The organism is Saccharospirillaceae bacterium, from assembly GCA_022448365.1.
Lineage (GTDB): Bacteria > Pseudomonadota > Gammaproteobacteria > Pseudomonadales > Oceanobacteraceae > Bacterioplanoides.
Genome location: JAKVCS010000001.1, coordinates 1 through 115,343 on the forward strand (window position 1 = coordinate 1; position 115,343 = coordinate 115,343).

The window sequence follows — 115,343 nt, forward strand, 5'->3', positions numbered from 1 at the left end:
GTGGCATCCCCAAGGGGATTCGAACCCCTGTTACCGCCGTGAAAGGGCGGTGTCCTAGGCCTCTAGACGATGGGGACGTCTCAATCAAGGAGCGCGAATATTAGAGAGAGTCGGCCCTCGCGTCAACCCCTACAAATAAAAAAAATCCAACTACACTAAGGACATAGCTAACAATAGAACTCCCGGGATGGGGAAATAATGTCGACCATGGCTCTGATCATTCTTGCCGTTTTTACCGCCATATCTGCCACTCTGGCCCTGTGGTTGATTCGCTGGCGGGAACAACAAAGATTACAGCGTGCAAGAGCGTCGGTTGAGCTGATCGACTTTATCAACCTGCAACATAAACTGGCAGATAGACTGAACCCGTGGCTAAGCGGTGAATCGTTCAATTGGCTGTGTCGAATGATCTCGCAAGCAGGCATGGATCTGGCGCACATTGGCTTGCCTATAAACAGCAAGGTAAAGCGCGTTATCCAACAAACTTCAGATTGGCTTGAATCCCCGCCCTACCTTAAGGCACACCTTCCTGAGGATGAACCCAAGGCCAAACAACTCCGAAAATCAATCCAACAGCAAATCGAGCTGATTAAGGCATGCTACAAAAAAAGAATGATTGACCAACAGAAAGCCAGTCGACTGCTGAATGAGTTGCGCCTGCTGAACGTAAATCTCGTTACGACCGTATTCTTTTCGCAGGCCAAGGCTGCCATCAGCATGAACAATCCCGCCAAGGCTGAACTTCAGCTCAATAAATTACTAAAAACGCTGAGGGCAATTCGAAACCCTAACGAAGATCAACGGAAGCTTGAGGCTGAAGCCCAAACGATGCTGCAGAACCTTGCGCCCCGCCCTACAATTGCAGTCAACAAACTGGCCGATGCCGCCGAACAATTAGCCGAGGAACAAGAGTCGTGGAAGAAGAAACACTTCTAACAACGACCATAAAGGTATTATCGCCATAGCTTTAACCAAGAGCGTATCTTATCGCGCAGACCAATGGCCTCATTGACATCAAACCCATGGCTACAAGCCAATTGGATCGGCACACTCGCCGCACGATCTCTCAAAGCAATACCGGCTTCGCTCAGCATCACCAACACCACGCGCTCGTCCTGCTCAGATCGCTGTCGCGTTAACAAGCCGTTTGACTCCATTCGTTTCAGCAGCGGCGTAATCGTGCCGGTATCGAGCATCAACTGCTGACAAAGGTGCTTAACCGATACCGGTAAGCGCTGCTCCTCGTAGTCCTGCCACAGCACCAGCATCACCAGATATTGCGGATAGGTTAGCCCCAAAGGTTTAAGGAGCGGCTGATACGCCTGGGTAATCTGACGAGACAAACTATAAACCGAGAAGCAGAGCTGGTTATCCAAATGCAACTGAGGAAGTTTCTTGATGGTCACACGATGGGTCTTTTATTGCGGAAATTGGAAGTTAGCATTAATCAACCCGGCTAAGTGCGGGTTGATTAGAATCATCAGAAATCAGGCCAGCGCCGCTTCAATGTCAGCTTTCATGTCCTCTGGCTTTGTCGTCGGCGCATAACGCTTCAGGACCTGGCCTTCTTTATTCACCAAAAATTTGGTGAAGTTCCATTTAATGCCTTGGGTACCCATCACACCAGGCGCTGCCTTCTTAAGATCATCGTAAAGTGGCGCAGCATTCTCACCATTCACGTCGATTTTAGAAAACATTGGGAAAGATACACCGTAGTTCTTCTGGCAAAAGGCGCCAATTTCACTGGCATCACCCTGCTCTTGCTTACCGAACTGGTTGCACGGAAAACCCAATATCACCAGACCTTTCTCTTTATACTCCTGATAGATGGATTCCAGACCTTCGTATTGCGGTGTAAATCCGCACTTACTGGCCGTATTAACAATCAACACGACACTGCCTTGATAGTCAGCCAGGTCTTGCATTTCGCCACTTAACAATGGCATTTCGTAATTCAGTACGCTCATCCGGAAGTCCTCACCTTATGTATTTTGCACACTTATATTGCACACAATATATATCATTAAAGAAAACCTCAAGAAGGCATTCACGACAACGACCATGGCATAAACGCCACCAGGTCGTAGCCCACCTAACTATCTTCTGGGTTAAGTCGAATAGACGCTGAGTTAATGCAGTAGCGCAACCCGGTCGGCGCTGGACCATCCGTAAAAACATGGCCGAGATGGGCATCGCAATGCTGGCAAACCACCTCCGTTCGCACCATAAAATGCGAGGTATCCTGGCGCTCTTCGATCACCTGCTCACTGGCAGGCTGAAAAAAGCTGGGCCAACCGCATCCGGAGTCATACTTTGCATCCGAGAAGAACAACACCTCACCACAACACACACAGGTGTAACTGCCCTTCTGTTTGCAATCAAAGTATTTCCCGGTGAACGCACGCTCAGTGCCAGCCTCACGGGTAATATGATAGGTCTCCGGATCGAGCTCTTTGCGCCACTCTTCGGGGCTTTTATTTAATTTTTTCACGATATGCCCTATTTCGTACCTGCCTGTGTAAGCGTATTATACTGCCTTTCGATTTTTTGAAGCTATTTCAATCTTTTAGAGCTTAACGAGGCAAAGCGGTTCCATGCAGGAAATTAAGAAGTCCAACAAACTGGCCAATGTGTTTTACGACATTCGTGGACCCGTTCTGCATGCCGCGAAAAAACTGGAAGAAGAAGGTCATCGGATCCTCAAACTTAACATCGGCAACCCCAAGCCATTCGGTCTCGATGCGCCGGAGGAAATCATTCAGGACGTAATTTATAACCTACCGGATTCAGAAGGCTACAGCGATTCCAAAGGTTTGTTTTCAGCCCGCAAAGCCATTATGCAATACGCACAACAGAAGAATATTGCCAACGTTGCGATCGAAGACATCATCGTTGGTAATGGTGTCAGCGAGCTGATCGTTATGTGTATGCAAGGCCTATTGAACAATGGCGACGAAGTACTGGTTCCATCGCCGGACTATCCGTTATGGACCGGTGCAGTCAGCCTCGCGGGTGGCAAGGCCGTACATTACACCTGCGATGAAGGTTCAGACTGGTTCCCCGACCTTGATGATATGCGAGCAAAAATCAGTGACAAGACGCGGGCAATGGTGCTGATCAATCCAAACAATCCGACCGGTGCAGTGTACTCCGACGAGATGCTTAAGCAGATGCTGGAAATCGCCCGTCAAAACAATCTGATCGTGTTTTCTGACGAGATCTACGACAAGATCCTGTTCGACGGCGAAACACATACATCAACCGCATCACTTGCAGATGATTTGCTGATTATTACCTTCAATGGCCTATCTAAAAACTACCGACTGGCAGGCTTTCGCGCAGGTTGGATGATCATCAGTGGTGCAAAGCACCTGGCCAAGGATTATATCGAAGGCCTGGAAATGCTGGCCTCAATGCGACTGTGCTCCAACGTACCAGCCATGCATGCCATTCAAACCGCGCTGGGTGGTTATCAAAGCATTAATGACCTGGTCGCCCCAGGCGGTCGTATTTGCCAGCAACGTGATATCGCCTGGGAAACATTGAACAATATTGACGGCGTAAGTTGTGTAAAACCGAAAGGCGCACTCTATTGCTTCCCGAAAATGGACACCAGGAAGTTTAACATCCGCAACGATGAGCGCATGGTACTCGACTTATTAGAGCAGCAAAAGATTCTGATTGTTCACGGCACAGCCTTTAACTGGGCCTACCCGGATCATTTCCGGGTTGTGTTCCTGCCGCGCCCGGAAGACCTGACGGCAGCCATGGAACGTATGGAAGTGTTTTTCAATAACTACCGTCAGCTGTAATCAACAACAGACAAGGTAACAATCGTGCTTGATGTCCATATCGATGATTTTTACAAAGATTGTGCCGTGGTTTTGTTGCAAGGTTTTCGCAATTTTCCACGAGCACAAACGCTGTTTATCGAGGATATTTCCGGGCCGGATGATGTGGATGAATTTGGATTACATTCGCCGCGCCACCAAGCAGCCTTTGGCGCGGTCATTTGGTTGAAGGATGAGGGGTTTATCCGCTTCAGTGAAATGGATGGTCAAAAGTCAGTCGATGATTTTATTCTTACCAGCCGATCATTCGCCCGCTTATTAAAACCCGATCCCAGCAACGATGGCGCTACCATTCTGGATACCATTGAATACGCGCGCCTGCAGGGAGACTCTCTGTTATTGGGTCATGTATTACGGGACCATTTCTTGTTTTTGTAGCAACAAAAGCTCTCAGCCAGTAGGATACACAGGGCTTCTTTTACACTTACTTACCGATAAAAAAGCTGCAGCCGTGTTGCTTTTGTGTAAAATAAGAATCCTTCTCATTCAGGACATTTTGGAGCCACCCATGCGTTTCGCTTCTTTTGTAGCCGCGGGTATCGTAGCCACACTTTCCTTACCTGCTGCGGCTACCGATCAGGTAAATATTTATTCATTTCGCCAGCCATTCCTGATTGAACCTATTTTAAAAGAGTTCACTGCCGAAACCGGCATCAAAACCAAGGTTGTTTTTGCAAAAAAAGGACTGATTCAACGCCTGAAGCGTGAAGGTGAACTGTCGCCTGCTGACATCGTATTAACCTCTAATTTCTCAAAATTGTTACAACTGAAAGACGAGAAACTGACCCAGCCCTACAAACTCAGCACTCAACTGGAAAAAAATATTCCAGCCAGGTTCCGTGATACCGGTAATCAGTGGTTGGCATTAACACAGCGCGTCCGTAACGTTTATTCGTCAAAAGAGCGCGCTGGCGATCAAAGCAAAATTCAGTATGAAGATTTAGCAAAAGCCGAGTTTAAAGGAAAGATCTGTACCCGTAGCGGTAAACACCCATACAACCTTGGGTTAATTGCATCGATGATTGCGCACCACGGCGAAGCAGAAACGGAAAATTGGTTGCGTGGTGTTAAAGCCAACCTGGCGCGTAAGCCACAAGGCAACGATCGTGCACAAGTGAAAGCCATCAAAGAAGGCCTGTGCGATGTTTCACTGGGCAACAGTTATTACCTGGGCAAAATGCTGCAGGACAAAAATCAAATTGCCTGGGCCGAAGCAGTCAATCTGAATTTCCCGAACCAGACCAACCGTGGTTCTCACATCAACGTATCAGGCGCTGTTATTGCGGCACACGCACCACACAAAGCAGAAGCACAGAAACTGTTGAACTTCCTGTCGGGCGACAAAGCACAAAAGCTGTACGCAGAACTGAATATGGAATACCCGGTCAAACCTGGCGTTCCGGCTTCCGAACTTGTTCGAAGCTGGGGCAAATTCAAAGCTGATGAACTGCCATTGGTTAAGATCGCAGAAAATCGCAAAGCCGCACTGAAACTGGTCGATAAAGTGGGTTTTGATCTGTAATCCATTTCGATCTGGTGTCGTTTCGACATATAATCGCGGTTTTAGCTGACACCTCGAATGTATGAAATCGGCATCCATACCAGCCAGCAAATCTGAACAGAGCCCGCAAACAGCGGGCTCTGGTGTTTCAGTCGGGAGCTCTCTACTGGCAAATCTGCAGCGTCCGGCCAGCTTACTCATCAGCATTCTGCTGTTTATGCCGGTTGTTGCTCTCATACTGGAATCGCTGCTGGATTTCGGACGAAGTAACAACGACAGTACTTTTGCCGAACTCGCCGATACAGTATTAGTCAGCTACACCATCAACAGTGTATTAGTGGTGTCTGGCGCCGTTATTTTTGCTGCGATGCTCGCTATACTTCCGGCATGGTGGTGTTCTCATTACGAATTTAAGGGACGTCGCCTGCTCCAGTGGGCACTGGTTTTTCCACTGGCGATTCCCGCTTATATTTCGGCGTATATTTATACCGAATTATTCGACTATGCGGGCCCTATCCAAACCGCAATGAGGGCAATATTTGCCTGGCAGTCACCGCAAGACTATTGGTTCCCTGATATCCGCAGCCGATGGGGCGCTAGCCTGATGTTAGCTTTGGCGCTCTACCCTTATATTTATTTATTGTTGCGTAATGCATTCAGTCGTCGCTCAGAAAATCTGGCAAACGCGGCCAGACTGATGGGCGCCAGTCGCCACCGGATCTTTTTCTCAATTGAGTTACCTTTGGTACGCCCTGCGCTTGTCATTGGTTGCACACTGGTCGCAATGGAGTCACTGGCCGACTACGGCACGGTTCATCTGTTTGCCATCAGTACTTTAACCACCGCTATATACGACAGCTGGCTGGTCTATGGCAGCCTCACGACAGCCGCTAAAATCTCGTGTCTGATGTTATTGTTTGTAGTCATTCTGGTCAGTGCAGAAAAATACAACCGACGTCGGCAACGATTCTTTGAAGGGCGTAATCAGAAGCTGGAAGCGACCAGACAATCCGCGGGACTCAAAAAAACCCTGATAATCTGGGGTGTTTGTGCTGTTATTGTGATTGCTGGTTTTGTCTACCCTGTGGTCACTCTGATCGGCTACACATCGACGTATCTTTCCGAAAATCTCAGTGGGAATCTCTGGCAGCACAGCCAGAGTACTTTTATACTTGCTGCCTGTGCGGCGTTAATCGCAACCGCCATTGCGTTGCTGTTCAATAGCCAGGTTCGCTTTCAACCGTCACCGATCAATCGCAATGTACTGGCCATCTCATCCCTTGGCTACGCCCTACCCGGAACCGTATTGGCCATCGGATTATTAATACCACTCACTCAGGCCGATCTTGGACTCAACCGGTTATTGGTCAGTTGGGATATGGATCGGCTGGGCCTGATATTTTCAGGAACAAGCTTTGCGCTAATTCTCGCTTTTGTCATTCGATTCGCAGCAATTTCCAATGGCAGTATTCAGGCCGCCTACCAGCAAATACCCGTTAACCTTGATTCGGCGGCGCAAATATTGGGTTCCAACCGAGGACGAACATTTCAGAAAATCCACTGGCCGCTGCTCAAACCTGCGATCATTTCGGCGCTGCTATTGGTATTTATCGAATGCGTAAAAGAGCTGCCAGCATCACTGCTGTTAAGGCCGTTTGATTTCGAGACCCTGGCCACTTTCGTTTTTCAATATGCCTCAGATGAACATCTGGAACATGCAGCTTTGGCCGCCCTGCTAATTGTGGCTGTGAGCCTACTGCCTATCGCTTTATTATCCCGAACCCAGAAAATGGACTAATTATGAAAGCTCTGAGTGCACACAACCTGAACCTGTCGTTTGCCAACACTCAGGTGCTGAAGAATTTCAGCCTCGAACTGCAACAAGGAGAAATTCTTTGCTTACTGGGCCCCAGTGGTTGTGGAAAAACAACGGCATTAAAAACGATTGCCGGGTTACTTCCATCTGATAATGGCAGAATTGAGTTATTTGGAAATACGGTGGTCGACGAGCGCTTTAATCTGCCACCGCAACAGCGCCAAATAGGATTTATTTTCCAGGACTATGCATTATTCCCGCACATGACAGTGGCCAAAAATATTGCTTATGGTTTGACGTCCTTGGCGAAAGAGGAGCAACTGCAACGAATTCGCGATGTATTGACTCTGGTGGAGTTACCGCTACTGGAAAACCGCTATCCGCACGAGTTATCGGGTGGTCAGCAACAACGTATTGCGCTGGCACGTGCATTAGCAAATAAACCCAAGCTGCTATTAATGGACGAGCCATTTTCGAACGTTGATACTCAAGTCAAGCGGCGCATGATGGCTGAATTGCGAGCACTATTGAAACAAGCAGGTATCAGTGTGATTTTTGTCACGCACGCAAAAGATGAAGCATTTGCCTTCGCTGATAAAACCGCAGTGATGATTAACGGTGCACTGCAACAGTGTGACACACCTGCTCAGGTGTTTAATAATCCGGCCAATCTGAATGTCGCGCATTTTATGGAAGCAGGCAATTTATGTCCGCAGCATTACCTCGATCAGATCTTTGTTACTCAATCGCTGCAAGGCATTAAGGATATAACAGGAACAGCCTTGTTTAAGCGCCACCTGCTTTCCGTACATCCGACACACAATGGCAATGGTATGGTTAGTGATATCCAATTTACCGGACGCGGCCACTTAATATCGATTGAATTTCCACAATTCAGTATCGACAACTGGCAAGCCGAATGTGACGAACAGCCTGCGGTCAGCATCGGAGACAAGGTATCTCTCAGCTACCGGGACAAACCCGTTATTCTTAACGGATGTCCGGACGAACAAACAATATAAGCCTGACTCAGAAAATACCAGAAGAATGAAACCCGAAATAACAACCCCCAGCCAGCAGCTGGGGGTTGTAGTCCTTTCTGTACCCTTAAATGGTGTTACTCAGGGTTTGATATCGTTAGATCAGAATTCTAAACGCGCAGAAAGATAAGTAGTTCGTGGCTCACCCACATTGATCCGGAAAGCATTAATAGAGGCTGGGTAATATTCCTTATCCTCCAGGTTTTTAACCCCGGCCTGCAACCGTATACGTGAGGTGTCACCCAGTGATAAATAGTACCAGCTGGCAACATCCAGTAAGGTATAACCCGGCAGTTCAAAACTGTTATTATCATCGCCTTGACGATCACCGACGTACTCGGCACCGAGGCCAAATCCTAAACCTGCCATCTTGCCATCCTGAAACTCATAAGACCCCCAGGCGCGTCCTTTCTGCTGTGGAACACTCTTTGGACGATTTCCTTCATTGTCTACATTATCGTTATTATCATTAACAATACGGGCGTCCATATGTGTAATGCTGGCCAATACATTTAAGCCAGGAACAAATTGCATCGTGGCACTCAATTCAACGCCTTTTGTTTCTTCTTTACCGTTAAGATTAGAAACGAAGTTATTGTCAACCGACCAGACATTTTCGCGAGTGAGGTGGTATACAGAACCTAATAGTCGCAGTTTATCGTCCAGCATTGACGACTTAACGCCTAATTCGTACTGATTAGCTTCTTCCGGTGCCAGATTTTCTTCCTTAAGACCTTCAGTAGCTGATAAATTCGGGTAGTTCGGTAAAAACGATTCGGAGTACGAAGCATAGACTGACGTTCCTGCTTTGATTTGATACAGCAAACCCAACTGTCCACTGATATTGTCGTTCTTACTTTTCAACTGGCGCTTGTCAGTGTCTGCCAAGGGTGCGTATGTACCGGCGGCTGGGCCATCGGCAAAATACACATCAGAATCCCGTTTCAACTCAAAGTTGTCATAGCGTAGGCCAGTCAACAGCGTCATATCATCCGTAAGATAACTCAGATTTTGTATCGAGAATCCGTATTCGGTGTGTTTATCGAATTCATCATTCAGTGTTTTTTGCTCACGCTTTTCGTAAGCAGGACGCACTTCATCATAAATATTAATAGTATTGAGATCGAGTGCATACAAAGTGACCGTAGGTGGTGCCAGAGCGCCTGTGATGTCCTGCAAGGCAATCCCATTACGCTTGTCCAGCTCACGCTTAGTGTAATTCACACCAACATATAAGGTGTTGTTGACACCGCCGAGTTCAAAATCACCACTCAGACTGTCAGAGAAGAATAAATCGCTTTCTTTCACATCGACGTTGGTGTCAGCCGTTCGCACCAAAAGCCCATTTGCCTGGACCGATTGACTGTTTCGCAGCTGAATTAATTCCAGCAAGTTCCTCGGTACTCCATTTAAACCAAAGGTCGGGCGCGCCTGGTAATCATCAAACTGCTTTTCGGCATAGCTGACTTTAAAGCGATTAATCCAGCCAGAACGAAATTCATGATCGAAGTCGAAAGAAGCACGTTTTTCGATGCTATCGCGGGTACTGAATTCACTGCCTAAACGGCGATCACGTGGTATATCAGCAATCTCAGTATTGCCATTGCCGTCATTAAATGCCACGGTACCGCGATCAATAGGTGCTGTTTTATCGCTGTGACTCAGACTCAGAGTAAAGGTGTTATAACTGTCCGGGGTATAGCTGATTGACGGTGCAATCAGACGGTTTTTGGTTTTGGCTTCAGTGGTTCCGTCCTCAGTTTTTACCTCACGGAAAGACCCCGAATTTTCGTCAGAGATTACAACGCGATATTGAACATCATCCGTTACTGAGCCGGTTGAATCAGCCGTGATTTTTTGCCTTCCCTGATCATCCAGCATCGCCTGAATCATGTGAGCACTGTCGCGCTGTGGTTTTTTGGTGACGATGTTGATCAGTCCACCCGGACTCACCTGACCATGTAAAACCGATGCCGGACCACTTACTACTTCCAAACGTTCCACCACAGCAACATCAACACGGCTGCGGGCGCTGACCGGACTGCCATCGACAAATAAGTGATTGTTGTCCATACCGCGGATAAACACTTCGTCCTGAGCGCCGCCAAAACCATCGGAACGACTAACGCTCGCCGCATTAACCAGAACGTCGGTAATACGTTCGGCGTTCTGATCCAGAATCAGCTGCTCAGGCAGTACCTGAACAGAACGGGGCAACAAATCAACATCGGTTTCGAAACCGCTGGCGGAGTCGGCGCGATCGTATTCGTAACGACTTAACAAGGTTCCGCGGACGGTGACATCATCCAATTCATACTCAACCACCTCACGACTGGAAATAGTATAACTGCCATCATCCTGCTGCTGAGCTACCAGTCCGGTATCCTGCAGCAATAACGCCACAGCCCCACTGAAACTGTAGCGCCCGGTTAAACCATTACTTTGCTTGCCCGTCGTTAATTCAGGCGAATAGGATAATAGAACACCGGCCTGCTGACCGAGTTGGTTCAGCGCATTCTCTAACGAACCGGCGGCAATATTAAATTGCTGGGTATCGCTGGCGGTAGCTTTATCAGGAGCAGTTTCAGCCATGACATTGGTGGGAATGACCAGACAGCCTAATGCTGTCAGCAGCATGCTTTTAGCAACAGCAAGGGCCAGTTTTGATTTGACCGCGGACGATGCGGGTAAAGATTGATGCGCCATGAATATCAGATCCTCAAGGGTTACGTACATGGAAAATAGTGAAGAAAACGACTTCCTTTGCTATCCATGTCCCGTGAGAATCAAAAACAGACCACTTTTTTCGAAAAAAATAATCAGGCGGGTTGAGCAGTCACGAAGTACCGGGTCATATACTGCATTTTCACCGGCAGCACATTTTCCAGCGCAGAGAGGATGCGGTCGGTGTTTTCGAGCGGATAGCTGCCCGAGACTTTCAGATCGGCTATTTGCGCGGCACAACGCAATGTGCCGCGACGATAGCGGCTGACTTCCGCAAGAAAATCCTCCAATCGCATACTGCTCACCACCAACATCCCACGTCGCCAGGCCAGAGCGTTTGACTCGACCTCCGATCGATTGAGCAACTGCGAGCCTTTTAATATCAGCTGCTCGCCAGCTTCTGCAGCCGTTAACAGCTGCGGAGCACCAGACACTGCGGTGGAAGAACCGGATTGAGAGGGAATAAATATCTCGACCCGTCCCGCAAGAACACTAAGGCGACACTGCCGGTTATGCTGATAAAGCGAAAATTCAGCCTCGTAACCCCGTATTGAACAGTTCAGCGCCTCAGCCGTTATATTCAGTTCAGTTGAGGCAGCCGGTGCTTGGCCAGCAGACAACAAAATTTCACCATCCACCAGGTGCACGGCTGCGGACTGCCCTGACTGTTTCAGGTTAACCGCCGAGTCGGTATTAAGAGTTACCTTATGACCCGCAAAAGTCAGCGTCTTTTGTTCACCGACGGCAGTACGATGATCGGCTTTCCAGATACGCCATGGCAATTGCTCTGCTGCAAGCCAGCTTCCAGATCCGCAAAATAACAACAGCGTCAGAGCTTTCACCGAATCACGACGAGATACCGTATTATCCTGCAGAATAACATCCTGAATCAGGGATTGGCCGCCGAGCTGACTCAGGTTAGAAAACTGATTATTGGTCTGCTGTATATGACGCCACGCTTGGGCATTATCGGGGTGTTGCTGGCACCAATCCGCAACCTGACGAAGAACGGCTTCTGGATTATCGCCGGTTTGCACTTCCACCATATATTCGACGGCTTGCATCGCAACCGCTTCATCAACGTCTGGCGGACTGGCTAGATCACGACTCATGATTCCTCATGGCCGATGGCGAAATAACACCGTGCACTGGCACGCACCAAATGGCGCTTTACTGTGGTAACTGATATATCAAGCCTTTTAGCGATGTCTGCCTGTTTTAAACCATCCAGCTGGGCATAAAGAAACGTCTGTTTAACCACAGCCGGAAGCCCTTCCAGCAAACGATCAATGTGAAGCAGGGTCTCAAACAAAATCGCGCGCTCTTCTTCGGATGGCGCAAAGCTCTCCGGTACCTGCGCCAGCGCCTGCAAATAAGCCTGCTCTAGCTGATCTCGCCGCCAATGATTTGCCAATACCCGCTTGGCAATGGTGGTCAGAAATGCTCTGGGCTCCTGCAATGCCAGCATTTGCTGTTTGTTAACCACACGAACAAAGGTATCCTGACTCAGATCCGCAGCCTGATGGTGACATCCTAATTTGCTGCTCAACCAGGACAAAAGCCACGGTTGATGGTCGCTGTACAATTGATGAAGCTGCTGATTAATAGACGCTTGAGCATAATCAGAACCGGATAAATCAGCTGATGACATAATCCCCTCTTATCATGCTAACGGCTTAATAGATACGAATGGTTCGCATTATAGGGATTTACTAAGAGGGTTCAATAGGCTTTACCAACGTGCTAACTGTCTTTGGTAGCACGCTGACACGTTTCGGAAAGTCCAGAATTAAGGCCCCATCCAGTTATTTTCCCAGCTGCGCCTGAGCGCCTTTGCGGATGAAGAATCGTTGTCGGACTGAATGGTTTGGTTGGGTGCCCGATCGAATTGATGGCTTAATGCTAAAACCGACAAAACTGCCATTAAAATAAAGAATATCAGTGCTTTCATTTTCACCTCCAGGTTGGTTTACCCAGAGTATCGAATACCCGCGACTCGGCGCTTGTATAAAATTGCTTTAACGCGACTGAACAGTTATTTCTCCCTTAATTCAACATAGGTTAAAGAAAAATCAATCCAGTACAGACTTTTGATATTGCTTCGGTGTCATGCCATAAATCGGTTTAAAACGTCGATTAAAATGACTTAAATCGGAAAAACCAAAATCAAAAACAACGTCATCAAGATCAGTACCGCTCTGTAGCGCCGATCTTGCCGCATTTATTTTGCAGCTGATAATATATTGATGCGGCGTAATACCAAACTGACTACGAAACAGCCGTAAGAAATGATATTTTGACATACCAATCGCATTACCAACATCATCCAGTGTGATATCGGCACGAACGTGATCCTGAATAAACTCTTTGGCTTTTATCAGCAATTGGTCCGCTTTACGCACCACCTGATTAGGCACAAATTCTTGTTGATAAGCCGCCATCCGGGCACACATTTGATACAACCAATAATCCAGTATCAAGGCATCGTTACTTTGCTGTGAAATCAGCTGGCTGAGCCGTAACACTGAGTCGCGTAATAAAGCATCACCAAGCACGTTATCGCCGACCCGAAAGCTATCAACCTGTCTGACACCGGCAGCTTCGAGCATCCTGCTTAACTGTTGCGGATGGATGTATAACATGTCGTAAAGCAGTGTATTGCCGGCTTCGCCATGGCCATCATGCACTTGCTCTGGATTAAACAGCACGATGTTACCCGGTTCGCTGCGCTGCAAAGAGCCACTGCTATTGAAATGCTGCAATCCCTGACGGGTCAAACCAATAGAGAGTTCTTCATGCGCGTGTTTGTCATAGCTGAAATCATTAATTTCAGCGCGCAGCATGGTCACATCCTTAAGATGTTTGCTGCGTTGATACTGAAACTGATTGTCCGTTTTCATGGCCATGACCGATGTTTATGTGACCACCCCAGCTTAACCCGAATCGCCTGACTGAACTTGGACAATATTGCGGTTTTCTCCAGTCGAAGCGTTACAATGCAGACACCGCGACTCTGTGAGCCATTTTTAAAGAATAATTTATGTGCCAAATCCTGATTCAGACACTGTGCCAGCAATGGGAAAAAGACCAGCGGGGAGAACCGTTCGCTGCGTTACGCAACCAAGTACCGGCCGCAGCTCTGGTAAACCCGGCAAAGCTGAAACTGTCAGATATAGATAACGGTATAAGATTGATATTGGAACGGCGTGGTGAAAATCGGTCCACCTCTGTTTACCCGACCGGTCGGTTCGAATTTGGATCTGTCACGGAGATAGGCACGCAACTCGACCGATTGCTTATATACCACGATCAACCAGGCTGGATTTGCTGGCGGTTAAACGGTGAATTCAAACAGTGGAATCTGGCGGATGGTTGGGCAGCACTGGAATACCAACACCGATATCGTGTTGAGGAATTGCAAGACGGCAACCCAGTCATTTACTGGCTGTACGAACGCATCGTAATAAACGTTGCAGTACTCGATAGCGACGCAAAGCTGGATAACAACACGACTAACAACTGCCCCGCGCTGAGTAGTTTTCTATCACCACCGGGGCTGCTTGTCTCTCTTCCTGATCAGTTCTGACGCCAATGACTGAACAACGGCGTCCCCGCCCCGATCAATCTGTCAGCGTTTTTGCATGAAAACGCAGATGGTCATCAATGAATGATGCAATAAAATAATAACTATGGTCGTAACCCTCGTGCTGACGCAAGGTCAGTGGGTAGGATACTTTATCAGCAACCTGTTGCAGAACCTCGGGTTTTAACTGCTCCAGCAGGAAGTTATCCGCCAACCCCTGATCCACCAGCAATGATGGATAAGCGCTAATATCAGTAATACATGACATCAGCTCACAGGCATCGTATTGCTTCCAATCCTGGCGATTATCGCCGAGATAGGCTGTGAAGGCTTTTTCTCCCCAAGGGCAATTAACCGGATTAGTTATCGGACTGAAAGCGGAAACTGAGGTGTATTGGTCAGGGTTTTTCAAAGCAATCGTGATTGCGCCATGCCCCCCCATTGAATGTCCGAAAATCGCTTTTTTATCGGTTACCGGAAAATTCGCTTCAATCACCCGCGGTAATTCTTCAACAATATATTGATACATATTGAAGTGTGTTTGCCATGGATGTTCCGTTGCATTGAGGTAAAAACCGGCGCCTTGACCAAGATCATACCCATCGGCATCGGCAATTTTAACGCCATGCAAGTCGTTGCCCTCATCGCCGCGCGGACTGGTGTCTGGTGCAACAATGACCATACCCAGCTCAGCCGCCAGCTTTTGCGCACCGGCTTTTTGCATAAAGTTCTCGTCGGTGCAGGTCAAACCGGATAACCAGTATAGAACCGGTACTTTTGCTTCATTCGCTTTAGGTGGCAGAAAAATAGCAAAACGCATTTTGCACTGGGTGCTCATTGCATCGTGGCTATATTGCTTATGCCAGCCACCAAAACTTTTATTCTGAGAAATCAGTTCAATACTCATGGTATTTTCTCTTTTTTTAAATTTTCTCAACCAGTCTGTAGAAAGCGTTTCAGAGGGAGCTAATACAAAGGCAAAGCCGGAATCAAATACGCAGTTTACAACTATAAATGGGGATTTGAGTCCGACTTTAACCAAGCATAAGCAACGCAGTTAGTTTTCTACATTCGGTTAAAAATGGATAACCGTACGAATGCTTTTACCTTCATGCATCAGATCGAAAGCATCATTAATACCATCAAGAGCCATGGTATGGGTAATAAAGTCGCTTAACTTGAATTCACCTGCCAGGTAGCGCTCTACATAATCCGGTAATTCACTACGACCTTTAACACCGCCAAAAGCCGTGCCCCGCCATACGCGACCGGTGACCAGTTGGAACGGACGGGTAGAGATTTCCTGACCTGCACCGGCAACACCGATAATGACCGATTCGCCCCACCCTTTATGACAGCATTCCAATGCACTGCGCATTACATCAACATTACCGATGCACTCGAACGAATAATCAACACCACCATCCGTCAATTCAACAATCACTTCCTGAATAGGTTTGTCGAAGTTCTTCGGGTTAATGCAGTCAGTCGCACCCAACTGTTTCGCCAGTTCAAACTTACTTTCGTTAATATCAATGGCAATAATACGGCTGGCTTTGGCCATGGCTGCGCCAATGACCGCACTTAAACCAATCCCCCCCATACCAAAGATGGCAACGGTATCACCTTCCTGTACTTTGGCGGTATTGATCACTGCACCCATTCCTGTAGTAACACCACAACCCAGCAAACACACCTCTTCCAGCGGCGCTGTTTTGTTCACTTTTGCCAGAGAAATTTCTGGTAGCACGGTGTATTCGGAAAAGGTTGAGCAACCCATGTAGTGATAAATCGGCTCTCCGTTAATGGAGAAGCGGCTGGTGCCATCCGGCATCAGGCCTCTGCCCTGGGTTTCACGGATTTTCTGACAGAGGTTGGTTTTACCAGATTCACAAAACTTACACTCACCACATTCCGGGGTGTATAGCGGAATAACGTGATCACCAACAGCAACACTGGTGACCCCTTCGCCGATGGACTCAACAATACCTCCGCCTTCATGGCCAAGAATGGCCGGAAAAATGCCTTCCGGATCATCCCCAGACAGAGTAAACGCATCGGTGTGACAAACACCGGAAGCGATAATTTTTACGCGCACTTCACCCGGCTTGGGCGGAGCTACTTCAACTTGTTCCATTTTTAACGGTTCACCGGCAGCCCAGGCGACCGCTGCACGGCAGGTAATAGGTTTGGCGCTCATAAGGTTGTCCTTTCAGGATCTGATTTTAATAAAGCCGGAGTTTCCCCAGACGATGATTCCATCCTACATTAGCTATTACACTGTGATAATAGCTATAATCTAAAATCACTATTACATCTGAGTAATAATAAACAGTAACCGTATCAGGGCCTATCATGTCTTATATACCTCGTTGGGAAGGCATCGCAGAGTTCGTCTGTGTGGTTGAAACTGGCAGCTTTACCGCGGCCTCAAAGCGACTGGCGATTTCTACCGCGCAGGTGAGCCGTCAGGTAAGTAGCCTGGAGCAACGTATTGGCATACAACTGTTGCACCGCACTACCCGAAAAGTGACGATTACTGAGCAAGGCAAGCGTTATTATCAGAGTTGCCGCCAGCTGCTGGATGGTCTTGAGAGTGCAGAAAACAGCCTGCAAGAGTTGCAAACCGTTCCCAAAGGCAAGATCCGCTTAACCGCTCCCATTACCTTTGGTGAACGTCTGTTGATGCCCCTGATTAATGACTTCCAGCAGCAATATCCGCAACTGAGTTTTGAAGTCGAACTCACCAACGCCCGACTCGATATTGTTGATGCCGGATTCGATTTGGCCATCCGCCTGGGACGTTTGCAGGACAGCCGTTTAAGGGCACGTAAACTCGCCAGCCGCCAGGTATATACCTGTGCTTCCCGACAGTACATTGAGCAGTTTGGCCAACCCCACAGTTTATCCGAACTGAAACACCACAACTGTTTACTGGGATCCTTGGAACACTGGCGTTTTAATGATCAAACTGGCGAAAAAGAAGTCAAAGTCGCCGGCAGTCTGCGGTGTAACAGCGGCGTTTCCCTTATCGACGCAGCACAAAAATACGGTGGCATTGTTCAATTACCGGCAGAATACGTAAGCCAGGGACTGGCTGACGGTTCGCTGGTGGAAGTATTGCGAGGTTACCGCCCACAGGCTGAGGGCATCTGGGGTTTGTACCCAGACAGCCGCTGGACACCCCCTAAAGTGGCACTATTGCTCGACTACTTTGAAGAGCACCTTGCCTAACTGTGTGAAACATCTTCAGGCGAAAATACGCTGTGCCCAAACGGTTAAACCGGCGGCCACACTGCCAAAGTGATCGCCATCGACCACCGGGATATCACCCAGCCTGCGCTCAATTGCCTGACGAACGACCGGTGATTGTCCGGTGCCTCCGGTAACATAGATACAGTCTGGTAGGCACTGGCCCTGGGCTAAAGCTTCGTCCATCAGCGCCACCATTTTTGCAACGGGACGTTCAACTGCCTCGGCATAAGCCGTTCGATCAATAACACAGGTTAAATCCGCTTCAGCATAATCCAGATCCAGCTCAATACGCTCCGCAGCAGACAGTTCAATTTTTCCCTGTTCAGCACTGCGCACAAGATGATGATTCTGACGCTCCTGGCGCAGACGCACAAAACGGCGAATCAGATCAGGCTCAGCGTTATCACGTACCAGCTGATCGAGATATAATCCGGTTTCCAGACTGTTAAAATCAGCCTGGGCACTGACATCATTCGTGGCAACCGCGTTAAAGAATGTTTGTTTCGGTACGGGTTTGCCGGTTTTCATCAGCGACTCTGAACCAAACAACGGCAACAGCTGCTTCGACGCCAGTTGGATATCCAGATCGTTACCACCAACCCGCTCACCGCTATGGCCAAGAAAATCGTTACGGCGGTCACTGTTACCACGATAATCGGGTCCCATGCGCACCAAAGCACAATCCGTGGTACCACCACCTACGTCCACCACCAGCACCGTTTGATTCTGCTGTAAGCCCTGTTCATAATGCAGGCCCGCAGCTATTGGCTCGTATAAAAACTCAACCTGATTAAAGCCGGCGCGTCTTGCCGCCACTGCCAGAATAGCCAGTGCCTGCTGGTTGCTTTGTTCAGCATTCAGGCCCTGAAAGTTCACTGGGCGACCAATCACGGTATGAGTAATTTCTTCTCCCAGTGCCATTTGTGCCTGACGCTTTACGTTCTGCATCATGGCAGTAACGATATCTTCAAAAAATCCCAGCTGTTGAGGTTGTAAGCCGCTGGCACCCAGGAAGGATTTTGGTGACTTAACGAAATACCCATCTTCGGGCCAATCGAAGTACTGCTGAAAGGCATCGCGGCCAAAAAACAGGCTTTGTTCCTCTGCCTCAAACCCCTCCTCAGATCGCACCCGACGAGCCTGAGCGAGATTAGCCCGACGCAAATCAATGAAGCTCCGTTGCTCCGTCGAATCTTGAATATTGTGACCGACAAATTCACAAATCAATTCTCGCGACAAGGCATACAACGCTGACGGCACAAACGCCTTCCCCTGCTCAAGAGGTAGCAGAGAAACGGTCTTCTGATCATCGGCCATTACACCTAATGCACAATTAGAAGTGCCATAATCAAACCCGGAGATCATTCATTCACCGCCACAAACGCTCAGTATAAAAAGGGCGCGGACAGTACCACAGCATGGATGATTTACCAATCTCAGTTATCTTCCTTGCAGATCTGGAGCGCAGCGATGTACTCATCATAAAATGTTAAATCTGGTAAAAAACGTTTCGTTAACTTGAATGCAAATCCTGGCTTGTTACTCTGAAGCCGTGTCAGGGGTGTATTTTTCAATGGTCAAAGTGTTTCAGTTAGTCAGTCTTTTGATTGCGATGTTTTTTCCCCTCATATCAGCTGCTGAATCCACACAAAATCGCTCCTTCGGTCCAAAAATACTTCAACTGAATAACCAGCAGCAAGCTATCCCCCCGCTGATCAAAGCAAATCATCCTCCAGCCGTCGTGGAATTAGGCAAAAAATTGTTTTACGACAAGTTGCTGTCCCAGAACAAACAACAAAGCTGTAGTGGTTGCCACAGACCAGATCACGGTTTTGCCGATGATCGCGATTTCTCACCAAACACTCAAGGCGGTGTTATTCCGGTGAACACCCCCGGCTTGGCCTACAGCACGTTATTGCAATATCAGAACTGGGCAGGCCAGCTGCCTTCACTTGAAGCTCAGTTGGATGTCGTGGTCGAAAACCCCAATGTGATGAACTTACCGTGGCCGGAACTCATCAGACGTTTAAAACTCCATTCAGACTACCCCGCTCTTTTCCGGCGAGCAGGCTACTCTGACATCACCAAAACCACCATAACCGATGCAATTGTGACCTATGAAAAATCGCTCGCGGTACCTTCTCGGTTTGATGCATTTCTACACGGTGACAGCAATCAGCTGAGCTCCCAGGAGCAACAAGGATTTCGTAAGTTTAAAAACTTTGGCTGCATCAGCTGCCATCAGGGAACAGCATTGGGGGGCAACTTAAGACAGAAATTCGATCACTCGCAGGACTGTTTTACCAATGACTACCACTGGCGCAAACGCGACCTGGGTTATTTCAATTTTACCAACCACCCTGGAGACAAATACTACTTCCGGGTGCCCACTCTGCGTAATGTTGCGCTAACCGCTCCTTATTTTCACGATGCATCGGCAAAAACGCTGGAACAAGCGATTCAGGTGATGTTCCGCCATCAATTGGCGATTGAAGCCAAACCCGAAGACATCAGCGATATTGCAGCTTTTCTGGGTAGTCTGACCGGAATACAATATGAATCGGAGTAATGTCCCGCTTATTGTAATCGCAGCCGTGTTTCTATCATTCCCACTACTTTGGCTATACCAGTACAACGGCAGCAGCGCGATCATGCTCGACAAAGAAAAGTCGATGGCGTTAACTACATTGCGACAACATCATGCCATTTTATCAGAGCGGGTATTGAGCGTTCGCAGCGGCTTTGAACAGAACTTTGATGCCCTGGCAAGCGGCCAACAAAAAGCCAGTATGGGCTTGAATGACTTATCATCCAGCCTCGATAAAACCCAGTTCAAAGCAAAAGCGCTGCTTGAGCAACTAAAACATCATCATCAACAGCGTCTTATTGCGGTTGAACGGTTCAAATCGCTGCACGCGAAATTAACTAACTCTCTGCGTTACCTGCCAGGCGTACAATACAACCTGTTATTGCAAAGTGACCTAACCCTGCTGCAAAAACGCCAAATAAGTCAATTATCACTGTTATTAATCAGTAGTCACAGCTACTCCGATCCAGACGACTATCAGAAGCTGAACACGTTATTACTCGATATTGAACACCTTTCACAGAAAAAAGACGTTCCTCTGTTGGATAGCTTCGTACTACACAGTAAACAATTAATACAACTAAGACAGTATGAAAGTGAAATTCTGCAAAAAATAATCAGCAACCCAATCGGCGATTTTTTCGCCAAGTTAAACGATCAGCTTACTCAGGATCATGATCAGAATATTATTGCCGCCGAGCGCTTTAAGTACTTTCTGGTTTTTTATTCTGGCGCATTGATTATTCTGGTGCTGATATTTTTGATCAATCGCTATCAACTTAATCAACACCTGAAGCGCCACAAATACTTGAGTGAAAAAGATCAGCTGACTGGATTAAATAATCGTCGCTATTTTATCGAACAGCTGGAACGCAGTATTCAACAGGGAAAAGACTCTTTTGGCGCACTGATTTTTATTGATCTGGATGGATTTAAAGCAATTAATGACCGATTTGGCCACAGCATTGGCGACAAAGTATTACGACGTCTGGCAAACCGTTTGTCAGACTATTGCGACACAATCGGTGAACGGCGCAGTACAATCCCAGACATTGAGATAACCCTTGCCAGACTCGGTGGAGATGAATTCGTTATTCTGCTATCGGATATGGATGCGGACACCGCGGAACAGCAGGTTGCTGATATTTGTAAGAACATATTGAAATTATTGAGTCAGCCAATATCCGATAGATATCACAACCACTCACTGTCGGGCAGTTTGGGCGTCGCCTTCTTCCCTGATGATGGCACTAGTGTTGTGGACATCATGCACGCCGCAGACAAAGCTATGTATTACTCTAAGGAGCATGGAAAAAACACTTACAACTTATATCACCCGGACATGGCATACACCGACAAAAAATGATCCAATAACAAGAGCAAAAAACAGTACAACAGGTAGCGGATGGAAAACCAAAAGGATACTTTAGAAGCCGACATTAATTTCGCCTGTTGAAATTTATATACCCGAAAATTCAGCCATAGCCAGCGACTGTTAATGGCTAAAATTCCGAATAAATACACCTCATCTGCCATACCGGTCACATAAGGCATCAGACTCGCTGCGACCGTTAACCAACTATAGAGCCATACCTGCAGTTGCGTAAATTGAATTCCATGGGTCACCGGTAACATAGGAACACCAGCCTGACGATATTCTTCGCAGCGATAAATAGCCAGAGCCCAGAAGTGAGCGGGAGTCCAGGCAAATATAATCAACACCAGTAAAATTGCATCTGCGGATACCGAACCCGTTACTGCAGTCCACCCCAACAGAGGTGGTGCAGCCCCGGCAAGACCACCAATAGTAATATTCTGAGGCGTCGCATGTTTCAGAAATGCGGTATAAATAACGGCATAGCCAACCAATGCTGCAGATGTTAATAGTGCCGTTAAGATATTCACTTCAAATGTCAACACAGCAAATCCCAGTAACGTCAGAAGCCAGGCGTAAAGCAGTGCTTGCCAGCTCTGTAATCTATCGCGTACTAAAGGTCGCTGTCGTGTACGCGCCATTAAGCGGTCAAACCGTCGATCAAGAACATGATTAAATGCCGCAGCCCCCATAGACATCAGGCCAATGCCGAGCAGCCCGTAAAATACCGGAAATATCGAAGGTATCGCCGGTTTGGCCATCAACATACCAGCCAGGGCACAAACCAGCATTACCAGCACAACCCGCGGCTTACCCAGCGTCCAGTAGTCAGAAAAACGGACTGGTTCGGATATCGCTAAACTCTGTGTCTTAAACCCCATAACCTACCCCTTTTTGCTGAATCTTTTGTTTTATGGAGCCATTGAGCACACCGTCCGACCTGACAGTCCCTCTCACCATGCCTTGATAGCCCGCAACAAACAGACAAACCCAGAGTGCGACAGCAACACTCGTATGCAGTAAGGCCACCGACAACGGCAGTGAAAAATGGACTAAAGCAACAGCGACCACGAGCTGAAAAATGTACAAAGTCAAAGCAATGCTGGTGAACTTCTTTGTTGCCGCAGGACTGCACCGTTGCTGGCGCCATAGCAGCAACAGACTCAGCCCAAGTACAATCGCTCCGGAGCGATGTACCAAATGAATGCCAGTACGTGCCGATGCTTCAAGCTGACCGTACAGATAATCCGGTCCTATTTCTTGGCTTAAATGGAAACCCTGTGAAAAATCTGCGTCAGGCCACCATTCACCGTTACATTGAGGAAAACCGATACAGCCCACACCGGCATAATTACTGGAGGTCCAACCACCCAGAGCGATTTGTCCAACTAACGCAACACAGGCAAAAATATAGAGCAAATTTAACGGAGATTTTTTGCCTGCCACGCGTATTTCTTTTCGCTTTTTGCTACTAATAAGTGCCAACCAGCAAAACAGCGTCAGGCAGAGAATTCCACCCAATAAATGCAACGTAACGACTACCGGCCAGAGTTTCAGAGTCACGGTTAACATTCCGAAAAGCCCCTGAACACCAACCGCGATGAATGTCACTAAAGATGGAATCATGAGTGCCGGGGTTGCAGTTCGATAACGATAGGCCATCACAACCAATGCGGTTGCAATGATGCCAAGAAAACCAGCCACATACCGGTGTATCATTTCAATCCAGGCTTTAATTGGCTCCAATGGCTGAGGTGAAAATAAGGCTGCTTCCTGTACATTGGGAACAATGAATTTACCATAACAACCCGGCCAATCAGGGCATCCTAATCCAGCATCCATAAGTCGTGTTGCCACGCCAAGAATTATTACAATCACCGCCATAATCGCAGCACCGAACGCCGACCGATGAAACCACAATGTGTTGTTTGTCATGTGTTCACTCCGGTTATTTTAATATTTTTGAGGCTACTTTATTTGCTACTGGTGATCGACTCTGCACACCTTCTTCACTCGCCTGCCATTGTGGTGGTGCAGGATTTCTTCGTAGCAAATAACGTAAGTCATCAAATACATCGTCGATCTGGATTTTGCCGCCATAACTTACGACAACATTACCGCGAGGGTCAGCCAGCCAGATCATGTAATCCCCCATATCTTCAGCACTCACAGCGGAATACAGCTGTGCAACCTGCTCTCCGAGAAAATGTCCGGAAATAGGATCTTCGGTATCTTCTGACAATAAATACCAGCGTTGAACGCGGGCCGCGTCCCTACCAAGAGCACGGTGCAAACGCCACATTTCATCTCGCAGCTGACAATCCGGCACCAGAGACTGGCAGCGAAATATGAGGTACCAGCTGTGCGTTGTTTGCTGCAGTATAGGATCAAGGGTTGGCCAATCCTGAATATTATTGATCTCAGGGAGGATATGACCATTTGCAACCTGCTGCTGCGGAATTCCCCACTGCCAATACCACATGCTCCAGGCAATTGGCACCGGAGCCATAAGTATCACTAATAATAATGTTAACTTCATTTTATCAGCGGCTGGTCTCATTACATTTCTCCGCAGTGATATCCGGTACGCCTTCAATTCAAATACTGTCGCCGACCAAGAATGGCAAATAAGCCAGCAACCACAGCCAACAAAAACCATTGCAGGCTGTAACCCAGATGTCGCTCCGGCGAAACCTGATTAGAACGCCACCATGGAATGAAGTGCTGCCCAGAAACACTGAGCTGTTCGACACTGCTACTGGTAAGATGTAATACGCCAGGAAAGTACTGCGAGCTGTTCGGCCAAACATCTAAGTCGAGTGTTTGAATACGCATCCCTTCCTGATTATTTCCGAGTAATAAATCTTGATTGCGATGGTCAAGCCGTTGCCAAATACCAGCAACGACTATCAGAGGTTTACTGGCAACCGGCTGATAAGCCTCAAGTGTCCCACGCTCTCCTTGTGTATTAACGAACCCGCGGTCGACGAGCCACAAACGTCCATGAATATCCATAAATGGTGTTATCAGAGCGACGCCTACCTGGCCCTGATAAATCCGGTTATCCAGCCATCGGCTTTGTCCATCAATAAAATATCCGGTAAGCGTTAACTGACTGAGGGATTCTGGTAAGGTTTGTGGATTATAGAAAGTATCTGTCTGACTCTGTTGCTGCAAAATTGCACGCTTTACCTGTGCACGCTGCCACTGCCACTGACTTAACAGCAAACCAGCGACAATCAAACTGAGCCAGAAGCACCACCAGAGAAATATCCGCAAAGAAGAACCTCGTCGCAATTTCAACTGGCAGTTCAATCTGCGTTCTGCTTTATTGTTAAAGGTCCCCATTTTCATAAGGAAACTCCGGTGCTGAAACTATTCATTGTGATTACATTTATTCTGATGTTAGTCAGCCTTCTCGCAGGCGCTGGTTTTCTGATAAAAAACCGGCCTATTCAATTGCTGCAATCACTCAAGACGCGGGTAATACTTGCGCTGCTACTGGTATTGCAGCTGACAGCCTGGTTTTATCTCCCTCAAATCACATAAACAAAAATGAATAACCCCACCCAAACAACGTCAACGAAATGCCAGTACCAGGCAGCGGCCTCAAATGCGAAGTGATTATCAGCTGTAAAATGCCCACGAACCACCCTGAACCAGACAACAAATAAGATGGCAGCGCCAATAGTAACGTGCAAGCCATGAAATCCCGTCAGTAAAAAGAAGGTGCCACCGTAAACGCCCGCTTGCAGTGTTAGGCCAAGATGACGGTAAGCTTCAACATATTCGATCCCTTGAACCACCAGGAAAACGAACCCTAATAGCAAAGTCGCTACCAACCAGAGTTTTAGTGATCTGCGGTTACCAGCTCTTAAGGCATGATGGGCTGCTGTCAACGTGACACTTGAAGACAATAACAAAAGCGTATTGATAAAAGGTAAATGCCATGGGTCGATCACCGCATCAGGGCCTTTAATATCTGCCCCAGGGGGATTCAAAAGTGGCCAGCTAAAGGTAAAATCCGGCCATAATAAAGCGCTGATTCCTTTAGCTCCCTCGCCGTCAAGCCAAGGCAATGCGAACGTTCGAATGTAAAATAATGCGCCGAAAAAGGCACCAAAGAACATCATTTCGGAAAAGATAAACCATCCCATACCCTGTCTGAATGAACGGTCCATTTGCTGGTCGTATAAACCACTGTTCGACTCTCTCACTACATCTGCAAACCAGAAGTACATCACCAGCAATACGCCAATAAAACCGACGATTGCGAGCCCTCCCCCCCAGCCGAATGACAAACTGGACCCGGCACCAATAGCCAATACGGCTAACACCAATACTGCAATAATGGGCCAGCGGCTGCTGGCTGGAACATAATAAGTACTACTCATGCTAACCTCCTTCACTACCATCAACCTTGTACAGGTTGTAGGCCAGAGTCAGGCGACGGATATCGTCCGGAACCGCAGCAGACAGAAAATAAATCAGAGGAATATCTTTTTGTTCGAACGGAGCAAAGTCGAGCTCTTGAAAACAAAAGCACTCTATTTTCAGTAAATGTCGGCTCGCTGCTGCCGGGCTAACGCTTGGCACAGCTTTTACAACCACAGCCTGATCACTGATATTACGAAAACGAAACATGACCTGCTGTTTACCGCCAGGACGTATGACCTGGCTACTTTCGAGTGCTTTAAAATCAAGTGCCAAGCCGGCACCGATCTGCGTGACAAATTGGATATCATATTCAACCCCATGACCTGATTGTGAATGGATCAATTCACGATCAGCCGCCTGACTGAGACCGGAAGACCGGCCATTAAGCCCGGTCAGATCACAAAAAACCCGGTAAAGCGGGATCAAAGCCAAAGTAAATAACACCATTGCAACAATAGCCCAGATGGATCGCTGAACCGTCGCCCTGATGGCTGCTTGCCTCGCACTGTCGGTTAACATAGGTTGAGACATATCTAGCTCCGACTCGGTGAGTCGCGTTCTGGTATAAATTCTGGCGGCGTACTGAATGTGTGCGCCGGAGCAGGACTAGGAACGGACCACTCCAGGCCTTCGGCTCCATCCCAGGGCTTGTCGGGAGCTGGCCGGCCGCCACGAATACAACGCACCACAACCACAATTAACAACAGCTGTGATAAACCGAATAAAAAACCACCTACAGATGAAATCATATTAAAGTCAGCAAACTGCAGGGCGTAATCGGGAATACGTCGTGGCATGCCGGCCAGTCCAGAAAAATGCATAGGGAAAAACGTCAGGTTGACGCCAATAACCGATAACCAGAAGTGCCACCGTCCAAGAGTTTCACTGGGATAAAAGCCAGTCCATTTCGGTAGCCAGTAATAAATACCCGCGATTATTGCAAAAATAGCTCCGGGAACCAGGACATAATGAAAGTGAGCCACCACAAAGTAGGTATCATGATACTGAAAATCAGCCGGAACAATTGCCAACATCACGCCTGATAAGCCGCCGATAGTAAATTGCACTATAAATGCCAAGGCAAACAACATCGGTATTTCAAAACTGATCGACCCCTGAAACAATGTGGCAACCCAGTTAAATACCTTTACGCCGGTTGGCACTGCGATCAGCATCGTGGTGTACATAAAAAACAATTGTGCTGGCAATGGCATTCCAACGGTAAACATATGATGAGCCCAAACTACGAAGGACATTATGGCGATGGAGGCGGTTGCATAGACCATTGAACGGTAACCAAATAACCGTTTGCGTGAAAATGCCGGAATAATCAAGGAGACAATACCGAAGGCCGGCAAAATCATAATATAAACTTCCGGATGACCAAAGAACCAAAATAAATGCTGAAATAAAACCGGGTCACCACCGCCAGCAGCATTAAAAAAGCTGGTTCCAAAGTTAATGTCCATTAACATCATCGTCACCACACCGGCAAGTACGGGCATGACCGCAATCAATAAGAACGCCGTGATCAGCCAAGTCCATACAAAGAGAGACATATCCATTAAGCGCATACCCGGGGTTCGCATATTAATAATGGTTGCAATAATATTGATGGCCCCAAGAATGGAGCTAATACCGGCTAAGTGAATAGAAAGAATAAAGAAATTAGTTGATGGTGGTGCATACGTTGTTGAAAGTGGAGCATAAAAAGTCCAGCCAAAATTCGGCCCTCCACCCTCCATTAACAAGGTACTTAGTAGCATCCCAAACGCGACAGGCAATAACCAAAAACTGAAATTATTCAGGCGTGGTAGTGCCATATCAGGAGCACCAATCTGCAACGGCACCATCCAGTTGGCAAGACCAACAAATGCAGGCATAACCGCACCAAAAACCATAATCAATCCGTGCATTGTAGTCATCTGATTAAAAAATTCAGGCTGTACAAATTGAAGACCTGGTTGGAATAATTCAGCACGGACCACCAACGCCATCAATCCACCAACAAATAGCATGGTGCAGGAGAATATCAGATACAGTGTGCCGATCTCTTTATGATTGGTAGTTACCAGCCAGCGCATCAGACCTGAGGTCTGCGCATGAGAATCAGAGTGAAGATCCGTTTGCATCAGCAACCTCCTCAGATTGAGCAGTAATGGTTTGAGCAGAGCCTGACTGCTCCTGCATTAAACGTTGCGAAATCTCTCCAGGCTGAACGACATCTCCGCTGTCGTTACCCCAGGCGTTGCGCTCATAGGTGATAACGGCTGCCAGATCGGAGACTGACAGCACCTGGCCGAATGCAGACATCGCAGTTCCGGCACGACCAAACAACACACTATCGATGTGCTCTTGCCTTCCGGATTCTTGTTTCATTAGGGCACTGCCTGCAAGTGCCGGAAATACTGGTGGTATACCGGCACCATTTGGCTGATGACAGGATGAGCAATAGGTGCTGTAAACTGTCGCGCCCTGGGTCATCAATTCCTCCAACGTCCATTCTTTATTTGCACCACTGGCTTCCGCTTGCTGTTCAGCTTTTTTATCAGCTAACCAGCGGTTGTATTCGTCTAGCTCCACAGCTTTTACCTCTATCGGCATAAAACCGTGGTTACGGCCGCAAAGCTCGGCGCACTGGCCGCGATAAATACCGGGTTCTTCAATCAAAGCCCAGCTTTCGTTGATGAATCCGGGCACCGCATCTTTTTTTACCGCTAACTCCGGCACCCACCAGGCATGAATTACGTCGGCCGACGTCAGTAGAAATCGGATTTTTTTACCAACCGGCACAACCAGAGGTTCATCCACCTCCAGTAAATAATGGGTTCCTTTGTTTTGCAGATTTTCAATTTGTTCAGGTGGGGTAGATAAATTGGAAAAATAACTGACATCCTGCTCCATATATTCGTATCGCCAGCGCCACTGATATCCGGTAATAAGTACGTCAAGATCGGCAGCGCTTGGGTCATACATTTTTTTCAGAGTTGCGGTAGCGGGGATAGCCATTGCGACCAAAATCAGCAAAGGTACAGCCGTCCAGAGCAGCTCTACCCAGGTATTTTCGTGAAAGTGTGACGCTTTAGAACCCTTGGATTGACGATAGCGAATAAGCGACCAGAACATAACGCCGAATACCACCACCGCGATTGCGACGCAAATCCAGAAAATAATCATGTGTAAGGAAAAGACTTCCCGGCTGATTTCTGTGACGCCTATCGGTAGGTTCCATGTAGATTCTCTGCTCACCGCCATACAGACTCCTTGATGATCTGCTTATGTACAGTAAAGACAGAAGCGTATCCCGACTCAACCTGATCTATCCTGAGATTTTTATTATTTTAAGAGCACATAGTAATACCCAACTATTCTTTTATAATTCCAAATTATTTAATGAGCTTCATGATTTTTCAGATCCCCAGTAAAAAATTATAGAAATCAATAACCTGAAAGTAGTTTCCATAAGAAATGGAAATATCAGCCTTAAGAACTTAGGAGAACAAAGAAACGCTGCTAAGAGTAATTTACTCTGAGCAGCGTGTTAGAAATTTAGGAAGGTATTCAGAAACTGGCAAAAGATTTGGACTTACGATGAAAATCACGCGTTCCCAGGTAAGTGATCAGACCACTCTTGTCGACTCGACACTTTGCGTAACCGGACTGTGACGAATCCGACACATCGAAGTAAATATCATAATACTCATGCGTTTCTCGGCTTGAGAACTCATCAAGAGCGATTCTCGTTCCCGGAGGCATCTCATGAGTCGTGTAAGCGCGGCAGTGTGACATTGCATCTCCCAACGTATCTACATCACCCTGAAGGTTAAAATCATTGGAGTTCATACAGGCGTTACACCCGATGGCCAGAACCATCAGTCCCAGATATCGAATCAAAGGGGAGGTCTCTCTTCTATTGATATATATCATTACTATAATAACCGACATCCAAATACGGAAGGAGTATTACGTTGCAGAGCGTTAAGCTCAGTTTCCCTATGTAAAAACACTGTCTGATGCGTACGTTATTTCAGCATAGTCCTGTGGCCATTTTTTTAAAGCCGATGATATGGGAAAGTCAGGTAAGAAATAGTCCATACCTGAGCTGGACATTGTTCATTGTGTGTTCAGGCGAGACGCTCTAGAATGCCCGGCCTAACAACCAAGTGACTAAAGAATCAGTAATAGCAAAGTATGAATTCGATTTTCCCACTCATCCCCATCAAACTCATCTTTCTCGCCGCAACTATTTATATCTGGAAGCAGTTATTTAAGCACGGATTAGAAAAGCAGCAGACCAAGGCTGCAAAAATGATGCTTGCAGCGGGTGTTCTGAGCATTGTTTTGTCGGTTATCTCCGTTGGTAAGATTTATCCTTATGGGGTTGCGGTCGATCTGCTGGTCTTTGCCACGGCAACCACCCTATTTATGACATTACCCAAATCCAGTTTTCCACTGCGTCTGCTTGCAACACTGGTGCTGGCTATTCCGGTCATGGGGCCACTGGCCTATCTGCTGCACTATATTGTTGTTGGTGGCGCTATGAATAAAGACAGTTTCATTGCGGTGTATCAGACGACCGGTAACGAAGCATTCGAATATCTGTCGACATTCACTTCAGTCGTTGCCATTTTACCGGTTATCGCTTTGCTGATTCTACTGGCGTGGGTTGGTAAACACGAAGGCAAAACAAGCCGCACATTACCAACACAAGTCGCGATAAAACTCATCGCGATATCTGTCTTCCTGATTGCGCTCGCGCCGATTGAGAAAGGTTTGTTTAGCCACCCGGTGAAAGTGTATATCAGCTACATTGAAGAGATACAGTCCAGTAAGGAAAGGCTCTCGTCATTTAATGCACGCGATATTAAGAAGTCTTATACCGCAACCAAAGATGAAAAAGCTGAGGTTTATGTCGTTATTGTCGGCGAATCACTGAATAAACATCACATGAGCGTGTATGGTTATCCGCTGAATACGACTCCGGAACTGAAAAAACTGCAACAGCAAGACAACTTATATATTGCTGCTAACTCTTACTCCAATTATCCAGGCACCATGGCCGCCCTGTCCTACGCGCTAACGGAAGCCAATCAGAAAAATCAGAAAACCTACCTGGAGTCTGTGGGTCTCGTCGAGGTGCTGAATGACGCAGGCTTCAGTACCCATTGGTTGGGTAATCAGCCACTATCCAATAGTTATGACATGATTCTTGGGTTGATCGCTAAGGAAGCACAGGACGTGCAACTGACTTTTGATATCGAGTTCCACAGCATGTCACACAAGAACCATAAACCTGATGGTGTTTTATTGCCGCTTTACTCAACCAAACTTGATCAACTGGATAACCAACAGAGCCATGTAATCTTTGTGCATTTGATGGGCAACCATACCAACTACTGTGAGCGTTATCCGGAAGAATACAATCGCTACGAAGTATCAGCTCTGGATGCTGCCTGGCTGCACATATTCAAGGGTGGGCTTGGACACAGCAGGGAGTGTTACGATAACAGCGTTCTATACAATGACTTCGTCGTTTCTGAGATTATTACCGGCCTCAGGCAATCTCTTGGTGAACAAGGGGTTGGCGGTGTTTTGTATTTTGCAGATCATTCGGAGGACATAAAACGCGGCGTCGGTCACTCTACCGCCAATTTCTCCTATGACATGGTAGAGTCGCCAGCGATTATGTGGCTGTCGGAAGGCTATAAACAAAAACATCCAGAGAAAACATCATCACTGGTGGCAAACCAGAGTGCATTTTTCCCAAATGACTTCATCTTCGATACGGTGTTGGGCATGACCAATACCCAAATCAGGGGTGACATCTATTGTGAGCACTGCGACCTCTTCAGCAGTAAGTATCGCTTGCCAGCCAAAGAGGCAACAACTCTCCATGGCAAGAAACCCTATATTCCGGTCAAAGAAGACTTCAGCCTGATTGCATCAGATTAACCGCGTTCGCCACCGCTGCCATGTCGCAAGTAAGAGAACACAGCTCACAGACTGCCTGCTGTCAGTAATAGATCGTACTGAATAACAGCAGGCATTGAAATATCGTCTATGCTTAAAGCAAGGCTTTACAGATTAAAGCAGACATTCACCATGGAGGCAGGTATCAATGACCGATGTAACGAGTCAGGAGCAACCCACGCTTGACGAACAAATCGCTCATCTGGAAGATGAAATTCACCGAATAAGCAACAAGCTGAATAACAGCGGTTTTGTATCAAAAGCACCCGCTGCCACGATCGAGAAAGAGAAAAATCGACTGGAGAGTTTTGAGAAAGATCTTTTGGAACTGCAGGCAAAGGTCGCATCCTGAGCAAACCAATTAAGCTAGTCGCGCTGCCGGGTACGTTTACGAAAAGTGGCCCGGCACTCTTCATCAACCAGAGTAAATATTGAGTAACGCCGTTCACCTGCTTTTACATAGCTTGCCACCTCCTTTCTTCGGCTTGGATGATGAACCTTCAATACTCTGGCTTTACGGAACACCTCCACCTCTTTAAAGAAGCTCTGGGCCAACGCATCGCTGGCTGCCCATGCATCACGATCACGGCATGTCGCGTGGCCAATATGGAAGAACAGTAGTAACGATAATAGAAACAGAAATCTCATGACTAAGTTATCGCCCAGCCTCTCATGACCTTGAGCCTATAATAAAAAAGCCCTGATAACTTTCATTATCAGGGCTTTTTGTTCAGCTTTCTGGCTAGTCATCAGAGCCAAGAGCACCGATCAGATGCAGCAGAGCAGTAAATAAATTGTAGATATTCAGATACAGCGAAGTTGTCGCCATCAGGTAGTTGGTTTCACCACCATTAACGATACGGCTTGTATCAAACAAGATAAAGCCAGACATCAGCAGTACGATACCCGCGCTCAGCGCCAGGTGCATACCGGAAATATTGACACCAAAGAAAGCACCAGCAACAGCCAGCGCCAGCCCCGACAAAATTGCTACAATCAGGCCAACGAAGAGGAACCCACCAAGAAAACTGAAGTCCTTACGGGTAGTGAGAACATAAGCAGACAATGACAGGAATACCACTGCAGTACCACCAAGAGCCTGCATCACTATGGATCCACCATTATTCATACCGAGGTAGTAATTCAGCATAGGACCTAAAGCCGCACCGAGCAGACCTGTAAAGGCAAATACAACCAGCAAGCCAGCCGAAGAGTTGGCAGTACGAGGCAGTGCGAACCAAATCAACAACAGGGCGCTGATACTGAAAATCAGGCCCAGACCATGACCAACACCAACTGCCATAGAGATACCGGCAGTCACTGCACTGAACAGCAGCGTCATCGACAGCAAGGCGTAAGTATTTCTCAGCACTTTGCTGCTATCGTGCTCGACTGCGTGACCCTGCTGAATATCAACCGACTCAACAGCTGCTTCCTGCACTGCTGTCTGCTTCATATTGAGATAATCCGGACGGTTACTCATTTCCTGCTCCTGTAAGGAAGTTAAATTCGTTAACCCGATTGTAGCCAAGCTTCGGGGCAACTAAAACCGGAAACTTATTCGGTTTATGTTTCTTTACTCTAATTTCAGACGACACTCGTCAGCACTGGCGTCAATCTTACAACGCACTTTACGCATTAGCTTCAACATTTTTGCATCATAGGTGCCCTGATCACGCATCGCCAAACGCAGTTGCTGCAATTGCTTGCTGCGCTTTTTCTGCTCCGTTTTGTCCAGCGATTGCCAGTTCTCTGCCGGAACATTGCGTACCTCGGCCTTCACACGGTTCACATAGTTATCGAACTTAAATAGAAAATCCTCCCGCAGCAGCTGTGCTAAGCCTGTGGGAAATTTTTCCTTACGCCCGATCAACTGCATGGTCGATAACGATTGCGGCATATTCATGATCCGCACCGGGCCATCCAGCTGACCTGAGATCAACGCATGGTAAATCACAGCCGGAGCGAGAATGGCATCAACCTGGCGATTAACAAACGACTCGGCAGCGCGCACAGGAGGCTGTGCTATCGCTTTCCCGTTCAACTGTTTTGCCATCGCGACCAGTGTCAGGTCGTCATCCAGAACCCCGAGTTTTTGGCGCGATAAACCGGAAAACGTGCCCTGAGTCGTGCCATTGCGAATAATGTAGCTGTCGCCTAAATAGGCAACACCGGCGACAACATAGTCGCCTTCCTCCATACGCTTGGCCGTTTTCGGACTGGCAATCACCTGGCTGAGAATCTGCAGATGCTGCGTCGATGGCACGGCACCAGGAGCTTCTAAGGTTGCTGTGAATTTATTGAATTCATAGACCTGATTGCCGCGCACAAGGGCTGCATCACACTCACCACTCCTCAACTTCTCAATCAGCTCTTTCTCGTCGGTAAAAGCACGAATATCCAAGGCCAGTCCGTAATGCAGCGAGCGTAATTTTTGATCATCAACAGTGGCATAAATAGGCCCGTTACGTCCAAGGGGGTCCCAAACACAGAAGCTGCGTTCAATTTTACCGTTTACCAGTTGATCGGCATGAAGTTTCTTCAAGGCCCGAACCCGGTTCTGCAATGGCAGGTTCATGTTCATCACAGTGGAGTTCAGTTTCGCCAGTTTCTTTTCTGACAGTTCAGGGAGCGCCACAGCCAATGCGGGTAAGACCATTAGCATCAGAGCCGGACCCACCAGAGTCATTATCCGTTTCATTGTGAGAATCCTTATTATTTTTGTAAGCAGACTCCACCCAACCGCCATGAAATCTTGCTTTATTAAACGCTTAGCGGCGCTATCGTGCATTGACTTCCGTACCATAACAAGAGGCCAAATATGCCAATAAGAAGAACCTTCGTTCATTCAATTACGATTTGTAACAGACCCAGAAGAAAAGTGTCATTAATGTGTTAAGGATAACAATAACAGGAACTGCTACATGTCGACTAACACGCTCAAAACCCCCCTGGAAATGCTATACCACTGGGAGAAAACGCAACCTGATGCTATTTATCTGCGACAGCCTATTGATGGCATCTTTCAAGAATACAGCTGGCACGATGTAGGCCAGAAGGTACGCCGCCTTGCCAGCGCTTTGATTGCGCAGAATTTTGACCAGGGCAGCCACATCGCCATTTTTTCCAAAAATTGTGCTGAGTGGTTTATTGCCGATCTGGCGATCATGATGGCGGGCCATGTATCGGTTCCTATTTACGCCACAGCGGGACCGGAAACTATTCAATACGTGTTGAACCACAGTCATTGTCGAGCCGTATTTATCGGCAAACTCGACGATACGCAAAATCAATGCGATGCCATACCGGAGTCAGTTAAACGCCTGGGTTTTCCTTATCCAAATGTTGAAAATGCCGATATCAGGCTCGATTTTCATTGGTCAGCACTGCAAGCTCAGCCGGCCCATCCAGGCAATCCTGTGCCAGACCTGAAAGACACTATGACCATAATTTATACATCAGGCAGTACCGGCAACCCTAAAGGTGTAGTGAATACGTATGGATCGTATGCTTTTGCCAGCCAACAGTTCGTCGATACAATGGCATTTACGCAAAAAGAACGTGCATTGAGCTATTTACCGTTAGCACACATTACAGAGCGAACCATTGTCGAAGGTTCCAGTTTCTATTGCGGTTGTGAGATTTCGTTTGTTGAAAGTCTCGATACATTTGTCGACGATTTAAAGTCTGTATCACCGACCCTATTCTTGTCTGTGCCACGTCTTTGGACTCGTTTTCAGATGGGAGTTTTAGCGAAAATGTCGCCTAAAAAACTCAATCTGCTTTTGAGTGTTCCCATTCTAAATAAAGTTATCGCACGAAAAATCCGTCAACAACTCGGGCTTGATAGCGTTCGGGTCTTTGGCAGCGGCTCGGCTCCGCTATCTCCGGCCACAATTCGCTGGTACCAACGAATTGGCATTAATATTACCGAAGCATGGGGTATGTCTGAAACCAATGCACTGGGAACGAATTGTCACCCGTTCCGCAGTGATAAAGTCGGTAGCATTGGCCGCCCCTACTCTGGTGTTGAATTACGTATCGCAGATGATGGTGAAATCCAGGTGCGTGGTGATTTTCTGATGAAAGAATATTATCTTGAGCCGGAGAAAACCGCTGAGGTATTCACCGACGATGGCTTCCTGCGTACCGGCGATAAAGGCGAAGTTGACGCTGATGGCTATGTAAAAATCACTGGGAGACTGAAAGAAATTTTTAAAACCGCCAAGGGTAAATACGTTGCTCCGGTTCCGATTGAGTCTCGCCTGATGGAAAACCCGTTAATCGAACAAATCTGCGTAACCGGCTCAAACTTAAAACAACCGATTGCTCTGGTGGTGTTAACCCCAGAAGCCCAGCAGCATGATCAACAGCACATTCGCGCCAGCCTGATGAAGACGCTGGAAAAAACCAATAACAAACTCGAAAGCCACGCGGTATTGGATGGTTTATTGATTGTGCAGGAAGCCTGGACACCGGATAACGGCTTATTAACACCCACGTTAAAAATACGCCGTCATTTATTGGAAGGCCGCTACCAGCAAGCAATTCAACAAGAGCTGACTGATAAAGTTGTTTGGTTGTAATCAATATATCAGCAAGCATCAATACGCCAGCCACAAAAAAACCGCTTCGATTGAAGCGGTTTTTTTTCAGTCAGGCTGAAACCTTAGACCGGAAACCTCAAGGACGGTCATCCTCTTCTTCTTCCAGCTCTGGTGGCATCAGATCTTCACGACTGATGTTCATCATCAACAGAATATTCGCAGCAACATAAATCGACGAATAAGTACCGACAACCACACCAATCATTAACGCCAGTGCGAAGTTATGGATCAGTTCACCGCCAACGATCATTAATGCACCTAACACCAAAGCGGTCGTTAAGGAGGTCATAATGGTACGGCCAAGAGTCTGGTTCAGAGATTCGTTAATCACTTCAACCGGACCACCGCGACGAACAATGCGGAAGTTCTCACGAATGCGGTCAGCCACAACGATGGTATCGTTCAGAGAGTAACCAATAACCGCAAGCAATGCTGCCAGTACCGTTAAGTCAAAATCCCATTGGAACAGCGAGAAGAAGCCAAGAATAATGACCACGTCGTGGAACAAAGCAGCAACCGCGCCCACCGAAAACTTAATCTGGAAACGCGCTGCAACGTAGATCATCACCACAAACAGAGCAAGTAATAAAGCCAAGCCACCCTGATCACGTAACTCTTCACCGACGTTGGCGCCCACGAATTCGGAACGTTTCAGAATGATATTATTACCCTTGGCTTCGTTCTGCAGCACCAGCAATACTTCATTACCCAGATCATCGCGAAATGCTTCAGACATACGTACCAATACGTCAGTTTCTGAACCAAAGTTCTGGACCACAACATCTTTATACCCTGCACCATCGAGAATCTTAGTAATTGCATCGAGGTTTTCCGGTTGCTCATATTCTACTTCCAGCAGCGTACCACCGGTAAAATCCAGACCCAGGTTCAGTCCCTGAGTCGCCAGAGAACCAATAGAAACAACAATCAGTACCGCCGACAGCACCATGGCTGCCATGCGCAGCTTCATAAAATCGTAATTTGGCACCTTACTCATGATTGGCCTCCGATGGATAAAGAATCAATACGACGGCCGCCGTAAACCGTGTTGATGATGGCACGAGTGAGAACAATGGCAGTAAACATCGAGGTGATGATACCGAACGACAGAGTGACCGCGAATCCTTTGACCGGACCGGTACCTGCAGCGAAAAGGATCACCGCAACTAACAACGTGGTTAAGTTGGCATCAAGAATGGTGACAAACGCGCGATCATAACCCTCATGGATCGCTTGTTGTGGCGATCGTCCTGCCAGCAGCTCTTCGCGAATGCGCGAGAAAATAAGCACATTAGCATCCACTGCCATACCAACCGTTAAGACAATCCCGGCAATGCCCGGCAAGGTCAGCGTAGCGCCAATAATGGACATCAATGCAATCAGTATTACCAGGTTAGCGATCAGTGCGATGTTAGCCACCATGCCGAATAGGCGATAGAACACCACCATGGCAACCAGTACCAAAGCCAGGCCCGCCATCACAGAGTTAACACCCATTTCGATGTTTTCTTTACCCAGACTTGGGCCCACCGTGCGCTCTTCAACGAAGAACATCGGCGCAGCCAGAGCACCAGCGCGTAATAACAGGGCCAGCTCCGACGCTTCAGCCGATTCCAGACCAGTGATACGGAAGCTGGAGCCTAACGTGCTCTGAATCGTGGCCAGAGAAATAATCGATTTCTCGACCACCTGAATGGTTTTTTGCTGCTCAACCCCATCCACCAGTTCATACGTGGTCTTAGGCTTGCGTTCGACAAACAGCACCGCCATGCGACGCTTAATATTCTTGCGCGTCACTTGAGTCATGCGCGCCCCACCTTTGGAATCGAGATCGATATTCACCTGTGGGAAACCATTTTCATCAAAGGAAGGCTGGGCGTTGGTTACACTGTCGCCAGTGGTAATGATGGTTTTCTGCAATCTTGCGGTGCGGAAACTCTCATTGCGGAAGCTGTACTCCTCCGTTTGGAAACGGCTGGCACCTGGCTCGGCCTCGAGACGAAATTCAAGGTTGGCGGCTTTACCCAAAATCTTCTTCGCTTCAGCCGTATCCTGAACACCCGGCAACTCGACCACAATACGGTTACGGCCCTGACGCTGAACCAGCGGTTCGGCAACACCCAGTTCATTAACCCGGTTACGAATGGTGGTTAAGTTTTGCTTAATCGCATAGTTTTCGAACGACTTAATTTGCTGCTCAGTAACACGCAACACGAGATCATAGAATTCGCCGTTATCTTCGGAAGAGCGCAGAAACTCGTTGTAATTTCGGGCAACAAAATTAGATGCTTCATCGCGTATTTCAGAATCAACGAAGCTGATGCGCAAGCTCTGACCTTCGACCTGAATCCGGCGGTACTTCAGCTTTTCTTCTCGCAGCTTGTTACGCATTTCCTGACGGTAGTTTTTAATCTTACTGGCCAGGTAATCAGCCATATCCACCTCCATCAGGAAGTGCACACCACCACTCAGGTCCAGACCCAGTGTCATGGGCCCGGCACCCAGATTAACCAGCCATTCGGGCGTGGTTGGTGCAAGGTTCAGGGCAACAATATATTCATCACCCAGCAAGCGCTGCACCGCAGCTTTTGCCGATAGCTGATTTTTGGTTTCGGTCAAACGGAACAATGCCGTGCTGCCTTTGACTTCTTCACCGAAGAATTCGATATCATTTTCATTGAGCGCCTGGCGTACCTGATTCAGTGTCAATTCGCTCATCTCAGCGCCGGAACGGGCCGGCGTTACCTGAATAGCCGGATCGGGCGGGTACAGGTTTGGCGCAGCGTAGATGACCGACAGCACCAGCACCAGCAAGATCAGAATGTGTTTCCAGATGGGTGTTTTATTGAGCATACAACTGCCCTTCTTCCTTATTGTGGTCCTTAAACAGCAACAAAGACGGCCGCCCGAAACGGACGCCGCCTTGTGGGTGCAGACCTGAAGGTCTGCCAAATCTGATTAAGCTTTAATTTCTTTGATGGTGCCTTTTGGCAATGCTGCTGTCACTGCAACTTTCTGAACCGGCAGCTCCACGCCTTTAGATACTTCGATTACGATGAAGTCGTCAGTCACTTTGGTTACTTTGCCGAGCATACCGCCAGCTGTTACCACTTCGTCACCCACTGACAGGTCACCAATCAGTGCCTTGTGTTCTTTCTGACGTTTGCTCTGCGGGCGCCACAACAAAAAGTAGAAAATCAGCAGAAAGCCACCCAGAAAAATCAGCTGCCCGGTGACACCCATTGGCTGAGCGGCAGCGCCTTCTGCGAAGGCCAGTGGTGAAGTAGCTAAAGCCAATGCGGCTAACAGTGCTTTCATTAAAAATATCCCCAATGTCATTAGTTTGTGCAGCTTGCCGCACGATTATTACAAGATTTGAACAGGTTAGCGTTATCCATCATCGCCAGCATTAACCGGCTCCTCAAGCGGCGGCGTTTGCAGACCTCGCTTGGCATAGAATTCATCAACAAAGTCGGCAAATGTACCTTCTTCCAGAGAGCGGCGCAAACCAGCCATCAGCGTCTGGTAATAATGGAGGTTGTGAATGCTATTTAAAGTAGCGCCCAGTATTTCTTTACACTTGTCCAGATGGTGGAGATAGGCGCGACTGAAATTTTTACAGGTATAACAATCGCATTCCGCATCCACTGGCTCGGTACTGGTGCGATTAGCTGCGTTACGGATTTTTAAAACGCCAGTCGAGGTAAACAAGTGCGAATTGCGCGCATTACGTGTTGGCATCACACAGTCGAACATATCAACACCGCGACGAACCCCCTCCACCAGATCTTCTGGCTTGCCCACACCCATGAGATAACGTGGCTTGTCTTTCGGCATTTTCGGTGCAGTGTGTTTCAGAATGCGCATCATATCGGGCTTGGGTTCTCCCACGCTTAAACCGCCAATGGCGTAACCGTCAAAACCGATATCAGTAAGACCCTGAAGTGACTCATCACGCAGGTCCTCGTACATTCCGCCCTGAATAATACCAAACAGCGCGGACGGATTGTCTCCATGCGCATCTTTGGAACGTTTAGCCCAGCGCAATGACATACGCATAGAATCAGCCGCTTCCTGGGTGGTAGCAGGATAAGGTGTGCATTCATCAAAGATCATCACGATGTCAGAGCCAAGATCTCGCTGTACCTGCATCGAACTCTCTGGTGTCATCAGAACTTTTTCGCCGTTCACCGGGGATTTAAAGGTAACTCCTTCCTCCGTGATCTTGCGCATATCGCCCAGGCTGAAAACCTGAAAACCACCGGAATCGGTCAGAATAGGTTTGTCCCAACCGATAAAGTCATGCAGATCTCCGTGCTGCTTGATGATTTCAGTGCCAGGACGCAACATCAGGTGAAACGTGTTGCCCAGGATGATATCCGCGCCCAGATCATTAATCTGATCCGGGTTCAGGCCCTTCACTGTGCCGTAGGTACCCACTGGCATAAATGCCGGCGTCTGCACCTCACCTCGCGGAAACTTCACGGTTCCACGGCGGGCATAACTGCTGCCATCGGTAATTTCCGAGTGCAACTCAAAATTCATAAAACATTCACGCGTCATATTCTGTAAACCTGACTATTTTGCCGACCTGTCAGCGGTTGGATAACCCGCTCAGACCTCTTCCGGGGTAACAAACATAGCATCCCCATAACTGTAAAAACGGTACTGTTCAGCAATCGCCTGCTCGTAGGCAGACATTACCTGTTGTTTCCCTGCAAACGCCGAAACCAGCATTATTAACGTCGATTCCGGGAGGTGAAAATTGGTGATCATGGCATCCACGCTGCGAAATTGGTAACCCGGAAAAATAAAGATCTCACTGTCATCATAAAACGTGGCAATTGCACCTTCCTGACTGGCACTTTCGAGACTTCTGACGGAGGTTGTTCCAACGGCAATGACACGCTTACCCTGGCGGCGAGTGTGATTTACCGCATCCACCACTTGTTGCGAGACTTCGATGTATTCTGAATGCATCTTATGTTCATGCACGTCATCAACTTTTACTGGCTGAAACGTACCAGCACCTACATGCAAGGTCACATAAGCAAAGTTAACACCTTTGTCTCTCAAACGATCCAGCAAACCATCATCAAAGTGGAGACCGGCCGTAGGTGCCGCAACGGCTCCCGGCTTTTCTGCGTAGACTGTCTGATAGCGTTCTTTATCTTCTTCTGCGTCGTCACGTTCCATATACGGAGGCAGAGGCATATGGCCGACGTCATTAAGCAGGTCCAGCAACGGTTTGTCGGTTGCGAACTTCAGATGAAACAGAGCCCCATCACGACCAACTACATCGACAGCAACGCCGTCTTCTTTACCACCACCAAGATAGATCGTCTGACCCGGCTTGGGCGAGCGTGACGATTTCAGATGCGCCAATGCCTCACGTTCATTCAGCACACGCTCTATCAACGCCTCCAGTTTGCCGCCACTCTCTTTTTCACCGTAGAGGCGCGCCGGGATTACCTTGGTATTGTTAAATACCAGTAAATCGCCAGGCTCAATCAGGGCTTCGATATCACGGAAAATTTTATGTTCAACAGCACCACTTTGGCCGTTGAGGCACAATAAACGCGATGCACTGCGCTCTGCCATAGGGTGGCGGGCAATCAGCTGATCTGGCAGTTCAAAATTAAAATCGCTGGTTTTCATTTTTTCTGACGTCGTTTGAGAGGAGCGCAACTCAGTAGTGGAGCGCCGTGCTCATTGAAAGTGCGGCAAGATTACCGGATAAGTTCCACTAAGTTAAGGAAATCATTAGAAAAAAGTATTGACACTTAAGAGATCCCCTGTAGAATGCGCCGCCACTGACACAGCAGATGCCGATTTGCCAGAGTGGCGAAATTGGTAGACGCAGGGGATTCAAAATCCCCCGCCTTAACGGGTGTGCCGGTTCGAGTCCGGCCTCTGGTACCAGTTATGCAGGTACACTTCGGCTCTCATCCGTCAGTGACAATGATTCAGCAAATATCTACTGCTTGCTGAATGAAAAATGCCCAGGTGGTGGAATTGGTAGACACGCTAGCTTCAGGTGCTAGTGGCCGTATGGCCGTGGGAGTTCAAGTCTCCCCCTGGGCACCATAGATCATTGGTTTGATTATGTGGTGCCGCATTTTTCGAAGACACACTGTATTTAGCATCTTCCCAACGATGCTAAACGCCTTGCCCAGGTGGTGGAATTGGTAGACACGCTAGCTTCAGGTGCTAGTGGCCGTATGGCCGTGGGAGTTCAAGTCTCCCCCTGGGCACCATCTAAAGCGATGCATTTCTCTAAAACGCCCCCAAAATTTTCCGCCCAACGCAAAGATCAGCTTTTTCTCTGACTACCCTCTCATACCTCATGTGAACCACAACTGCGCTCTGACTGGTACAGGGTGACCTGATTACGTCCATTTTCCTTCGACTGATACAAAGCGTCATCTGCAAACTTAACCCAGTCATCAGCACGACTGCCAGAGTCAGGTACACCGCCGTAAATACCAATACTCACAGTCACTGCCACCCCAACTTCAATGCGGTCAAAATTCAGCTGCTGCACACCACCACGCAAGCACTCAGCAACGTGGCAGGCTCCACGAGTGTCCGTATTTGGCAAAATCAAAACAAACTCTTCTCCACCATAGCGTGCTATGAAATCGGTATTACGATGAACCCCGTGTTTTATGGCCTGAGCAACGGCGCGAAGAATGTCATCACCCGCCTGGTGACCATAGCTATCGTTGATTTTCTTAAATCTATCAATATCGAGCATGAGTATACTTAAAGGCTCACGCTCGCGGACAGCACGAGCCAATTCGCGATCAATCACATCCTCAAAAAACCGGCGATTACGCAACGCCGTCAGTGGATCAGTGGTACTCAGGTATTCCAATCGCTGATTCAGTTTTTCCAGCTCTCCGGTGCGTTGCCTCACTCTGGATTCAAGCGTTTCATTGGCGCGACGCTGAACTTCCAACGCACGATCCTGAGCTTCACGGGCCTCACGCTCATGCTCCAACGCTTTCTCCTGAGCATATCGCGCGTTACGCTCCTGAGTCAGTGCATCCTCTTGAGCAACCCGAGCAATTTTTTCATGTTCAAATGCAGTCAGCTGAGCTTCAAAGCGCACACGCTTTTCCTGATTTAGCCGATCGGCCAGAGCAAACGATAACAGGATAACCTCCAAGACTGAACCAATCTGAATAGCGTATTCAGTAAAAGAATTACGCGGAATAAAATCGAACTTATTCAGGGCCAGAATAACGCCACCACACAGCATTGACGACCATGCAATGGTATAAAAACGCGCCGAAGGATACCCCTGAATCCAGCGCACAACGCCCCCATAAAGAGCACAAAAAATCGCAATAATCGCCACTGCAATTAAACTACGAATCATAAGATGATAAGGAGAGAAATTACTGATTATAAGAATACTAAAAGCGGAGATCGCTACAACACTGAATAATCGCTGCAATAACGCCATATCATTTTTCAATGATAGAAAATTCATCGTGAATAAGCTGCCAAAGATCACAATGCCCGCGAGTGAAACAACAATACTCTGATCATTCCAATAGGTAGCATATGGCCATAAATACTGGAAGTTAAAGCCATGCAAACTACCGATAAATGCAGTCATACTGGCAACGTATAAGACGTAATAAAGGTAGTTAATTTCCCGTACAGACAAAAATACAAATAGGTTGTACAACACCATAATCAACATGATGCCGTAATAAATCCCCATACCGAACAACTGCCCCATTTCTTCTATAAAAAATGATCGTTCATGCCATACAGTCAAGGGGAATTGCATAGAGCTGGATGTTTCTACCCGGAAGACCCATTCCTGCTGCTCTTCAGGCTCCAGAGTAAATGGAAGTATAAAAAATCGATGGGGAATGGGTCGCTCACTATGTGGTTGTTTATCACCATAATGATGCAATTGCCAGTCACTTTTCTGACCATTTTTTATACTGCGTCGATACAAACGAATATCGTCAAGTACCGGATAACCAATCTCAAGAAAATAGGGCAAATGCTGCGCTTGGCCATCACTCAATAGAAAACGGAACCAATACACCGAGTTTGTATAGCCAAAAGCCAGATTTTCTACACCACTATCGGCCCAATTCTGGTCTTGTAATGCGTCTATTGTGACGTCGCCTTGAGGGTCCTCCCAGTACTCCACATATGAATCCAGGACAAGAGACGTATCTACATTAGCAAGATCGATTTCCGCTGCGGAATTCGCCAGCGATTGCTGACTGAAAATGAAGATCAGGGGGAGAAGCAAAATCCTGAGCATGTGTGTTAAGAAACCTGATTACAGTGTGCTCGAAGTGTAGTCTATTTGTAACGATTACACCCAATACGGCCATTTTTAAAATTACTTCACACTTTTCAGTGCAAGATTTTGCTAGTGTTCTTGCAGTCGACCCGAAGGGTAGTCGAGATAAAAATAATGTATTGCCGATCATGAGCAAATACAGCCTGATGTGGCCGAGGTGTGGGATGAACATTGGAACGACCGGTATCTTTGTGATACTGATGAGTTTGGTGCTGAGCGCCTGTATTAATGACTACTCGGGCGACGTTGGCGGCGCTTCCGCTGGCGGAGATGGAAAGGTCATCGGCCCGGTCAATGAAAATGGTCGACGTGAGTACATTGCCCAATGCGCTTCCTGCCATGGCGCCGATGGCAATGGCACACCAGCTGGCTCTTCACTAGTCGGGTGTGCCACCTGCACCAGCCAGAGCGTGCTGGCGGATGAGATCAGGCGCACTATGCCGATTGGCAACGTCAATAATTGCCGTGGCGACTGCGCCAGTGACACGGCCGAATACATCCTGCAAGTATTCAACGACCGTATTCTCAGTGGTGGCACCACCAGCCTGGAAGGCGTAACCAATTCCCCTCAAGCCACCACTTTGCGTCGTGCCGCACTGCAATTGAATGGCAGAATGCCCACTGATACTGAACTGGCACTGGTCAACGACAAAGGCGACATTGGTCTCAGTCAGGCACTATCAGCGATGATGGAAGAGCCCGCCTTCTACCAAACACTGATGGAAGTATTTAACGAGCAACTACTGACCGACAAATACCTCAGCAGCAACTTATTCGAAGGCGGCATCAACCTGCTCGACAACGAAGATTTTCCTGAACGAAAGTGGTACAACGCTGCTTATACCGCCGCCAACGAAAATCGCATACGCAGCTGTGTTCGCACGATCACCAACGATGCCGTTGCCAGAGCCCCCCTCGAATTGGTTCGCCACCTGTCGCAAAACGGCAAACCCCACACCGACTTTATGACTGCCGATTACATCATGGTGAACTGGTACAGCCAAAAGGTGTATGAAGCTGAGCTGATTGATCCCAATGCGACATTCCGTGAACTGGACTCCCCGGTTTGTTCTGACCCTAGCCGCACTGACGTTACCCTGAGTCATGACCCGAATGATTTTAAACCTGCACGCATCACAAAAGATCTTGAATTCGAAAATGGAGGCATTCCGCATTCAGGTATCCTGACCTCCGCAATGTTTCTTAATCGCTATCCAACCACCTTTACCAATCGCAATCGTCATCGCTCAAAAATTGTGTTCGATTATTTTCTCGATACCGACATTCTGCGGATTCAAGGCGATCGCCCGGGAGATGGTATTGGTAACGGTAAGCCCAACCCTACCCTGCTGGATCCCGCTTGTTATGCCTGTCACCAGGTTATGGACCCAGTCGCCTCTGCCTTCCAGCACTGGACCGACAGGGGACAATACATTGTCACCGGCAGTACCTCGCGCAATCGCTGGGATAACGCCGACATTGAACCGGCGGGCCTGGCTGGCAAAAAAGTACCGCTGTCTGGCAGCACCGGTTATTTCAGAAATATGTTGCAGTGGCTGGGTAAAGAGATTGCTAACGACCCTCGCTTTATTCGCGCCACAGTAAGAACTCTGTACAAGGGCATCGTTGGCCAGGATCCGTTATTGGCGCCCGGGGAAAGCGCCAGCGACGCAGATAAACAAGCGTTTAATTCCCAACGAGCGGTACTGAACGCCATCGGCCAAGCCATGGTCGCAGATGGCTGGAACTTAAAAACCGCGATTAAGGGAATAATAATGAGTCCCTACTACCGCGCGGCAGACGTCGATACCAGCGCCCTGAGCAGTAACGACCACATTGGCTCCAGCCAATTCTTGAGCCCAGAGCAGTTACAGAAAAAACTCAAGGCGACCTTTGGTTTTGTATGGGATGACCTGCGCTGGGAAGATCATCGCCTGATGCTAGGCGGGATGGACTCAGACTCGATCACAGAGCGTATTCGTGAACCGAGTGGTTTGATGATTGCCATTCAGAATCGCATGGCGGTTGAAATGGCGTGTCGCGGAGTGCCCTACGACTTTACCTGGCATAACAGCAAGCGTCGCTTATTTCCGCACGTCGAAACTTCAACCCGTCCTGTTGATGACGATGGCAACCCGGATCAGGACGGTATTAATGCCATTAAACACAACATTCAGCACTTGCATTGGCGCCTGACCGGTGAAAGCTTGTCATTAAATCATGCCGAGATTGAAGCCAGTTTTCAGTTATTTATGGATGTCTTTAACCTCGGTCAGGATATGATGGAGAACCCCGGGGATTATGACCCCTGGCCGGAACATCTGGCTTGTCAGGCTTACCGCGACTTCCGCGACAACGGTAGTTTTGGGGACCGCTTCGCGCATGGTGCAAAAATTGATGACGTGCAAATCCCGCCGGAACAACAGCGTACTCGCATCACTAATGATGACAATTACGTTGTCCGCTCCTGGATCGCTGTTGTTACCTATTTATTGTCTGATTACCGCTTTATTTACCAATAGGGGGTGCTATGAAACGTCGCAATTTTTTACAACTGCTGGCAGCGACCGGAATGACAGCTCAAATGCCTTTAATCACCTCCAGAGCTCATGCAGCAACAGCGCCAGAAAAATATCTGGTACTTGTTAACGCAGGCGGCGGTTGGGACCCAACCTCAATCTGCGACCCGAAAGGACTCAATAAATCCTACACCGCCAACAGCACCCGCCACGAAGGCTCAACCAACTCGGTGGATCTCGACAGTAACAAACGCATTGGCGATATACAGTGGAGCGCCATCCCGGAGTTTGTGTCTGATGACATTGCAGTACGTAACCGTATCGAACAGCAGTTTGATCAGTTTTTTCAAACCTATGGCGACCGCATGACCGTGATTAACGGTATCGATAACGGCACCAATAACCACGATACTGGTAATCGGGTGACCTGGTCTGGTCATGAAGAAATGGGTTACCCATCAATCACTGCACTTTATGCTGCCGCGGTATCCCCCACTCTGCCAATGGCGTTTATCAGTAATGGCGGCTATGACTTTACCGATTCACTGGTCGCGCGCGCGCGCGCCAGCAGCGCTGGCTTTATTAACGAGATTTCTGATCCGAACCTGTGGTTCATCGAGAGCAGCGATCAGTTTAGACGCGGCTATCACTACCGTGACCGCGACGGTAAAGTTGATATCTACCAACGCATTCAGCAAGCCCAACAGTCACGTATTCAGCGCCAGCAGAACAGCGAACCGCTGCCCCAGCGCCGCGCTCAACTCAGCCAGCTGTTTGGTATTCGTAACGAGGAAAGTAATCTGGGTGAGTTGACCGTCCAGCTCGACAACATTCAACAATACGTAACGCCCGAAGAAGGCGAACAGCATCCAGCATGGCATTGGAACCCCAGCCGTGCCGACTCACTGAAAAGCCAGGCTCAGGTTGTTGCCGCTGCATTCAGATCAAATCTGGCAGCCAGCGCCAACCTTAATTTTGGCGGCTTTGATACCCATGGAGACCACGATAGCCGCGCCTATCCGCGCCTGGGAGATTTACTGGAAGGAGTCAATTATCTCTGCGAGGTACTGAAATTTTCCGGCATCGCCGACAAAACCACGATAGTGATCGGCTCTGACTTTGGCCGAACGCCGTATTACAACTCAGGAAACGGCAAAGATCATTGGCCGGTAACCAGCGTAATGGTTGTGCACCCAGATACTGTCTCGACCGGCGGAAAAGTGTTTGGTGCATCCACCACTGAGTTCCGTTCCCAGGCCGTTAACCGCCAGACCGGTTTACCCGACAGCTCAGGCGAAGTTCTTGAACCCAAGCACGTAAATATTGCGTTGCGGCAATTAATGGGGATTGATTCCAGCGGAGTTGTCGGTAACTATCCATTAAACTTCACTCCGTTTAATATTTTCTCTTAAGGAAAAGACATGCGTATTGCCCTCACTCTTATGCTATTGGCGTTATCTTCCACCAGCTTTGCACTAAAAACTGGCGATAAAGCCCCGAACTTTTCATTGCCATTGCTCACGCAAACCGGTTCCCTGTCGCTGTCGCAATACCGCGGTAAAGTGGTTTATCTGGATTTCTGGGCATCCTGGTGTGGTCCTTGCCGCAAGTCACTGCCGCTGCTTAATAACATGCGCAACTCGCTGAAAGATGAACCGTTTGAGGTCATCGCCATTAATCTTGATGAAGAAATTAAAGACGCCCGCAGCTTCCTGAAAGAGTTCCCGGTTAGCTACCCAACGCTGCACGATGCAACCAGCCAATCGCCGGAAAAGTACTCTTTGCGAGGCATGCCGACCTCGTACCTGATCGACAAAAAAGGCATTGTTCGCGCCATTCATACCGGATTCAAACCATCCGACATGAAAAAAATCCAACAAGAAGTCAATCAACTCTTGGGTAAAAAATAATGCAGAAGCTGTTGGTCATAATGCTGGCAATTATTGCTGTCGGGGGCTGCGCCCAGGTGAAACCCTGGGAGCGCGGCAACTTGTCAAAAGACGTTATGGCCTGGCAGACCGATCCGCTAAAAGGTTCGCTCGACAATCACATTTTTTTCAGTAAAGAGGGATCTTCCGGTGGCGGTCAGGCAGCCGGCGGTGGGTGTGGTTGTAACTAATTAACTCAGGACAAATTAATGGCCCAGAAAAAAACGGCGTTTGCGGCTCTGGCAGCCGCGGCTGCAATGCCTATTGTCAGTCAGGCTGAAGTGGCCCCGGAAGACGAAGTATTTGCCTACCGTTACAGCCAGTACAGCGAGAGCGACAATCCGCGCGAACGCACCTTTACGCCGGAGCTAAAACGGTACGAAATCGATGTTCATCAATTCCGTTACGCCAAACCGTTAGGTGAAGACTGGTATATTAACAGCGAATTTCAGTATGAAACCTTATCTGGTGCCTCTCCGACACAGACTTACCGTGAGGATGGCAAAAGCGTATTAATTACCTCAGGCGCCACCATTGACGAGACCCGCTACGACGTCAAAGTATCGCCTAAGCGTTATTTCTCTGAAGGCTCACTGGGTGGCACCTTCGCCTTTTCCACGGAAAATGATTACCAGTCCATTTCTCTGGGCACCGATGGGTCTTTGGAGTTGTTTAATAAACACACCACATTACTTGCTGCCATCAGTGCTTCGATCGATACATTATCACCCAGCGATGCCAATGGCAGTCCGAATCGTGAGGCCGCAGATGGTCGGAATAAACGCAGTTTGTCACTCTACGAAGGGGTCAGTCAGATCATTGATAAAAACCGCGTCATTCAGGTTGGCCTGGGGGTTACCCATTTTTCCGGATTTTTGTCCGATCCTTACAAGACATACGATAAACGTCCCAATGAACGAGATCAGTTCACTATTTCAGCAAATTATCGTCACTATTTCGCAGTAGGTGATGGTGCAGCGTTTCATGCTGATTATCGGTTTTATGCCGACGATTGGGGCATCCTCTCGCATACTCTGAGTGCTCGTTGGGCACAACGCTATCATTCTAACTGGGCACAATTCCGTTTTATTCCTTCATTGCGTTACTACCGCCAAAGTGAAGCAGATTTTTATACACTGGACCGGGTTCCTCAGGGAGAGTATTTCAGTTCCGATGCACGTTTATCCAACTATGGTGCGATTACTCTGGGTCTGGAAAACCAGGCTAACTGGCGAACATGGACCTTAAGTTTTGATTTCCAATACTATTTTGCCGATGAAACATTATCGGTTGTTGGTCGTACCGGCGACGAAACACCATCACTACTGAGTTACACCGTACTCAGTTTTGGTGTGGCGTATCGTTTCTGAGTGCATTCAGTACAAGCCACCTTAGTTATGAACATTCAGCGTTTTTCGTTTACGGCCATGGCTTCACCGTGTGAATTGCATCTACTCGGTGAGTCTGAGTGCTGCCGGGCTGCCGCTGAGGCGGTGGAGCAGGAAGTAAAACGTATCGAAAGAAAATACAGCCGTTACTGTGCCGATTCGATACTGTCGAGGATTAATCGTAATGCTGGCCAGCCCACCGACATCGATGCTGAGAGCCATTATTTATTAAACTATGCCGCCATCTGTTGGCAGCAAAGTGATGGTTTGTTTGATATCAGTTCAGGAATTTTGCGTCAGGCGTGGGACTTCCGTGAAGCAGCCTTACCCACTAAAAAGTGTCTGCAACCTCTGTTGCAACGTATCGGATTTGATCAGGCAGAATTAACCGCCCATCAGTTCATTATGCCGGCAACAATGGAGATTGATTTGGGCGGCATCGGTAAGGAATACGCTGCTGATCGTGCTGCCGGCATTTGTCGGGAGTATGGTATTCATTCCGGAATTATCGATTTAGGAGGTGATTTACTCGTACTTGGGCCAAAGCCGGATAACTCACCCTGGCTATTGGGCGTCCGCCATCCGCGAGATCCGGAAAATGCATTTGCCCAATTACCGGTGTATGAAGGTGGCATGGCTACCAGTGGCGACTATGAGCGCTTTTTCGAGCTGGACGGCCAGCGTTATTGTCATTTGCTGAACCCTAAAAATGGGTTTCCGGTGCAGTACTGGGCATCCATTACCGTGCTTGCCCCCAGCTGTTTATTGGCCGGCACTTTCTCATCCATTGCAATGTTAAAACAACAGGACGCCCTCACCTGGCTCGACCTGCAGGGATTACATTACCTTGCTGTTCGCCCAGATGGCAGCCACTTTGCCTCCTCTGGTGCTTTGTAAGGCTATTGTCCAGCCTTGCTCTTTATTCCAAATTCAGATTCACCACCCAATCTGTTTTTACGTCGAAATAAGCCATTCCTTTCAGGAAATAAGCTGGATAGAATCGGTGCAACAAAAAATTAAAAGGGATCACCATGACAACTTCCGCTGCCGGGAATTCACCCACACGCCCACACAAATTATTAACTCAGGACGATTACCAGGGTTACGATGCCATGGGCCTGGCAGAGCTTGTCAAGAAAGGAGAAGTCAGCGCTGAGGAATTATTGCAAGCTGCCATTCAGCGTGCTGAGGTGGTTAACCCTAAGATAAACGCCATTATTACACCGCTGTACGATTTTGCTCGTGAACAAATACGCAGTGGCCTGCCTGACGGCCCGTTTACCGGCGTACCCTTTCTGCTGAAAGATTTGTTAACTGCATTAGAGGGCACGCCGTTAAGCAATGGTAGCAATGCCTACAGAGGTCAGGTTTCTCCCAGCGACAGCGAATTAGCCCGTCGATACAAAAACACTGGTGTGGTGATTTTCGGTAAAACCAATACACCGGAATTTGGGTTAATGGGGATTACTGAACCGAAAGCTTTTGGTCCGGCACGAAACCCCTGGAATATTAATCATACTCCAGGTGGTTCAAGCGGCGGTTCCGGTGCAGCCGTTGCTGCTGGCATAGTGCCCATGGCTTCGGGTGGCGATGGAGGCGGTTCAATTCGCATACCGGCGGCCTGCTGCGGGCTATTTGGCTTAAAACCAAGTCGTGGGCGCACCCCCACAGGACCGTATTATTCCGAATTATGGGACGGCGCAGCCGTCGAACACGTTCTGACCCGCAGCGTGCGCGACAGCGCTGCCATGCTGGATGCTATCGCTGGTCCGGATGGTTCAACGCCGTATCCACTGGTTAAACCGGAATCGTATTTAAACGCCTTGGAAACACCGGTTCGGCCGTTACGGATAGGCTTCAGCCGTCAATCCTTCGTCGGTCGCCCGGTCGATATTGAAGCCGAAACCGCCGTCGATCAGGCCGTGTCTCTGCTTCAGGGGCTTGGCCACAAAGTTGAGGAAGTGACACTCCAGATCGATGGCGAGGCGTTAGCCGACTCTTATCTGACCATGTATTTTGGTCATGTCGCAGCGGACATGGAGTACGCTGCACAATCATTGGGAACCGGATTCGGCAACCTAGACGTCGAAGACGCTACCAAAACCCTCGGTTATATCGGCAAGACCATCTCTGCCAGTGAATTTGTCACTGCAAAGCGCCGTTGGAATCAACTTGCCCAGACCATGGCCATGTACCACCAGCGCTATGATGTTTTACTTACGCCGACTCTGGGCGCAGAGCCGGTTGAAATCGGAGCATTTGAACCGCCCGCGTTTGAGAAAGTTGCCATGAAAGTCATCAATGCTTTTGGTATGCACAAACTGTTACTGAAAAGCGGTATGGTGAAGCAAATGGCGATGGAAAGCCTCGAAAAGCTGCCATTCACCCAATTGGCAAACTTAACCGGTGCCCCTGCCATGTCAGTGCCATTGTACTGGAGTCAAAATAATTTGCCGTTGGGCGTTCAATTTATGGCCCCTATGGGTGATGAAACCACCCTGCTTCAGCTGGCAAAACAACTGGAACAGGCACATCCCTGGTTTAATCGAACCGCAACAATGGGTTGAAACACTGGCATCTGAAACAAAAAACGGCACACTAAGCCAAACCAAACTGAACAATAAGAAAATTCCACAATGAAAAGGAAACAAGCATGAGCGCAAGAACGGTTCTGATTACAGGTTGCTCAAGTGGCATTGGCCGGGCATTAACTGAAGAGTTTTTGCGTCATGGTTTTCGGGTTTACGCAGCAGCACGTAATACTCAGTCACTCTCGGGCCTGATCAGTGATCAATTGATACCTATATCGATGGACGTTAATAATCCCGATGATATTGCCTCCACCGCTGAAACCATTACCAACGATGGTGGCAAACTGGATTATCTGATTAACAACGCAGGATATGCTGCTATGGGTCCAGTGGTTGAATTATCCACCGAGGATTTAAAGCAACAGTTTGAAACCAACGTATTTGCTCCGATTGCACTGACAAAAGCACTGCTACCGATGCTGCGCGCCAGCGGCAACGCACAGGTGGTTAACATTGGATCGGTATCCGGCATTTTAACTACACCATTTTCCGGAGCATATTGCGCAACCAAAGCCGCCTTGCATGCATTATCGGATGCACTGCGAATGGAACTTGCGCCATTTAACATTAAAGTAGTTACCGTCCAACCGGGGGCGATTGAATCAAAATTTGGAGACAATTCACTGGAGAATATGAGCAACCTGATTGATGAACAGTCGCTTTATGCGCCTCTGAAAAAGTCAATTCAGGATCGTGCTACCGCATCTCAGGACAACCCAACGCCAACGAAAGAATTTGCGACCGAGCTAATGGCTCAATTGCTGAGTCAACCGGATGCGGTGATCCGTATTGGTAATGGCAGCCGTGCCTTGCCGTTTATACGCCGCTGGATTCCGATTGAGTGGGTGGATAAATTGTTGAGTAAAAAGTTTGGGCTGGATTCTCTATAGAGATTCTTACCTTGCCATTTGGGCAGCGACAAAAGCTTCCACATGATAAATCGCTCGCCCTGCTTCCGATAACATTGATCCAATAGAAATTTGTTAGGCACTGGTGTGATTTGGATAAACAGCAGTGTGCTGACTCCGCTGTACCACCATATAGCCATGTGTCTGCGGATATTGATCGTATTCCAAATGGCGAACCACTGCTCCGGCTGACATCACGGCCTGGACAAAACCATTTACACCCAACGACGAATAATAAATCTCGGGGCCCATCACACAGTTTCTGTGCTCACCAGCGACATCAACCGCCCCAAAAGAAAAGATAAAAACACCACCCGGTTTCAGTGCTGCAACCAGCTTGGTAATTAGCGAAGACTGATGCGTCAAAGGAACATGCCAGATACTGTCCCAGGCACTGATGAAATCGTACTGACCCGTTGTTGGCCACTGACAAATATCCTTATGGTAGAAGCGAAACTGCGGATATTTTTCCTGAGCCAGCCGAATCATCTCTGCTGAAACATCGACACCTTCGACGTCGTAGCCATGCTCGGCAAGGTACCTCATAAAACGCCCGGTATGGCCGCAGCCAACATCCAGCGCTTTGCGGCAAGGATTCGGCTCGTCGCCCCGATCATCACCGGAGAGAAACTGCAATGCCCTGTTTAACTGATCCATGCCGTTATCCATTGGAAACACATCGTCGTTCCAGCGTTCGGTAATCTGATCGTAGGCTTTACCGGTTGCTTCAGGTTTCATGCTCACCCTCACACGGCTTCAGACAATACAAATACACCGGGGACTGGTAGAAGTCTTTCGCTTTAACAGTTTCATCCGGCTCAAAACCAGGCAGTGCAAAATTATTACTGATTAAAAATCGAGCATCCGACTCAAACATCTTTCCGCCCTGCTCTGTCTGCAATTTACCACTGATCGCCTGCATCGCGTCGGGATACAAATAACACACCATAACAGACGCCTTGCTTAAATCCTGCTTCAGGAAATCCTTACGCATCACCTGCACATTGTTCAGCCGATACAAACGAATCAATAACAGAGACGCCAGCCAGGGTAACCAGGAAATTTCGTAACCAATAATCTGACGTTGCGGATAACGCCGCGCCAAAATCACTAGCAAGTTGCCCCAGCCGCTGCCCAGTTCAACGATTTTTCCGACGACACCAGCATTTCCAGAGCTATTCGTAGCGTTCTGAAGTGCATCCACTTTATCAAATAAGGGCAACATAGCATCTCGTGCTGCACGGGAGCTGGGCATGGGAGAAATTCCTGCCACTAAGGTGCTCCAGACAATGGAGCATGCCGCCAGAAATACCAGTAGCAAAACAACAAACAAAGCGATTTCAGTAGCAGGCATCGTTCAGCTCTTCATCTTATACTTCCCAGTCTGACAATAACGCGCGAATGTCAGTTTGGCTCTTGCCGGAAGAGAGTGCCAGCAACGCAAATACGTATAAAAAGTGCGTCTGCAAATCGCGATACAGTACACCGCCTGAGGCAATTAACGCATGGGTGCTGCCATAAGGTATGCTGATGTGTTTTCCGGGGAAAGATCCAAGCAAGAATAAAGTATCGCCACTGGTTTCTTCGATGTGATCAATAATATCAGAGTACTCAGCACCAAACGGCCCCGTACCACTGTGGTAAAGCTGCAACACGACGATGTCTTTACCCGCTGAAACCGCACGCAATAAATCTTTGTCGATACCTGGGTACAAGTGCAGGTAAGCAATTTTTTTCTGAGCCGCAACAACGGCTTCTTTCGACGGTAATGACGTATCACCAATCGTTGGCTGGTCGACTTTATCTGCCAACGTATCAACGGCTAAACCCGCCACTGAACAGTAATACGTGACAACATTGCCATATACCGGATTAAAGACTTCTTCATCAAAACCCATCGGTTTTAATTCAAAGCCATTGAAGATTTTTGCTTCATTATTATTGGCATCAGAGCGGAAAGCGATATAAACGCCGCTTTCAGGTAAATCTGCCGCCACAAATTCCAGCGACGACGATAAACTCAAAGCAGTGTCTGACAGCGGATGGTCAGGCGCTAAAAATGCTCCGGTAAAGCAGACTTTTTTCGTCCATAGGTGGCTGAAGCATACCGCCGCTGCAACGGTATAAGCTTTCGTGTCAGTACCATGAGTCACGACAATACCGTCACAATCGCTGTTACAGCAATCCTCAATGCTATTCAGCACGTCGACCCAGTCAGCTGGACTGAGCACTTCAGAATTTTTGTTGATCGGGGATACAACTTCAACATCGAAGCCCAGTTTATTTTTAACCGCTTCAATCTGTTCAGCGATTTTACTGGCACCTGCCTCAACAGCGACATGATCGGATTTCAAGATTGAACCGATGGTACCACCGGTAGTGATTACACGGATTTTTTTCTTCAACGATATTCCAACTGCTTTGCAGCAACGCTTACATGAGCCGCCAACGCTATCACTGGGCTGACTGGCAAGCAAGCCATGCTGACAGCCCAGTAAAAGGAGATTTAATCGCGATCACACCGCCGAAGCTTTGCGGTAACACAAGAAGGCGTAACCAAAGAACACCGCGAACAACAGATCATTCAAACCATAAACCGAATAAAAAAGTCCGGTCAGCCAGTCAGTAGCGTAAATATCAGGCAAAGCTTCCCAATTACCAGACATCCAGATAAGCCAAACCACCACATACAACACCTTTTCTACCGCAAATACTGCCGCCAGCCATTGCACGGCATTATCGGTAATCCGAGAGGTGGCGATATAAGCCAGGCCCCACAATACGATACAAATCAAGCCGAAGGTCGACATCACAGTCGGATCATACTCTGACACTGTATTGTTGGTGAAAAACCGACTGACGGTTAAAACACCAATAACGTTGGCCAGCCCGCCAGCAACAAATCCAGCTGACAGCATGGATGGTTTCATATTCTTTCTCCTGTTGTTTATTGAATAACGCTTTCAAAGCTCAAGTCATTGCGCCCGACATAGTAGCCAGATCAGAACGGTTTAAATAGGTGGAATCCTGTCATACCAAAGAGCGCAGTCACCCTGCACGAACGATAGGTGTCGCCAATAGCCGCTTGATCATGGGTAACGGACATGCACAATCTTCGCTCAGGGCAACTGGTTCATACGTCGCTTCAGCCAGAGAAGATCCCTCAATTATTTTGTGGCTACTTCAGGTATACTTCTCGCCCTTTTCAGAATCTACCCGTTCAAGAGCCACCTTATGTCTTTACCTCCATGCCCTAAATGTGAATCTGAGTACGTTTATCAGGATCAGGAATTGTTAATATGCCCGGAGTGTGCGAACGAGTGGAACCCAAACGAAGTGTCGGAAAGCGATGAACCGATCGCCAGAGATGCTAACGGTACAATGCTAAAGGCGGGCGATAAGGTAACCGCTGCCAAAGATCTGAAGATTAAAGGCAGCTCTCAGGTAATTAAAGTCGGTACTAAGGCTATGATTCGTCGAATCCTTGATGCCAAGGATCACGAACTCGACTGTAAAGTGGATGGCGTAGGTGAAATGATGGTTACGGCCAAATTCGTGAAAAAAGCCTGATTTCTGAAGCCCCTGAAGGCGGGGCTCCGTTGTAAGCCTGCAGCACCAATGATTAATCGCAGCTCTTCTGATGGCGGCTCGACTGTGCAAGGTCAAGCAGCTCTCGCAGAGCTACTGAGACCATCGAGAACTCAAGTTGGTCGGTATTTTTAAGTTCGGTCAACATTCGCTGCCAGCGTTTAACCAACACCGCTTGCTCCTCCTCCCAGAGCTCCACCGCGTGCTGTAATGTCTGTCCGTCCTGCATGCTGGCCAAAATACCTTCAGTCAGACCACGCTGCTGCCAATCCAGGTCATCGCGTAATGTTTCGCGTGCCAGTGCATCCCAGTGGCTGGACGATGGAAGCGCATTAATCTGCTGCATAAACCAGTTCAGCGACAAGTATTCACCCATTTCGAAATAGGTTTCAGCTACCTGCTGCAAGTCACGTTCAGCCTGCCCGGAAGCTTCAATAATCCCAAGTGAAGAATACAAGTTCGTAGCTCCGGCAGTGACAGCTGCCAGTTGCTCAGGGACACCAGCGGCAATGCGCTCTTCATAAACGCCTTGCCAGCGCTCCAGTTCCGACCCCTTGAGCGTTTCACCCAGTGACGTCATCATGCTCTGCACCGATCCACCAAATTTGGATACCTCAGCACCAATATCGATCGTCGCACGACGGTTACGCAGGAACCAGCGGGTTCCACGTCGTACCAGACGCATCATATCGGCCATCATACTTTCCTGAACATCCGTGTCGATCTTGTAGTCCAATTCCGCAATTGCATTCCAGTACTGTGGAAGCGCGAATATGTCACGCGCCGTTAAGAACGCTCGTGCAATGTCGCTGACATTCGCCCCGGTGGAGTCACGCAACCGGTTCACAAACGTGATGCCCATGTAATTCACCATGTCATTAGCCAGCTGAGTCGCAATAATTTCACTGCGCAGGCGATGCCGGTACATGGGTTCACAGAAGCGTTGCACCAATTGCTGTGGAAACTCCGTTTTCAGAAGTTCGGAGATGTAGCTGTCGTCGCTGATATCCGGATGATTCAGTACTTCTTTCAGATCAGCTTTGGTATAGGAAATTAAGACCGATAACTCTGGCCGAGTTAATCCCAGAGACTCGCTGCGACGCTCTGCCAGTGTTTCCTCATTTGGCAGAAACTCCAATACACGATCCAGCTTCCCTACATTTTCATATTCGTGCATCAGACGCACATACTCATCCAGGCGCCCCTGACAATCACGATACGCTAACGCTATCGCCTGTGTCTGGCGATAATTATTATTCAGAACCAGCTTGGAAACCTGATCGGTCATATCCATGAATATCTGATTTCGCTGCTTGCGCGTCAGATCGCCTGCATCAAGGATTTCATTCAGCATAATCTTGATATTGACTTCGTGGTCGGAGCAATCGACGCCAGCCGCGTTGTCAATGAAATCGGTATACGATGCCCCACCATTTAGACCAAATTCAATGCGGCCTAATTGAGTAACACCCAGGTTTCCACCTTCACCAATCACTTTGGCACGAACCTCAGAGCCATTAATCCGCAACGCATCATTGGCTTTATCACCAACGTCAGAGTCCTGCTCCTGGCTTGATTTAATATAAGTACCAATGCCGCCGTTCCAGATGAGATCAACCGGCGCTTTCAATAACGCTTTGATAAGTTCATTAGGGGGTAGCCGATCTTCTGTAATCCCGAATATCTGTTTCATCTCCAATGAAATAGGAATGCTCTTGGCACTGCGGGAGAAAATACCACCGCCTTTAGAGATCAGCGTTTTGTCATAATCGCTCCAGCTTGAACGAGGCAGTTCGAATAGTCGTTTACGTTCAACGAAGCTTTTGGCCGAGTCCGGATTTGGATCGATAAAGATATGCATATGGTTAAAAGCGGCAGTCAGACAAATATGCTCCGATAACAGCATACCATTACCAAAAACGTCACCAGCCATATCTCCGATACCAACGACAGAGAAATCCTTCTCCTGCACGTTGTGTCCACGTTCACGAAAATGCCGCTGAACAGAAACCCAGGCACCACGTGCGGTAATACCCATTTTTTTATGGTCGTAACCAATCGACCCACCCGACGCAAAACCATCGCCCATCCAGAAGCCACGATTGACTGCAATTTCGTTGGCAATATCGGAGAAGGTTGCGGTACCTTTATCGGCGGCAACCACCAGATACGGATCATCACCATCGTGGCGCGCAACACAATTTGGAGGAACGATATCACCATCCACCAGATTATCGGTGATATCCAATAACGCGCTGATAAATGTCTGATAACACGCGATACCTTCAGCAATAAATGCATCTCGACCGCCGTCTTTAGGCAGTTGTTTCGCAACAAAACCACCTTTGGCACCAACGGGTACAATTACCGCATTTTTTACTTGCTGAGCTTTGACCAAACCCAGCACCTCGGTTCGAAAATCTTCTGTCCGGTCCGACCAGCGTAAACCACCACGAGCGACTTTACCGCCACGTAAATGAACACCCTCGATACGTGGCGAATACACGAAGATTTCAAACATCGGGCGTGGTAGTGGAATATCCGAAATTGCCGCCGGATTAATTTTAAAGCTGATGTATTCTTTATCGTCACCAGTGGTGTCGGTTTGGAAAAAATTCGTCCTTAATGTTGCATTTATCAGTTCAATATAGCGCCGAATAGTTCGGTCCTCATTCAACTGTTCAACACCATCCAATGCATCTATCAGCTTTTTTTCGCACTGCTCTGTATTGACCTGACGGATTTCTTCTTTAACGTGTTGCAGGCCGAAGCGTTGATGAAACAAGTCAACCAGGCCCGCACTGATCGGAATATAGCGACATAGAGTTTCAGCGATGTAGCTCTCCGAAATACCGAAACGGATCTGCTTCATATAGCGGGCATAGCCGCGCAACAGCGCAATATCGCGCCAGCCTATATTGGCACCCAGCACCAGGCGATTAAATCCATCATTTTCGGCTTTCCCCTGCCATATTGCTCGAAAGGACTCCTGAAATAGTGTTTTCACTTCGGCAATATTTATGGTTTCCGACAAGTCATATTTCAACAGGAAATTGTGTATCCATACTTTATTGCCATCGACGGTATTTATTTCGTACGGATGCTCACCCAATACTCGCAAGCCAAGATTTTCCAGTACCGGGATAACATCTGATAGTGGCAAGATCGTATCACGGTTAAACAATTTGAATCGCAGCAGGCTTTCGTCCTCTTCTATCTCACGATAGAAGCTCATCGCCAGCTCACCCGGTTGCTGCATCAGCAACTGATCGATGTGCTGCACATCAGCCACAGCAGTGCGAGCTGAAAAGTTCTCACGATAGCCTGCGGGGAAAGCTTCACGGTACCGATGAAACTGATGATTACCCTTTTCTTCCCCCACCTGTTCAATCAATGCTTCGTGTAAATCATCCTGCCAGGAACGCACTACCTGAACAATTTTTCGCGACACGAGATCCGGATCAAAATCGATGGTCTTGTCTGGATTAAGGCGCAACATAAAGTGTGTCCGCGCCAGAATGGATTCTGAGAAATAGGTATTAAATTCGACATCTAACGGTAAAAACTCGGACTCCAGCACCTGCTGCATTTTCTCGCGCAACTCCGTGTTGTAAATGTCGCGAGGAATGTATGTCAGGCAGGATAAGAACTTGCTGTAAGGGTCTCGACGCAGGAACACCCGCGTTTGCCGACGCTCCTGAATGTTTAATACTGCAACCGTGGTATCTGCAAGTTCCTGAGCTTCCGATTGGAACAGTTCATCACGCGGATACACTTCCAGAATACGATTTAACTCTTTACCACTGTGGCCCTTATTGTCGAAGCCAGATAACCGCCTCACTTCTTTCAACTTCTCCCGAATAATCGGAACATTATTCGGGCTTTCTATGTAGACAATCGAAGTAAACAAACCGGTAAAGCGCATGGCCCCGATAACATCGCCCTCGTCATTAAAACGCTTGACGACGACATAGTCCGGATAAGCCCTTCGGTGAATCCGGCTGCGGGTACCGGACTTCATAAAACTGACCAACTGTTTCTGAGCAATAAATTTCTGCAGGTCAGCATCTAAATCATGAATAGGAACATTGTGCTTGCGACTGCTATGAAAGCGCAGAACCCCGAGATCTTCTTTATCTTCGCGGCAAATTTCCAGGTCCTTGTTACCCTGATGAATATCGAACTCATCATAAGCCAGGAAAGTGAAGTGATTATCCATCAGCCACTCAAGAAATGCCTTGGCTTCATGGCAATCGGAGTCGCTGAAGTGTTTATTTTTCCCCACCAGCTTAATCGCATCACCCACTTTTTTAACGATTGCCGGATAATCCTCAACACAGTGAGACACCTCAGCCAGAACCGATAGCAACTCGTCACGCAGCTCATCCAGCATCTGCTTATCGGAGTGATGATCGATTTCAATGTATACAATCGCTTCAGGTTTGCTCTGTTTGGTTGCATGGCGCCAGCGTTCAGCATCTTTGCAGCTTTTGAGCTTGCCTTGCTTATCGCGCTCAGCATGGAAAACACAGTAATGTATCGCATGCAAAGACATCTGACGGTTATTCAGCTGCATACGCACGGAATCAACAAGAAACGGTACATCATCACAGACAATCTCGATTACGGTGTGCAAAGACTGCCAGCCGTAATTCTCGTAATCCGGGTTAAGAACCCGCACCTTGGCCTCACCAGCTTTGCGGGTTTGCAGCAGCTGCCAGCAAGATAGTGTGGCGCCATAGACATCCTCTACCGAGCGGGCCAGCAGCTCCTCCATCGGTGCCTTGGAATAGTATAAATCCGCAAAGCTCTTCAGCAGTTCTACCTGGCTGGTTTCGTTGCGTTGTCCGATCAGATCATGCAATGCCGTTAACATTCAGAGGCCCTTGTTGTATACACTGTTACTAATAAGCGTAGCAGCTTGTAACAAATAGGCCGGGTTAACGTCCCAACTCAGTCAAAAAACAGAAAACAGCCAAAAACGGCGCTTCTTGACGCTCCTTTACTGCAAACCACGAATCTTTCGTTTTTCTTCAGCCGGGAACATTGACGCTCGCCCGATATCCAATAAAATCATTTTCAAATCAAGGCTCTAGGAATCGGTGCAAATGACAGAACAACAAGGATTTGCTCAATTAAAACAATCGCTACAACAGCAAATCATTGGCCAGCCTCACCTGGTTGAAAGACTGCTTATCAGCTTATTGGCCGACGGTCATTTACTGGTGGAAGGTGCGCCTGGTCTGGCAAAGACCAAAGCCATTAATGCCCTGGCAGATCGCATCGAAGGTGACTTTAAACGCGTCCAGTTCACCCCGGATCTGTTACCTGGTGATATCACCGGAACTGAGATCTATCGTCCACAACAACAGAGCTTCGATTTCCAGGCCGGTCCCATCTTTCATAATCTGATCCTCGCTGATGAAATCAACCGTGCTCCGGCTAAAGTACAGAGTGCGTTGCTGGAAGCGATGGCAGAACGTCAGGTAACTGTTGGTGGTGTTACCCGTCAGTTACCGGAACTGTTTCTGGTGATGGCAACCCAGAATCCGATCGAGCAGGAAGGTACCTATCCGCTTCCGGAAGCTCAGCTTGATCGTTTTCTAATGCATGTGGTTATTGATTACCCGGATGCCGATGCTGAACAACAAATTCTGCGTCTGGCCCGCGGGGAGGCAATGCACCAGAGCAACACTGATACCCCGGTGCTCACACAATCCGATATCTTTGGCGCACGTCAACAAGCACTGGCGTTGCATATGAGCGACGCCGTTGAGCAATATATCGTCCAGCTGGTTATGGCAACCCGCCGCCCGCAGGCTTACGGTGATGATCTGGCCAGTTGGATCGAATTTGGCGCCAGCCCACGTGGCACCATCGCTCTGGATCGCTGTGCGCGCGCTCATGCCTGGATTCGTGGCCGCGACTACGTTAGCCCGGATGATGTGCAAGCCGTCATTCATGACGTAATGCGTCACCGCCTGTTACTGAGCTTTGAAGCAGAAGCCAGTGGTATGACGGCGAACAAAGTTATTAATGAGTTGATTCAGCGCGTCGCCGTTGCCTGAGGTCCGTATGAGTTTTACTCAACGATTTTCGTCCGGCGCCGAAATCAAACCGGCCAATCTGGTGAGCCTGCGCGACCTTGCCAACCAGTTGCCGCTGCACAAGCAGAAACGCATTATTAACGACCTGGCCGGACCCCATACTTCGGCCGTCCGCGGTCGAGGTATCGACTTTTCCGAAGTTCGTGAATATCAGCCCGGTGATGATATTCGCTCCATGGACTGGCGTGTAACCGCCCGCACAGGCGATCCTCATATCAAATTGTTCCGTGAGGAACGAGAGCGCCCGGTACTGGTGGTTTGTGATTTGCGCGCGAGTATGCATTTTGGTACACGCAGAGCGTTGAAAAGTGTTCTGGCGGCAGATATCAGTGCCCTAATTGCCTGGGCAGCCATGACAAATGGTGATCGCATCGGTGGTTTGATATTCAACGACCAGCAAGAAGTGGATTTACGACCTAAAACCGGTCGCAAACAGGTTCTGAGTCTGCTGCATAACATGGCTGAAATAGAGAAAAGTATCGCTTCTGACAACCATCAGCGTATGCAGCAAATATGTCGCCACATTCGTCGAATCGCCCGACCAGGAAGTGCCATCTACTTTGTCAGTGACTGGTCGGGCATTGACGCCGACTGCGAGCGTCAGTTGTTCAATGTTACCCGCCATTGTGATTTGGTCGCGGTGCAATTATACGATCCGATTGAAGCTGATTTGCCACCACCGGGACTATACAACCTGACAGATCGACGTCAGAAACTCGCCCTGGATACACATTCCCAAACAGCCCGCGAAGCGCACCAACAAGCCTTTGCTCACCAACAACAGCAGATTCGCCAACATATGTTGCGCTTAAAAGTGCCGCTGATTCGTATCGCTACAAACGATGATCCACTGACTTCCTTGCGCTCTGGTCTGGGCTTGACCCAGCAAGCATCAGGGAGAAGCCTATGATCACAACATTATCCCAACTGGCTCCAACAGCCGGTCAGGCTAACCCACTGCCGTTGCAGGGTTTGCAATTACCAGACGCTGTCAGTTGGTGGCCGCTGGCACCAGGATGGTGGTTACTCATCACCATTCTGTGTACAGCGACGCCACTGTTGGTGTTTCTGATCTTCCGAATGTGGCGCCGTAACAGCGACAAACGCCAGGCCAAAAAGCTATTAAACTCAGCTTACAGTCAATGGCTGGCTGACCAGAATCAACAGCAGCTGATTCTGCAATTGAATACGGTTTTGAAACGTTTCTGTCGCCAGCGTTTTCCCAAAGCCATTTCGTTATCTGAGCAACGCTGGAGCGATTTTCTTAATCACAGTGCCGGGACGGATTTATTTTCTGAACAGCAAAGTAAGGCTCTTCAATCCGGCGCGTATCAGGAACAACCGATGCCAGTACTTGACGAAAAAGATTTGGTAAGAAACTGCCAGCGCTGGCTAAGTAAAGCCAAAAACGCCAATCTCAGGGAGACAGACTAATGGAATGGCATTGGCCGTGGGCATTTTTATTATTTCCATTACCCTGGATTATTCGCGCATTCATTCCCGCTGCCAAAGTTCAGCAGGCTGCATTACTGGTACCGAACCTCGATATCTGGACTCAGGCTGGTCATCAGCACAGTGGCATCCGTAGATCATCGATACGTCATTGGTTGTTACCTTTATTTGTCTGGATGGCACTGTTAGCGGCCCTTGCCCGCCCTTATCAATCTGGCGAAGTTGTCGAATTACCGGTTTCCGGTCGTGACCTGATGCTGGCTGTTGACTTATCTCTGAGTATGGAAAAAGAAGATATGCAACTGAGCAATCGCCCGGTTAATCGCCTGGTAATTGTAAAACAGGTGCTAAATAATTTTATTGAAAAGCGTCAGGGAGACCGTCTGGGTCTGGTGGTGTTTGGTTCCGAGGCATTTTTACAGGCACCGCTGACGTTTGATACACAAACCGTTAAACAATTTATGAATGAGGCCCAGATTGGTCTGGCCGGTAAATCCACCGCCATTGGCGATGCCATTGGCCTGACCATAAAACGGCTGAAAAGTAATCCGGAAAACAGTCGGGTAATGATTTTATTAACCGATGGCTCGAATACCTCGGGTGAAGTGGAGCCGGTAAAAGCAGCGCAACTGGCTGCTAAAAATAAGGTAAAAATATACACTATTGGTCTGGGTGCCGACCTGATGGAAGTGCCGAGCTTTTTTGGTACTCGCCGGGTAAACCCTTCGCGGGACCTGGACGAAACGACTCTACGCCAGATCGCACAAATTACCAGCGGATCTTTTTTCCGGGCCCGCGACAGTCAGGAATTACAGCAGATTTATCAGTTTATTGATGAACTGGAGCCTACCGAGAAAGACCCACAAATTTATCGCCCACAGCAAAACCTGTTTCACTGGCCGATGTTAGCGGCATTTATTGCCAGTTTATTATTGGCTCTGCAACAGTCAGGGATTGTGTCACGTTTTAAGACGATAGAAGGTAAATCATGAGCCTGCTCGATCCTATTCAACAGTTTCATTTTATTCGTGCAGACTGGTTGTTGTTATTGCTGCCAGCCTGTGCAGTATTTCTATTGTTGCTGAAGCGTAAGCTGACTGCAGGCCAATGGCAGGATGTTATTGACCAAGAATTATTGCCGTACGTGCTCGACAATGCACCGCAAAAAAACGACCGGAGCAGCTTGTGGCTGGTCATGTTTACCTGGGTTATCGCGACGATTGCGTTAGCCGGACCAAGCTGGGAAAAAATGCCAACTCCGGTGGAAAAAAATCAGGACGCTCTGGTGATTTTGCTCGACATGTCGTTATCCATGGGAGCACAGGACATTAAGCCGGATCGGGCGACCCGGGCAATCCAGAAAGTGACCGATGTTATTCGCGGCAGAGAGGATGGTTTAACCGCATTGCTAACCTATTCCGGTGAAGCCCATACCGTGACACCGTTAACTGACGACCGCGACACCATTGAAAATCTGTTGCCTGCGATTTCGCCGTTTATTATGCCCAAGCCGGGCAGCCGCCCGGACAAAGCCATCGCCCTGGCACAACGGCTGGTAACCGACGCAGGTATTGGTAAAGCACGATTATTATTAATCACTGATGGCATCATTAATAAAGATATTCAGCGTATCGACAAAGTACTGGATACCGAGCGTTTTCAGCTCAGTGTCATGACCCTTGGGACAGCGGAAGGGGCACCGGTTTCTATGCCGAACAGTGGCTTTTTGCGTGATGGCCAGGGAAACATTGTCTTACCAAAACTCGATTTGCAACCGATTCGCAAGCTGGTATCCGAACTGAATGTTGCCTGGCAACCGATTCGTTACGACGACCAGGACTGGCAACAACTGTTGCAACCCAAAACCACCAATGAGGCAAAAGCAGAATTTTCTGACAGCGGTGATAACAAACAGTTTGATCAATGGTTTGATCAGGGCTTCTGGTTGATATTCCTGTTGCTGCCAGTAACGCTGTTACTCTTTCGTCGTGGCGTGCTGTTCAGCTGGCTGTTATTGCCGGCTCTGATATTACCGGCAACGAATCCGACGTCGGCCTGGGCCAACGACCCCGTGTCAGCTGATCCGCCAACGGTGATTCAACAGCAGCTAAGTGAACAACAAGCGAATCAACAACAAGCCGGCCAGGAAAGCGGCTTTTGGCAGAATCTGTGGCAAACCCCAGACCAGCAAGGCGCAGAATTATTAAACAGCGACCCCGCTGCAGCAGCGCAGCGTTTTGAAAACCCAGACTGGCAAGGCGTGGCGTCTTATCAGGCGGGTGACTATGAGGCCGCGCAACGAGCATTTGCCGACAACCACAGCGCGAATGGACGCTACAACTACGCCAATGCCCTTGCTCAGTCAGGTGAACTGCAAGCCGCCCTCGACGCTTATGCAGAAGCCCTGCAGCAACAACCGGACTTTACGGATGCCATCGAAAACCGCAAGGTTGTTGAGCAAGCGCTGAAGCAACAAAAAAATCAGGAACAACAAAAACAGCAAAATAAAGACGGCCAGCCACAGGGTAGCGATGAAAATCAGAGCGGTGATTCTTCCCAAACACAACAGTCGCAGCAACAAGAATCGCAACAACAAAATTCACAAGACAGCCAACAAAACCAACAAACTGGAAGTCAAACTGACCCGAAACGCGCCGAGCCAGGCGAACAGCAAAATACCAGCACCGCCAATAAGCAGCAAGACGACGCATTTGCCGAACAAAAAGCTGCAGAGCAGAAAGAGCCGCAAAATAAAGACGGAAATCAACAACCGCTGAGCGAACAAAAGCCACAACAAACAACCACCAACAGTGAACAGGATTCGGACCAGAGCGCTGCAGATCCGGCGTCAATGACACAGCAGCCAATGCAGGAATCGCAGCTAGATCGTGAAGAACAAGCTGCGATGCAGCAGTGGCTTAATCGTATTCCGGATAACCCTGGCAATTTGTTGCAACGGAAATTTTTATATCAGTATCGCCAGCAAGATGGTGGCCAATCAGAACAACAGGAGGACGTGTTGTGGTAAACCGTCTGCGTTATTTATTCACCCTCGTTTTTTTAGTCAGTGCACTCTTTTGTCAGAATGCTTGGGCAGCCGCCTTCAGCGCCAGCGTTGATCGGAAAAACATCAGCGAAAACGATACTTTTTCTCTGATGCTGCGTTATGGCGAACAAGTCGGTTTTGGCTCACCTGACCTGACTCCGCTGGAGCGTGACTTTCAGGTGCTGAATCAGCAGCGCTCCAATCAGTTTCGCTCCATCAATGGTCGCAATGAATCATTTACCGAATGGACGCTCACACTCAGTCCGAAACGCACAGGCAAACTGACCATTCCAACCATCAGTTTTAAAAACAAACGCACCCAAACGATCACGATGAATGTCAGTGCGCTATCGGCTGCAGTAAAAAAACAGCTGGAAAAAGAGTTCTTTTTTGATGTGGAAATCAGTAAAGGCCCGTATTACGTTCAGGGGCAGATACTTTATAAAGAGAAGCTGTTCTACAGCGTTAACCATGAAGACCCGAGCCTATCCGATTTCAAAGTAACCGACGCCCGAGTTGAACCACTATCCGAAGTGCGCTCCTATCAAACAGTGGTCGACGGCCAACGTCTGGGAGTCTACGAACGACAGTACGCTATTTTTCCTGAAGAAAGCGGCAACCTCGTCATACCAGGACAACGATTCAACGCCCGAGTTACCAACCCTTATGATCGTTGGAGTCGGGGACGCCAAGCGGGGATTGTCAGCAAACCGGTGCAGCTTGAGGTAAAGCCCATTCCAGCCAACTACCCTCAGGCCCCCTGGCTGCCGGCCAGCCGACTGGAAATCAATGAAACCTTCAGTAACGGCGACCAATCACAATGGACTGTGGGTGAACCGGTTACCCGGACCATCAAAGTTACGGCCAGTGGCCTCAGTGGTAGCCAGATTCCCGCGATAGCACTGCCGGTGGTCGATAAAATCCGGTATTACCCCGATCAATCGGATAACAGTGAGCGCATGAGTGAAACCGGCATTCAGGGCACGCTGCAGCAATCCATGGCGATAGTACCCACTGCTGAGGGCCGTCTGGTACTACCCGAAGTCAGGATTCCCTGGTGGAACACCCGGTTAGGCATACTGGAATACGCCGTGTTGCCGGCCAGAACCATTCTGGTAAAACCAGCAACGATTGCACAGCCAGAAACCATCGCACCTGCTCTCAACAACGCGGTAGCAGCGGCAAATAACACCGGTACGATAACCGGGCCAGCAAATGGCTACTGGATTATTGCGTCCTGCGTGTTGTTTTTATCAAATCTGATTCTGGTCTATCTGCTTTGGCGGCAGAAAAATCGTGTTTCTGAACCACCGGAATCACTGCCACAGACCGTCAGCGATAAACAGCGCTGGAAAGAACTGAAACAGGCTTGCCAACAAAATGATGCGCAACAAATCCGTACCGCAGTCATGCATTGGACGTCTGCCTATTTCAAACGGGAAGATATTGTGCGACTCGATCAGATTCAGGCGTTACACAACAACCATCGACTGAGCGCTGCATTAGCCGAGCTGGATGCCCTGCTCTATGCCAGCAATTCGACAAACAGCGCGTTTAACGGTGCGAATTTACTCGCGCTGCTGAAAACCCTCAAACCGGATTGCAACAATCAGAATGCAAACGCTCTCAAACCTCTGTATTCCTGAAGAGTACCGAAACCAGATCATAAGCGGCCACCTGAAGTTGTCTCTTCAGGTGACCAGCACCCCATCGTTGTCAAAACATGAATTCGATTCTGACTGAGATACTGCATTATGTCTGTGGTGTCATTGTCTGTTTGCTAGATGCACACGGTATCGTAACGGCGAAAAATCCGGTCTCAACTGACCAGCGCAGAAACCTTTAGCGCTTAAATAATGCGCATCGTTATTTCAACTAATGACTGGCGGTTTTCGAAAACAACTGAATCACTACCACCCCGCATATGATCAGGCTAATACCTGTAATCGCTGGCAAGTCTGGCACCTGTCGATAGAAAATCGCGGTCACGAACGCCACTAATACAATTCCCAATCCGGCCCACAATGCATAAGCAACTCCGACCGGGAAGGTGCGTAACGTTAAGGTGAAAAAATAAAAAGCGATGGCATAACCCACAACCACAATCAAACTGGGAATAAAACGGGTAAATTCATCAGTGGCCTTAAGCGCACTGGTGGCAATAACTTCGGCAACGATAGTGATGATTAAGTAGTGGTAGTTCATACGGCAATCCCTTCCATATCTGACCCATACTTTCAACGTAGCAGTGGTCGAGATTGCCGCAATTTTAGAATTGTAACCTTGGTACTTCTTACATACTTGTGTCGCCATAAGATATGACATGGCGAGCCAAGCTACCTGATAGTATCAACTCATCAACCGAATGGCGTAGTCAGTACACGATCTTCAGCGCCAAACAAGGTTCGCCAAAACCAACCACTCTCGAGATCATCCCGGCATTGCACCAGCTGGCGTTGATATAACGCTGAACGTCGCTCAACTTTTGCAGCGACTTTCATCAGCCAAGGTTTCTTTTTATGAGTGCCGCGTAGGTAACCACCGGCACCATCATGATAGGCAAGGTACAGCCGATAAGCATCGTGCGATTTTATCCCAGTGCGCTTGATGGTATTGGTGTTGTACCAACCAATAAAATCTACCGCATCTTCAAACTCATCTCGATCAGCGCCCCAGTTGCCGGTTTTACGCTGGTATTCCACCCAGGTTGCATCGAGAGCCTGAGCATAACCATAAGCAGAGGACGGACGTGGCCCCGGAATGATCCATAAAAACCACTCTCTTGACGGGCGGTTATCATCGATAAATTTTGATTCCTGGTGAATAAACGCCATGGTAACCGAAATAGGAATACCGTATTTATCGTGTACGGCTTTCGAGGCGTTATACCAATCGTAATATTCATCGAATATTTCACACACATCACCAATATTTTTCGGTTGCGGTGTAGAACAAGCGGCCAGAAAAACGAGTGGCAACATCAATAATATTTGACGAATCATGAATAAACCTTGTAAAGAAAGCCGCTAAACGTGCTCAATCCCATGTTCTGCTAATAATGCCATAAAGGCATCATTATCCAGAACTTCAACATCCAGGCTTTGCGCTTTCGTTAACTTACTGCCGGCTTTCTCACCCGCCACCAGGAAGTCGGTTTTTTTCGATACACTGCCGGTTACTTTAGCGCCAAGATCTTCCAGGTAATCTTTCGCCTGATCACGTCCCATGCTGCTAAGCGTACCGGTGATCACAGCAACCTTACCACTTAGCGGCGCATCGTTTGCCGTGGCAACAGGTTCCTTTTCTTCCCAGTTGACGCCGGATAGCTGCAACTGTTCGACAACATCGCGATTCCGTTGTTGGGCGAAAAAATGAACAATATGACTGGCAACAATGTCGCCCACATCGTTCACATTAATCAGGGTTTCTTTATCAGCATTCATAATTCGCTGCAGGAAGCCAAAGTGAGCCGCCAGGTTATTTGCGGTGACTGTACCGACCTCACGAATACCCAACGCGTATAAAAAACGACCCAACGTGGTTTTCTTTGAGTTTTCCAGTGCATCCAGCACATTCTGAGCCGACTTCTGCGCCATTCGTTCCAACCCGGATAATTGCGCCATCGTCAGATGAAATAAATCATCAACTGAATGAATCAAATCCTGTTCCACCAACTGGTCGATCAGTTTGTCACCCAATCCTTCAACATCCAGCGCTTTGCGCGCCACAAAATGTTTGATCGCTTCTTTACGCTGCGCCGAACACACAAGACCACCGGTACAGCGCGCAACGGCTTCGCCCTCTACCCGTTCAATTTCAGAATCACATACCGGGCATGTTTCAGGAAAAACAATATCATCAGTATTATCAGGACGACGATCCCGCACTACAGATACCACCTGTGGGATGACGTCGCCAGCGCGACGAATAATCACTGTGTCGCCCACTTTCACACCGAGGCGGGCAATTTCATCAGCATTATGCAGTGTTGCGTTGCTGACTACGACACCTGCAACCTTAACCGGACTTAAACGAGCAACCGGAGTAATAGCACCGGTGCGCCCCACCTGAAAATCAACCTGTTCCAGCACCGTCATTTCTTCTACGGCCGGAAATTTATACGCAATTGCCCAGCGTGGGGCACGCGCGACAAAGCCTAACTGCTGTTGCAATGCCAGATTGTTTACTTTAAAGACCGTACCATCAATTTCGTAGGGTAACGAATGGCGCTTGTCACCTAAACCATCGAAGAATGCCTGAGCTTCCAGCAGATTTTTGGCAACGGTTAACTCATCATTAATCTTAATGCCCCAGCTTTTAATCAACTGGAAAATATCACTGAGATTTTCTGGCAGGCTAAATTCCTCACTGACCACACCCACACCGTAGGAACAGAATTCAAGTGGTCGTTTAGCGGTGATCTTTGAATCCAGTTGGCGTAAAGAACCGGCTGCGGCATTGCGTGGATTAGCGAACACCTTCTCGTCCGCCGCCAGCGCTTTTTCGTTATAACTGTCAAAACCATCGAGCGGCATATACACCTCTCCACGCACCTCAACACGTTGCGGATAATCCCCAATCAGTTTTAACGGCACGTTATTAATGGTGCGAACATTCTGAGTAATATTTTCTCCGGTCTGACCGTCACCTCGAGTGGCGGCTTGTACCAATACACCGTCTTCATACAAAATACTGACCGCCGCACCGTCCAGCTTAGGCTCACAAGCAAATTCAATATCGTCACTGGTATTAAGCTGTTTCTGCACACGCGCGTAAAAGTCCGAAAACTCTCCTGCGTTCATGGCGTTATCCAGCGACAACATCGCCATTTCATGCTGAACCTGATCAAACGCCGAAAGCGGCATAGCGCCCACTTTTTGGGTAGGAGAATCGGCTGTTTTTAATGCCTGATGCTCACGCTCGATATCCTGCAACTCGCGCAATAAACGATCGTATTCCGCATCCGGTACGGTTGGATGGTCGAGTACATAGTATTGGTGATTGTATTCATTGAGCAGGTCACGCAACTCTTTAGCACGTGTTGCAGGGGTCGTTTCAGAAGCTGAAACGTCAACCGCCACCGAATCGGCGGCCGTTGGAAAAAGGTCATCTTGCTGAGTCATAGCGGCTTATTACGTTATTCAGATACACGCTAATGCAGAAATACTCAAGCCGCCACATCAGCAACACTGTCCTGTGCCTGAGAGGCTATCGCAATATCCTGTTGCGGCTTTTTAAAAACTCTCTGCACCAGCAGTGCTGGCGATTGTCATTATTAAAGCGCGTTTAATTAACGCGTACCTTGTTTCTTCATCATCAGATGCTGATGACGCTCAAAGGTCATAATTTCTTCACGGTTAGCTTCAACCGTTTGTGGGGTAAGAGCACTCAGGCTTTCATCCAATAAATCGGCTTTCAAATTGCGGGCAACCACCATCGCCATTTCATACATGGCTTCATACGCTTCGAGTGGTCGTTTTGCCCCCGGCAGACTCATAAAGAAGATTAAACCGGGAAACTGCTGATCAGCCATCCGGCCAGGTTCAAAAGTACCGGGTTCGTAACTTTGCGACACTGAGAACTGGATATTACCCGCACCATCCGCTTCTTCGAAGCGATGGAAAATATTCTTCTCGCCATAGCGCAGATCGCAGGAATTAAACAGATAAATCAAATCACTGCCTCTGAACCCTTGGTCTGATTGGGCAATAGCATGAATAACCAATACCACTTCAGCCGGTGGACGGTGAGCCAACACCTCCGCATCTGCACCTGCAAAGTTAACAGGATGCGTGATGATCTGAGCCGTTTCTGCAAAAGATTCGGTCATTGGCTGCGGCTCAGCTTCCATTTCGACTTTGGATTCTTCGCTGTGAGACTCTTCAACATGCTGTGCCTCTGGTGCCTCGTCAAGAGGGTCTTCTGTTGGCTCAGCCGACGCCGCTTCGGGTTCCGTGTTGGCGGCGGCTTCGGGCAGTGCGTCGATCAGGTTAACCGTTTCAGTTTCGTCGGGAGCGACATCGGAAACTGTATCGGATACCACATCGGTATCTTCGCCCAGTTCTTCAACATCAAGCAAAACAGGTACGTTTTCGTCCAGATTCAAAGGTTTGGCTTTCGGTACTAACGGCGAGTTGGGCTCAACTGGTGTTTCTTCGTCTTGCGTCGTTTCAGCGCCAGTCTCCAGTGCCGTGGTCTGAACACCGACCGCTGCATCACTGTTCTGGCTATGACGAGGCTGATTGTCAGTTTCGTTACTGACCTCGACGACTGCATCACGCACAGCCTGATCAACGTTGCTCTCAGAAGGTACTGCCAGGTCCGCTGAGTCAAAAGTATTACGCATGGAATCGACTTCTGGCTCATCGTCCAGTGCCGAAAAAGCAGGAACCTCATCGAACGAAGGTTGGGATTGTTGCGGGTCAGAAGGCTGATCCGATAAAGGTGCATTCGGCGAAAAACCACCAACGACACGAACCTCACCGGGCAGTTCAGGGTTGTAGCCCTCTTCCGGGAACTTAAAATCCTCCGAAACATCAAGACGCAATGCTTCGGCACGTGCGCGACGCATGCGACGAAATCCATCAATCAGTATTGCTACCATGGTCACTAATCCAATCAGGATTAAGACAGTCCGCCAGCTCCATTCCATAATTGCATCCAACCTCTTTTAAACACGTTGACGATTGCCTGAACCCCGTCAAAAACCGATAACACTAACGGAGCAGATCAACAGCCAAGTGTGTCACAAGCCCGGAGTCGATGACAGACCTTCGGGCGACTTTCCCTGGTTTTTCTTAATGAATTTTACAGTTTTTAAGCCAATTCTATGGCATGCCAATTATTGGTTGATCATTTCTGCCGCTTCTTCGACATCTACTGATACTAAACGTGATACACCCGGCTCATGCATGGTGACACCCATCAATTGAGATGCCTTTTCCATCGCAATTTTATTGTGCGTAATGTAAATAAACTGAACCTTTTCCGACATGGCTTTGACCAGTCGGGCATAACGTCCGACATTGGCATCATCTAACGGCGCATCAACCTCATCCAGCATACAAAACGGCGCTGGATTCAGCTGAAAAATCGAGAAAACCAAGGCAATCGCCGTCAGTGCTTTTTCGCCACCCGATAGCAGGTGAATGGTACTGTTTTTCTTACCGGGTGGGCGCGCCATAATCGCAACACCGGTATCCAGTAAATCATCCCCGGTTAATTCCAACGATGCGTGCCCGCCGCCAAATACTTTGGGGAACAGTTCAGCCAGACCAGCATTCATTTTGTCGAATGTTTCTTTGAAACGGGTACGGGTTTCACGATCAATTTTATGAATCGCGCCTTCCAGGGTACTCAGCGCTTTTTCCAGGTCGGCATGCTGGGCATCGAGATACACTTTACGCTCCGACTGGGTTTTATATTCGTCAATCGCCGCGAGATTGATCGCACCTAAGCGTTGAATGCGCTCGGCAATGCGCTGTAGTTCCTGTTGCCAGGTGTCGGCATCAGCCTCTTCTGGCATGGTTTCCAGCACCTGCTCAAGGCTGAGTTTTTCCTCCTGCAATTGCTCTACAAGCGCCTGTCGGCGGATATCCAGCGCCTGGCATTCCATCCGGACTTTTTCCAACTCATTACGGACTTCAAGCGCTTTTTTCTCGGCATCGGTGCGCTGTTGTTCGAGTTGGCGTAGCTGACTATCGACTGCCTCCAGTGCATGACGGGCAGCCTGCATGGCTTGCTCTGCCACCAACTTTTGTTCCAACAATTCTTCCAGCTGAGCTTTTAACTCTTCTAAATCGACGGAATGGTCGCGATTCTGATTGGCTTCAATCTGAAGTCGGCGCTCGCGCAGACGCTGCATCTGTGCCGCCAAACGCTCAATGGCCTGATTCAGACTTTGCTCTTTGGTCGCCAGCCCCTGTACGTTCAACTGCAACTGATGGCTGCGATCTTTGTTCTGCCCTGCCGACATACGTGCCTGGTCCAGCGCCACCTGAACCTGGGTTTTGTCGGCGAGCAAACGCTCGCGTTCGCCACTGTCTTCATCAATGGCCGACATGGCCTCCTGCCATTGCAATCGCACCTCTTCCAGCGACTCTCGTTCCAACTCCTGCAGATCACGGGTTTCCTCAATGTCCCGATCGAGCTTTTCACCGCGCAGTGCGAATTGCTCGGCACGGGCCTGTTTGCCGGATAACTGTGATTTCAGATGAATCAACTGCTGACTGGCTTGCTGCAGTTCGCGCTGAGCCACTTCACGCTGCTGCTCAGAAGAGCGCAGTTTAAGCTGATCAGCTTCAAGATCGACTTCCCACTCTTCAACCTGAATATCCAGCTCTTCGATTTGTTCTTCCAGGGTTTCCAGCTCTTGCTGACGCGCCAGAACACCACCTTCACCGTCGGCAGTTTTCGCTACTCGCAGCCAATGCTTACCAAGCCAGATGCCTTCCGGGGTAACCACTGATTCATCGGCATCCAGCTGCGGGCGCATCGCCAGTGCCTGAGTTAAATCGTTTGCCGTTTTTACATGCGATAAAAGACCGGATACATCTTGTTCACTGCGAACCACACTCAGTAAGGAATCGGCGGAAGCGGATACCGCGGTATTTCGCGCGTGTTGCCACAGGGCTAGCTGACCTTCTTTTAAGTTAGCCAACCAATGCTGAGTTGGATCGAGATCATCAATCACCACCGCCTGGAGGTAATCGCCGAGTACGGTTTCGACTGCCCGCTCCCAGCCATCTTCAACATGCAGTTGCTCCGCCAGGCGAGGCTTACGTGCCAGTTGATGACTTTCAAGCCAGTGGCTCACGGCCTCAGAACCCTCACCCAGAGCCGCTTTTTGCAGCGCATCCAACGTCGCTTTGCGGTTGATAAAATGTTGCAGTTGGTTTTTGCCGTCTTCCAACTGGCGACGGCGGGCTTCCAGATCTTCACGCGACTGATTAACCTGCTGCTGCAGCGTATCGGTCTTTTCCTGCAGGCTTTCGGAAGCCATTTCCTGCTCGCTGACTTCTTCCTGCAGTAACTGAATTTCTTCCAATTCAGGATTATCTGCAAGCTCGCGTTTTTCATCCTGAAGACGACCGATTTGTTGCTGCAGTCGCGACAGCTGCTGTTCAATATTCTGCATCCGCGTCTGGGCAACTTCCGCCTGACGGGTTGGCTCACTGGCGCGTTGAGTAAATTGTTCCCAGCGCTCCTGCCATTGCTGCTGATTTTCCTCAGCGATGGCTAGCGCTTCCGCAGCCTCTTCCTCACCAGCCAGCAACATCTCCAGCTCTGGCTCAAGCATCAGCTTTTCTTCGGCAATGGTTTCCAGCTGCAGCTGGTCTTCTTCTAACGAGCGCTGAGTATCAAGAATCGACTTTTCAACTTCCGCCATTTCCTGATCAAGCTGCAACGCCATTTGCGCCTGATGTTCAACTTTTTGCTCCTGACGGGCAATCTGCGATCCCACATCGTAGAACTTCGCCTGCGCTGAGCTGAATTCATCATTCTTGTCAGTGTGCTCAAGACGGAGCGCTTCAATCTCTGCATCAGCACTGCGTTGAGCGGCGGTGTGGGCTTCAAATTCAACCTGATGTTTGGCGATTTGCTGCTGCCGCTGCTGATAATCCCGATCAAGAATCTGCCATTTCAGTGCCTGCAACTGCGCTTTTTTCTCGCGTTCCTGAGATTTTAATTCTTTATATTTTTCGGCTGCATCGGCCTGTCGTTTGAGGTGTGCCAGCTGGCGATCCAGCTCTTCGCGGATGTCCTGCAAGCGCTCCAGATTTTCGTTGGTGCGCCGCATGCGATTTTCCGTCTCACGACGACGTTCCTTGTATTTGGAAATACCCGCCGCTTCTTCAACATAAACACGCAACTCCTCCGGCTTAGCCTCAATCAGCCGTGAAATCATGCCCTGCTCAATAATGGCGTAGGAACGTGGCCCTAAACCGGTACCGAGGAATATGTCGGTGATGTCTTTTTTACGACATTTGGTGCCGTTGAGGTAGTAACTCGACTGACCGTCGCGGGTAACCTGACGGCGCAGGCTGATTTCATTATAACTGGCGTATTCGCCGCGCAGAGTGCCATCCGAGTTATCGAAAATCAGATCAACACTGGCCTTACTGACCGGTTTGCGTTCCGCAGAACCGTTGAAAATCACATCGGTCATGGCATCGCCACGCAGGTACTTGGCTGAACTCTCGCCCATCACCCAACGAACGGCATCGATGGTGTTCGATTTTCCACAACCGTTGGGGCCAACAATACCCGTCATATTGGTACTAAAAGGCACGGTTGTCGGATCGACAAAGGACTTAAAGCCCGCCAGTTTGATCGCTTTTAAGCGCATAGTGGTGTGATCTTTCCTGTGAAGCAGTAAAAGGACGAAAGCGGCAGTTTACCACCGACAGGAAAACAGGCAAAAAATATGGCCATCCCGGCTAATACTGCAAGCACGCGGCGTCAGTCAGTTGCAGTAGCTGTCCTTAGTTTTTTTGGGGGCATGGATAAACCCCTGTGCTATGCGACTCTACCGAGCTGAATCACGACTTGTTTTACCCTCATTGTTCGGCCATCAACTCACTGAATTTATTGATAAACCGGGCCAGATCGATACCGTCTACCAACGCGTGATGTGCATGAATCGACAGCGGCATCTGGCGCTTACCATCAACCATCGTCATTTTTCCAACTGAGATCTTCGGGCAGCTGTCCTTCCATGCAAAATTACGAGCATGAGACAAGCCGGTAAACGACATCCAGGGGATTGAGGAAAAGTGAATCACATCGATTCCCGAAGCGGTTAAATCTAACCCCGTGCTGTGATGGGCGGCCTCAATCACCCCTTCTGCATTAGCGGCAAACGACTGAAAGTCATCATCGAAAATGAAATGCGAGAACTGAAACGTATCATCTGGCCGGTTGATCGTGGCAGATCCGTGAATGGTTTCGTAACTGTAAACATCACCATCTTCGAGGCGATATCGTAAAGCCTCTACTGAGTTAATCGCAATCAGCGCCCGATGAAAGTAGTACAGAAAAAAGGAAATATTATTCCGCTTACAATACTCGTACGCCTGGGTACATTCGACCTCAACAGAAACACCGGTGTACGGCTCATCGAAGTTATTGAAGAACTCAAAGTGTTCTTTTCTTACCCAGTTTTCGAGGTCTAATTTCGTTTTCATTGCTCGTCTTATACTAGTAAGGCACTCAGCCAATAATTAATATCAAAATCCCTTCACGATAATTTCAATAAGCACTGCCAGCAGACACTCACTCTCCCCAAAGATATCCGGAGACATTCTGCTGATAATCGGCAATGCTGTTATAACTGCGACTACCGCCGGAGGCATAATAAAACTCCTTACGCGATAATTCACGAATCGATAATACCTCGTCACTGAATACCGTTTGCAAATCAGCGCCTAGGGTAACCCACTTTTGCAGTAATGATTCATGGATCAGCCAAGCACGATTCTGATCACCCAAATCCAGATAAATCAGCAAGCGTTGTTCCTGCGCTACGGTGGGTAAACGTAAATTGGCACGTGCAGGGGTAAGCGCCTTATGAAACGATAAGGCACTGTAACCCTGATGCTTTCCGCCGGCAGCATCGGTCAGCTCTGCTGCCCGACGGGTAATCCCCAGCAGCGGAGCAAAGGACAGTGACTCCAGCAGACTATCGGCAAACATCCAGGAAGACCGCCCCCAGCACCGGGAGATTACCGGTATGCGAAGTGGTTGACCTTTCAAATGAGCCTTCAGCGCTGCTGGATCTGCTGCACTGCTACCTTCGGCTTTAAACGAAAGCGGCGCAGGCTGCTCTAGATACAACTGCGGCATACGCCGTTGATTCAGATCAGGCTGCCAACTAAAGTCGTACTCATTCAGATAGGGATAATATTCACCATGTTCCGGGTGGATATCGCACACATCCCCCGCCGTAACCGGATGAAAAGGACGGTATTCGGACAACACACCTGTTTGATCTAACATACTATTTTCCTGCACATTCTGGTCATACCATCAAAGCTGATTCAACGCTTGCTGAAGTTTCGCCAAGGCCTGTTGCACCCTGTCACGGCTGGCAGCCGACAAATCCCTCAGCTCGAGTGTATTTATTTCTTCACGCGCAACTTCGCCGCGCCGACAGGCCTGATCCAAGTACTGACGCAAGACAATCTCATCCAGCAATTTGCAACCAGTGACGGGATTAAACGTGAGTGCTTTTATCAAACGCAACCGCCTGTTTTGGTCATTTTCCATACGAATCGCAATGAATAAATGTGCCGCGTATGGACTCTGATTCTGCACAACTAAATCGTATGCTTTGTCATCAACCAGATACTGAATTTTGCTTCGATAATCGGAAAAATTCAGCTCTCCGGCGACAAATAAATCCAGCGCTTCGGCAATAACCCCTTCGGTTTTCTGGCTGGATTGATAAATATCAGCCAACCGGTCGAGCGCCTCATTTAACTTGCTATTGGTGACACTGGCGTCCAATACCACCAGGTTATTTACCCCAAGATGTTGCTCTGTCTTGTAGTCAGCACCCGGTGCCTCCAGTACCAGTTCAAGGTGGTCTTTCTGATAACGCAATACGGCATAGCTGATTGATCGCGGGGGCGGCTCAGCACCATGCCAGCAAGGATTATTGCGGGTATTGTCGCTGATACGAATATCCAGATTAAGACCGTCGGGTAAATATTCACCCCGACCGGCGAACAACACCTGATCTTTATCAAACATAGCGGCAAATACGTCGTCATCGAATAGGCTGATGTTTTTATGGATGGCCGCAAAAGCGGAACGCCACAGATCATTAACCGGAGGCACATAGCTGTTATCCGCCAGCCAGACATCAAAATAGAAGCGCTGTTGATGGGGAATGAATAAGCGGCTGAAGCTTGCATTAAGTTCAGAGCGCTGCTGCAGATCACTGTTCAGGTATTGGTCAAGATACTGCTGATAACGCTCAGCATCATACTTAGCGAATAAGCGTTGCATAAATACGAAGCGGTCTGCGGCAGAAGCGTTTACATTGACCAGCGAGTGCTCAAATGCCGTTGCCACATCGGTATTGATAAATCCACGGAATCCATCACGACTCAAACGAGAACACCAACCCAGCGTTTTTTGTGGTGCCAAAATCAAAAAAAGCTCAAACAAGCGCGTTGCCGGACCATAGGGACCCGCCTGCAAACAAAAATAAGCCGATACCAGTATCGGTACAAAATCACTGTTTGAATCCAGGCATTCGTAGGGAGGTTGAGCGGCATCACGCTGTCCTTGGTAGCCGCTTAGTTCAAGACCATCCTGCAATTGTTTAACCACAGAGTCGAATAATCTGGCGTCATCCCCATCACTGTTTAACCAGATTTCAATGTCCTGCTTGTCGCCGTCGTAACAGTCTGCCAATGAGGCAACGACTGTGTTAACGAAGTGCGCATTAAAAAGGTGTTTTGCTGACTGGTAATGTTCGTCATCAATGCCGTCGGCATGATCACTGGCTACCATAATCGAGACCAGAAGCAGTTCGTGTGATTTGTGTTGAATATCCCATAACGTCACATTAGCGACAGCACGCGATTCTAGACGCAATTCACGAATTGCCTTGAGTGCCGCATAATCAGCGGTATAGAACCGTTTTAAACTGCGTGTAATATTATTCAGTGCTTTTGTCTGCTCTTCACTGATACTGCCCTCCTGCACCTGTTCCGATACCCGATAGCGCTGTCGATAGACTTCACGACTGATACACTGATGTCTCTCAACCAATAATTCGAAAATGTCGGTTTCAAGAGTTTGTTGATCCAACAGGTGAAAAAAGATATCCAGAACACGTAAGAAGCACTCTGCACGGAGTTGTCTTTCCTCTTCATCTGCGCTGACCTCGAGCAGTTCGTCGCACAATTCTTCCAACACATCATGCAGATCAAACAGGATATCCGATTGTTCGGATACGCCGCCCAGACAGGTTTCCAGCTGACAATAGAATTCAGGCGCATGACGCTGTGCATGGGCAAATATCAGCACGCCATCGAGCTCAAGCAGGCAGTTTTGTTCGTCAAGAGACTCCCGACCTTCACCGTTCAGCACGTAGTGCCACAACGCCTTGCCATTTGGTAGATGATAAATAAATGGTGCTAATGGTTTAAGCCCGCGCTCCATCGGGAAGGACCATAGATCATCCGCCATTTGCTGCCATTCGGACCCGCCAGCATCGACAGCGTTGTCGCTATCGGCCGACCCATCGGATTTATCTCCAAAAATAACGCCGCGTATGCCCCGGAAAAGCCGCTGCAGCAAACCTGCTTTCTCTCGTTTAGCCGCGGCTGATTCAAAGGCTTGCTTTGCTTGCCAAAAATCCGGGTAGCCGTTCAAGCCAGGCCAACGTTGCCGGTCAGTAAAATCATTAATAGCAACCCGGGCGTCCGGGCTCGGGAGTTCAACCAACCGCTGTAACTGCACCCAGCACCATAATAGTGTTTGCTGTGGTTCGCCGATCGGGTTATGACGAAACACAGATACGTAGCCATTATGCGCCTGTAAATCGCTTGCCAGCGCATCGGCAAATAGACCAATATCGCGATAATCACCGCTCAACGAGAAGTAAAATAGCCGGTCCGCTTCACCCTCAGATTCCAGGGTGATAAAGTCATCGAGTTCCAGGTCAACGTCATCACAGCACCGACCCAAAGTGTCGCTAAACGCATCACTGTCCAGCGACGTGTAGACCGAAATAAAACAAGGATCATCATAATCGTCCAGCTGACTCACCTCCTGTTGTAACTGCATGGTAAGGTCAATCGGAATAAGAAAATCTGGAATGGACATACTGCAACCTGAATACACGTGCCTGTGCGAAAATAGCAAAGCCAGATAATAACAAAAGCAACAGTAGCTACGAAAATAAATACGTAGATTATCAGTGAAATTATGTAAGCAACCGCCGTTTGTCCCGGCGGTTGCTCTGGGTTTATGACACCGCCAACAACTGACGACTGAGCAACACCAGCGCGTAACCAACGCTATACGCCATTAGCAGCAGCGGTGTGTACTTGAGGTAATTCAGAAAGGTTAAACCTTTGACCTTGTTCATGGCCACCACACCCGCGGCCGAGCCAATCGCCAGCATTGCACCACCGACTCCGACTGAAAACGTCAGTCCCAGCCAGTCATCGGTGGTCATATCAATCCCGGATTTCAGCAATGCAGAGGTTAATGGGACGTTGTCAAAAATTGCAGAGACGATGCCCAGAGAGTAGTTTGCCGCCATGGGTGACCAGTGCTGATAGATCAACAAAATGCCGTCCAGTGCCCCCACTTCTTTGAGAATTCCTACCAGTAATAAAACCCCCAGGAAGAACAATAGGGTGTCAAATTCGATCTTACGAATGTAATCGAGCACCGGCTCATTTTTGTCAATAAACTGTGCCACCATAAACATCAACCCGAGTCCAAAAAGGAAAGTCAGCACTGGCGGCACGGCAAAGAGTACGTTGGCAAAAATTACCAATAAAATCGTCATAAAAAACAAACCAGTAATAATCCAATCAACCCGGTCTAGCTGAGTTTCCTTCTTCTCAATCGCAAGCTGACCAGAAACACCAAAGGACAGCAGAAAACACAACACCATCACGGATACCAGTGACGGTAGAATCAGCCCCAATAGGTTGGCAATCGACACCTTGCCTGCGAGGAAGATCATTAAGGTTGTAACATCGCCGGTAATCAAAGAAACACCACCGGCATTGACTCCATAAACAATGGCCACGGCATAGCGGATTTTCAGTCTGGTGGATAACGCCAGGCTGTTAATCAATGCCAGACTCACCAGAGTGGCGGTAATATTGTCGGCCAGAGATGAAAATAAAAAAGCAAAACCACCGATAAAGAACAGCAGCGTTTTCAAACCTATCTGGTGTGGTAATAACCAGGATGCCAGTGTCTGAATAACTCCCTTCTCAGACAAATAGGCAACAAAGGTCATAGCAGCAAACAAGAACAGCCATAACGAGGCAATGTCGAGCAGGTTCTCGTTAAAGGTGTGATGAACGGCATCACCCGGTTCACCATGCGTACCAATAAAATAAACAAACCAGGCTAAGGTACCGAAAAACAGAGTCGACTTAGCTTTATCGATGTGGGTCAGATCTTCGAGAATAATCGACAGAAAGCCGATTGCAGCGATAATGATGATCGCAGTTATCATGAGGCGCATTGCTCCGCTGTGGTTAAAGCCGAAGAAGAAGGATACGGCAGGAAGGTTATCTATTAGACGCCAGAGCGCCGATAATAACAATCCTGCCGAACCGAAAATGGCGATGCCAGGGACGCATCTGGCTGGGATTATTTCACTCCATCAAAAGCAACCACAGAGAACAAAGCCAGCGGAGGTTTAGGTCAACGATTAAGCTGGCTTTAAATAACCTTTAGTTACTTACGACCTATCGGCACAATCCAGGTATCAAACCTATTCTTGCCTCTGGAGACTATTATGAGCTGGGCATTGGTTACCGGAGCATCATCCGGCATTGGCGCTGAGATCGCGGTGTCTCTGGCGAAACGAAAATACAACCTGATTCTGGTTGCCCGACGAGAGTCACTGTTACGCCGGCTGGCAGAAAGATTGCAGCAACAGTATCAGGTGCAGGTATCGGTGAAGGCACTCGACATCACCTCAGAACAGGCACGTAATGATTTAAAAGCACAGCTGAAGGCCGAACAGATTGAACCGGAATTTTTGGTAAATAATGCAGGCATTGGTCAGGTTGGACAGTTTGAAGAGAACGCCATGGGCGATTATCAGCGAACCATTGATCTGAATTGCACTGCCTTGACGGCGTTAATTTTCGACTACCTGCCAGCCATGCAACAACGAAAATCCGGATATATCCTGAATGTGTCGTCTGTATCGGGATTAATGCCGGGACCGAATCTGGCGATCTACCACGCCAGCAAAAATTACGTTCAGGCATTATCCGAAGGACTGTGGCAAGAAAATCGTCGAAAAGGAGTGGTGGTGACAGCCAGCTGTCCGGGACCGACCGAGTCTGAATTTCATCAGCACGCTGGCTCCGATCAAATTGGTATGTTTCATCGCATCGGCTTAATGCCGGCGTCTAAGGTTGCCGAGCAAGCCGTTGATGCCTGTTTAAACGGCAAACGGATTGTGGTTCATGGTTTGCTCAACCAGGCTATGGCGCTGAGCGGAAAATACACCCCGAAGTCAATTCTGCTGCCGATTACAGCCTTGATTATGAGCAACAAATAGCCACTCCAGGCGGATCACAAACACAAAAAAAACCGGCCACTGAGCCGGTTTTTTTACCTGCAAAGGTTCGTATTATGGACGAACCAGAGTGAAGGTTTCCCAGGAATCCACTGACGAAGCCAGAGCGCTCAAACCAGCACCGCCGGCAAAGTCCGCTCGCAAGAATTTGTCGTTGTCCGCTTTTAAAGCAATGTTGCCATTACCCCGATCAATCAGTTCGAACTGCGCCGCCGCACTTCGATCGTGATTATTCGCTTTCAGCGTACCCAGCAGGTAAGAATCCAGAGCAACATAATGGCCATCTCGGGCACGCAGCAGGACCTTACCATTACCGGACTGCTCTAGCACAAAGCTCTCCCAGGTACCCAGGTTGTCAGAACCAGCCGATATAAAACTGCCACCGCCACTCATCGCTCGTACATAATGTCCGTTATCCGTTCGCAGATGAACAACATCACCAAAATACGGGAACGGTGCACGCGTCACACCATTGGCATCAAACTTAAATTCACCACGAGCGGCGTAATGATCAGAAAGATCCCACTCACCCCAAAGTTCATCGATGGTAGCGCGTGGTGCGATCACTTCCTGAATCGCACTCGTTGGCTGCTGATTAACGCGGCTGAACAGGGTGTAATCGAGGTATTCCAGATACGGTGCTTCTGCCCAGGCGTTCGTGTCAGAATCGTAACTCAGGTTATGGCCTTTGTTGGTCGGTTCTTCGGCGTTTAAGACCGACTCCATATAATCACGATCTTCCGGTAGGCCAATCTTATTAACGTTAAAATCACCCGCCATAATCACCGCCTCGTCCGCCGGGATATTGAGACTGCGAATATAGTCACCCATCTCCTGTAGCTGAGCTTTGCGAGCATTACGGTTAGCATCGTCATCGGACGATTGTGTGTGCGTAGCAAACACGTGGTATGGCTTACCCTGCTTCTGAATTTTGGCGTAAATCACACCCCGGGTAGCGGCACACTGAATGCCATTGCAGGCTTCATAAATACCAGCACCTTCTGTTTCAAATGGCCAGCGAGAGACAATACGAGTACCGGAATTCATCAGCTTGCCGGCCTTAAAGATTTCGGCCGACTGATACGGGTATTCTTTACGCAACTCTGCCATCAGTGCGTTGCTTGGCGCCAGATCAAATACTTCAGTGAGTACCAGCACATCATAGCCTGACATTACCTCTGGCATCAGTCCCAAACGGGTACCTACTTTTTTAGAGCCGTAGATGGTGGTCGCCCATACGTTATAGCTCAAGACATTGAAATCACCTGCGCCAGCTAATTCAGGTTTTTCGTCTTTCTCCTGAATCACGTACTGAACATTCCCGCCGTTAACAAGATCGTTACCTTTAAACGCGATCTGCGCGCTATCGCCCGCCAAAGTCACCGGGAAGCGATGAATCTGCTCGTCCGACTTGTCGGCAACGTCCCAACCATTACCCTCTGCAGAAAATTCCAGCTCAGTACCACGTGTTTGCTGCGTCAGTGTCAGGTCGTAATCCGCCGAACTTAAACGGATATCAAGATCGGTATTTTTGCCGCTATCGCGCCCCAGCTTGGCCACCGTCCGGGTTGACAGCGGAGGAATCGTTTCTGCTACCAACTCGGCACGGGCATTACCCTGCAAACTGACGGTCAGTGTGTCCAGAGTGCTGTTGGTCAGTTGGATTTCGGTGTCCAGCTGAGTGGCTGGCGGCTTAGACATGGCGCTGGCAGCCACAGAGACAGATAACAGAGACGCTGCCAACAGTGCTTTATTTAATACAGAACGGGCGGGTATCGACATCTGATACACCTCTCCTTTAATAGTCATTCTTATTTCTGAGCAAGAATTTATATCAGAACCCAATAAAGTGTTACTTTTTTATGACAAACACTCAAAATTGTCTCAATTAACCCATAGCCCCGTCCTGATTGGTGAATACTGAAATTCCTGTACCTATCTGATATAACACCCATCCCTGTAAACGACCCTCGGAAACCTGCTGTGGCACAAGCTCCTGAACCCCTGAAAGCCTACAAAGTTAATGACATATTGGTATTTGCCAGCCGAGGCAGTGACGCCAAGGTTCTGGCAGCACCGCAAATACGCCCGATGGAGGAATGGCGTGAAGACGTCGCTGCCTGGGTTGCATTGCGCGCCGAGCGCGCCCCGGAGCTGGACGAGTTGAAAGACAACAGCCGGACAGACGCCTATATCCATAATCCATCCTGAGCAGTCACATAAACCCTGGTAAATAAGAAGACCTTATTTTTTTCGCGTGATTGTTGTTGCAGTGGTCGCTATAATCCGCGCCGGCCTGTTTCAGGCCGAAGCATGACTGTCGAGGCAAGGCCTGACGTTATCATAACAACGCACCGGATTTACGCTCCGGCCAGCAAGGTATCTGATATGACCATTACTCAAGAATCGACAAACCCGCCTGTTGTGGTTTGTGCTATGTATAAATTTGTTACTCTGGAAAACTTCGAAGCAATACGCCAGCCGCTGCTGGATGTTATGACCGCCAACGAAGTAAAAGGCACATTGCTGCTGGCTCAGGAAGGCATCAACGGCACCGTCGCCTCAGACCGTAAAGGTATCGATGCCCTACTGGACTGGTTGCAGCAGGATGAGCGCCTGGCCAATATCGTCTACAAAGAGTCTTTTGACGACAATATGCCGTTCTACCGCACCAAGGTAAAATTGAAAAAAGAAATTGTCACCATGGGTGTCGAAGGCATCGATCCGAAACAAGTGGTTGGTACCTATGTAAAACCGAAAGATTGGAATGCGCTGATTTCTGATCCTGATGTGGTGCTGGTTGACACCCGTAATGATTACGAAGTTGAGGTCGGTACGTTTAAAAATGCCATCGACCCACGTACCAAAACTTTTCGCGAGTTTCCGCAATACGTAGAAGACAACATGAACCCGGCTAAACAGAAGAAAGTAGCCATGTTCTGTACTGGCGGTATTCGTTGCGAAAAATCGACAGCCTACATGAAAGAACAAGGCTTCGAGGAAGTGTATCACCTGGAGGGTGGGATTCTTAAATACCTGGAAGAAGTTCCTGCTGAAGAGTCTCTGTGGCAAGGTGAGTGTTTTGTTTTCGATAATCGCGTCACCGTTAACCATCAGCTGGAAAAAGGCAATTACGATCAGTGCCATGCCTGCCGCCGCCCAATTACTGAAGACGATAAGCAATCAGAAAAGTACGTGACAGGTGTCAGCTGTCACCATTGTTTTGATGAATTCAGCGAAGCACAAAAAACACGTTTCGCACAACGCGAGCGACAAATGCAACTGGCGAAGAAGCGAGGTGAAGATCACCTCGGTACTGACCTCCAACAGGTTATAGAGAAGCGTCGCCACGAAAAGCTGGCGTTAAAAGAACAACAGCGTCAGCTCAATACGAAATAAGATATATAATCAAACCGATAAAAGCGGTTTCTTTTTGCTGCCGGATAAGAGACATAGTGCTGTGTCTCTTATTACCCTGTCGATATCGCAGCGTCCTGCTGCTGGGAAAAGAAACTTTCTCCTGTTTCTAGATTTTAAAAAAAGGTTTTTTATTATGAATAATCAGACAATTTTCAGCCGTATTGTTGTTCGCTGTAACCGGGTTAACCGGCTGCGATAACTCTGAAGTAGGCGATGTTTCCCTCGGTTTATTCACCACCAAAGATATTAAAATTAACGTGCTGCAAGATCCCATGGTTGCCGGTGTAACCTGCCATGTTGCCAGCATCGAAGCCGATCTCGACTTTTCTGACCCGAGTGATACATCCATTGCCTGCCGCCAAACCGGGCCAATCACCCCGGAAATGATTGCAGGGATCGATAAATCCGCTTCCGGTGAAGTGATCTTTCGCAAATCAAAAAGTATTTTGCTGAAAACTCTGAAAACCCGGCGCATTTACGATGCCAGCTCACAAACCCTTATGTATGTGTCGTACTCTACGAAAGAAATTAACGGCAGTTATAAACACAGTTTAAGTAGCGTGCCACTTTATGGAACTTCGGCCTATACTCAGACGACACAGTCGACAAATAACTGATAATTACAAATATATTATTAGTTTTTCAGCCCTTGAAAGCTTCTGGACGGCTGTTTAAAGTACAGAACTCGAATGGATTTCGTAGCCTATCTTCACGGAGGAATGATGATGAAGAAGCTTTTCACCCCGCTGTTGACGCTGGTCATCAGTGCTGTTTTATCAGTTTACAGCCACGCACGCACTCTCGAAGGGATTGATTTTCCTGAAGTAACTGCCGCTGATTATTATTACCCGCAACTCACACTCAATGGTGCAGCCACCCGCACGTATTATTACGTTGTTGATATGTATGTTGGATTGCTGTACCTACAAAACCCATCAACTGAACCCACCGACATATTTGCTGACGAAAGCTATAAACGCATGGTATTCCATACCCTGTTGTCACGGGCCAGTGGCCGCCGCATTGGCAAAGCCCTTTATGAGTCGTTAAAGCTCAGTCCTGAGGAAGCGGCAGCGCTGGGAGCGCCAATAGAAGACGTCATCGACATGTTCGACGTGGAGATGAACAAGGGTGATGAAACCTTCATTGAATATGTCCCTGGTGAAGGTACTCGCATCGTTGTTAAAGGCGAGCTGCGCGGCGAAATCGACAGCAAGGATTTATTCAATGCCTTTCTAGGCATCTGGATTGGTGAGGAGCCATTCAGCGAAGAATTTAAGGCTGGAATTCTTGGCACCAGCAATGATCGTTTTGTATCAAATTAGGCCATAGGCAGCGGTGTGTTACCAGATGACGGACAAGTTATCCATCATCTGTTACTGCCGCTGCGGTTCGAAACCATCGTTCATTTCCGATGTAATCTGTTACATAAATATCATTAACTTCCTACAACACCTGCTAAGTAATTCGTCTAATCTATTATTAAGTTGGATTGGCGGAGATGGGTATGGTGAAGCACCGGGCTATACTGTTGGTTGTCGTTCTGATTTTTGCACCGTTAGTGGGCGGTAGTGCGGCTCTTATTCAGAAAGTACTGCCAAAGTTAGGATTAGTCAGTGATTTTCCAAAGGTCGTTGGTTTACCTCCAGGCAGCGTGAAACCCAATACACCCGCCTACAATGGACCCCATCCGTCGGCGACTCCCCGCCCTGATGAAACCTATTCATTTCCGATTCCGTATGGCGAAACAGGTCCCTCCACTCCCTTATTCGCTGGGGATAATCAGTATCCGTTTTTATGTCAGACTTCAGATTCACGCCTGGGTCAGCCATTAATTGATAATCATCATGGCTGGGGTGTACCGGTCTTTGCTAACACGCTGGCAGGCAAACGTACCGACCAGGTCATTGGTTACAGCAAAGATTGCTTGTTACCGACTCGCCATCATTATTTGTATTTTTCCAAGCCCGATGATCGCAGCGCTAAACGCCAGAATGATCACCACCTGGGTATTGACCGGGATATCCATCTGCTGGTCAGGGCCGAGTCCGGTACCATCAATCGCCACTTGTATAGCATTTTAATCCCGACGACATTTAATGATCAGGTTGATAAACCGGATCTTTCCCGTTGGAACGGTAAATTAATTTATTATTTTCGTGGCGGTATCAGTATTGGTTTTCAACAGGGAAAAATGCGACTGACCCATATTGCGAAAAAAATGCGCCAACTGTTGAACCTGGGTTATGCCGTGGTTTTCTCCTCCGCAACAGAAACCGATAACAACTACAATATCCTGTTACAGGAAGACACAGCCCTGAGGCTGAAACACCAGTTCATCAGCCGCTATGGTAAACCGGAATTTACTATCGGCTTTGGAGGTTCTGGCGGCGCTATTCAGCAGTTTCTGTTTTCGCAGAACCATCCGGGCATCATTGATGGATCGGTGGCGGTAGTGGCTTACCCGGATATGATCACCCAAATTCACTATACCCTCGATTGTGAATTGCTGGAGTATTACTTTGATCATATCGCCAGCGACAAACCTTTCTGGCAGTCCGCCGCAAATCGTCAGGCAGTCATGGGACTGAGTACCAATTACGCTCAGTCACCGCGTCTTAGCTGGCTCTATCGTTTGTCGCAGTTATTGAACTTTAACTGGCCTCATCCGCAACCCCCAGGGTCTGAATGCAGCAGCGGCTGGCGGGGTTCGACAGCGCTGATTAATAACCCTAAATTCCACAGCGATGGCCATCGTTTCAGTCAGTCAGTACGCAACAATACGCCGTGGACCCATTGGCAGGATAATCAACATGTCTACGGTACCGATGACGAAGGACGAGCACCGTCCTTGTGGAGCAATGAGGGCGTTCAGTACGGACTGTCCGCGCTGCAAAACGATGTCATCAGTGCGCATCAGTTTCTGGAACTGAACAGTCGTATTGGCAGCTGGATAGAACCCAAACAAATGACCCAGGAACGCCTTTGGTATCTGAGTATGGATTCCGACATACGTCGTTTCAGCCCTTATGGTGAACACAATATGAGTCACCGGGGAGCCGTTCGTAACCTCGCACCGCGCTATAACGGCAACCTTGAGGCAGCCCAGGCGGCCTACCACTCCGGTCTGGTGTTTTTAGGGGCATTAAATACCCCGATGATCGATGTCCGGATGTATCTTGATCATCAACTTGATATCCATCACTCATTCGCCAGTGGTTCCGCCCGCGAACGTATTATTGAAGCCGGTTACGACGCGGGTAATCACGTTATCTGGACTGCAAAAGCACCACATAACCCGATGTGGGACGCCGTACAGGTGATGGATCAATGGCTCACTCTGCGCCAGCAATCAAACGAGATGCGCCCGCAAGCAGCAGAGGACAGTTGTTTTGACAGCAGCGGTCAGGTCATTGCCAGAGGACGTGGTGTTTGGGATGGCAAATGGAACCAACAACCGACGGGCAAGTGCCAGCGCCAGATGCCATTCCATCAAAGCAGTCGCCAGGTCGCCGGGGAATCCATCAGTGGCTATACCTTTCAATGTCATCGGATACCGGTCTCTGAGGCACTGGATGCCGGATTTTATGCTCCCAAAGATATGCGCCCCTACCAAAGCCAGTTAGAGCAGATTTTTCCTTTGGGCGTATGTGATTATCGTCAGGGCGATCGCGCCCGACCGGCCAATCTCTGAGCGGTGAACAGAGTTGATTATTTTGTAAAACAATAAAATCTTGAGAACGAATCGGGTATAAAGGTTAGGCCAACAACGATTCGTTGGATGGCTGGAATCTCGCACACAAGGAATTTTTATGCGTCTCATAAAACCGGTGGCTGTCACCGTTATTGTACTTTCTCTAACCACCCTCCTTGCTTACAAAGCCTTTGAAGCTTACGCCCGTAAACAACTGAAACTCGATGTGTCTTACCCAACGGTTATGACTATGCCCACCGGGGCGTTGATAAAAAATCAACCAGCCTACAACGGCCCACTCCCCAGCGCGACTCCGCGTCCACCGGAAACCTATAACTTTCCGGTTGAATTTGGCGAAAACGGCCCTGCTAAAGCGCTGTTTGCCGGTGCCAATCAGTACCCGTTTATGTGCCAGAGTATCGATTCCGGTCTGGGTCAGCCAAAGGTTGATAATCACGACGGGATTGGCACACCGGTATTTAAAGAAACAAACGATGGCAGCTTGTCAGACACAATTATCGGTTACAGCAAAGATTGTCTGCTGAACACCCGCTTACATTATTTTTACAGCACCGAAGAAGGCGGCATCCGACAGACCGAATCCCTGACAACGGCGGTAAAAGAAACAGCCGCCGACGACAGCGGTGAATTACTGGTCAGGGTCGAAACCGGAACCATAAACCGCTTCATCTACGCATTAATACTACCCACCACAGCCAACGACGAACAGCATAATCCAGATTTATCGGCCTGGAATGGTCGTTTGGTGTATCACTTTAAAGGGGCAATTGGTATTGGTTTCCAGCAAGGTAAAGCGCGTCTGAAAAGCATTATTCGCGATATGCGCCCGGCTCTGGATAAAGGTTATGCCATCGCCTATTCCACCGGTAATGAAACGGATAACCACTATAATATCTGGCTCCAGGAAGACACCGCACTGCGGGTGAAAAAGCAATTCACCAGTCGCTACGGAGATCCGGAATTTACCATTGCAATGGGAGATTCAGGAGGGGCTCTGCAGCAATATCTGCTGTCACAAAACAACCCGGAGTTGCTCGATGGCGGAGTTGCCATTGTCGCCTACCCGGATATGACCAGTCAGATCCTCTATGGACTTGATTGCCCGTTACTGGAATATTATTTCGACTATCTGGCCGCCGATAAAACCTTCTGGGAACAAGCAGAACACCGTAGCCTGGTTGCAGGCTTGAGTTTTAATTCAGGGTTTAAAGCGCGCGGTCAGCAACTCGAGAACATTGCTTCCTGGATGCGTTTCGAGACACCGCCTAAACGCAGTGGTGCCACAGAGTGCAGCTACAGCTGGCGTGGCTCAGTGCAAATGGTCAATAACCCCAGATTCAGCACTCACTACAGCCGTTACAGCGAACAAGTGATGGCCCAAAACTACTGGACCCACTGGCAGGACAACCGCGATGTTTACGGCACAGATGAGCATGGTCGAGCGCCGGTTCCATGGAGTAATGTGGGAGTGCAATATGGGTTACAAGCCTGGAAGGATGGCTCGATCAGCCAAGACCATTTCTTCGACCTTAATCGCAAAATCGGGAGTTGGGTACCTCAGGCAGAGATGAAACCAGAGAAATTTTGGTTGGTCAGTAACGATGATTCGTTTGCAGGACTGCGTCGTTTTAATCCTTATCAGCATAAAAATTTCAGTCATGGTGGAAAAACCATGGCGCTGGCACCTCGCCTGTCTGGCAGCCTGAACGCGGCAAAAGGCGCCTGGCGTTCAGGTAATATGTTCCATGGTGCATTGAATATGCCGTTAATTGACGTGCGTGTTTATCGCGATGATATTCTCGATATTCATCATTCATGGGCTGCTGTTTCAAGCCGCCAGCGTATCCTCGATCATAACCAAGGGAACAATCCGCTGCAGGCAATCTGGATGGCGGAGCGTAATTACAAACAGATTCGCTGGGACGCATTTGCGGCCATGGAAGAATGGCTGGAATCCGGAGCAAGCAATAAAGCCACCTTTAGCGAAGATCGCTGTGTTAATAAAGACGGCGATCTGATTGCCCAGGGGCCTCTGGTTTGGGACGGCGACTGGAATAACAAAACGTTGGGGGAATGCAGCCAACGTTTCCCGTTTAATCGCAGCAGTCGCCAGGTTGCGGGCGATTCAGCCGCCGCCAGCACCCTATTCTGTAATCGCATTTCGATTACCGATGCAGTCCGGGTGGGTATTTACGACCCACTGGACGTCACTGATCTTCAGCCACAACTTGAGGAGATTTTCCCTCACGGTGTCTGTGACTATCGCCAGCCCGATCAATCCGGTTTGAATACCTTTTAGATAAGGCCAGTCATTTATTACGAAAACTGCTTTTTCGAATTGAACTAGTCCCCCCACATCCAGTCATAGACATTATCTCAGGGGGGATAACAATGAATATTCGTAAAAGCCTAATGACACGATTTGTAATCGGTGCAGCCGTTATGGTGATTTGTTTGCTGATTCTTACTGTTAGTCAACGTCAAGCCATACACACACAGCAACTACTCACCGGTTGGCAGGCTCAAGCGGATAAAATTCAATTGGATATCGCTAACCTGCAGCAACAAGCTCAGCATTACAAGTTAAATGCGCCACGGGATTTTGAAAGCTATAACCGCGATGTAGCCGTCTTTTATCAGCAATTTAAACAACAGCTGGCAACGTTGGATCAAACCTTCGACAATGCAAACAATAGCGTTAAAAATCTCAGCAGAAAATTCATCTACCGCTGGTTAACCCAGGGCAGTAGCCCGTTATTGCAGGCCGTTCAGAAACAGTCATCCTGGCATGTGTTGTGGCATGCTTTTGTTGAAGAATTAACCGCAGAAATCGGAGACCCAAAAGAGCCGAGACTGGAATGGGCAGCTGAGTACATCATTACGCAGCAAGATAAGCTAACCCGTGATGCAGTCGCACTTGGACAGCAGATTACCAATGCCAACCAGTGGTTCGCTGCCGTTTACGCAAAAATAAATACTGGTCTGGTGATTTTCGTCATGGGTTATTTATTATTCAGCCTCACGGTATTTGCGTTGCGCATTATACGGCCGATTTCGATTACCACCCGAGCCTGTGAAGCCGTTGCCGCTGGTGCCTATGGGACAAACATTGAGGTCAGCGGTTCAGGAGAAATGCAGCGTTTGCAGCTGGCATTTAACGAGTTATCCAGCCGCTCAAAACTGCTGATGAATATGTTAAGTGACATCAATCAGCCGGGAAATGTCAATGATAAGCTGCAGCGTATTTATGACAGTGGTCACCAAGCATTAGGCTGCAATTGGATTGGTTTAATGATGTTTAACGAACAGACCGTAGATTTAAATACCTCGGTTCCTAGCACCCTCGATAAAAGTTTCCGTCATCGCCATGTATTATTGCCAAATGCACTTGGGAAAACCCTCCTAGACTCTCTGAATTCTGGCTGGCTTGATATTAAATCGTTGCGTCAATTATCGCTTAAACATCATGACGAACGTTTCTTACGTGAATTGTATAAAAACACAACAGCGGATAATGTCGTTGGCTACCCGTTCCGTTGTCCGGCTCATAAGAACTTTATCTTACTGTTTGCCAGTAACCAGAACGATGGTTTTTCGCAACAGCAAACAGAGTTAATTCAAGCACTCTCGAAACTCATGGCCGACGCGATCATCGCCGGTATGGATGAGAATTCCAACACTGGAACAATCGCAGCAAGCTAGGTTTTGAGTCCGGCAGATAACTGACTATTCTTCCGGCAAAAACTCCCGGACACAATTTCGTCCGGCATTTTTTGCGTTATACATGGCAACATCTGCCCTGGAGAGTATTTCGCGAATACTGCCACCCGATAAGTCGTCGCTGTAACACACGCCAACACTGATCGTAACTACCCGGTTGAAATCGCAGTTCAAAGTCGGATCGCCAAATTTCACCTTGGTAAACGCGTGTGGAATAGCGCGATAGCGGACACTGTCGCAAAGTTGCTGGGCCATATTGAGGACATACTCTCGATTCGGATTATCCAACACCACAACAAACTCTTCCCCACCATAGCGCGCAATTAAATCCCCCGGACGTTTAATCACATGACTGTGACGTAATGTTTCAGCAACCTGTGTTAGGCAGATGTCTCCTTCCAGATGTCCATAATTATCGTTATATTCTTTAAAACTATCGACATCAATCAACATCACTGCAATGGACTTTTTGTCACGCAAATTTCGCTGCCAGGTCAGAGCTAACTCATTAGAAAACTTTCGTCTGTTAGCCAGTTTGGTAAGCTCATCCGTGGTTGCCATGGTTTCCAGGCACTGATTTTTTTCCGAGAGCTGGCGTTGTGCCTCAACCAGTTCCTGAGTGCGTTCTTGCACCAACTGTTCAAGTAACTGGTTATCCTTTTCGATGAGATCAGAAGATTTTTTCAGCAACCCAAAGATAAATTGCAACACGAAAAGAGCGATAATCGCGCCCAGTGCGATGACCGCAACAAAGACATTCCGGGTCTTGTAATAAGATTGCAGCGCCTCGTCGATATTAATTTCAGACGCAATGCCGATACCCATATCATGATCCCAGGACCAGGCTCCAAATACCATTACACCGAGGTAATCCCGATACCCTTTGATATCAAAGCCACTGATCCCAGCCGTCGCTTGTTTCGCCATGTGGGTCATGGGTAAATTTCGGTTACTTGCCAGTGGTTTAAAACCCTGCAGCGTGTCGCCGCCAGGGTCGGTGATATACAGGTTCATAAGACTATTCTTACCAGCATCAATAAGATTAGCGCGCTTTAAGTGGTGATCAAAACGACTATCAGTGAGTAACAGCGCCCGCCGGTCAAATGCGTAGGTCTCTCCGGTAACACCAATACGCCCCAAAACGCTGATTTCAGCAAACTGAGCTTTAGGATCAATAATTTTCAGAAATGCTGCCACGGCTTCGCCACTATCCGAATGAATCGCCGCCGAGACAAAAAAGATCGGGACAAAGTCGGCGCTGTGCTCAACGGGTAAACGCATCGAGCCGATGGCTGCCTGGCTACCGTTAAGAATCCGATTGACTAACAAGGGACGCTGGCGAAACATGGCATTTTTGTGGCCAACCAGACTCAGCTCATCGCTGGCGATATTGATACCGTCTTTATTGAGGACAAAGAAGCGCTGATTGCGGTGATGACTGAGCTCCGTCATGATCGCTCGGCTCAGGGATTCATCATTGCTGACATTGCCAGGTTGATCCAAAGCCCGCTGAGTCAGCTGACGTACCGACGCCAGTTGAGAAACATGGTTGGTAATGTTCTGACTTTCACTGATGAGAATCTGATTGGCTTTCTGAACCGTCTGCAACACCGTTCGCAGAGAGTCGCGGGTATTGATCAAGGTGCGCTGTTTGATATCAAGCAGCGCTGCATACGCCGCCAGACTAACCAATGCAACAGCCAAAGCATAAAGCCCAAAGCCCAAAGCTTTCTGTACTTTATAGTCTTTCATCCAGAACGGTCCCCTTGGCATATCTGGGTGGCTGGTCGTTCGATGCGTCCTTGCTGTCTCAATACAAAAACTCAGTATAACCGTAATGACATATTAGACCAAAATTACCTCATATGAGACGGAGAGAACCCAATATCTGTTACGTTAGTTATCCAGTAGTCAGAGGCTTTTACAAGCCTCTCAATATGGCATTGAGCTGCGACAGTGAACGTACATGATGCATGGTCTTCTCAGATTTTTTCTCAGCGGCGAGTTGCTCAAGCTGCAACAGCAAGGGGGCATTCCAGAACTGTGGTGACAACCGTAAGAACCGATAACTCTGGATGGAGCCGGCAATGACCGAACTGCCCTCAGGCCACCCCGCTGGCCGGACAAATAATCCTTTGATTAATCGTTTCGTCACCAGCCAATAACTCAGCCAGTAGGGCAAATCGATGTAAATCAAAGTGTTGGCTGCTTCCAGTCGCTGATAAAAAGATGAAAAAGGCCCAAGTCCGTCGATTAACCAAGCCGGAGAACTGAGAATTTCATCATGGGCTTTGGTATAGACAGGACGCTCTACCGATGTTCCATCCGGGTTGTAGATCAGCGAGTCGAGAGCGATCAATGGTAAATTCGCCTTTTCAGCCAGTCTTTTGCTAAAGGTCAATTTACCACTGCCGGGTTTGCCGAATACCGCAACTTTCTTCATATCCTGATACTCCTGTTGGTGAAATATGCCCAGGAGATGGAAAAAACAAACCCGCCTCTTGGGCGGGTTTGCTGAAATTTAATACATGCAGAATCCCACCACTCCTTATGGAATGATGATAATTCGCTGAAATCGTTGGTTGGTATATTGATGCACCACAGTACTCTGATTGAGAAATGTCGGTAAGTCAATCCGGAAAACTAACGCTGCAATTGAAAGCATAAAAAAACCCGCTTTTTCATGAGCGGGTTTTTCGATTACGCAAAGCAAACAACCAATAGTTTAAGGAATAAACTTAATTGGGTATTCGGCAACCGTCATATCCACGCCATCTCGGTTGCCAAATTGCATCTGACGACACTTGGCTTCCAGACGTTTATGAACCCTGGCGTTGTTCAGCTCACTCTTCTCAACCTTACAGGATGATACCGAGCCATCCGGCTGAATCTCAGCACGCAGCGTCACAGAACCCGCCAGGTTTGGATTACGTCGTAAAGCACTGCGGTAGATACGATCAAACTGTACTTTGTACTGCTCGAACGCTAGGCGCAATTCTTCCTGACCCCGGGTTGAGCTTTCCTGCGTTTCAGCGATTTGCTCTTCCGTCAGCTCTACTGCGGTCACATCGCGATCACTCAGTTTCTCACCCACGGTATCCGTTGTTAATGCGGCCACATCAACACCACCGGAGCCACGGGTGGCTGCTGAACGGTCAACCACACTGCCAACAGCGGTTGCTTTGGCACCCGCGTTACTCAGTCCTTTACTACTGGTGCTGAGTGCAGCAATCGGAACCTGAGCACGGGTTGCCTGCAATGCAGCTAATGCGTTGCCACCGAAGGCCTTTTTCGCTTTTTCTTTAGCGGCGGCTCGTTTTTCCTTAGTAGCCTTCACCTTAGGTTTTGGCTTGGGCTTAGGTTTCGGCTTTGGTTTTGGCTTCGGCTTTTCAACTTTCGGCTCTGGCTTCGGCCCGGGTTTTTTCTCGGGCTCAGGCTTCGGCTTCGGTTTTTCTTTCTTTACTACCGGCTTAGGCTTTGGTTTCTCTTTCTTTTTGCGCTCAAGTACCTTGGCCAGCTGCGGCGGCAATTGTTCCAGTTCTTTCCGGTCTTTAGCGGGCAACTCGATCATAGGAATGGCAATACCAACCATCACTACGAATAACAATAAGCCAAGCAAAATTCCGAAAAAACGTTGCTGCTGTCCACCATCGTTCCAGGGCAGTTCAGGAGCGCGATAATATACCGTCATATCAGGCTCCCCCTTCCTGTGGTGGCTTTTGCTCAACCGCTAACGAAATGTTATTGAAACCAGATTTAGCACTGGTGTTCATTACCTTTTTCAGCAGCGTATAAGGAATACCTTTATCACCCATAATGGTAATCGGACGCCCGAACGCTTTTTGCTCAGGAGACAGCGGCGCCCGGGATGCCATATATTCCAGCTCTTTTTTCAGCTGTGGCAGTTGCTCCCCTTTTTCTTTCTTCGCCTCCGCAGTCGATAAAATCACACGCCCCTGAACCAGAATATCCGCCGAGCTCACCATAATAGTAACCTGCTCATTGGGTTTATTTTCTGAAATAGAAACCGGTAACTTAATATCGTCGTTGTTCTGAACTTCCACTTCAGATTGATTCACCATCAGGAAGAAAACCAGAATAGTGAAAATATCCATCAGTGCAGTCAGGTTCAATGTACCGCTGGCTTTATTTCGTTTGTGATTGCGTTGCATACGCTTAGCGCGACGAGACATCTTCATGGTGTCACCTCCGCGCCGGCAGTTGCGCCCTCAACCGCTGCACTTTTATCGGCAGCATCTCCTAACGAAATTTCCGGGAATAGCTCAGCATCAACCAGTGACGCAGCAACCACCGCTGGATAACGACGCACGGTATCCATCACGGTCACTAGCGTCTGATAATCCACCTCGGCTTCAGACAACAGACTGATGTCTTTTTTGTCCTTAAAAACCGGATTCTTTTTGATGTCCTGCAAGGTGCGCGACAGCCCCTCGTAGTCAAATTCTTTAGCAATTTTCGGCAGCGCCGCCAGTTCCTCGGTTTGTTCCTTGTAGGTACGTGATATCACGAACCCGGAATTCCGAATGGTGACTTCCAGCGAAACATCCTCCGGATTTACCAGCCCAGGCTGATCTCCATTGGGAAGCTTCAGATCGAGAACGGCCACTTGCGAGAACACCATGTTCATCAGCAATACCGGCACCAATACGATCATCAGATTCATAAAGGATGTTACGTTGAGCTCCGCCTCTTCTTGTGGTCTTTTATGGCGTCTCATTGGATTAGCTCAACTATTATGCTGCTTTGTCGTTTTGGCCTGGCTTACGTTCGGTGATGATATTCAGGAATTTAACGCCTGCCATCTCGATGCTATCAACTATTTCGTTGGTTTTGGTTTGCAGAAAGCTGTGCATTAACAACAATGGAATAGCCGCCATCAGACCAAATGCGGTGGTGTTCATCGCAACGGAAATAGACTGCGAGAGCAGCGTCGCTTTTTCAGCGGGTGCAGCATTCGCTACCGCTGTAAATGCAGCAATCAAACCCATAATGGTGCCCAATAAGCCCATCAAAGTGGCAATATTTGCCAGAGTGGAAACGTACTGAGTACGTTTTTCCAGCTGTGGAATGGCTTCCATCAGGCCCTCTTCCAACGCGTACTCAATTTCTTCACGACCCTGAGATCCGGGAATACGAGCAATGGCTGCGGAGAAAATATTTCCGATTTTACTATCGGATGAATTGGCGTAGTTCAAAGCCGCGCGCAGGTCACGCTTTTGTAACATGGGCAGCATGTCATCAAACGCCTGACGATTACTGCTTTTTTCCTTCATAAGGAAGAACAAACGCTCAAATGCGATGGCAAGGCCAATCGCCATAATGATTGCGATTGGGTACATAAAGGTACCGCCTTCCTGGAAAAAACGAACGATAGTTTCCATTGATACTTCCCCCTAGCTTTAAAGTAGCTATGTCTTTGTTAGAGTTATTAGCCGCAGTCATGCAGGCATTTATAATTAAAGGCCTGATTTAACCACTATTTTCGTGATGAAAAAATACCCGAAACTCAGGATTATGGCCCTATCTGCCGTTATCCTGGCTCCATTGGTTAATCTGTGATCGATTTATTGTTGTTATTCGCTTTTCTGGTCAATTCCAGCACACGCTCATGATTTACTTCTTTTGGTAAATATCGCTCACTGTAACGCATCTCACGTCCAAGACTGACCCGATCAATGGGTTTCATCCAATGATCCCGGTAGCTGAAGATTGGCTGATACAAACGCCCGGTACCCGGAGGTGGTCGCCACGGAGTAATGTAAATCACGTGTGGTTCTTCACTATTACCCTGAATCGAAATACCCTGAAGACGAATAACGTTATCGCCTTCAGCAATGGCATTAGAACAGACCAGACTGAAAAATATCATAAGCAGTCGCATTATCACTCTCCCGCAACCTGTTCTTCTGTCGCTGCAGGCTGATTCGCTGCATTGCGACGTTGCAAGTCGGGAATCCAGATCGCCAGAGTATCTTCTGGCTCCGACATCATTTGTTGCGCAATTTCATACTGAGCCAGTGCTTTTTCAAGATCGTGTAAGTACAGGTCGTATAAGATTCCGAGATTGTAAGGTACATCCGGGTCTTGTGGATCGCATTTTGCTGCTGCAAGGTAGCTGATTTCGGCATCATTAAATCTACCCAGTTCACGTTCAATCAAGCCTTTTAATTTAAAGGCGGAACAAAAATCCGGATTAATGGTGAGTGCCTTGGTTAAACTGCTGTGGCTGTCTTCATACCGTTGTAGGTGGAACTGTGTCAAAGCCAGATTAGTCCATACGCCTGGGTATTCAGGGAATTTATCGACCAGTATTTGCCAGTGTTCTAATGCTTTTTTAACCGTATCAAGCCCGGCCAAATCATCTCCCGCTTCGTCACCTGCAACACCTGAGGCCAATGCTTCATCCATATCCTGCAACAATTCCAGACCGCTGTTATAAGCTTCAATCAATTGTGGGGGTAACGGTTTTTCTTTGGGTCCATCATCAATAATTTCCGGAGCTGGCTGCAGCAGGCTACAAGCGCCGACTAACAACACCAAACTGAAAAAAGAAAGACGTTTTACCAGAGAGATAATGACTGGCAGAGACTCAGCGAATTTGTTCGACATAAGAAATCGCCCTCTCCTGTTTATTATATTGCCCCGGCATTAACTCACCCAGGGAGGTATAACTCTGTTTTATCCAGCTATCGTATAAGCCATCATAAGTACGACCAGCGTTCGTTTGATGCACTTCAATGGCGGCCTCTTCAAGAGGAAACGCCTGATCCTCCAGCAAAAACTGATATTCTTCCGCTTCAACTTCATCCATACCGGCAGGACGTTCGGAGTTCATCAGCCCTTGAGCCAACTGTTTATAAAGTTCTCCGATACGAAATGTTGACGAGGTGGTGTACTCAAGTACTCCCAATTGCACAGCCTGGGTGTAACGTTTCAGTGCGGCCTGCATGAATTTATTCTTAAGGGTCACACTTTTATCCAATGGTAGGCTCAGATTCACTTTTTCAAATGCCACACGTTCAAAATCCCCCAGTTCAAAGGCTGCCTTTGCTGCCAAAAACTTCGAACGATCAGTCTGCTCTTTTTTCGCTTTTTCATTCAAGCTAATGATTTTCCCCAACCAGAAGCGCCGCTTGTCTTCATCACCTCGACTGGCATATATCTGATCCAGTTTGAAATGCGCTTCAATGGCAGCATCAAATGGGCGTTTGTAGGAATGGGCGTAACGCTTATACATAACGATGGCATTTTCCTGATCATCCGCTTTCTCGAAGTATTCGGCAGACTGGAAACATGCAATGCGCTGTTCTTCACGATTTTTACTGATTTTCCAAATCGTCTGTAATTCAAAAGCGGCGTTACGAAAATCACCTTTTTCTTCATAAGCAATAATGAGCTTACTTGGAATATCGGCAATTAATTTATTGTTCGGATAGTCCTTACGGAATTTCAGTAAGACTTCGATGGCCTGATCATAGTCCTGAGCTTCCATCAGGATGGTCGCCGCATCGTATTCAGCATTGATTTTAGTATTGCTTTCAGGAATAACCTCGGCCAGTCGACGCCAATGTCCTACCGCAACCTGAGGCTCGTCATTAGCCTTCGCCACTTCACCTTGTTTATAAATAGCTGCAGCCACTTTTTCTCGCAAAGCACGACGTTTGTTGCGACTCAGTTTTTCGTACTGACTGGCTTCCAACAACGCCATTTCCGACTCACCATAATAGCCCAGTTCAAAGCTTGAATGCCCCCGCACCAGAGCCGCGCCGTATTTATAACGGGCAGGCAATATTCCTTTTGATTCCCACGCTAACCGAGATGTTGATAATGCCTGAGCGTAATATTTATCCTTTAACAACATTTCCGCGGTATTGACGAGAACGGTTCCACGTCTCGGATCTTCGGGGAATTCCTGTACAAAACGCATGGCACTTGCAACAGTTAACTGTCTCCAAATCGACGTTTCACCTTTAGCGGGTTGGTATTTATTAAAGGCCAGGATAGCGGCGTAACCGGCTTCCGAAGCTTTGTCATACCCGGGGTACTGATAGGCAACGATCTCGTAGTGATCTTTCGCCAATTGATAATCACGCAATTCTGTTGCCACCTCAGCTAACAGGAAATGTGCTTTAACCACATCGTCCTTGTGAGGGAAGCTACGTACGTATTCTTGATACCATTTTTCAGCAATTTGAAGGCGCTTAACCTTATCCTTACGTTTCTTGGTACTTTGCCCCCAGGCATGATGGAAACTTGCAAGATCCCAGATATAACCGGCCAACGGCGCAGAAATAATATCGCGCACCGCTTGTCCATGTTTTTGCCAATAATTGCTTCCAACACCAAAGCGTTTGATATAAATGGTTTTATGTTTACGCAACAAGGTTGGGTAACGGGCTTTTTTGTAACCTTTAATCAGGCGTTCGTAATATTGCGGTGCAAGCACATCATCAGGATAACGGGTAACAAAGGCACGTAAGGTTGAAGCGCCCGACTTATAGTATTTTTTATCGTAATACTGACTGGCAAGGCGATCATAAAGCAGATATTCGTAATGACGCTGACCGTGTTTATCAAAGAACATGGCGATCTGCTCCCAATCGCCCATGTAATCAAAAATAATTGCCATGATACGCAGGATATCATTGAGCATGTCCAGCTCACCGCCCTTAGCCGAAGATAAAGCAGCAACATCCGGGTATTCCTCGTCCAGTACCTTGGTGAAGGCCAGTAACGACTGTTCATTTTCTTCCAGCTTAAAGAGTGCCCAACCCTTTAAATAGCCGGCGCTGACGTAGAATTTATTATCTTCACGGCCACGGTCGACCAGGCGTTGGTAAGCTTGCGCAGAGGCTTCATAATCACCTGCAGCGTACAGCAGCTGCCCCAGACGAAACTCTGTTTCAAGGTAATAACCAGAGCGCGGGTACTTAAGAGCAAGCTCTTCGAGAACAGCAATTGCTTGATAAGGCTGTCCGGTAATGGTGTAGGCTTTGGCCAGTTGATACAGCACCGCATCATTATCGACGCGATCAGGAAACTCTTTTAATAGCGCTTCATAATCCTTGATCGACGATAACGCCATATTGCGCTCTTCCCGGGTAGCCTGCGCTTCGTCCGCCAGCTCTTGTGCCAATAATTCGGCCTGTTGCTGTTCAACAACCTCATCACTCTGATCGTCGTTATCGCGCAGTACTTCTTCCGCCGCTTCGGCCAGGCGGTCCATTTTGAGTTCTTCGGCCTGTAATTTCAGACTGGCAATACGATGAGCTACGCGAATACGTATTTCCGCTTCCGTCGATACCGCCAGGTAACTCTGATAACGGTCAATGACCTCATCAGGTGTCACTTGCAGTGGTTCGTTGCTCATTAAACGAACCTTCAATTGCTGAATATTCTCCAGTTTCACCTGCTGTTTTGCCGGGTCCTGAAAAATAGCACAACCACTGACCATAAATATCAGCGCAATAATGGCAAGTCGCTTATTCACGCTCACCTCCGGTTGTATCTGGTTCCTCAGCGGTTGGCTGCTGATAATCATCGTAACCACCACCAGCAACGTTATTCTGCAAAGCGTCATCGTATAGACGAGCAATGGATAAACGCGATTGGGCAAGGTAATCTGTCAACCGGGTTTTCAGTCCATTCAGAAATTCATGCACCATATCGCGAACCTGCTGTTGCTGCTGCTGAATCAGAGCCTCGGTTGCGAGTTGCAATTGAGCTACCTTCCGGTCAGCCAGCCCCACTTTCTGAGGGAAACCTTTCCAGCTGCTGTCAGCCCAGAGCAAAGCTTCACGACTATTGTCGAGTTGCTCCAGCAACAGCTCACTTTCTGAACGCAGTTGCCAATACGCCTGATTGCTGTCCCAACGCCGCTCGGGCTTCTCCTCGTAGATAGTCCATAATTGCAATCCACGCATCCGGCGCCAGCGTTCTTTGTATATGGTCAAATCTCGTGTGGGTGTATTAATTTGTTGTAAATACTCGACACGGGGAACAACACTGGAAAGACGGGTAATATTCTCAGCATCCTGCTTCGAGGCGTAAGCAAATACTTTTTCGTCTTCGGCATGTAATTTTTTCTGCATTTGCAAAATTTTTCGAACCAGTTGCTGATGACGCTGTTCCATTGCCTGCAAACGCGCTTTACCGCCAGCCTGCTGCAACTGACTCTGACGCTTACCGAGTACGTGCTTCCAAAGACTCAACGCTTTCTGGTGTTTTGTAAGTTGCTCGGATAATTGTTTTAAATCGTGCAGATTGGCTGTCAGTTCATTAAATTGTGCGTCGTCAAGCAGCAACTGCAGCGAGCGGGTCATATCAGAGTCGTGCATGTCCTGCAGTTGAACACGCATCCAACCCCATGGCTCATCTTGTTGCTCCAACCACTGTGTCAGCCAGGCATCAATTGTTGCATCTTGATTTAAGACTTCCAGCTTATCGAGCATACGTTGGAGACGAATCTCTACCACTTCATACGTTTTTAAAGATTGAGTCGTAGCATTTAACAGTTCTAAAGCGTGCGGTACGCCAAGAATCGACTCGACCACGGCCGGATGAAAGTCGTTGTACTTTTGCTGCAGTATGCGCCACGGCTGCATTGCTTCCTGATACTTCCATTGCTCCACCAAAGCCCAGCCATAATGCAGCAAGCCAGGTGCGGTGAACGCTGAATCCTGGCTGATCTCTCTGAAGTAGGCCTCTGCACTGCGGTTTTTTCCTGAATCCAATGCGTATATCCCGGCAACCAACAGAATACGATCTTTTAATGCTTTACCCTCAAACGTGTCCGGAACGTAAAACGCCGTTTCCTCAACGAACTTTTCCAAATCGCGACTGTTGGCATTGCTCCGCATCAGCGCCAGCATCCAGTTGTAACGCGCCAGGCCAGTCCAGATTCCATTGCTGTCCATATTCTCCAACGATATTTTGGCTTCCGTAATCATATCGAGGTTCGAGCGGCTTGCAGACTGAATAAACAATGCCTGCTGGTAATACTCGTCGTTCAGAGAATTACGTAACTTGAGTGCTTTGTTGATGCTGGCTTCAGCATTTTGCCACTTGCCCAGCGAAAGCCAGCGCCGGGACAAATGAAACCAGGCATTACCACTACCAGCAACTTCACGAATACTGACCTCTGTATAAAGGTCTTGTGCCTGATGATCCAGACCTAACGCCAGCAGTATGGCTGCTTCCATCACTTTGCTTTCGCTATTCGTCTTACCAGCCGCCAGCTTCCAGGAGCGCAGTGCATTCAGTGCCTGCTGATAATTATCATCCAGATAATGGAAATAAAAAGCACCACGCAGCAAATGCTCTGACGGTTGTTCGCGGGTCTGATCCACTGTCTTAATTACAGCGGAACTGGGGGATGGCTCAGCCTGCAGGGGCAGCGTTGCCGAGAGTAGAAATATCAGAAGACCAAACATCAAACGCATAAGAATAATACTGCCTGCGATTACCAGCGTTTCAGCCGGGCATTTGAAGTTTTCAGCTCAGCCTCGTCAGAAATAACAATTTCCAGCAACAATGGCTGATCGTTTTTTTCCACCGTTTCGTTAATAACCAGCTCACGATTCTGACCCAGGTGATCAACACCCCGGACAACAATACGCAACTGGTGATTACCCGGTCCCATATTAATTTGAGCCAGGGGCTGAACCGCGCCCATGCGCAAAGCGTTGATCTGGCGCTCGGTATAAATGTGTTGAACCGGGTCGAAGTCATCACTTTTCACCTCAATGGACAAGGGCTCAAAGAACTCTCCGTAAGCCAACGAAAAATAAAAAGCTGCCCGGGTTGTTGCTGGACTCAATAGCTCCTCTTCCAGAGCATACAATTCTTTGTTCAGCTCCAGCACGGCCTGCTTCACAGAACGAATATCGTCACCAACTTCAGCCTGATTGGCCTGGACGGTTATCGCCATAGTGACCAACAGCACAGACAAAATCTGTTTTACCAACGTCATTATTTCCTCACTTTGTGCCGCCTCTGAGACACACTTATATTCTATTGATCAGCCGCAATGGTTCTGTAGAGCAGCGGGATCGTGTATGCATTCGGCTGGTTATTTCAGCCTTTGTTGCTGCGCCAGCCACGATGGCAGCAATTCGTTTGTGCTGGAGAAATTATCGTCCAGGTCGCCCAGCATCAGATGTTCAAGTACACCTTCGCCATTGATCAACATAATTGCCGGCCGTGATTTAAATTGCCAGGCGGTTTTCCAATACGGATCGGCAACCAGAACAGGCAGCCGCATATCCGGTGCTTTATCATCGCCATCCGGCGTCCAGATGAACCAGGTAACCAGTCCCTCGGCCTGCAGACCTTCAGCCATTAGCTGATATTGAACTAATTGTTCATCACACTGATCACAATCGTCGAGCCAGATCAGCATTACGGCCTGACCTTTTACTTCTGCCAGTCGCTGTCCCCAGCCATTCGCTGCAGGTAAAGAAAAGTCCGGCACACTCTGCCCTGGTGCAATGACCGATGTCTCAGAACTGTCCTGAGCCACAACCAGGCTTGAGGCAATAGCCATACAACTGATCAGAAATAGGATCCGAACGATAATCCCCATTGGATCCCCTTGCTGACTTTGGCTTGTTTCAGATTGTCATCATTGATCTGGAAAGTCTTGGAATCCAGAGACAACCAACGTTTACCCATGATTAATTGCCAGGACAACCCCAGACCGGTGTAGCGACCGCTGCTGTCACCGGTAAATTGTTCTCCCAAATATGCCTCAATACCCAGTTGCCAGGGATAAGCGCGGACGCCTGAAAAGCTGGCGGAGCCTTGCATCAGGTTGTAGCCGAGACCGCTGTTCACCAGCACACTGGTCACATCCTTTTTTACCAGAACCTGGCCACCCGCGTCGGCAATAATGCGGTCACTGAACGTACCGGATTGCAAATTAGCCAACACATACCAGCGCTCTCCGGCAAAATAACGGCCACCAAAGGTAAAGGCCATATTAGCCGTCAGGTTCTCCTGAGCAACCTTCCCAACACCGAAACCCCAACTGCCATTGGTGCGTTCGATGCTTTCCTGTTTACTTACACCAGCAACAAGCACTTTGGGCTGGTAGATGTCCGTCGTTTGCGCTTTGGCGCTCGTCATTAAAACCACGAAGACACTCATAAAAACACAGAATTTTCTAATCAGGGACGTCATATCTTTAAATTCCAGATCAATGAAACTTCGTTGTGATTCGCACTATTACCAGAAAGCGCCTGTTCGGTATTCAAACGCATGATCATGCTTAGTTGCTTATTTAAATCAGCGTGCCAATCCAGATTCAGACCAACCAGGCCAGTCGTCAACATTGTTTGATCATCGCTCCAGTGACGGCTGCCCTCCTCATTAACACCAACACCGACAAAGGCACCCGCACGAACCGTTTGGGTATCGCCAAACCGCTTAAGACCGGTTTCCAGAGCCAGCGAAAGACTTTGCCAGGCCGATTCGCCAAAAGCGCGTCGCTGTGCACGCAAAGCCAGAGTGTTTTTTTTCACAGGGTAAGCCAGTGCAATATTAACCGCTCGTTGGCTACTGCCACCGAATTGCAGATTCCACTGAGAGACAATCGGTTTTTGCCGGATGAGCCAAAGCTGAGACTCACTGACATGCACTGATTGAGAGATATATGAGCGGTGAGCCCAGCCCTGTATGCGCTCATTACCAAGGAGAAGCCACTCCCCTTGTAAACGGATCGGCTTTAAGCCGTGATCTGAAGATACTTCGAACACCACAGAAAATGCATCGCCAGGACCATTCCTCAGCTGAATGCGGCGATCATCAGCGAGGCTGAACTGAGCAACAAGTGATTGCAGTAATATGAAAATCAACAGTTTGCCTGAACAAGCTGTCAATGGATGTTTCCCCAGGCCCAACATGGTCTAACGCCCTAGTCATTATTTTAGTTATTCGGACATCCCTGCCAGATCTTCCGTATTGTCCTACAAAGACCACCACCAAACAATTGGTACGATCGTACTTTACAAAGTTTCCTGCGCTATTTACTCAAGTGACGCATTGCGTCTTCAAGGCCCTGCAGGCTCAGAGGATACATTTTATCTTTCACAATCTCCCTGATTGCGCCAAGAGATCCACCCTGTCCCCAATGCGCTTCCGGCGCCGGATTGAGCCAAACCAACTTATCAAACTGATCTGCCATCCGCTGCATCCAGACAGCCCCAGGTTCTTCATTCCAATGTTCAACACTGCCACCCGCATGGGTAACTTCATACGGCGCCATCATGGCATCACCAACAAAGATCACTTTGTAGTCACTGCTGTATTTTCTCAGAATATCCCAGGTTTCAGTGCGTTCGTTCATGCGGCGGATATTATTTTTCCAAACAGACTCATACAAGCAGTTATGGAAATAGAAGGTTTCCATATGCTTGAATTCGGTTCGAGTCGCTGAAAACAGCTCTTCACAAACACGTACGTGCGGGTCCATCGATCCGCCCACATCAAAAAACAGCAGCACCTTCACTGCATTGTGGCGTTCAGGCACCATCTTAATGTCAAGGAATCCGGCATTTTTCGCGGTTGACTCGATGGTGTCACTCATATCCAACTCTTCAGCAGCCCCCTGACGAGCGAACTTGCGAAGTCGCCTCAGTGCTACTTTTACATTACGGATACCGAGATCGATGGAGTCATCCAGGTCACGATAATTGCGCTGCTCCCAAACTTTGATTGCCTTTTTATGTCGTGAGCGCCCCTGATCAATACGTATGCCCTCAGGATTATAACCATTAGCACCAAACGGCGAAGTACCGCCCGTGCCAATCATTTTATTGCCGCCCTGATGGCGTTTTTTCTGCTCATCCAAACGTTTCTGGAACTCGTCCATCACCTTATCGAAGCCGCCCATCGCCTCGATCTGTTCCATCTGCTCTTCGGTCAGCATGCGCTCAAATTCTTTACGCATCCAATCATCGGGGATGTTGGCTTCTTCCATCAGGGCTGGCATTGCGTCCAGTCCTTTGAAGTAACTGCCGAATGCTTTGTCGAATTTATCGTAATGCTTCTCGTCTTTAACCAGCACAAGCTTGGCTAACGCATAAAAGTCATTCAGGTCGGCAAAGGCTACGTGAGCCTGCACAGCGGCAACGAGGTCCAGATATTCCCGAACTGAACATGGAACTTTGGCCTGACGAACTGTTTGAAAGAAATCAATGAGCATAGGAAATGCCTTTTCAGCCCTTACGACGACTCATAAATGCCAGTTTCTCCAGCAGCTGGACATCCTGTTCATTCTTCACCAGAGCCCCATACATGGGTGGAATTGCTTTCGAAGTATCTTTATTACGCAAAATCTCTACGCCGATATCGTCAGCCATTAACAGCTTAAGCCAATCGATCAATTCTGACGTCGAGGGCTTCTTCTTCAGGCCCGGTACTTTTCGAACGTCAAAAAATACATCCATCGACTCCGTGACCAACTCATTCTGAATGCCCGGATAATGCACTTCGACAATTTCTTTCATGGTGTCGCGATCAGGGAAATCGATGTAGTGGAAGAAACAACGACGCAGAAAAGCGTCCGGCAGCTCTTTCTCGTTGTTACTGGTAATCAGAATAATTGGGCGATGCTTGGCGACAATGCGTTCTTGAGTTTCGTAACAGAAGAATTCCATCTTATCGAGTTCTAACAATAAGTCGTTCGGAAACTCAATATCTGCTTTATCAATTTCATCAATCAGCAGAACAACAGGCTTATCGGCAGTGAACGCTTCCCATAACTTACCTTTCACGATGTAGTTCTTGATGTCGTGAACTTTGTCATTCCCCAACTGAGAGTCGCGTAAACGGGAAACGGCGTCATATTCGTACAAACCCTGATGTGCCTTGGTTGTACTTTTGATGTGCCACTGAATCAATTCGGTATCCAACGACTGAGCAAGCTGCTCGGCCAGCATGGTCTTACCGGTTCCAGGCTCACCTTTTAGTAACAATGGGCGCTGCAAAGTGATAGCGGCGTTAACCGCCATACGCAACTCCGGAGTTGCTACATAATCGTCTGTACCCTGAAACTTCATAAAAACCTCTGGCTTAATTAGCTGACACGAATATTATTCAACAAAATACGCCGGAAGTATAAGGAGGGGATTATGGATCAGCAAGGCAAAAACGACGTCAAAGGCCCGTCGATTTTGCCAGTTGAGAAAACAGTTTGCTCATTTCTGTCCGCTTAATTGCGGTCATTATTCCTTTTTGTCGTCATCTGGGGCATCAAACTCTCCCCAGTCATCATCTCCGTCGCCACTGCCATCAAGCTCTTCCGGATCAATCGAGAAGTCATCATCCAAGCCGAGGCCGGTATCGGTTCCCGCCCCAAGAGTGGCGCCAGGTGTACCACCTGCGGCCGAAATCTCTTCCTCCCCCTCATCATCGAAAGAATCGAAGTCTCCATCAAGGTCAGCTTCATCAAATTCAGTCTCAAGATCCGGGGGAAGCCCAGTGTCATTTACTTTCGATGCCACATCAGAATCAACCGGAGCCGCCATCATTGGCTTCCGTTTCTTAAACCACCAGAATGCGGCACCGCCAAAGACGGTCAGATTACCCAGTGCGAGAATCAGATAAACCCACCAGGACACTCCGCCTTCAGTCTCTTCAGCAGTCTCGCTTAGAGGCTCCGTGGTCATTTGTTCCTCAAATGTCGCTTTCAAATCCGGCTGAATCTCGGGCTCTGATTCGGGTTCAACCTGAGCATCAGGCTGAACCTCTGGCTCAGGCATGACGGCCTGTGGGGCATTTTCTGGCTGCACGAGGTCTTGCGCCGATGATTCTGGCTGCACAGCAGACACGCCCGTATCTGACTGCGCCATCGCAGTGCTCTCTGCTGACGCATCCATCGCAGCAACAGTACTTTCAGCGACCACTTGATCAGATATTGTATCGGTACCCGGTTTAACCAGCGGAAAAGCCGCTTTGATACTCTCCGGCTTACTTTTGAACGTACTACCATTGGATGTGACGCCGCGAATATTGAGAAGGGCATCATAGTCGCCCTGCCCCTTATCAGCTGACAGCGGCAAGTGCCAGAAATTATTTGCCTGATCAAACGTCATCGAATGAATCACGGAACTGCCATCCGGACTTGTGACACGCGCAATCACTCTGGAAAGACCGGTATCGACGTTATCAACCTCAGGTGTCACATAAATATTCAGCACCTGCTCACCATAGTCAGGCTCGATTTGAACAGCCAAAGGCTCCATCAGAGTAGCGGTGAGGACTTGGCGACGCTGGAAGGTACGTCCGGTGGCTGTAATTTCGACCTGATATTCCCCTTGTTGCGACAACCGTGTCAAAGACTCAAGAAACACACCGTCTTCCGGTAACGACTCCGGATCGGACAATAACTTACTTCCGGTTCTGCCATCGGGAGCCTTCACTTTTAACGTAAAGTCCGTTAACTCAAGAATGGCTTTTTCATCCAGAATTTTATCTTTTTCTGTGAGAGCAATTTCCAGGTTTACCGGATAGCCAGCAAAGATGCTGCCCGGCAATCCTTCGACCTGCAACTTCAGATCAGTCAGAATCTGGACACGATTGTCCGGATCAACATCTGCATCAGCTGCCCAACCGCCTGCCTCCGGATTCTTAACGGTAATCAAATCGAAATTAATATCGCGATGCCAACGAATATCTTCATTCTTACGGCTATTTTCCTGCGAAATGATTCCGCCATCAGGAGCCACCAAGGTGGTTTCACGCGCTCCCGCTGCGCGAAATACCAGTGCGGTAAACTCTTCAATACTGGCATCAATTTCAAAGCGGTTATTGGTCATCGGTACCTGTTCAACCGGAACAGCGCGATCAAACGCTTTGAGAAAGGCTTTCAATAGCTGATCTGCATTATCGGCCTGCAAATAGAGACCGCCGGTTTCCAAGGAGATTTGCTGTAGCGTTGCATTATCCGCCGCACCTGATAGTGCAAGCGTATGAATCCGGGCACCTGCGTCTATGTATCGGGGTAATACCTCATTCAGTAATCGTGTTTTTTCACTCGCATTGATATCGGCTCCCTGTCCGGGAGTAACCATATCAATCTTGCCATCAGTCAGAAGGATCACACTGTGATCAAAACCGGAATCCTCCGACATCTTCCATGACGCTTTATCTAACGCTTCTACAAGGTTTGTTTGCAAACCAACAGAACTGATTTGCTCAGCGCTTAACTTGGCCTTATCACGCCAGGCCTGATCAACATTTCCCAGAGGCACCAACATATTAATGTATCGGCCAAATGTCCAAACACCACTCTGAGCGCCATCGGGCAACAACTCAACCAGTAAATTCAGCGCTGGGGCCCGCAGGTTATTCGGATCGGTTTGCTTCATACTGCCTGAGATGTCTATGACGATTCGCACATCGGAGGCTTTAGAGTTAGGTTCAGCGTGAATGCGCTGGGTAGAAAATACAGCAAGAAGGGAAAACAGCAGGAGCGATACAGAAATCACCCCCGACAGCCAACAACGCTTAATCATAAGTGCTCCCGGGGGCTAATAAATTACAGACTGGTTTCTAAA

98 protein-coding genes and 4 tRNA genes (1 of these 102 running past the window's edge) are annotated in these 115,343 nt (G+C 48.3%); 39 read left to right on the plus strand and 63 right to left on the minus strand.

All coding sequences use genetic code 11. From position 1 onward, the window contains the following. Position 1 precedes the first annotated feature (1 nt). Positions 2–77 (minus strand) — tRNA-Glu (locus tag MK185_00005). Positions 78–207: 130 nt separating this feature from the next. Here MK185_00005 and MK185_00010 point away from each other — a divergent pair. Beyond that, on the plus strand, positions 208–936 hold the full coding sequence (locus MK185_00010; protein ID MCH2039006.1) for a hypothetical protein: 729 nt from the start codon (positions 208–210) through the stop codon (positions 934–936). Positions 937–953: 17 nt separating this feature from the next. Here MK185_00010 and MK185_00015 read toward each other — a convergent pair whose 3' ends face one another. The 3 genes from MK185_00015 to msrB form a co-directional block, all read right to left on the minus strand. Continuing rightward, positions 954–1,406, minus strand: a complete 453-nt coding sequence (locus tag MK185_00015; protein MCH2039007.1) for a MarR family transcriptional regulator — start codon at positions 1,404–1,406, stop codon at positions 954–956. Positions 1,407–1,487: 81 nt separating this feature from the next. Beyond that, positions 1,488–1,967 carry a glutathione peroxidase gene (locus tag MK185_00020; GenBank protein ID MCH2039008.1) on the minus strand — a complete coding sequence of 160 codons (480 nt, stop codon included), beginning with the start codon at positions 1,965–1,967 and terminating at the stop codon, positions 1,488–1,490. 125 nt (positions 1,968–2,092) lie between these two features. After that, positions 2,093–2,491: a peptide-methionine (R)-S-oxide reductase MsrB gene (gene msrB / locus MK185_00025; protein ID MCH2039009.1), complete on the minus strand. Its 399-nt coding sequence runs from the start codon at positions 2,489–2,491 to the stop codon at positions 2,093–2,095. Between the two features lie 103 nt (positions 2,492–2,594). Between msrB and MK185_00030 the strand changes: the two genes are divergently transcribed. The 5 genes from MK185_00030 (at position 2,595) to MK185_00050 (ending at position 8,190) form a co-directional block, all read left to right on the plus strand. Continuing rightward, on the plus strand, positions 2,595–3,812 hold the full coding sequence (locus MK185_00030) for a pyridoxal phosphate-dependent aminotransferase (GenBank protein ID MCH2039010.1): 1,218 nt from the start codon (positions 2,595–2,597) through the stop codon (positions 3,810–3,812). Between the two features lie 24 nt (positions 3,813–3,836). Beyond that, on the plus strand, positions 3,837–4,229 hold the full coding sequence (locus MK185_00035) for a hypothetical protein (GenBank protein MCH2039011.1): 393 nt from the start codon (positions 3,837–3,839) through the stop codon (positions 4,227–4,229). 130 nt (positions 4,230–4,359) lie between these two features. Beyond that, complete coding sequence (locus MK185_00040; protein MCH2039012.1) at positions 4,360–5,373, plus strand: extracellular solute-binding protein; 1,014 nt, start codon at positions 4,360–4,362, stop codon at positions 5,371–5,373. A 61-nt stretch (positions 5,374–5,434) separates the two neighbouring features. After that, complete coding sequence (locus tag MK185_00045) at positions 5,435–7,150, plus strand: iron ABC transporter permease (protein MCH2039013.1); 1,716 nt, start codon at positions 5,435–5,437, stop codon at positions 7,148–7,150. A gap of 2 nt (positions 7,151–7,152) precedes the next feature. Further along, the gene (locus MK185_00050) at positions 7,153–8,190 is read left to right on the plus strand and encodes an ABC transporter ATP-binding protein (GenBank protein ID MCH2039014.1); all 1,038 of its coding nucleotides are present in this window, start codon (positions 7,153–7,155) and stop codon (positions 8,188–8,190) included. Between the two features lie 120 nt (positions 8,191–8,310). Here MK185_00050 and MK185_00055 read toward each other — a convergent pair whose 3' ends face one another. The 5 genes from MK185_00055 to MK185_00075 form a co-directional block, all read right to left on the minus strand. Beyond that, entirely contained in the window at positions 8,311–10,914 is a 2,604-nt protein-coding gene (locus MK185_00055; GenBank protein MCH2039015.1) for a TonB-dependent receptor, read from the minus strand. Positions 10,915–11,027: 113 nt separating this feature from the next. Then, complete coding sequence (locus tag MK185_00060; GenBank protein MCH2039016.1) at positions 11,028–12,044, minus strand: FecR domain-containing protein; 1,017 nt, start codon at positions 12,042–12,044, stop codon at positions 11,028–11,030. Next, complete coding sequence (locus tag MK185_00065; GenBank protein MCH2039017.1) at positions 12,041–12,583, minus strand: sigma-70 family RNA polymerase sigma factor; 543 nt, start codon at positions 12,581–12,583, stop codon at positions 12,041–12,043. Before MK185_00065 ends, MK185_00060 begins: the two co-directional genes overlap by 4 nt. Positions 12,584–12,721: 138 nt before the next feature. Continuing rightward, the gene (locus tag MK185_00070; GenBank protein MCH2039018.1) at positions 12,722–12,883 is read right to left on the minus strand and encodes a hypothetical protein; all 162 of its coding nucleotides are present in this window, start codon (positions 12,881–12,883) and stop codon (positions 12,722–12,724) included. 121 nt (positions 12,884–13,004) lie between these two features. Beyond that, positions 13,005–13,832, minus strand: a complete 828-nt coding sequence (locus MK185_00075) for an AraC family transcriptional regulator (GenBank protein ID MCH2039019.1) — start codon at positions 13,830–13,832, stop codon at positions 13,005–13,007. Between the two features lie 140 nt (positions 13,833–13,972). On the opposite strand from MK185_00075, the gene MK185_00080 reads away from it, so the two are divergent. Beyond that, entirely contained in the window at positions 13,973–14,518 is a 546-nt protein-coding gene (locus MK185_00080) for a hypothetical protein (protein ID MCH2039020.1), read from the plus strand. Between the two features lie 34 nt (positions 14,519–14,552). Here the strand turns inward: MK185_00080 and fghA are convergent, their stop codons facing one another. Together fghA and MK185_00090 are read right to left on the minus strand one after the other, a co-directional pair. Beyond that, the gene (gene fghA / locus MK185_00085; GenBank protein MCH2039021.1) at positions 14,553–15,416 is read right to left on the minus strand and encodes an S-formylglutathione hydrolase; all 864 of its coding nucleotides are present in this window, start codon (positions 15,414–15,416) and stop codon (positions 14,553–14,555) included. A 174-nt stretch (positions 15,417–15,590) separates the two neighbouring features. Continuing rightward, complete coding sequence (locus MK185_00090; protein ID MCH2039022.1) at positions 15,591–16,700, minus strand: S-(hydroxymethyl)glutathione dehydrogenase/class III alcohol dehydrogenase; 1,110 nt, start codon at positions 16,698–16,700, stop codon at positions 15,591–15,593. 170 nt (positions 16,701–16,870) lie between these two features. On the opposite strand from MK185_00090, the gene MK185_00095 reads away from it, so the two are divergent. Further along, the gene (locus MK185_00095) at positions 16,871–17,749 is read left to right on the plus strand and encodes a LysR family transcriptional regulator (GenBank protein MCH2039023.1); all 879 of its coding nucleotides are present in this window, start codon (positions 16,871–16,873) and stop codon (positions 17,747–17,749) included. A gap of 15 nt (positions 17,750–17,764) precedes the next feature. On the opposite strand, the gene yegD is transcribed toward MK185_00095, so the two are convergent. Further along, positions 17,765–19,135 (minus strand): molecular chaperone, encoded by a 1,371-nt coding sequence (yegD, locus tag MK185_00100; protein MCH2039024.1) that lies wholly within the window; start codon positions 19,133–19,135, stop codon positions 17,765–17,767. Positions 19,136–19,529: 394 nt separating this feature from the next. Between yegD and MK185_00105 the strand changes: the two genes are divergently transcribed. Next, the gene (locus MK185_00105; protein MCH2039025.1) at positions 19,530–20,339 is read left to right on the plus strand and encodes a c-type cytochrome; all 810 of its coding nucleotides are present in this window, start codon (positions 19,530–19,532) and stop codon (positions 20,337–20,339) included. Next, positions 20,326–21,723 carry a diguanylate cyclase gene (locus MK185_00110; GenBank protein ID MCH2039026.1) on the plus strand — a complete coding sequence of 466 codons (1,398 nt, stop codon included), beginning with the start codon at positions 20,326–20,328 and terminating at the stop codon, positions 21,721–21,723. The genes MK185_00105 and MK185_00110 overlap by 14 nt, the downstream gene beginning before the upstream one ends. Here the strand turns inward: MK185_00110 and cyoE are convergent. The 9 genes from cyoE to MK185_00155 all read right to left on the minus strand — a co-directional run bounded on the left by cyoE (position 21,690) and on the right by MK185_00155 (position 30,012). Then, positions 21,690–22,613 carry a heme o synthase gene (gene cyoE, locus MK185_00115; protein ID MCH2039027.1) on the minus strand — a complete coding sequence of 308 codons (924 nt, stop codon included), beginning with the start codon at positions 22,611–22,613 and terminating at the stop codon, positions 21,690–21,692. The genes MK185_00110 and cyoE overlap by 34 nt on opposite strands. Further along, positions 22,603–23,667 carry a COX15/CtaA family protein gene (locus MK185_00120; protein ID MCH2039028.1) on the minus strand — a complete coding sequence of 355 codons (1,065 nt, stop codon included), beginning with the start codon at positions 23,665–23,667 and terminating at the stop codon, positions 22,603–22,605. The genes cyoE and MK185_00120 overlap by 11 nt, the downstream gene beginning before the upstream one ends. 13 nt (positions 23,668–23,680) lie before the next feature. Next, positions 23,681–24,292: a hypothetical protein gene (locus MK185_00125; GenBank protein ID MCH2039029.1), complete on the minus strand. Its 612-nt coding sequence runs from the start codon at positions 24,290–24,292 to the stop codon at positions 23,681–23,683. 32 nt (positions 24,293–24,324) lie between these two features. After that, positions 24,325–25,086, minus strand: a complete 762-nt coding sequence (locus tag MK185_00130; protein MCH2039030.1) for an SURF1 family protein — start codon at positions 25,084–25,086, stop codon at positions 24,325–24,327. Positions 25,087–25,268: 182 nt separating this feature from the next. Further along, on the minus strand, positions 25,269–26,147 hold the full coding sequence (locus MK185_00135; GenBank protein MCH2039031.1) for a cytochrome c oxidase subunit 3: 879 nt from the start codon (positions 26,145–26,147) through the stop codon (positions 25,269–25,271). Beyond that, positions 26,128–26,700 carry a cytochrome c oxidase assembly protein gene (locus MK185_00140; GenBank protein MCH2039032.1) on the minus strand — a complete coding sequence of 191 codons (573 nt, stop codon included), beginning with the start codon at positions 26,698–26,700 and terminating at the stop codon, positions 26,128–26,130. Before MK185_00140 ends, MK185_00135 begins: the two co-directional genes overlap by 20 nt. Positions 26,701–26,702: 2 nt before the next feature. Continuing rightward, a complete protein-coding gene (ctaD, locus tag MK185_00145) occupies positions 26,703–28,301 on the minus strand; it encodes a cytochrome c oxidase subunit I (protein MCH2039033.1) in 1,599 nt (532 codons plus the stop codon). Continuing rightward, positions 28,279–29,424: a cytochrome c oxidase subunit II gene (coxB, locus tag MK185_00150; protein MCH2039034.1), complete on the minus strand. Its 1,146-nt coding sequence runs from the start codon at positions 29,422–29,424 to the stop codon at positions 28,279–28,281. The genes ctaD and coxB overlap by 23 nt, the downstream gene beginning before the upstream one ends. Positions 29,425–29,730: 306 nt before the next feature. Next, on the minus strand, positions 29,731–30,012 hold the full coding sequence (locus MK185_00155; GenBank protein MCH2039035.1) for a hypothetical protein: 282 nt from the start codon (positions 30,010–30,012) through the stop codon (positions 29,731–29,733). A gap of 348 nt (positions 30,013–30,360) precedes the next feature. On the opposite strand from MK185_00155, the gene MK185_00160 reads away from it, so the two are divergent. Then, positions 30,361–32,121, plus strand: a complete 1,761-nt coding sequence (locus MK185_00160; protein MCH2039036.1) for a phosphoethanolamine transferase — start codon at positions 30,361–30,363, stop codon at positions 32,119–32,121. A gap of 166 nt (positions 32,122–32,287) precedes the next feature. Next, entirely contained in the window at positions 32,288–32,491 is a 204-nt protein-coding gene (locus tag MK185_00165; protein MCH2039037.1) for a hypothetical protein, read from the plus strand. A gap of 14 nt (positions 32,492–32,505) precedes the next feature. Here MK185_00165 and MK185_00170 read toward each other — a convergent pair whose 3' ends face one another. From MK185_00170 to MK185_00180, 3 genes are all read right to left on the minus strand, one after another. Next, positions 32,506–32,787 carry a hypothetical protein gene (locus tag MK185_00170; protein ID MCH2039038.1) on the minus strand — a complete coding sequence of 94 codons (282 nt, stop codon included), beginning with the start codon at positions 32,785–32,787 and terminating at the stop codon, positions 32,506–32,508. 94 nt (positions 32,788–32,881) lie between these two features. After that, positions 32,882–33,622 carry a Bax inhibitor-1/YccA family protein gene (locus tag MK185_00175; GenBank protein MCH2039039.1) on the minus strand — a complete coding sequence of 247 codons (741 nt, stop codon included), beginning with the start codon at positions 33,620–33,622 and terminating at the stop codon, positions 32,882–32,884. A gap of 93 nt (positions 33,623–33,715) precedes the next feature. Then, complete coding sequence (locus tag MK185_00180) at positions 33,716–34,840, minus strand: DUF6091 family protein (protein ID MCH2039040.1); 1,125 nt, start codon at positions 34,838–34,840, stop codon at positions 33,716–33,718. A 223-nt stretch (positions 34,841–35,063) separates the two neighbouring features. On the opposite strand from MK185_00180, the gene MK185_00185 reads away from it, so the two are divergent. Next, complete coding sequence (locus MK185_00185; GenBank protein MCH2039041.1) at positions 35,064–36,725, plus strand: AMP-binding protein; 1,662 nt, start codon at positions 35,064–35,066, stop codon at positions 36,723–36,725. Between the two features lie 97 nt (positions 36,726–36,822). Here MK185_00185 and secF read toward each other — a convergent pair whose 3' ends face one another. The 5 genes from secF to queA form a co-directional block, all read right to left on the minus strand. Next, entirely contained in the window at positions 36,823–37,743 is a 921-nt protein-coding gene (gene secF / locus MK185_00190; GenBank protein ID MCH2039042.1) for a protein translocase subunit SecF, read from the minus strand. Beyond that, positions 37,740–39,599: a protein translocase subunit SecD gene (gene secD / locus MK185_00195; GenBank protein ID MCH2039043.1), complete on the minus strand. Its 1,860-nt coding sequence runs from the start codon at positions 39,597–39,599 to the stop codon at positions 37,740–37,742. The genes secF and secD overlap by 4 nt, the downstream gene beginning before the upstream one ends. Before the next feature lie 105 nt (positions 39,600–39,704). Beyond that, positions 39,705–40,064 carry a preprotein translocase subunit YajC gene (gene yajC / locus MK185_00200; GenBank protein MCH2039044.1) on the minus strand — a complete coding sequence of 120 codons (360 nt, stop codon included), beginning with the start codon at positions 40,062–40,064 and terminating at the stop codon, positions 39,705–39,707. 72 nt (positions 40,065–40,136) lie between these two features. Beyond that, positions 40,137–41,309 (minus strand): tRNA guanosine(34) transglycosylase Tgt, encoded by a 1,173-nt coding sequence (gene tgt, locus MK185_00205; protein MCH2039045.1) that lies wholly within the window; start codon positions 41,307–41,309, stop codon positions 40,137–40,139. A 51-nt stretch (positions 41,310–41,360) separates the two neighbouring features. Further along, a complete protein-coding gene (gene queA, locus MK185_00210) occupies positions 41,361–42,404 on the minus strand; it encodes a tRNA preQ1(34) S-adenosylmethionine ribosyltransferase-isomerase QueA (GenBank protein MCH2039046.1) in 1,044 nt (347 codons plus the stop codon). Between the two features lie 177 nt (positions 42,405–42,581). On the opposite strand from queA, the gene MK185_00215 reads away from it, so the two are divergent. From MK185_00215 to MK185_00225, 3 genes are all read left to right on the plus strand, one after another. After that, positions 42,582–42,668, plus strand: a tRNA-Leu gene (locus MK185_00215). A gap of 78 nt (positions 42,669–42,746) precedes the next feature. Next, positions 42,747–42,833 (plus strand) — tRNA-Leu (locus MK185_00220). An 83-nt stretch (positions 42,834–42,916) separates the two neighbouring features. Next, positions 42,917–43,003: transfer RNA gene (locus MK185_00225), tRNA-Leu, on the plus strand. 80 nt (positions 43,004–43,083) lie between these two features. On the opposite strand, the gene MK185_00230 is transcribed toward MK185_00225, so the two are convergent. Further along, positions 43,084–45,042 carry a diguanylate cyclase gene (locus tag MK185_00230; GenBank protein MCH2039047.1) on the minus strand — a complete coding sequence of 653 codons (1,959 nt, stop codon included), beginning with the start codon at positions 45,040–45,042 and terminating at the stop codon, positions 43,084–43,086. 206 nt (positions 45,043–45,248) lie between these two features. Here MK185_00230 and MK185_00235 point away from each other — a divergent pair, with 206 nt between their 5' ends. The 8 genes from MK185_00235 (at position 45,249) to MK185_00270 (ending at position 54,400) form a co-directional block, all read left to right on the plus strand. Beyond that, entirely contained in the window at positions 45,249–47,606 is a 2,358-nt protein-coding gene (locus tag MK185_00235) for a hypothetical protein (GenBank protein ID MCH2039048.1), read from the plus strand. Between the two features lie 8 nt (positions 47,607–47,614). Beyond that, entirely contained in the window at positions 47,615–49,015 is a 1,401-nt protein-coding gene (locus MK185_00240) for a DUF1501 domain-containing protein (GenBank protein ID MCH2039049.1), read from the plus strand. A gap of 9 nt (positions 49,016–49,024) precedes the next feature. Further along, positions 49,025–49,513 carry a TlpA family protein disulfide reductase gene (locus MK185_00245; GenBank protein ID MCH2039050.1) on the plus strand — a complete coding sequence of 163 codons (489 nt, stop codon included), beginning with the start codon at positions 49,025–49,027 and terminating at the stop codon, positions 49,511–49,513. Then, the gene (locus tag MK185_00250) at positions 49,513–49,722 is read left to right on the plus strand and encodes a DUF4266 domain-containing protein (GenBank protein ID MCH2039051.1); all 210 of its coding nucleotides are present in this window, start codon (positions 49,513–49,515) and stop codon (positions 49,720–49,722) included. The genes MK185_00245 and MK185_00250 overlap by 1 nt, the downstream gene beginning before the upstream one ends. 18 nt (positions 49,723–49,740) lie before the next feature. Then, on the plus strand, positions 49,741–50,901 hold the full coding sequence (locus MK185_00255) for a DUF3570 domain-containing protein (GenBank protein ID MCH2039052.1): 1,161 nt from the start codon (positions 49,741–49,743) through the stop codon (positions 50,899–50,901). Positions 50,902–50,928: 27 nt separating this feature from the next. Next, on the plus strand, positions 50,929–51,816 hold the full coding sequence (locus MK185_00260) for an FAD:protein FMN transferase (GenBank protein MCH2039053.1): 888 nt from the start codon (positions 50,929–50,931) through the stop codon (positions 51,814–51,816). A 134-nt stretch (positions 51,817–51,950) separates the two neighbouring features. Beyond that, the gene (locus MK185_00265; protein MCH2039054.1) at positions 51,951–53,486 is read left to right on the plus strand and encodes an amidase; all 1,536 of its coding nucleotides are present in this window, start codon (positions 51,951–51,953) and stop codon (positions 53,484–53,486) included. A gap of 86 nt (positions 53,487–53,572) precedes the next feature. Next, complete coding sequence (locus tag MK185_00270) at positions 53,573–54,400, plus strand: SDR family oxidoreductase (protein MCH2039055.1); 828 nt, start codon at positions 53,573–53,575, stop codon at positions 54,398–54,400. Between the two features lie 93 nt (positions 54,401–54,493). On the opposite strand, the gene MK185_00275 is transcribed toward MK185_00270, so the two are convergent. The 4 genes from MK185_00275 to MK185_00290 all read right to left on the minus strand — a co-directional run bounded on the left by MK185_00275 (position 54,494) and on the right by MK185_00290 (position 57,348). Beyond that, entirely contained in the window at positions 54,494–55,156 is a 663-nt protein-coding gene (locus MK185_00275) for a class I SAM-dependent methyltransferase (GenBank protein MCH2039056.1), read from the minus strand. Then, positions 55,146–55,772 (minus strand): hypothetical protein, encoded by a 627-nt coding sequence (locus MK185_00280; GenBank protein ID MCH2039057.1) that lies wholly within the window; start codon positions 55,770–55,772, stop codon positions 55,146–55,148. Before MK185_00280 ends, MK185_00275 begins: the two co-directional genes overlap by 11 nt. 16 nt (positions 55,773–55,788) lie before the next feature. After that, positions 55,789–56,823, minus strand: coding sequence for an asparaginase domain-containing protein (locus MK185_00285; GenBank protein MCH2039058.1), 1,035 nt, complete (start codon positions 56,821–56,823; stop codon positions 55,789–55,791). Positions 56,824–56,934: 111 nt separating this feature from the next. After that, positions 56,935–57,348 carry a hypothetical protein gene (locus MK185_00290; protein MCH2039059.1) on the minus strand — a complete coding sequence of 138 codons (414 nt, stop codon included), beginning with the start codon at positions 57,346–57,348 and terminating at the stop codon, positions 56,935–56,937. Between the two features lie 304 nt (positions 57,349–57,652). Between MK185_00290 and MK185_00295 the strand changes: the two genes are divergently transcribed. Next, positions 57,653–57,988, plus strand: coding sequence for an alkylphosphonate utilization protein (locus MK185_00295; GenBank protein ID MCH2039060.1), 336 nt, complete (start codon positions 57,653–57,655; stop codon positions 57,986–57,988). Between the two features lie 52 nt (positions 57,989–58,040). On the opposite strand, the gene MK185_00300 is transcribed toward MK185_00295, so the two are convergent. After that, the gene (locus MK185_00300) at positions 58,041–62,882 is read right to left on the minus strand and encodes an NAD-glutamate dehydrogenase (GenBank protein MCH2039061.1); all 4,842 of its coding nucleotides are present in this window, start codon (positions 62,880–62,882) and stop codon (positions 58,041–58,043) included. Between the two features lie 232 nt (positions 62,883–63,114). Between MK185_00300 and MK185_00305 the strand changes: the two genes are divergently transcribed. The 6 genes from MK185_00305 to MK185_00330 are packed head-to-tail and all read left to right on the plus strand — an operon-like array spanning position 63,115 to position 70,257. Further along, positions 63,115–64,074, plus strand: coding sequence for a MoxR family ATPase (locus tag MK185_00305; GenBank protein MCH2039062.1), 960 nt, complete (start codon positions 63,115–63,117; stop codon positions 64,072–64,074). A 7-nt stretch (positions 64,075–64,081) separates the two neighbouring features. Further along, positions 64,082–65,023 (plus strand): DUF58 domain-containing protein, encoded by a 942-nt coding sequence (locus tag MK185_00310; protein ID MCH2039063.1) that lies wholly within the window; start codon positions 64,082–64,084, stop codon positions 65,021–65,023. Beyond that, positions 65,020–65,547, plus strand: a complete 528-nt coding sequence (locus MK185_00315) for a DUF4381 domain-containing protein (protein ID MCH2039064.1) — start codon at positions 65,020–65,022, stop codon at positions 65,545–65,547. Before MK185_00310 ends, MK185_00315 begins: the two co-directional genes overlap by 4 nt. After that, positions 65,547–66,557 carry a VWA domain-containing protein gene (locus MK185_00320; GenBank protein MCH2039065.1) on the plus strand — a complete coding sequence of 337 codons (1,011 nt, stop codon included), beginning with the start codon at positions 65,547–65,549 and terminating at the stop codon, positions 66,555–66,557. Before MK185_00315 ends, MK185_00320 begins: the two co-directional genes overlap by 1 nt. Then, positions 66,554–68,593: a VWA domain-containing protein gene (locus tag MK185_00325; GenBank protein ID MCH2039066.1), complete on the plus strand. Its 2,040-nt coding sequence runs from the start codon at positions 66,554–66,556 to the stop codon at positions 68,591–68,593. The genes MK185_00320 and MK185_00325 overlap by 4 nt, the downstream gene beginning before the upstream one ends. Then, a complete protein-coding gene (locus MK185_00330; protein ID MCH2039067.1) occupies positions 68,587–70,257 on the plus strand; it encodes a BatD family protein in 1,671 nt (556 codons plus the stop codon). The genes MK185_00325 and MK185_00330 overlap by 7 nt, the downstream gene beginning before the upstream one ends. Positions 70,258–70,486: 229 nt before the next feature. On the opposite strand, the gene MK185_00335 is transcribed toward MK185_00330, so the two are convergent. The 9 genes from MK185_00335 to nhaD all read right to left on the minus strand — a co-directional run bounded on the left by MK185_00335 (position 70,487) and on the right by nhaD (position 84,830). Further along, positions 70,487–70,816: a multidrug efflux SMR transporter gene (locus MK185_00335; GenBank protein MCH2039068.1), complete on the minus strand. Its 330-nt coding sequence runs from the start codon at positions 70,814–70,816 to the stop codon at positions 70,487–70,489. A gap of 152 nt (positions 70,817–70,968) precedes the next feature. After that, entirely contained in the window at positions 70,969–71,613 is a 645-nt protein-coding gene (locus MK185_00340) for a hypothetical protein (GenBank protein ID MCH2039069.1), read from the minus strand. Between the two features lie 24 nt (positions 71,614–71,637). Next, entirely contained in the window at positions 71,638–73,734 is a 2,097-nt protein-coding gene (gene ligA / locus MK185_00345; GenBank protein MCH2039070.1) for an NAD-dependent DNA ligase LigA, read from the minus strand. A 167-nt stretch (positions 73,735–73,901) separates the two neighbouring features. After that, entirely contained in the window at positions 73,902–75,263 is a 1,362-nt protein-coding gene (locus tag MK185_00350; protein ID MCH2039071.1) for a hypothetical protein, read from the minus strand. A gap of 189 nt (positions 75,264–75,452) precedes the next feature. Continuing rightward, entirely contained in the window at positions 75,453–78,959 is a 3,507-nt protein-coding gene (gene smc, locus MK185_00355; protein MCH2039072.1) for a chromosome segregation protein SMC, read from the minus strand. 211 nt (positions 78,960–79,170) lie between these two features. Continuing rightward, complete coding sequence (locus tag MK185_00360) at positions 79,171–79,797, minus strand: CatA-like O-acetyltransferase (GenBank protein MCH2039073.1); 627 nt, start codon at positions 79,795–79,797, stop codon at positions 79,171–79,173. Between the two features lie 88 nt (positions 79,798–79,885). After that, a complete protein-coding gene (locus MK185_00365) occupies positions 79,886–80,608 on the minus strand; it encodes a hypothetical protein (protein MCH2039074.1) in 723 nt (240 codons plus the stop codon). Between the two features lie 30 nt (positions 80,609–80,638). Next, positions 80,639–83,452 carry a hypothetical protein gene (locus tag MK185_00370; protein ID MCH2039075.1) on the minus strand — a complete coding sequence of 938 codons (2,814 nt, stop codon included), beginning with the start codon at positions 83,450–83,452 and terminating at the stop codon, positions 80,639–80,641. A 142-nt stretch (positions 83,453–83,594) separates the two neighbouring features. Next, positions 83,595–84,830, minus strand: a complete 1,236-nt coding sequence (gene nhaD, locus MK185_00375) for a sodium:proton antiporter NhaD (GenBank protein ID MCH2039076.1) — start codon at positions 84,828–84,830, stop codon at positions 83,595–83,597. Positions 84,831–85,115: 285 nt separating this feature from the next. Here nhaD and MK185_00380 point away from each other — a divergent pair, with 285 nt between their 5' ends. Continuing rightward, the gene (locus MK185_00380) at positions 85,116–85,892 is read left to right on the plus strand and encodes an SDR family oxidoreductase (GenBank protein ID MCH2039077.1); all 777 of its coding nucleotides are present in this window, start codon (positions 85,116–85,118) and stop codon (positions 85,890–85,892) included. A 72-nt stretch (positions 85,893–85,964) separates the two neighbouring features. Here MK185_00380 and MK185_00385 read toward each other — a convergent pair whose 3' ends face one another. Beyond that, positions 85,965–87,719, minus strand: a complete 1,755-nt coding sequence (locus MK185_00385) for an endonuclease/exonuclease/phosphatase family protein (GenBank protein ID MCH2039078.1) — start codon at positions 87,717–87,719, stop codon at positions 85,965–85,967. Between the two features lie 174 nt (positions 87,720–87,893). Here MK185_00385 and MK185_00390 point away from each other — a divergent pair, with 174 nt between their 5' ends. From MK185_00390 to MK185_00420, 7 genes are all read left to right on the plus strand, one after another. After that, positions 87,894–88,121 carry a hypothetical protein gene (locus MK185_00390; protein MCH2039079.1) on the plus strand — a complete coding sequence of 76 codons (228 nt, stop codon included), beginning with the start codon at positions 87,894–87,896 and terminating at the stop codon, positions 88,119–88,121. 177 nt (positions 88,122–88,298) lie between these two features. Then, complete coding sequence (locus tag MK185_00395; GenBank protein MCH2039080.1) at positions 88,299–89,309, plus strand: rhodanese-related sulfurtransferase; 1,011 nt, start codon at positions 88,299–88,301, stop codon at positions 89,307–89,309. 185 nt (positions 89,310–89,494) lie between these two features. Continuing rightward, complete coding sequence (locus MK185_00400; GenBank protein MCH2039081.1) at positions 89,495–89,947, plus strand: CreA family protein; 453 nt, start codon at positions 89,495–89,497, stop codon at positions 89,945–89,947. Between the two features lie 72 nt (positions 89,948–90,019). Further along, complete coding sequence (locus MK185_00405; protein MCH2039082.1) at positions 90,020–90,655, plus strand: chalcone isomerase family protein; 636 nt, start codon at positions 90,020–90,022, stop codon at positions 90,653–90,655. A gap of 182 nt (positions 90,656–90,837) precedes the next feature. After that, a complete protein-coding gene (locus MK185_00410) occupies positions 90,838–93,024 on the plus strand; it encodes a DUF6351 family protein (protein ID MCH2039083.1) in 2,187 nt (728 codons plus the stop codon). A gap of 118 nt (positions 93,025–93,142) precedes the next feature. Then, positions 93,143–95,344: a DUF6351 family protein gene (locus MK185_00415; GenBank protein MCH2039084.1), complete on the plus strand. Its 2,202-nt coding sequence runs from the start codon at positions 93,143–93,145 to the stop codon at positions 95,342–95,344. Between the two features lie 92 nt (positions 95,345–95,436). After that, positions 95,437–96,747, plus strand: a complete 1,311-nt coding sequence (locus tag MK185_00420; protein MCH2039085.1) for a HAMP domain-containing protein — start codon at positions 95,437–95,439, stop codon at positions 96,745–96,747. A gap of 24 nt (positions 96,748–96,771) precedes the next feature. Here the strand turns inward: MK185_00420 and MK185_00425 are convergent, their stop codons facing one another. The 18 genes from MK185_00425 to MK185_00510 form a co-directional block, all read right to left on the minus strand. Continuing rightward, a complete protein-coding gene (locus MK185_00425; protein MCH2039086.1) occupies positions 96,772–98,517 on the minus strand; it encodes a diguanylate cyclase in 1,746 nt (581 codons plus the stop codon). 169 nt (positions 98,518–98,686) lie between these two features. After that, positions 98,687–99,208 carry an adenylate kinase gene (locus tag MK185_00430; GenBank protein MCH2039087.1) on the minus strand — a complete coding sequence of 174 codons (522 nt, stop codon included), beginning with the start codon at positions 99,206–99,208 and terminating at the stop codon, positions 98,687–98,689. 282 nt (positions 99,209–99,490) lie between these two features. Continuing rightward, complete coding sequence (locus MK185_00435; protein MCH2039088.1) at positions 99,491–100,456, minus strand: AgmX/PglI C-terminal domain-containing protein; 966 nt, start codon at positions 100,454–100,456, stop codon at positions 99,491–99,493. A gap of 1 nt (position 100,457) precedes the next feature. Then, positions 100,458–100,964: a biopolymer transporter ExbD gene (locus MK185_00440; protein ID MCH2039089.1), complete on the minus strand. Its 507-nt coding sequence runs from the start codon at positions 100,962–100,964 to the stop codon at positions 100,458–100,460. Continuing rightward, on the minus strand, positions 100,961–101,449 hold the full coding sequence (locus MK185_00445; GenBank protein MCH2039090.1) for a biopolymer transporter ExbD: 489 nt from the start codon (positions 101,447–101,449) through the stop codon (positions 100,961–100,963). Before MK185_00445 ends, MK185_00440 begins: the two co-directional genes overlap by 4 nt. A gap of 70 nt (positions 101,450–101,519) precedes the next feature. Beyond that, a complete protein-coding gene (locus MK185_00450; protein MCH2039091.1) occupies positions 101,520–102,167 on the minus strand; it encodes a MotA/TolQ/ExbB proton channel family protein in 648 nt (215 codons plus the stop codon). A gap of 167 nt (positions 102,168–102,334) precedes the next feature. Then, a complete protein-coding gene (locus tag MK185_00455; GenBank protein ID MCH2039092.1) occupies positions 102,335–102,667 on the minus strand; it encodes a hypothetical protein in 333 nt (110 codons plus the stop codon). A 2-nt stretch (positions 102,668–102,669) separates the two neighbouring features. After that, a complete protein-coding gene (locus tag MK185_00460) occupies positions 102,670–103,395 on the minus strand; it encodes a tetratricopeptide repeat protein (protein MCH2039093.1) in 726 nt (241 codons plus the stop codon). Then, positions 103,376–106,276 (minus strand): tetratricopeptide repeat protein, encoded by a 2,901-nt coding sequence (locus MK185_00465; protein MCH2039094.1) that lies wholly within the window; start codon positions 106,274–106,276, stop codon positions 103,376–103,378. Before MK185_00465 ends, MK185_00460 begins: the two co-directional genes overlap by 20 nt. Next, positions 106,269–108,227, minus strand: coding sequence for a hypothetical protein (locus MK185_00470; protein ID MCH2039095.1), 1,959 nt, complete (start codon positions 108,225–108,227; stop codon positions 106,269–106,271). The genes MK185_00465 and MK185_00470 overlap by 8 nt, the downstream gene beginning before the upstream one ends. 20 nt (positions 108,228–108,247) lie before the next feature. Continuing rightward, positions 108,248–108,757: a hypothetical protein gene (locus MK185_00475; GenBank protein MCH2039096.1), complete on the minus strand. Its 510-nt coding sequence runs from the start codon at positions 108,755–108,757 to the stop codon at positions 108,248–108,250. A gap of 99 nt (positions 108,758–108,856) precedes the next feature. Then, positions 108,857–109,330, minus strand: a complete 474-nt coding sequence (locus MK185_00480) for a peroxiredoxin family protein (protein ID MCH2039097.1) — start codon at positions 109,328–109,330, stop codon at positions 108,857–108,859. Positions 109,331–109,338: 8 nt separating this feature from the next. Beyond that, positions 109,339–109,965 carry a hypothetical protein gene (locus MK185_00485; protein ID MCH2039098.1) on the minus strand — a complete coding sequence of 209 codons (627 nt, stop codon included), beginning with the start codon at positions 109,963–109,965 and terminating at the stop codon, positions 109,339–109,341. Further along, positions 109,962–110,639, minus strand: coding sequence for a hypothetical protein (locus tag MK185_00490; GenBank protein ID MCH2039099.1), 678 nt, complete (start codon positions 110,637–110,639; stop codon positions 109,962–109,964). The genes MK185_00485 and MK185_00490 overlap by 4 nt, the downstream gene beginning before the upstream one ends. 167 nt (positions 110,640–110,806) lie before the next feature. Continuing rightward, positions 110,807–111,988, minus strand: a complete 1,182-nt coding sequence (locus tag MK185_00495) for a VWA domain-containing protein (protein ID MCH2039100.1) — start codon at positions 111,986–111,988, stop codon at positions 110,807–110,809. Between the two features lie 13 nt (positions 111,989–112,001). Further along, entirely contained in the window at positions 112,002–112,844 is an 843-nt protein-coding gene (locus MK185_00500) for a MoxR family ATPase (protein MCH2039101.1), read from the minus strand. A 165-nt stretch (positions 112,845–113,009) separates the two neighbouring features. Beyond that, on the minus strand, positions 113,010–115,301 hold the full coding sequence (locus tag MK185_00505) for a VWA domain-containing protein (GenBank protein MCH2039102.1): 2,292 nt from the start codon (positions 115,299–115,301) through the stop codon (positions 113,010–113,012). 23 nt (positions 115,302–115,324) lie between these two features. Further along, positions 115,325–115,343 carry the end of a hypothetical protein gene (locus MK185_00510; protein MCH2039103.1) on the minus strand. 650 nt of this gene lie beyond the right edge of the window, so the window shows 19 of its 669 coding nt (coding positions 651–669); the start codon falls outside the window, past its right edge; the stop codon is at positions 115,325–115,327.

What these genes read in the sequence shown, in the direction of transcription:
- MK185_00010 (MCH2039006.1), top strand. Translation starts at nt 208, where the DNA reads ATGGCTCTGATCATTCTTGCCGTTTTTACCGCCATATCTGCCACTCTG.
- MK185_00020 (MCH2039008.1), bottom strand. Translation starts at nt 1,967, where the DNA reads ATGAGCGTACTGAATTACGAAATGCCATTGTTAAGTGGCGAAATGCAA.
- MK185_00030 (MCH2039010.1), top strand. Translation starts at nt 2,595, where the DNA reads ATGCAGGAAATTAAGAAGTCCAACAAACTGGCCAATGTGTTTTACGAC.
- MK185_00040 (MCH2039012.1), top strand. Translation starts at nt 4,360, where the DNA reads ATGCGTTTCGCTTCTTTTGTAGCCGCGGGTATCGTAGCCACACTTTCC.
- MK185_00045 (MCH2039013.1), top strand. Translation starts at nt 5,435, where the DNA reads ATGAAATCGGCATCCATACCAGCCAGCAAATCTGAACAGAGCCCGCAA.
- MK185_00050 (MCH2039014.1), top strand. Translation starts at nt 7,153, where the DNA reads ATGAAAGCTCTGAGTGCACACAACCTGAACCTGTCGTTTGCCAACACT.
- MK185_00055 (MCH2039015.1), bottom strand. Translation starts at nt 10,914, where the DNA reads ATGGCGCATCAATCTTTACCCGCATCGTCCGCGGTCAAATCAAAACTG.
- MK185_00060 (MCH2039016.1), bottom strand. Translation starts at nt 12,044, where the DNA reads ATGAGTCGTGATCTAGCCAGTCCGCCAGACGTTGATGAAGCGGTTGCG.
- MK185_00065 (MCH2039017.1), bottom strand. Translation starts at nt 12,583, where the DNA reads ATGTCATCAGCTGATTTATCCGGTTCTGATTATGCTCAAGCGTCTATT.
- MK185_00070 (MCH2039018.1), bottom strand. Translation starts at nt 12,883, where the DNA reads ATGAAAGCACTGATATTCTTTATTTTAATGGCAGTTTTGTCGGTTTTA.
- MK185_00075 (MCH2039019.1), bottom strand. Translation starts at nt 13,832, where the DNA reads ATGAAAACGGACAATCAGTTTCAGTATCAACGCAGCAAACATCTTAAG.
- MK185_00080 (MCH2039020.1), top strand. Translation starts at nt 13,973, where the DNA reads ATGTGCCAAATCCTGATTCAGACACTGTGCCAGCAATGGGAAAAAGAC.
- MK185_00095 (MCH2039023.1), top strand. Translation starts at nt 16,871, where the DNA reads ATGTCTTATATACCTCGTTGGGAAGGCATCGCAGAGTTCGTCTGTGTG.
- yegD (MCH2039024.1), bottom strand. Translation starts at nt 19,135, where the DNA reads ATGATCTCCGGGTTTGATTATGGCACTTCTAATTGTGCATTAGGTGTA.
- MK185_00110 (MCH2039026.1), top strand. Translation starts at nt 20,326, where the DNA reads ATGAATCGGAGTAATGTCCCGCTTATTGTAATCGCAGCCGTGTTTCTA.
- cyoE (MCH2039027.1), bottom strand. Translation starts at nt 22,613, where the DNA reads ATGGGGTTTAAGACACAGAGTTTAGCGATATCCGAACCAGTCCGTTTT.
- MK185_00120 (MCH2039028.1), bottom strand. Translation starts at nt 23,667, where the DNA reads ATGACAAACAACACATTGTGGTTTCATCGGTCGGCGTTCGGTGCTGCG.
- MK185_00125 (MCH2039029.1), bottom strand. Translation starts at nt 24,292, where the DNA reads ATGAGACCAGCCGCTGATAAAATGAAGTTAACATTATTATTAGTGATA.
- MK185_00130 (MCH2039030.1), bottom strand. Translation starts at nt 25,086, where the DNA reads ATGAAAATGGGGACCTTTAACAATAAAGCAGAACGCAGATTGAACTGC.
- MK185_00135 (MCH2039031.1), bottom strand. Translation starts at nt 26,147, where the DNA reads ATGGTAGTGAAGGAGGTTAGCATGAGTAGTACTTATTATGTTCCAGCC.
- MK185_00140 (MCH2039032.1), bottom strand. Translation starts at nt 26,700, where the DNA reads ATGTCTCAACCTATGTTAACCGACAGTGCGAGGCAAGCAGCCATCAGG.
- ctaD (MCH2039033.1), bottom strand. Translation starts at nt 28,301, where the DNA reads ATGCAAACGGATCTTCACTCTGATTCTCATGCGCAGACCTCAGGTCTG.
- coxB (MCH2039034.1), bottom strand. Translation starts at nt 29,424, where the DNA reads ATGGCGGTGAGCAGAGAATCTACATGGAACCTACCGATAGGCGTCACA.
- MK185_00155 (MCH2039035.1), bottom strand. Translation starts at nt 30,012, where the DNA reads ATGAACTCCAATGATTTTAACCTTCAGGGTGATGTAGATACGTTGGGA.
- MK185_00160 (MCH2039036.1), top strand. Translation starts at nt 30,361, where the DNA reads ATGAATTCGATTTTCCCACTCATCCCCATCAAACTCATCTTTCTCGCC.
- MK185_00165 (MCH2039037.1), top strand. Translation starts at nt 32,288, where the DNA reads ATGACCGATGTAACGAGTCAGGAGCAACCCACGCTTGACGAACAAATC.
- MK185_00170 (MCH2039038.1), bottom strand. Translation starts at nt 32,787, where the DNA reads ATGAGATTTCTGTTTCTATTATCGTTACTACTGTTCTTCCATATTGGC.
- MK185_00175 (MCH2039039.1), bottom strand. Translation starts at nt 33,622, where the DNA reads ATGAGTAACCGTCCGGATTATCTCAATATGAAGCAGACAGCAGTGCAG.
- MK185_00180 (MCH2039040.1), bottom strand. Translation starts at nt 34,840, where the DNA reads ATGAAACGGATAATGACTCTGGTGGGTCCGGCTCTGATGCTAATGGTC.
- MK185_00185 (MCH2039041.1), top strand. Translation starts at nt 35,064, where the DNA reads ATGTCGACTAACACGCTCAAAACCCCCCTGGAAATGCTATACCACTGG.
- secF (MCH2039042.1), bottom strand. Translation starts at nt 37,743, where the DNA reads ATGAGTAAGGTGCCAAATTACGATTTTATGAAGCTGCGCATGGCAGCC.
- secD (MCH2039043.1), bottom strand. Translation starts at nt 39,599, where the DNA reads ATGCTCAATAAAACACCCATCTGGAAACACATTCTGATCTTGCTGGTG.
- yajC (MCH2039044.1), bottom strand. Translation starts at nt 40,064, where the DNA reads ATGAAAGCACTGTTAGCCGCATTGGCTTTAGCTACTTCACCACTGGCC.
- tgt (MCH2039045.1), bottom strand. Translation starts at nt 41,309, where the DNA reads ATGACGCGTGAATGTTTTATGAATTTTGAGTTGCACTCGGAAATTACC.
- queA (MCH2039046.1), bottom strand. Translation starts at nt 42,404, where the DNA reads ATGAAAACCAGCGATTTTAATTTTGAACTGCCAGATCAGCTGATTGCC.
- MK185_00230 (MCH2039047.1), bottom strand. Translation starts at nt 45,042, where the DNA reads ATGCTCAGGATTTTGCTTCTCCCCCTGATCTTCATTTTCAGTCAGCAA.
- MK185_00235 (MCH2039048.1), top strand. Translation starts at nt 45,249, where the DNA reads ATGAACATTGGAACGACCGGTATCTTTGTGATACTGATGAGTTTGGTG.
- MK185_00240 (MCH2039049.1), top strand. Translation starts at nt 47,615, where the DNA reads ATGAAACGTCGCAATTTTTTACAACTGCTGGCAGCGACCGGAATGACA.
- MK185_00245 (MCH2039050.1), top strand. Translation starts at nt 49,025, where the DNA reads ATGCGTATTGCCCTCACTCTTATGCTATTGGCGTTATCTTCCACCAGC.
- MK185_00250 (MCH2039051.1), top strand. Translation starts at nt 49,513, where the DNA reads ATGCAGAAGCTGTTGGTCATAATGCTGGCAATTATTGCTGTCGGGGGC.
- MK185_00255 (MCH2039052.1), top strand. Translation starts at nt 49,741, where the DNA reads ATGGCCCAGAAAAAAACGGCGTTTGCGGCTCTGGCAGCCGCGGCTGCA.
- MK185_00260 (MCH2039053.1), top strand. Translation starts at nt 50,929, where the DNA reads ATGAACATTCAGCGTTTTTCGTTTACGGCCATGGCTTCACCGTGTGAA.
- MK185_00265 (MCH2039054.1), top strand. Translation starts at nt 51,951, where the DNA reads ATGACAACTTCCGCTGCCGGGAATTCACCCACACGCCCACACAAATTA.
- MK185_00270 (MCH2039055.1), top strand. Translation starts at nt 53,573, where the DNA reads ATGAGCGCAAGAACGGTTCTGATTACAGGTTGCTCAAGTGGCATTGGC.
- MK185_00275 (MCH2039056.1), bottom strand. Translation starts at nt 55,156, where the DNA reads ATGAAACCTGAAGCAACCGGTAAAGCCTACGATCAGATTACCGAACGC.
- MK185_00280 (MCH2039057.1), bottom strand. Translation starts at nt 55,772, where the DNA reads ATGCCTGCTACTGAAATCGCTTTGTTTGTTGTTTTGCTACTGGTATTT.
- MK185_00290 (MCH2039059.1), bottom strand. Translation starts at nt 57,348, where the DNA reads ATGAAACCATCCATGCTGTCAGCTGGATTTGTTGCTGGCGGGCTGGCC.
- MK185_00295 (MCH2039060.1), top strand. Translation starts at nt 57,653, where the DNA reads ATGTCTTTACCTCCATGCCCTAAATGTGAATCTGAGTACGTTTATCAG.
- MK185_00300 (MCH2039061.1), bottom strand. Translation starts at nt 62,882, where the DNA reads ATGTTAACGGCATTGCATGATCTGATCGGACAACGCAACGAAACCAGC.
- MK185_00305 (MCH2039062.1), top strand. Translation starts at nt 63,115, where the DNA reads ATGACAGAACAACAAGGATTTGCTCAATTAAAACAATCGCTACAACAG.
- MK185_00310 (MCH2039063.1), top strand. Translation starts at nt 64,082, where the DNA reads ATGAGTTTTACTCAACGATTTTCGTCCGGCGCCGAAATCAAACCGGCC.
- MK185_00315 (MCH2039064.1), top strand. Translation starts at nt 65,020, where the DNA reads ATGATCACAACATTATCCCAACTGGCTCCAACAGCCGGTCAGGCTAAC.
- MK185_00320 (MCH2039065.1), top strand. Translation starts at nt 65,547, where the DNA reads ATGGAATGGCATTGGCCGTGGGCATTTTTATTATTTCCATTACCCTGG.
- MK185_00325 (MCH2039066.1), top strand. Translation starts at nt 66,554, where the DNA reads ATGAGCCTGCTCGATCCTATTCAACAGTTTCATTTTATTCGTGCAGAC.
- MK185_00335 (MCH2039068.1), bottom strand. Translation starts at nt 70,816, where the DNA reads ATGAACTACCACTACTTAATCATCACTATCGTTGCCGAAGTTATTGCC.
- MK185_00340 (MCH2039069.1), bottom strand. Translation starts at nt 71,613, where the DNA reads ATGATTCGTCAAATATTATTGATGTTGCCACTCGTTTTTCTGGCCGCT.
- ligA (MCH2039070.1), bottom strand. Translation starts at nt 73,734, where the DNA reads ATGACTCAGCAAGATGACCTTTTTCCAACGGCCGCCGATTCGGTGGCG.
- MK185_00350 (MCH2039071.1), bottom strand. Translation starts at nt 75,263, where the DNA reads ATGGAATGGAGCTGGCGGACTGTCTTAATCCTGATTGGATTAGTGACC.
- smc (MCH2039072.1), bottom strand. Translation starts at nt 78,959, where the DNA reads ATGCGCTTAAAAGCGATCAAACTGGCGGGCTTTAAGTCCTTTGTCGAT.
- MK185_00360 (MCH2039073.1), bottom strand. Translation starts at nt 79,797, where the DNA reads ATGAAAACGAAATTAGACCTCGAAAACTGGGTAAGAAAAGAACACTTT.
- MK185_00365 (MCH2039074.1), bottom strand. Translation starts at nt 80,608, where the DNA reads ATGTTAGATCAAACAGGTGTGTTGTCCGAATACCGTCCTTTTCATCCG.
- MK185_00370 (MCH2039075.1), bottom strand. Translation starts at nt 83,452, where the DNA reads ATGTCCATTCCAGATTTTCTTATTCCGATTGACCTTACCATGCAGTTA.
- nhaD (MCH2039076.1), bottom strand. Translation starts at nt 84,830, where the DNA reads ATGATAACTGCGATCATCATTATCGCTGCAATCGGCTTTCTGTCGATT.
- MK185_00380 (MCH2039077.1), top strand. Translation starts at nt 85,116, where the DNA reads ATGAGCTGGGCATTGGTTACCGGAGCATCATCCGGCATTGGCGCTGAG.
- MK185_00385 (MCH2039078.1), bottom strand. Translation starts at nt 87,719, where the DNA reads ATGACTATTAAAGGAGAGGTGTATCAGATGTCGATACCCGCCCGTTCT.
- MK185_00395 (MCH2039080.1), top strand. Translation starts at nt 88,299, where the DNA reads ATGACCATTACTCAAGAATCGACAAACCCGCCTGTTGTGGTTTGTGCT.
- MK185_00405 (MCH2039082.1), top strand. Translation starts at nt 90,020, where the DNA reads ATGGATTTCGTAGCCTATCTTCACGGAGGAATGATGATGAAGAAGCTT.
- MK185_00410 (MCH2039083.1), top strand. Translation starts at nt 90,838, where the DNA reads ATGGTGAAGCACCGGGCTATACTGTTGGTTGTCGTTCTGATTTTTGCA.
- MK185_00415 (MCH2039084.1), top strand. Translation starts at nt 93,143, where the DNA reads ATGCGTCTCATAAAACCGGTGGCTGTCACCGTTATTGTACTTTCTCTA.
- MK185_00420 (MCH2039085.1), top strand. Translation starts at nt 95,437, where the DNA reads ATGAATATTCGTAAAAGCCTAATGACACGATTTGTAATCGGTGCAGCC.
- MK185_00425 (MCH2039086.1), bottom strand. Translation starts at nt 98,517, where the DNA reads ATGAAAGACTATAAAGTACAGAAAGCTTTGGGCTTTGGGCTTTATGCT.
- MK185_00430 (MCH2039087.1), bottom strand. Translation starts at nt 99,208, where the DNA reads ATGAAGAAAGTTGCGGTATTCGGCAAACCCGGCAGTGGTAAATTGACC.
- MK185_00435 (MCH2039088.1), bottom strand. Translation starts at nt 100,456, where the DNA reads ATGACGGTATATTATCGCGCTCCTGAACTGCCCTGGAACGATGGTGGA.
- MK185_00440 (MCH2039089.1), bottom strand. Translation starts at nt 100,964, where the DNA reads ATGAAGATGTCTCGTCGCGCTAAGCGTATGCAACGCAATCACAAACGA.
- MK185_00445 (MCH2039090.1), bottom strand. Translation starts at nt 101,449, where the DNA reads ATGAATCTGATGATCGTATTGGTGCCGGTATTGCTGATGAACATGGTG.
- MK185_00450 (MCH2039091.1), bottom strand. Translation starts at nt 102,167, where the DNA reads ATGGAAACTATCGTTCGTTTTTTCCAGGAAGGCGGTACCTTTATGTAC.
- MK185_00455 (MCH2039092.1), bottom strand. Translation starts at nt 102,667, where the DNA reads ATGCGACTGCTTATGATATTTTTCAGTCTGGTCTGTTCTAATGCCATT.
- MK185_00460 (MCH2039093.1), bottom strand. Translation starts at nt 103,395, where the DNA reads ATGTCGAACAAATTCGCTGAGTCTCTGCCAGTCATTATCTCTCTGGTA.
- MK185_00470 (MCH2039095.1), bottom strand. Translation starts at nt 108,227, where the DNA reads ATGCGTTTGATGTTTGGTCTTCTGATATTTCTACTCTCGGCAACGCTG.
- MK185_00475 (MCH2039096.1), bottom strand. Translation starts at nt 108,757, where the DNA reads ATGACGTTGGTAAAACAGATTTTGTCTGTGCTGTTGGTCACTATGGCG.
- MK185_00480 (MCH2039097.1), bottom strand. Translation starts at nt 109,330, where the DNA reads ATGGCTATTGCCTCAAGCCTGGTTGTGGCTCAGGACAGTTCTGAGACA.
- MK185_00485 (MCH2039098.1), bottom strand. Translation starts at nt 109,965, where the DNA reads ATGACGTCCCTGATTAGAAAATTCTGTGTTTTTATGAGTGTCTTCGTG.
- MK185_00495 (MCH2039100.1), bottom strand. Translation starts at nt 111,988, where the DNA reads ATGCTCATTGATTTCTTTCAAACAGTTCGTCAGGCCAAAGTTCCATGT.
- MK185_00500 (MCH2039101.1), bottom strand. Translation starts at nt 112,844, where the DNA reads ATGAAGTTTCAGGGTACAGACGATTATGTAGCAACTCCGGAGTTGCGT.
- MK185_00505 (MCH2039102.1), bottom strand. Translation starts at nt 115,301, where the DNA reads ATGATTAAGCGTTGTTGGCTGTCGGGGGTGATTTCTGTATCGCTCCTG.